General features: G+C 31.3%; 122 protein-coding genes and 1 tRNA gene (2 of these 123 running past the window's edge). 52 read left to right on the top strand and 71 right to left on the bottom strand.

Annotated elements, in window-relative coordinates; translation table 11 throughout:
* The 5 genes from ABHQ57_RS03650 to ABHQ57_RS03670 form a co-directional block, all read right to left on the bottom strand.
* Window positions 1-13, bottom strand: the start of a protein-coding gene (locus tag ABHQ57_RS03650) for an iron-sulfur cluster assembly accessory protein (protein ID WP_047789909.1). Its footprint begins 317 nt before the window's first position; only the first 13 of its 330 coding nucleotides appear in the window; the start codon lies at window positions 11-13; its stop codon lies off the left edge, out of view.
* A gap of 136 nt (window positions 14-149) precedes the next feature.
* Window positions 150-1,217 carry a cytochrome-c peroxidase gene (locus ABHQ57_RS03655; RefSeq protein WP_167712887.1) on the bottom strand — a complete coding sequence of 356 codons (1,068 nt, stop codon included), beginning with the start codon at window positions 1,215-1,217 and terminating at the stop codon, window positions 150-152.
* Between the two features lie 2 nt (window positions 1,218-1,219).
* Window positions 1,220-1,978 carry an MbnP family protein gene (locus ABHQ57_RS03660; RefSeq protein ID WP_167712889.1) on the bottom strand — a complete coding sequence of 253 codons (759 nt, stop codon included), beginning with the start codon at window positions 1,976-1,978 and terminating at the stop codon, window positions 1,220-1,222.
* Between the two features lie 3 nt (window positions 1,979-1,981).
* On the bottom strand, window positions 1,982-3,307 hold the full coding sequence (locus ABHQ57_RS03665) for a hypothetical protein (RefSeq protein WP_167712892.1): 1,326 nt from the start codon (window positions 3,305-3,307) through the stop codon (window positions 1,982-1,984).
* Window positions 3,308-4,516 carry a choice-of-anchor B family protein gene (locus tag ABHQ57_RS03670; protein ID WP_082118666.1) on the bottom strand — a complete coding sequence of 403 codons (1,209 nt, stop codon included), beginning with the start codon at window positions 4,514-4,516 and terminating at the stop codon, window positions 3,308-3,310. It lies immediately after the preceding gene.
* Between the two features lie 139 nt (window positions 4,517-4,655).
* Between ABHQ57_RS03670 and thiL the strand changes: the two genes are divergently transcribed.
* The 9 genes from thiL (at window position 4,656) to ABHQ57_RS03715 (ending at window position 12,496) form a co-directional block, all read left to right on the top strand.
* Complete coding sequence (gene thiL, locus ABHQ57_RS03675; protein ID WP_167712893.1) at window positions 4,656-5,705, top strand: thiamine-phosphate kinase; 1,050 nt, start codon at window positions 4,656-4,658, stop codon at window positions 5,703-5,705.
* 157 nt (window positions 5,706-5,862) lie between these two features.
* A complete protein-coding gene (lysM, locus tag ABHQ57_RS03680; protein ID WP_167712895.1) occupies window positions 5,863-6,333 on the top strand; it encodes a peptidoglycan-binding protein LysM in 471 nt (156 codons plus the stop codon).
* A gap of 153 nt (window positions 6,334-6,486) precedes the next feature.
* Entirely contained in the window at window positions 6,487-7,386 is a 900-nt protein-coding gene (locus ABHQ57_RS03685; RefSeq protein ID WP_073182167.1) for a DMT family transporter, read from the top strand.
* 31 nt (window positions 7,387-7,417) lie between these two features.
* Window positions 7,418-8,284 (top strand): YicC/YloC family endoribonuclease, encoded by an 867-nt coding sequence (locus tag ABHQ57_RS03690; RefSeq protein ID WP_231128374.1) that lies wholly within the window; start codon window positions 7,418-7,420, stop codon window positions 8,282-8,284.
* 2 nt (window positions 8,285-8,286) lie between these two features.
* Window positions 8,287-8,889 carry a guanylate kinase gene (gmk, locus tag ABHQ57_RS03695; RefSeq protein WP_047789917.1) on the top strand — a complete coding sequence of 201 codons (603 nt, stop codon included), beginning with the start codon at window positions 8,287-8,289 and terminating at the stop codon, window positions 8,887-8,889.
* Window positions 8,890-8,913: 24 nt separating this feature from the next.
* Complete coding sequence (gene nadD, locus ABHQ57_RS03700; protein WP_159493473.1) at window positions 8,914-9,498, top strand: nicotinate (nicotinamide) nucleotide adenylyltransferase; 585 nt, start codon at window positions 8,914-8,916, stop codon at window positions 9,496-9,498.
* 48 nt (window positions 9,499-9,546) lie between these two features.
* The gene (locus ABHQ57_RS03705; RefSeq protein ID WP_047789919.1) at window positions 9,547-10,410 is read left to right on the top strand and encodes a M23 family metallopeptidase; all 864 of its coding nucleotides are present in this window, start codon (window positions 9,547-9,549) and stop codon (window positions 10,408-10,410) included.
* 13 nt (window positions 10,411-10,423) lie between these two features.
* Complete coding sequence (locus ABHQ57_RS03710; RefSeq protein WP_389862353.1) at window positions 10,424-11,920, top strand: GH3 auxin-responsive promoter family protein; 1,497 nt, start codon at window positions 10,424-10,426, stop codon at window positions 11,918-11,920.
* Window positions 11,921-11,929: 9 nt separating this feature from the next.
* Window positions 11,930-12,496 carry an MOSC domain-containing protein gene (locus tag ABHQ57_RS03715; protein ID WP_159614334.1) on the top strand — a complete coding sequence of 189 codons (567 nt, stop codon included), beginning with the start codon at window positions 11,930-11,932 and terminating at the stop codon, window positions 12,494-12,496.
* On the opposite strand, the gene ABHQ57_RS03720 is transcribed toward ABHQ57_RS03715, so the two are convergent.
* From ABHQ57_RS03720 to ABHQ57_RS03745, 6 genes are all read right to left on the bottom strand, one after another.
* Window positions 12,486-13,241 (bottom strand): nitrile hydratase, encoded by a 756-nt coding sequence (locus ABHQ57_RS03720; RefSeq protein WP_389862356.1) that lies wholly within the window; start codon window positions 13,239-13,241, stop codon window positions 12,486-12,488. The genes ABHQ57_RS03715 and ABHQ57_RS03720 overlap by 11 nt on opposite strands.
* A gap of 70 nt (window positions 13,242-13,311) precedes the next feature.
* A complete protein-coding gene (locus tag ABHQ57_RS03725) occupies window positions 13,312-13,902 on the bottom strand; it encodes a TetR/AcrR family transcriptional regulator (RefSeq protein WP_073182163.1) in 591 nt (196 codons plus the stop codon).
* Window positions 13,903-14,109: 207 nt separating this feature from the next.
* The gene (locus tag ABHQ57_RS03730; RefSeq protein WP_389862360.1) at window positions 14,110-15,681 is read right to left on the bottom strand and encodes a S41 family peptidase; all 1,572 of its coding nucleotides are present in this window, start codon (window positions 15,679-15,681) and stop codon (window positions 14,110-14,112) included.
* Window positions 15,668-16,099: a dCMP deaminase family protein gene (locus tag ABHQ57_RS03735; protein WP_047789925.1), complete on the bottom strand. Its 432-nt coding sequence runs from the start codon at window positions 16,097-16,099 to the stop codon at window positions 15,668-15,670. Before ABHQ57_RS03735 ends, ABHQ57_RS03730 begins: the two co-directional genes overlap by 14 nt.
* 65 nt (window positions 16,100-16,164) lie before the next feature.
* A complete protein-coding gene (locus tag ABHQ57_RS03740; RefSeq protein ID WP_047789926.1) occupies window positions 16,165-16,746 on the bottom strand; it encodes a HupE/UreJ family protein in 582 nt (193 codons plus the stop codon).
* Window positions 16,747-16,755: 9 nt separating this feature from the next.
* Entirely contained in the window at window positions 16,756-17,217 is a 462-nt protein-coding gene (locus ABHQ57_RS03745; RefSeq protein ID WP_047789927.1) for an Lrp/AsnC ligand binding domain-containing protein, read from the bottom strand.
* Between the two features lie 61 nt (window positions 17,218-17,278).
* On the opposite strand from ABHQ57_RS03745, the gene ABHQ57_RS03750 reads away from it, so the two are divergent.
* Both ABHQ57_RS03750 and ABHQ57_RS03755 read left to right on the top strand, forming a co-directional pair.
* Window positions 17,279-18,535, top strand: coding sequence for a Y-family DNA polymerase (locus ABHQ57_RS03750; protein ID WP_167712903.1), 1,257 nt, complete (start codon window positions 17,279-17,281; stop codon window positions 18,533-18,535).
* A 25-nt stretch (window positions 18,536-18,560) separates the two neighbouring features.
* Complete coding sequence (locus tag ABHQ57_RS03755) at window positions 18,561-19,019, top strand: LexA family transcriptional regulator (RefSeq protein ID WP_073182158.1); 459 nt, start codon at window positions 18,561-18,563, stop codon at window positions 19,017-19,019.
* A 66-nt stretch (window positions 19,020-19,085) separates the two neighbouring features.
* Here the strand turns inward: ABHQ57_RS03755 and ABHQ57_RS03760 are convergent, their stop codons facing one another.
* Window positions 19,086-19,496: a BrxA/BrxB family bacilliredoxin gene (locus ABHQ57_RS03760; RefSeq protein WP_073182156.1), complete on the bottom strand. Its 411-nt coding sequence runs from the start codon at window positions 19,494-19,496 to the stop codon at window positions 19,086-19,088.
* 117 nt (window positions 19,497-19,613) lie between these two features.
* Here ABHQ57_RS03760 and ABHQ57_RS03765 point away from each other — a divergent pair, with 117 nt between their 5' ends.
* From ABHQ57_RS03765 to ABHQ57_RS03805, 9 genes are all read left to right on the top strand, one after another.
* Window positions 19,614-20,375 carry a TerB family tellurite resistance protein gene (locus ABHQ57_RS03765; RefSeq protein WP_167712905.1) on the top strand — a complete coding sequence of 254 codons (762 nt, stop codon included), beginning with the start codon at window positions 19,614-19,616 and terminating at the stop codon, window positions 20,373-20,375.
* Window positions 20,376-20,427: 52 nt separating this feature from the next.
* The gene (locus ABHQ57_RS03770; RefSeq protein WP_167712907.1) at window positions 20,428-22,341 is read left to right on the top strand and encodes an OmpA family protein; all 1,914 of its coding nucleotides are present in this window, start codon (window positions 20,428-20,430) and stop codon (window positions 22,339-22,341) included.
* Window positions 22,342-22,459: 118 nt separating this feature from the next.
* The gene (ileS, locus tag ABHQ57_RS03775) at window positions 22,460-25,867 is read left to right on the top strand and encodes an isoleucine--tRNA ligase (protein ID WP_389862369.1); all 3,408 of its coding nucleotides are present in this window, start codon (window positions 22,460-22,462) and stop codon (window positions 25,865-25,867) included.
* 4 nt (window positions 25,868-25,871) lie between these two features.
* Complete coding sequence (locus ABHQ57_RS03780; protein ID WP_047790047.1) at window positions 25,872-26,249, top strand: TraR/DksA C4-type zinc finger protein; 378 nt, start codon at window positions 25,872-25,874, stop codon at window positions 26,247-26,249.
* A gap of 47 nt (window positions 26,250-26,296) precedes the next feature.
* On the top strand, window positions 26,297-26,944 hold the full coding sequence (locus ABHQ57_RS03785) for a hypothetical protein (RefSeq protein ID WP_389862372.1): 648 nt from the start codon (window positions 26,297-26,299) through the stop codon (window positions 26,942-26,944).
* Between the two features lie 75 nt (window positions 26,945-27,019).
* Window positions 27,020-28,915, top strand: a complete 1,896-nt coding sequence (locus tag ABHQ57_RS03790; RefSeq protein WP_389862375.1) for a peptidase M61 — start codon at window positions 27,020-27,022, stop codon at window positions 28,913-28,915.
* 124 nt (window positions 28,916-29,039) lie between these two features.
* On the top strand, window positions 29,040-29,630 hold the full coding sequence (locus tag ABHQ57_RS03795; RefSeq protein WP_047789939.1) for a lipoprotein signal peptidase: 591 nt from the start codon (window positions 29,040-29,042) through the stop codon (window positions 29,628-29,630).
* 44 nt (window positions 29,631-29,674) lie between these two features.
* Window positions 29,675-30,277, top strand: a complete 603-nt coding sequence (locus tag ABHQ57_RS03800) for a DUF4230 domain-containing protein (RefSeq protein WP_281980035.1) — start codon at window positions 29,675-29,677, stop codon at window positions 30,275-30,277.
* A gap of 40 nt (window positions 30,278-30,317) precedes the next feature.
* Entirely contained in the window at window positions 30,318-31,622 is a 1,305-nt protein-coding gene (locus ABHQ57_RS03805; protein ID WP_389862379.1) for a hypothetical protein, read from the top strand.
* A gap of 39 nt (window positions 31,623-31,661) precedes the next feature.
* On the opposite strand, the gene ABHQ57_RS03810 is transcribed toward ABHQ57_RS03805, so the two are convergent.
* The 9 genes from ABHQ57_RS03810 to pdxA form a co-directional block, all read right to left on the bottom strand.
* Window positions 31,662-32,075 (bottom strand): DUF6691 family protein, encoded by a 414-nt coding sequence (locus tag ABHQ57_RS03810; protein ID WP_159614318.1) that lies wholly within the window; start codon window positions 32,073-32,075, stop codon window positions 31,662-31,664.
* Between the two features lies 1 nt (window position 32,076).
* On the bottom strand, window positions 32,077-32,637 hold the full coding sequence (locus ABHQ57_RS03815; protein ID WP_231128375.1) for a YeeE/YedE family protein: 561 nt from the start codon (window positions 32,635-32,637) through the stop codon (window positions 32,077-32,079).
* Window positions 32,637-33,875 (bottom strand): 3-deoxy-D-manno-octulosonic acid transferase, encoded by a 1,239-nt coding sequence (locus tag ABHQ57_RS03820; protein ID WP_167712921.1) that lies wholly within the window; start codon window positions 33,873-33,875, stop codon window positions 32,637-32,639. Before ABHQ57_RS03820 ends, ABHQ57_RS03815 begins: the two co-directional genes overlap by 1 nt.
* A gap of 69 nt (window positions 33,876-33,944) precedes the next feature.
* Entirely contained in the window at window positions 33,945-35,285 is a 1,341-nt protein-coding gene (gene accC, locus ABHQ57_RS03825) for an acetyl-CoA carboxylase biotin carboxylase subunit (RefSeq protein WP_073182137.1), read from the bottom strand.
* A gap of 87 nt (window positions 35,286-35,372) precedes the next feature.
* A complete protein-coding gene (accB, locus tag ABHQ57_RS03830; RefSeq protein ID WP_047789946.1) occupies window positions 35,373-35,855 on the bottom strand; it encodes an acetyl-CoA carboxylase biotin carboxyl carrier protein in 483 nt (160 codons plus the stop codon).
* A 24-nt stretch (window positions 35,856-35,879) separates the two neighbouring features.
* Window positions 35,880-36,875 carry a beta-ketoacyl-ACP synthase III gene (locus tag ABHQ57_RS03835; RefSeq protein WP_047789947.1) on the bottom strand — a complete coding sequence of 332 codons (996 nt, stop codon included), beginning with the start codon at window positions 36,873-36,875 and terminating at the stop codon, window positions 35,880-35,882.
* Window positions 36,876-37,025: 150 nt separating this feature from the next.
* Window positions 37,026-37,220, bottom strand: a complete 195-nt coding sequence (gene rpmF, locus ABHQ57_RS03840; RefSeq protein ID WP_047789948.1) for a 50S ribosomal protein L32 — start codon at window positions 37,218-37,220, stop codon at window positions 37,026-37,028.
* Window positions 37,221-37,228: 8 nt separating this feature from the next.
* Window positions 37,229-37,765 carry a DUF177 domain-containing protein gene (locus tag ABHQ57_RS03845; RefSeq protein WP_159493489.1) on the bottom strand — a complete coding sequence of 179 codons (537 nt, stop codon included), beginning with the start codon at window positions 37,763-37,765 and terminating at the stop codon, window positions 37,229-37,231.
* Window positions 37,766-37,839: 74 nt separating this feature from the next.
* The gene (gene pdxA / locus ABHQ57_RS03850; RefSeq protein WP_159614312.1) at window positions 37,840-38,874 is read right to left on the bottom strand and encodes a 4-hydroxythreonine-4-phosphate dehydrogenase PdxA; all 1,035 of its coding nucleotides are present in this window, start codon (window positions 38,872-38,874) and stop codon (window positions 37,840-37,842) included.
* Window positions 38,875-38,937: 63 nt separating this feature from the next.
* Here pdxA and ABHQ57_RS03855 point away from each other — a divergent pair, with 63 nt between their 5' ends.
* Together ABHQ57_RS03855 and ABHQ57_RS03860 are read left to right on the top strand one after the other, a co-directional pair.
* Window positions 38,938-39,528 (top strand): riboflavin synthase, encoded by a 591-nt coding sequence (locus ABHQ57_RS03855; RefSeq protein WP_167712923.1) that lies wholly within the window; start codon window positions 38,938-38,940, stop codon window positions 39,526-39,528.
* A gap of 29 nt (window positions 39,529-39,557) precedes the next feature.
* The gene (locus ABHQ57_RS03860) at window positions 39,558-41,102 is read left to right on the top strand and encodes a patatin-like phospholipase family protein (protein ID WP_167712925.1); all 1,545 of its coding nucleotides are present in this window, start codon (window positions 39,558-39,560) and stop codon (window positions 41,100-41,102) included.
* A 20-nt stretch (window positions 41,103-41,122) separates the two neighbouring features.
* Here the strand turns inward: ABHQ57_RS03860 and ABHQ57_RS03865 are convergent, their stop codons facing one another.
* From ABHQ57_RS03865 to ABHQ57_RS03890, 6 genes are all read right to left on the bottom strand, one after another.
* Window positions 41,123-41,446, bottom strand: coding sequence for a hypothetical protein (locus ABHQ57_RS03865; RefSeq protein ID WP_073182128.1), 324 nt, complete (start codon window positions 41,444-41,446; stop codon window positions 41,123-41,125).
* A gap of 6 nt (window positions 41,447-41,452) precedes the next feature.
* The gene (locus ABHQ57_RS03870) at window positions 41,453-41,914 is read right to left on the bottom strand and encodes a hypothetical protein (protein WP_167712927.1); all 462 of its coding nucleotides are present in this window, start codon (window positions 41,912-41,914) and stop codon (window positions 41,453-41,455) included.
* A 154-nt stretch (window positions 41,915-42,068) separates the two neighbouring features.
* Window positions 42,069-42,938, bottom strand: a complete 870-nt coding sequence (locus ABHQ57_RS03875; protein ID WP_053056727.1) for a universal stress protein — start codon at window positions 42,936-42,938, stop codon at window positions 42,069-42,071.
* A gap of 3 nt (window positions 42,939-42,941) precedes the next feature.
* Entirely contained in the window at window positions 42,942-44,558 is a 1,617-nt protein-coding gene (locus ABHQ57_RS03880) for a BCCT family transporter (protein WP_047789956.1), read from the bottom strand.
* Window positions 44,559-44,577: 19 nt separating this feature from the next.
* The gene (locus ABHQ57_RS03885; protein ID WP_167712929.1) at window positions 44,578-45,735 is read right to left on the bottom strand and encodes a hypothetical protein; all 1,158 of its coding nucleotides are present in this window, start codon (window positions 45,733-45,735) and stop codon (window positions 44,578-44,580) included.
* 507 nt (window positions 45,736-46,242) lie between these two features.
* A complete protein-coding gene (locus ABHQ57_RS03890; RefSeq protein WP_167712931.1) occupies window positions 46,243-46,479 on the bottom strand; it encodes a hypothetical protein in 237 nt (78 codons plus the stop codon).
* An 839-nt stretch (window positions 46,480-47,318) separates the two neighbouring features.
* On the opposite strand from ABHQ57_RS03890, the gene ABHQ57_RS03895 reads away from it, so the two are divergent.
* The 4 genes from ABHQ57_RS03895 (at window position 47,319) to ABHQ57_RS03910 (ending at window position 51,421) form a co-directional block, all read left to right on the top strand.
* Window positions 47,319-48,101, top strand: coding sequence for a hypothetical protein (locus ABHQ57_RS03895; RefSeq protein ID WP_389862394.1), 783 nt, complete (start codon window positions 47,319-47,321; stop codon window positions 48,099-48,101).
* 210 nt (window positions 48,102-48,311) lie between these two features.
* A complete protein-coding gene (locus ABHQ57_RS03900; RefSeq protein WP_167712935.1) occupies window positions 48,312-48,941 on the top strand; it encodes a hypothetical protein in 630 nt (209 codons plus the stop codon).
* A gap of 65 nt (window positions 48,942-49,006) precedes the next feature.
* Window positions 49,007-50,068, top strand: coding sequence for an XRE family transcriptional regulator (locus ABHQ57_RS03905; RefSeq protein WP_167712937.1), 1,062 nt, complete (start codon window positions 49,007-49,009; stop codon window positions 50,066-50,068).
* A gap of 198 nt (window positions 50,069-50,266) precedes the next feature.
* Window positions 50,267-51,421, top strand: coding sequence for an AAA family ATPase (locus ABHQ57_RS03910; protein ID WP_167712940.1), 1,155 nt, complete (start codon window positions 50,267-50,269; stop codon window positions 51,419-51,421).
* 144 nt (window positions 51,422-51,565) lie between these two features.
* On the opposite strand, the gene ABHQ57_RS03915 is transcribed toward ABHQ57_RS03910, so the two are convergent.
* The 10 genes from ABHQ57_RS03915 to ABHQ57_RS03960 form a co-directional block, all read right to left on the bottom strand.
* Window positions 51,566-52,837, bottom strand: a complete 1,272-nt coding sequence (locus ABHQ57_RS03915; RefSeq protein WP_167712942.1) for a hypothetical protein — start codon at window positions 52,835-52,837, stop codon at window positions 51,566-51,568.
* Between the two features lie 202 nt (window positions 52,838-53,039).
* On the bottom strand, window positions 53,040-53,291 hold the full coding sequence (locus ABHQ57_RS03920) for a hypothetical protein (protein WP_196781602.1): 252 nt from the start codon (window positions 53,289-53,291) through the stop codon (window positions 53,040-53,042).
* Between the two features lie 39 nt (window positions 53,292-53,330).
* Entirely contained in the window at window positions 53,331-54,329 is a 999-nt protein-coding gene (locus ABHQ57_RS03925) for a DUF3871 family protein (RefSeq protein WP_167712944.1), read from the bottom strand.
* Entirely contained in the window at window positions 54,310-55,194 is an 885-nt protein-coding gene (locus ABHQ57_RS03930) for an AAA family ATPase (RefSeq protein WP_167712946.1), read from the bottom strand. The genes ABHQ57_RS03925 and ABHQ57_RS03930 overlap by 20 nt, the downstream gene beginning before the upstream one ends.
* A 110-nt stretch (window positions 55,195-55,304) precedes the next feature.
* Window positions 55,305-55,646: a hypothetical protein gene (locus ABHQ57_RS03935; RefSeq protein WP_167712948.1), complete on the bottom strand. Its 342-nt coding sequence runs from the start codon at window positions 55,644-55,646 to the stop codon at window positions 55,305-55,307.
* 128 nt (window positions 55,647-55,774) lie between these two features.
* Window positions 55,775-56,404 carry a hypothetical protein gene (locus tag ABHQ57_RS03940; RefSeq protein ID WP_167712950.1) on the bottom strand — a complete coding sequence of 210 codons (630 nt, stop codon included), beginning with the start codon at window positions 56,402-56,404 and terminating at the stop codon, window positions 55,775-55,777.
* A gap of 12 nt (window positions 56,405-56,416) precedes the next feature.
* A complete protein-coding gene (locus ABHQ57_RS03945; RefSeq protein ID WP_167712952.1) occupies window positions 56,417-56,809 on the bottom strand; it encodes a hypothetical protein in 393 nt (130 codons plus the stop codon).
* Between the two features lie 2 nt (window positions 56,810-56,811).
* Window positions 56,812-57,330 carry a hypothetical protein gene (locus tag ABHQ57_RS03950; protein WP_167712954.1) on the bottom strand — a complete coding sequence of 173 codons (519 nt, stop codon included), beginning with the start codon at window positions 57,328-57,330 and terminating at the stop codon, window positions 56,812-56,814.
* Window positions 57,330-57,785 carry a hypothetical protein gene (locus ABHQ57_RS03955; RefSeq protein ID WP_167712956.1) on the bottom strand — a complete coding sequence of 152 codons (456 nt, stop codon included), beginning with the start codon at window positions 57,783-57,785 and terminating at the stop codon, window positions 57,330-57,332. The genes ABHQ57_RS03950 and ABHQ57_RS03955 overlap by 1 nt, the downstream gene beginning before the upstream one ends.
* 4 nt (window positions 57,786-57,789) lie before the next feature.
* The gene (locus ABHQ57_RS03960) at window positions 57,790-58,173 is read right to left on the bottom strand and encodes a lipocalin family protein (protein WP_389862403.1); all 384 of its coding nucleotides are present in this window, start codon (window positions 58,171-58,173) and stop codon (window positions 57,790-57,792) included.
* Between the two features lie 107 nt (window positions 58,174-58,280).
* Between ABHQ57_RS03960 and ABHQ57_RS03965 the strand changes: the two genes are divergently transcribed.
* Window positions 58,281-58,532 (top strand): helix-turn-helix domain-containing protein, encoded by a 252-nt coding sequence (locus ABHQ57_RS03965; RefSeq protein WP_389862406.1) that lies wholly within the window; start codon window positions 58,281-58,283, stop codon window positions 58,530-58,532.
* A 22-nt stretch (window positions 58,533-58,554) separates the two neighbouring features.
* Here ABHQ57_RS03965 and ABHQ57_RS03970 read toward each other — a convergent pair whose 3' ends face one another.
* From ABHQ57_RS03970 to ABHQ57_RS03985, 4 genes are all read right to left on the bottom strand, one after another.
* On the bottom strand, window positions 58,555-60,030 hold the full coding sequence (locus ABHQ57_RS03970; protein ID WP_389862409.1) for a hypothetical protein: 1,476 nt from the start codon (window positions 60,028-60,030) through the stop codon (window positions 58,555-58,557).
* Between the two features lie 35 nt (window positions 60,031-60,065).
* Window positions 60,066-61,250 (bottom strand): site-specific integrase, encoded by a 1,185-nt coding sequence (locus tag ABHQ57_RS03975; protein ID WP_167712961.1) that lies wholly within the window; start codon window positions 61,248-61,250, stop codon window positions 60,066-60,068.
* Between the two features lie 183 nt (window positions 61,251-61,433).
* Window positions 61,434-61,507, bottom strand: a tRNA-Ile gene (locus ABHQ57_RS03980).
* Between the two features lie 53 nt (window positions 61,508-61,560).
* On the bottom strand, window positions 61,561-62,532 hold the full coding sequence (locus ABHQ57_RS03985; RefSeq protein ID WP_167712963.1) for a polyprenyl synthetase family protein: 972 nt from the start codon (window positions 62,530-62,532) through the stop codon (window positions 61,561-61,563).
* A gap of 126 nt (window positions 62,533-62,658) precedes the next feature.
* Here ABHQ57_RS03985 and ABHQ57_RS03990 point away from each other — a divergent pair, with 126 nt between their 5' ends.
* The 5 genes from ABHQ57_RS03990 to ABHQ57_RS04010 all read left to right on the top strand — a co-directional run bounded on the left by ABHQ57_RS03990 (window position 62,659) and on the right by ABHQ57_RS04010 (window position 69,912).
* Window positions 62,659-63,267, top strand: coding sequence for a TetR/AcrR family transcriptional regulator (locus ABHQ57_RS03990; protein ID WP_047789959.1), 609 nt, complete (start codon window positions 62,659-62,661; stop codon window positions 63,265-63,267).
* A 5-nt stretch (window positions 63,268-63,272) separates the two neighbouring features.
* Window positions 63,273-64,685 (top strand): TolC family protein, encoded by a 1,413-nt coding sequence (locus ABHQ57_RS03995; protein ID WP_167712965.1) that lies wholly within the window; start codon window positions 63,273-63,275, stop codon window positions 64,683-64,685.
* 11 nt (window positions 64,686-64,696) lie between these two features.
* Window positions 64,697-65,881, top strand: coding sequence for an efflux RND transporter periplasmic adaptor subunit (locus ABHQ57_RS04000; protein ID WP_047789961.1), 1,185 nt, complete (start codon window positions 64,697-64,699; stop codon window positions 65,879-65,881).
* 22 nt (window positions 65,882-65,903) lie between these two features.
* A complete protein-coding gene (locus ABHQ57_RS04005; protein ID WP_167712967.1) occupies window positions 65,904-69,371 on the top strand; it encodes an efflux RND transporter permease subunit in 3,468 nt (1,155 codons plus the stop codon).
* 70 nt (window positions 69,372-69,441) lie between these two features.
* Entirely contained in the window at window positions 69,442-69,912 is a 471-nt protein-coding gene (locus tag ABHQ57_RS04010; RefSeq protein ID WP_167712969.1) for a regulatory protein RecX, read from the top strand.
* Here ABHQ57_RS04010 and ABHQ57_RS04015 read toward each other — a convergent pair.
* Window positions 69,899-70,423, bottom strand: a complete 525-nt coding sequence (locus ABHQ57_RS04015) for a hypothetical protein (RefSeq protein WP_159493497.1) — start codon at window positions 70,421-70,423, stop codon at window positions 69,899-69,901. The genes ABHQ57_RS04010 and ABHQ57_RS04015 overlap by 14 nt on opposite strands.
* Window positions 70,424-70,606: 183 nt before the next feature.
* Between ABHQ57_RS04015 and ABHQ57_RS04020 the strand changes: the two genes are divergently transcribed.
* From ABHQ57_RS04020 to ABHQ57_RS04030, 3 genes are all read left to right on the top strand, one after another.
* On the top strand, window positions 70,607-71,572 hold the full coding sequence (locus ABHQ57_RS04020) for an NAD-dependent epimerase/dehydratase family protein (protein ID WP_167712971.1): 966 nt from the start codon (window positions 70,607-70,609) through the stop codon (window positions 71,570-71,572).
* A 111-nt stretch (window positions 71,573-71,683) separates the two neighbouring features.
* Entirely contained in the window at window positions 71,684-72,274 is a 591-nt protein-coding gene (locus ABHQ57_RS04025) for a thioredoxin family protein (protein WP_047789965.1), read from the top strand.
* A gap of 92 nt (window positions 72,275-72,366) precedes the next feature.
* Entirely contained in the window at window positions 72,367-72,846 is a 480-nt protein-coding gene (locus ABHQ57_RS04030) for an ABC transporter ATPase (protein WP_159493499.1), read from the top strand.
* Here ABHQ57_RS04030 and truB read toward each other — a convergent pair.
* Genes truB through ABHQ57_RS04070 form a run of 8 tightly spaced genes read right to left on the bottom strand, consistent with a single transcriptional unit; the run spans window position 72,841 to window position 77,813 of the window.
* A complete protein-coding gene (truB, locus tag ABHQ57_RS04035) occupies window positions 72,841-73,524 on the bottom strand; it encodes a tRNA pseudouridine(55) synthase TruB (protein ID WP_167712973.1) in 684 nt (227 codons plus the stop codon). The two genes, ABHQ57_RS04030 and truB, sit on opposite strands and share 6 nt — an antisense overlap.
* On the bottom strand, window positions 73,525-74,319 hold the full coding sequence (locus tag ABHQ57_RS04040; RefSeq protein ID WP_073182106.1) for an undecaprenyl-diphosphate phosphatase: 795 nt from the start codon (window positions 74,317-74,319) through the stop codon (window positions 73,525-73,527).
* 2 nt (window positions 74,320-74,321) lie between these two features.
* Window positions 74,322-74,564 (bottom strand): DUF3098 domain-containing protein, encoded by a 243-nt coding sequence (locus ABHQ57_RS04045; protein WP_047789969.1) that lies wholly within the window; start codon window positions 74,562-74,564, stop codon window positions 74,322-74,324.
* A gap of 7 nt (window positions 74,565-74,571) precedes the next feature.
* Window positions 74,572-75,450, bottom strand: a complete 879-nt coding sequence (locus ABHQ57_RS04050; RefSeq protein ID WP_073182105.1) for an ABC transporter permease — start codon at window positions 75,448-75,450, stop codon at window positions 74,572-74,574.
* Between the two features lie 58 nt (window positions 75,451-75,508).
* A complete protein-coding gene (gene mce, locus ABHQ57_RS04055; protein ID WP_047789971.1) occupies window positions 75,509-75,913 on the bottom strand; it encodes a methylmalonyl-CoA epimerase in 405 nt (134 codons plus the stop codon).
* 30 nt (window positions 75,914-75,943) lie between these two features.
* Window positions 75,944-76,486 carry a hypothetical protein gene (locus ABHQ57_RS04060; RefSeq protein WP_073182101.1) on the bottom strand — a complete coding sequence of 181 codons (543 nt, stop codon included), beginning with the start codon at window positions 76,484-76,486 and terminating at the stop codon, window positions 75,944-75,946.
* 2 nt (window positions 76,487-76,488) lie between these two features.
* On the bottom strand, window positions 76,489-77,160 hold the full coding sequence (locus ABHQ57_RS04065; RefSeq protein WP_047789973.1) for a hypothetical protein: 672 nt from the start codon (window positions 77,158-77,160) through the stop codon (window positions 76,489-76,491).
* A 59-nt stretch (window positions 77,161-77,219) separates the two neighbouring features.
* Window positions 77,220-77,813 carry a DUF2589 domain-containing protein gene (locus ABHQ57_RS04070; protein ID WP_047789974.1) on the bottom strand — a complete coding sequence of 198 codons (594 nt, stop codon included), beginning with the start codon at window positions 77,811-77,813 and terminating at the stop codon, window positions 77,220-77,222.
* A 397-nt stretch (window positions 77,814-78,210) separates the two neighbouring features.
* Here ABHQ57_RS04070 and ABHQ57_RS04075 point away from each other — a divergent pair, with 397 nt between their 5' ends.
* The 5 genes from ABHQ57_RS04075 to ABHQ57_RS04095 all read left to right on the top strand — a co-directional run bounded on the left by ABHQ57_RS04075 (window position 78,211) and on the right by ABHQ57_RS04095 (window position 82,492).
* Entirely contained in the window at window positions 78,211-78,789 is a 579-nt protein-coding gene (locus ABHQ57_RS04075) for a hypothetical protein (RefSeq protein WP_047789975.1), read from the top strand.
* Window positions 78,790-79,384: 595 nt separating this feature from the next.
* Complete coding sequence (locus ABHQ57_RS04080) at window positions 79,385-80,134, top strand: sensor histidine kinase (RefSeq protein ID WP_159509440.1); 750 nt, start codon at window positions 79,385-79,387, stop codon at window positions 80,132-80,134.
* A gap of 52 nt (window positions 80,135-80,186) precedes the next feature.
* Window positions 80,187-80,834 (top strand): response regulator transcription factor, encoded by a 648-nt coding sequence (locus ABHQ57_RS04085; RefSeq protein ID WP_082118668.1) that lies wholly within the window; start codon window positions 80,187-80,189, stop codon window positions 80,832-80,834.
* Between the two features lie 21 nt (window positions 80,835-80,855).
* Window positions 80,856-81,251 carry a 30S ribosome-binding factor RbfA gene (gene rbfA / locus ABHQ57_RS04090; protein WP_047789979.1) on the top strand — a complete coding sequence of 132 codons (396 nt, stop codon included), beginning with the start codon at window positions 80,856-80,858 and terminating at the stop codon, window positions 81,249-81,251.
* Window positions 81,252-81,289: 38 nt separating this feature from the next.
* A complete protein-coding gene (locus ABHQ57_RS04095; RefSeq protein ID WP_167712975.1) occupies window positions 81,290-82,492 on the top strand; it encodes an ABC transporter permease in 1,203 nt (400 codons plus the stop codon).
* Between the two features lie 8 nt (window positions 82,493-82,500).
* On the opposite strand, the gene dusB is transcribed toward ABHQ57_RS04095, so the two are convergent.
* On the bottom strand, window positions 82,501-83,502 hold the full coding sequence (gene dusB, locus ABHQ57_RS04100; RefSeq protein WP_047789981.1) for a tRNA dihydrouridine synthase DusB: 1,002 nt from the start codon (window positions 83,500-83,502) through the stop codon (window positions 82,501-82,503).
* Window positions 83,503-83,567: 65 nt separating this feature from the next.
* On the opposite strand from dusB, the gene ABHQ57_RS04105 reads away from it, so the two are divergent.
* The 3 genes from ABHQ57_RS04105 to lepA all read left to right on the top strand — a co-directional run bounded on the left by ABHQ57_RS04105 (window position 83,568) and on the right by lepA (window position 87,864).
* Window positions 83,568-84,320, top strand: a complete 753-nt coding sequence (locus ABHQ57_RS04105; RefSeq protein ID WP_167712977.1) for a prolipoprotein diacylglyceryl transferase — start codon at window positions 83,568-83,570, stop codon at window positions 84,318-84,320.
* Entirely contained in the window at window positions 84,301-85,692 is a 1,392-nt protein-coding gene (locus tag ABHQ57_RS04110) for a radical SAM protein (protein WP_167712978.1), read from the top strand. Before ABHQ57_RS04105 ends, ABHQ57_RS04110 begins: the two co-directional genes overlap by 20 nt.
* A 375-nt stretch (window positions 85,693-86,067) precedes the next feature.
* Window positions 86,068-87,864 (top strand): translation elongation factor 4, encoded by a 1,797-nt coding sequence (gene lepA, locus ABHQ57_RS04115; protein WP_167712980.1) that lies wholly within the window; start codon window positions 86,068-86,070, stop codon window positions 87,862-87,864.
* A gap of 298 nt (window positions 87,865-88,162) precedes the next feature.
* On the opposite strand, the gene ABHQ57_RS04120 is transcribed toward lepA, so the two are convergent.
* Both ABHQ57_RS04120 and ABHQ57_RS04125 read right to left on the bottom strand, forming a co-directional pair.
* On the bottom strand, window positions 88,163-88,354 hold the full coding sequence (locus ABHQ57_RS04120) for a hypothetical protein (protein WP_167712982.1): 192 nt from the start codon (window positions 88,352-88,354) through the stop codon (window positions 88,163-88,165).
* A gap of 572 nt (window positions 88,355-88,926) precedes the next feature.
* Window positions 88,927-89,625, bottom strand: coding sequence for a zinc metallopeptidase (locus ABHQ57_RS04125; protein WP_047789985.1), 699 nt, complete (start codon window positions 89,623-89,625; stop codon window positions 88,927-88,929).
* Window positions 89,626-89,719: 94 nt separating this feature from the next.
* On the opposite strand from ABHQ57_RS04125, the gene ABHQ57_RS04130 reads away from it, so the two are divergent.
* From ABHQ57_RS04130 to ABHQ57_RS04155, 6 genes are all read left to right on the top strand, one after another.
* Window positions 89,720-90,751 (top strand): asparaginase, encoded by a 1,032-nt coding sequence (locus tag ABHQ57_RS04130; RefSeq protein WP_073182090.1) that lies wholly within the window; start codon window positions 89,720-89,722, stop codon window positions 90,749-90,751.
* Window positions 90,752-91,003: 252 nt separating this feature from the next.
* Complete coding sequence (locus ABHQ57_RS04135) at window positions 91,004-91,732, top strand: MotA/TolQ/ExbB proton channel family protein (RefSeq protein ID WP_073182089.1); 729 nt, start codon at window positions 91,004-91,006, stop codon at window positions 91,730-91,732.
* 7 nt (window positions 91,733-91,739) lie between these two features.
* A complete protein-coding gene (locus ABHQ57_RS04140) occupies window positions 91,740-92,183 on the top strand; it encodes a hypothetical protein (RefSeq protein ID WP_073182087.1) in 444 nt (147 codons plus the stop codon).
* Between the two features lie 6 nt (window positions 92,184-92,189).
* A complete protein-coding gene (locus ABHQ57_RS04145; protein WP_073182085.1) occupies window positions 92,190-92,816 on the top strand; it encodes a biopolymer transporter ExbD in 627 nt (208 codons plus the stop codon).
* A gap of 17 nt (window positions 92,817-92,833) precedes the next feature.
* Window positions 92,834-93,304, top strand: coding sequence for a biopolymer transporter ExbD (locus tag ABHQ57_RS04150; RefSeq protein WP_047789990.1), 471 nt, complete (start codon window positions 92,834-92,836; stop codon window positions 93,302-93,304).
* An 86-nt stretch (window positions 93,305-93,390) separates the two neighbouring features.
* Window positions 93,391-94,059, top strand: coding sequence for a porin family protein (locus ABHQ57_RS04155; RefSeq protein ID WP_167712983.1), 669 nt, complete (start codon window positions 93,391-93,393; stop codon window positions 94,057-94,059).
* Here the strand turns inward: ABHQ57_RS04155 and ABHQ57_RS04160 are convergent.
* The 12 genes from ABHQ57_RS04160 to ABHQ57_RS04215 form a co-directional block, all read right to left on the bottom strand.
* A complete protein-coding gene (locus ABHQ57_RS04160) occupies window positions 94,054-94,653 on the bottom strand; it encodes a hypothetical protein (RefSeq protein ID WP_167712985.1) in 600 nt (199 codons plus the stop codon). The two genes, ABHQ57_RS04155 and ABHQ57_RS04160, sit on opposite strands and share 6 nt — an antisense overlap.
* Complete coding sequence (gene rpoN, locus ABHQ57_RS04165) at window positions 94,653-96,116, bottom strand: RNA polymerase factor sigma-54 (RefSeq protein WP_167712987.1); 1,464 nt, start codon at window positions 96,114-96,116, stop codon at window positions 94,653-94,655. The genes ABHQ57_RS04160 and rpoN overlap by 1 nt, the downstream gene beginning before the upstream one ends.
* An 83-nt stretch (window positions 96,117-96,199) precedes the next feature.
* Window positions 96,200-97,633 carry an asparagine--tRNA ligase gene (asnS, locus tag ABHQ57_RS04170; protein WP_047789994.1) on the bottom strand — a complete coding sequence of 478 codons (1,434 nt, stop codon included), beginning with the start codon at window positions 97,631-97,633 and terminating at the stop codon, window positions 96,200-96,202.
* Between the two features lie 147 nt (window positions 97,634-97,780).
* On the bottom strand, window positions 97,781-100,144 hold the full coding sequence (locus tag ABHQ57_RS04175) for an RND family transporter (protein WP_073182076.1): 2,364 nt from the start codon (window positions 100,142-100,144) through the stop codon (window positions 97,781-97,783).
* Between the two features lie 96 nt (window positions 100,145-100,240).
* Window positions 100,241-100,795, bottom strand: a complete 555-nt coding sequence (gene frr, locus ABHQ57_RS04180; RefSeq protein WP_047789996.1) for a ribosome recycling factor — start codon at window positions 100,793-100,795, stop codon at window positions 100,241-100,243.
* A 47-nt stretch (window positions 100,796-100,842) separates the two neighbouring features.
* Window positions 100,843-101,553, bottom strand: coding sequence for a UMP kinase (gene pyrH, locus ABHQ57_RS04185; protein ID WP_047789997.1), 711 nt, complete (start codon window positions 101,551-101,553; stop codon window positions 100,843-100,845).
* A 110-nt stretch (window positions 101,554-101,663) separates the two neighbouring features.
* Window positions 101,664-102,632 (bottom strand): translation elongation factor Ts, encoded by a 969-nt coding sequence (tsf, locus tag ABHQ57_RS04190; RefSeq protein ID WP_167712988.1) that lies wholly within the window; start codon window positions 102,630-102,632, stop codon window positions 101,664-101,666.
* A 92-nt stretch (window positions 102,633-102,724) separates the two neighbouring features.
* The gene (rpsB, locus tag ABHQ57_RS04195) at window positions 102,725-103,471 is read right to left on the bottom strand and encodes a 30S ribosomal protein S2 (RefSeq protein WP_125065928.1); all 747 of its coding nucleotides are present in this window, start codon (window positions 103,469-103,471) and stop codon (window positions 102,725-102,727) included.
* A 142-nt stretch (window positions 103,472-103,613) separates the two neighbouring features.
* Window positions 103,614-104,000 (bottom strand): 30S ribosomal protein S9, encoded by a 387-nt coding sequence (gene rpsI / locus ABHQ57_RS04200; protein WP_047790000.1) that lies wholly within the window; start codon window positions 103,998-104,000, stop codon window positions 103,614-103,616.
* Between the two features lie 2 nt (window positions 104,001-104,002).
* Entirely contained in the window at window positions 104,003-104,458 is a 456-nt protein-coding gene (rplM, locus tag ABHQ57_RS04205; protein WP_047790001.1) for a 50S ribosomal protein L13, read from the bottom strand.
* A gap of 210 nt (window positions 104,459-104,668) precedes the next feature.
* Window positions 104,669-107,140, bottom strand: coding sequence for a TonB-dependent receptor domain-containing protein (locus tag ABHQ57_RS04210; protein ID WP_053056729.1), 2,472 nt, complete (start codon window positions 107,138-107,140; stop codon window positions 104,669-104,671).
* Between the two features lie 311 nt (window positions 107,141-107,451).
* Window positions 107,452-108,300, bottom strand: a complete 849-nt coding sequence (locus ABHQ57_RS04215) for an OmpA family protein (RefSeq protein WP_047790002.1) — start codon at window positions 108,298-108,300, stop codon at window positions 107,452-107,454.
* Between the two features lie 130 nt (window positions 108,301-108,430).
* Here ABHQ57_RS04215 and ABHQ57_RS04220 point away from each other — a divergent pair, with 130 nt between their 5' ends.
* Window positions 108,431-109,402: an FAD:protein FMN transferase gene (locus tag ABHQ57_RS04220; protein WP_159508969.1), complete on the top strand. Its 972-nt coding sequence runs from the start codon at window positions 108,431-108,433 to the stop codon at window positions 109,400-109,402.
* On the opposite strand, the gene ABHQ57_RS04225 is transcribed toward ABHQ57_RS04220, so the two are convergent.
* The 4 genes from ABHQ57_RS04225 to gpmI all read right to left on the bottom strand — a co-directional run bounded on the left by ABHQ57_RS04225 (window position 109,399) and on the right by gpmI (window position 113,171).
* A complete protein-coding gene (locus tag ABHQ57_RS04225) occupies window positions 109,399-110,169 on the bottom strand; it encodes a class I SAM-dependent methyltransferase (protein ID WP_389862440.1) in 771 nt (256 codons plus the stop codon). The genes ABHQ57_RS04220 and ABHQ57_RS04225 overlap by 4 nt on opposite strands.
* 3 nt (window positions 110,170-110,172) lie before the next feature.
* A complete protein-coding gene (gene map / locus ABHQ57_RS04230; protein ID WP_047790005.1) occupies window positions 110,173-110,991 on the bottom strand; it encodes a type I methionyl aminopeptidase in 819 nt (272 codons plus the stop codon).
* 29 nt (window positions 110,992-111,020) lie between these two features.
* A complete protein-coding gene (locus ABHQ57_RS04235; protein ID WP_159614265.1) occupies window positions 111,021-111,551 on the bottom strand; it encodes a thioredoxin family protein in 531 nt (176 codons plus the stop codon).
* A gap of 102 nt (window positions 111,552-111,653) precedes the next feature.
* Window positions 111,654-113,171, bottom strand: coding sequence for a 2,3-bisphosphoglycerate-independent phosphoglycerate mutase (gpmI, locus tag ABHQ57_RS04240; protein WP_167712992.1), 1,518 nt, complete (start codon window positions 113,169-113,171; stop codon window positions 111,654-111,656).
* 121 nt (window positions 113,172-113,292) lie between these two features.
* Here gpmI and ABHQ57_RS04245 point away from each other — a divergent pair, with 121 nt between their 5' ends.
* The gene (locus ABHQ57_RS04245) at window positions 113,293-113,799 is read left to right on the top strand and encodes a hypothetical protein (protein WP_047790008.1); all 507 of its coding nucleotides are present in this window, start codon (window positions 113,293-113,295) and stop codon (window positions 113,797-113,799) included.
* Between the two features lie 69 nt (window positions 113,800-113,868).
* Here ABHQ57_RS04245 and ABHQ57_RS04250 read toward each other — a convergent pair whose 3' ends face one another.
* Together ABHQ57_RS04250 and ABHQ57_RS04255 are read right to left on the bottom strand one after the other, a co-directional pair.
* Window positions 113,869-114,129: a hypothetical protein gene (locus ABHQ57_RS04250; protein WP_167712994.1), complete on the bottom strand. Its 261-nt coding sequence runs from the start codon at window positions 114,127-114,129 to the stop codon at window positions 113,869-113,871.
* Window positions 114,130-114,192: 63 nt separating this feature from the next.
* Entirely contained in the window at window positions 114,193-114,960 is a 768-nt protein-coding gene (locus ABHQ57_RS04255) for a M48 family metalloprotease (protein ID WP_167712996.1), read from the bottom strand.
* A 115-nt stretch (window positions 114,961-115,075) separates the two neighbouring features.
* Here ABHQ57_RS04255 and ABHQ57_RS04260 point away from each other — a divergent pair, with 115 nt between their 5' ends.
* A protein-coding gene (locus tag ABHQ57_RS04260) for an aromatic amino acid hydroxylase (protein ID WP_073182060.1) crosses the window boundary here: on the top strand, window positions 115,076-115,343 show its 5' end (the start). It continues 1,490 nt past the right edge of the window; 268 of the gene's 1,758 nt are visible here — the first part of the coding sequence; the start codon lies at window positions 115,076-115,078; its stop codon lies off the right edge, out of view.

Below are 115,343 nucleotides of genomic sequence, written 5' to 3' on the forward strand. Positions count from 1 at the left end.
AAACTTTTATCATCGTTTTAAATAGATTAAATCTAAGTGACTGCAAAGATAATGACAAAATATGATTTATATCATTTTTTGAAATGAATATAGTTATTAAGCAATAAAAATTGTTTATACTTTAAATCTACAGGTTGATTGTTAGAAGATTATTGTTTGAAATCAGTATTGTTTACAAAATCATCATCAGAAAGGGTTAGCAAAAAAGCTTTTAAGTCTGCTTTATCTTTATCTGAGAGTTGTACTCCTCCTTGATTGGCTTTCTTCATTAAGGGATCTATTGTAGAAGATAATTTTAAACCTTCAGAATAATGGTTTATAACTTCTTCTAAAGTAGTAAACCGTCCATCGTGCATGTAAGGAGCGGTAAATTTTAAATTTCGTAGAGAGGGGCTTCTAAACTTTCCGTTATCATTAGGGTCACCTGTAACGGTGCCTAATCCTAAATCGGTGAAATTTTCATCTAAACCGTTGTTGTGGAATTTGTTATCTGTCCATAAAGGGTTGTTGTCGCTTCCATGACAATGAAAACAGTCTCCTCTAGTTTCGTCCATAAACACATTAAACCCATTTTGTTCTTCAGGAGTTAACTCTACTTTACCTAAAAGGTGTTGGTCAAATTTTGAATTTCCAGAAATTAGAGTTCTTTCAAACTGAGCGATTGCCTTGGTAACTAATGTTGAGTCTATTTTTGATGCTCCAAAAGCTCGTTGAAAAAGGGTCGGGTATTCAGCGTGTTCTTGTAGTTTTTTAGTTACATTTTTCCAATCACTGTGCATTTCAATTGGATTACGAACAGGAGAGAATACTTGACGTTCAATACTGAGTTCTTTTCCGTCCCACATAAAACGTTCATCAAAATTCCAAGCTAAATTAAATAGCGGCATTGAGTTTCGCGTTCCGAATTTACCATCGACTCCTTCACTAAAACGAGTGTCATCGGTAAAAGCATTTTTAGGGTCGTGACAACTAGCGCAAGATTGTGTGTTGTCTTTTGATAAAATAGGGTCAAAAAACAATTTTTTACCCAAAGCTATTCCTTCTTTTGTTAGAGGATTGTTAGCTGGAATAACAGGAGCTATTAATTTTTGTTGAAATAATTTAGGGATTTCTAAACTGGTAGGAACAGGAGTATATATACTTTCTTCTTCTCCTTTAGAAGAACAACTAAGTAAAAGAAACAGTAGAAAAGAAAGATATATACTTTTTAGCATCATTATTATTGAGAAATATTTCCTAAACTAAATACACCACTTTTCCCATTTTCAGAAATTTCTTTCTGAGCTTCAAAATCCATCATTAAGTCAACACTTTTTTTGGTTAAATCCCAGTCATTAGGGCTTTTAAACCATCCAGCTACATTCATTTTAATTTCTATTGTAGCATTGTTTTTTAAGAGGATAGATTCAGTTTCAATTCCAAAAGAAGTATCTAAAATAGAATCTTTTTCTTTGTCATAAGCTCTTACAGCATGAAAATTATATGGGTTTTCTACCCCTAAGGTGTCTTTGTATTTACCGTCTAATTGCATAAAGTGGTATCCTCCTCCCATCATATCTGGTACATTCCAATCAGCAGAGTTTAAATCTGGATATGTTCCACTTAAATTGTTACTATTATTAAAACCGAAGGTAAAAAGTAGTTTATAGCTTCCTTCTGATATTTTTTTAGAAAGAGCGTAGGTTAAACTGTCTGGTTTACTTAGGTCAATTAGTTTGTAACTGTCAAATTTAGTTGTATCTCCTGCACCATTAACAAGGCTAATACGTGAGATTAAATAGCGTAATCTGCTTATAGAGAGTTTACTTCCTTTTTTATTAGTGAATTCAGTGCTTTCTAAGTCAGATTTTTCAATTAAAGTACCATCCCAATTTTGACTAAATTTTAGTTTTACTGAAACTTCTTTGATAGGTTCATCATTATCTGAGCTACAAGAAAATAGTAATAGACTAAGGGAAAAAGTTAAAAAGTATTTCATTTATTATTTTAGTTTGATAATTAGTAGGTCTGAAAACCCCTTGTTTGTTGTTATATCTTGGTTATTGCTGCTACTATCGCCTACAGCTATAATACTACCATTTGTTAATTCTACAGCATCGTAGCAAAAATCTATTTCTGTTCCTCCAACGGTTTTTTGCCATAATAGATTTCCATCTGTATCAATTTTCATAATCAATGCGTCATTTTGACCTTTATTGATGAAATTGTTGTCAGCGCTTCTTGAACTTCCAGAGATTAAAAAATCTCCGTTCAATGTTTTTTTAATCGATCTGCCAACATCAAAACTCGAACCGCCATAGTTCTTTTGCCAAAGCAATGCTCCTTGACTTGTTATTTTTACAACCCATAAATCGGCACCACCATTATTTTGAGAAATGTCTTGATTAGAGCTACGTGTATCTCCTACTATAATGAAGTTTCCATCATTGGTTTTTGTTATTGCTCTAGCTTCATCAATTTCTGTACCACCAAAAGATTTTTCCCAAAGTAAATTTCCACTTTTATTAATCTTAACAACCCAAAAATCATAAGAGCCCTTGTTGTTTTTTATATCTACATCATTACTGTCTGAAGAACCAATTAATAAATAGCCGTCAGCTGCTTCTGCTACGTCGTAACAAGTATCAGTATTTGTGCCTCCAAAGTATTTTCTCCATTCAATATCTCCGTTAATATTGAGTTTAACTCCCCAATAGTCTCCACCGGCATGTTTGGCTGCTTGTTTTGAATTACCTAAGCCTCCAGATGCTGTAACATCTAGAATACTTCCAACAAAATAACCTCCGTCAGAAGTCTGAATAATTGAAAAACCTTGGTCAGCTCCAGAAAAACCAGTAGTTTTTTTCCATACTATTGTGCCGTTGTTGTCTAGTTTTAATACCCAAACGTCATCAAACCCTTCGTTTGTATTTACATCTCCATCATCACTTTTTCCGTAACCTACAATAGCAAAACCATTATCTTTTGTTTTAATAATTTTAGATGCTTTGTCATCTTTTGAACCGCCATAGGTTTTTTGCCATATAAGGTTATCATTGGAGTCAAACTTTAAAATCCAAAAGTCGTATTGAATTATATTTTTAGTGGTTTCTATATCTCCATCAATACTTTGAGTATAACCAGCTATAATATAACCTCCATCAGTAGTGCTAATTACACTTCTACCGCTTTCATTTATAGAACCGCCCAAAGTTTGAACCAAACTAACTTTAGGGATTTTGGTTGTAGAATTAAGTTGTATACCATCATCTTTATTACAGCTGTAAATAATTAATAAGAAAATTAATAATGGGAGTTTTTTAAGCATTTATTGTTTTTTAAGGATAAATAAACCTCTATTAATGTCGCTTACCACAATTTTTCCGCTTTTAAAGTAGGGGTATACGCTCCAAACACCATTAAAATCAGCATTATCATTTTCAGGGTGTGTATCAAAGAAATTTGTTTCGGTAATAGTTTTACTCTCTATATTTGAAATGTCAATAAAACGTACACCAGCATTATAGTTTGCTAAATAAAAAGTACTTCCTTTAATATATCCATTATGATCAATTGCCGAAGTAGGTCCTGTGTATATAAAGTGTTGTTTAGGGTTCTCTAAATCAGAAAAATCAAAAACAATAGTCCTTGTATTGTGACCGAAATTTTGTTCATCTAACTCGTCTCCTAAAATAAAATATTTTTGATTTTCAGTAAACCAACCTTGATGTGTATAACCAACGTTTGCATATGAAACTTTAGAAATGTTTACAGGGTTTGCTTTATCAGTAATGTCAACAATTACGACCTCATTTTCATTACTTCCTATTAGTATTTCTTTACCTATGTAATTTGTGTCTGGTCCATTGTAGGTTACCACTTGTGCATCATGACTATAATTGTCCATTCCCCATCCACCTTCATTTATTGGATTTAGAGGATTTTGTATATTGATAAATAAAGGACCTCCTCTATATGTTCCAGATCTATTTGTACCCACAGGGTATGCGTATCCTGAATTTTCATTAATAACAATGTTGTGTGCGCTACCAAAACCAGTAAAATGCTTGTCAGCTACAAACGTTTTTGGAGGGTTTGTAATATTTCTAAGTTTTGTTAAGTCAAATACTTGCATACCATGATTTGTAGCCTCACTAACAATAAAAGCATGGTTGTTATACACCTTCACATCCCACCAACTTTTACTCGTAGTTGCAGTTGGAAGTTTGCCTAAATAAATAGGGTTTTCTGTATCGGTAATATCAACAAAAGTAGTTCCATTATCTACACACATAATAGCGTATTCTTTGTTGGTTGTTGGATCTGTCCATCCCCAACAGTCACTTCCGCTAACAGCATCAAATGTGCTTAGAGGTATGTTTAATAGTAAATCATAGCCATCACAAGAATAAATTCCTGCTTTTCCATTAGAGCACGCAGTTTTATTGGTTTTTATTGGAGTTTCGCTAGAAGAGGATGTGCAAGAAGCTAAAAACAGCATTCCAACTAAAACGAATAAGGTTTTAAAGTTTTCCATAAATTGGGGTTTAAAATCACTAAATTAAGTAATTAACTATTTATATAACATATAAAAACAGCAAAACCCTATTTTTATTTTGTATAGATTAGCTTAAGCAGAATACTTCTTTTTGTTTGTTAGTCGTTATCTTTGCAGCATGTTAGAAGATAAAAATCAAGAAAGAACTTCGTTAGCTGAGCTAGGAGAGTTTGGGTTAATAAACCATTTAACAAAACATTTTAAAATGTATCATTCTTCAACTGTGAAAGGGGTTGGAGATGATGCAGCTGTGATTAATACATCGGATAAAGAAACTGTAATTACAACTGATTTATTGGTTGAAGGAGTGCATTTTGACTTGAGTTACATGCCTTTAAAGCATTTAGGGTACAAAGCGGTAATGGTTAATTTATCAGATGTTTACGCAATGAATGCTAATGCGGAACAAATAACCGTATCTATCGCTGTATCTAATCGTTTTCCGTTAGAAGCTATTGAGGAATTATATGCAGGAATACAACTAGCATGCGATACATATAAGGTAGACTTAGTGGGAGGAGATACTACATCTTCAACAAGAGGAATATTAATTTCTGTTACAGCTATTGGTACTGCTAATAAAGAGAAAATTGTTTATAGAAATGGGGCTAAACCTACTGACTTAATTGTAGTTTCGGGAGATTTAGGAGGAGCATATTTAGGGTTACAAGTATTAGAACGTGAAAAACAAGTGTTTCAAGTGAATCCTCAAAATCAGCCAGATTTGGATAAGTATACTTATATAATCGAACGTCAATTAAAACCAGAAGCACGTAAAGACATTCCTAAGTTATTAGAAGAATTAGAGGTAAAGCCAACTTCGATGATTGATATTTCTGATGGATTATCTTCTGAAATTATGCATATCTGTACGCAAAGTAAAACAGGATGTAAAATATATGAAGATAAATTACCATTAGACCCACAGGTTATTTCTACTTCTGAAGAATTTAATATGGATAGTACGATGATAGCTTTAAGTGGAGGAGAAGATTATGAGTTGTTATTTACGGTTTCTATTGCTGATTATGATAAAATAAAAGGAAATCCTAATTTAACAGTTATAGGTCATGTTACTGAAGAAAATGAAGGGATAAACTTAGTAACACGTGCAAACCAAGAAATTGAATTAAAAGCACAAGGTTGGAATTCTTTTAATAAAGAGTAGAGGAGAACAAGATATAATAGGTTAAGCATCCATGTTTGGGTGCTTTTTTAGTTCTAAAGAGGCTTTTTTTTAATTATTTTGGAATACGAATTTTGGTATAAAAATTGTATCTTAGTCAGACAGTAAAAAGAATATTAACAAAAAATCAAAAAAGAGAATGGGAATTTTTTCATTTATTAAAAATGCCGGGGCAAAAGTATTCGGTATCGGGAAAACAACTGAAGAAGAAGCTACAGAGAAAGCTGCAAAATTAGTAGATGCAGTAAATAAATTAGAGCTTTCTGTTGAAAACTTAGCTGTTAATGTGGAAGATGATAAGGCTACAGTAACAGGAGAAGCAGTAGATTTAGCTACTAAAGAAAAAGTAGTTTTAGTAGTGGGTAATACGGAGGGGATTGCTTCTGTAGAAGACAACATGACCGTTAAAGAAGTTGAAGTTATCGAAGAAGCTGCTATGGCACAATTTCACACTGTAGTAAGTGGAGACTCATTAAGTAAAATTGCAAAAGAATTTTATGGAGATGCTATGAAGTATCCAGTAATTTTCGAAGCAAATAAACCAATGTTAACACACCCTGATAAAATTTATCCAGGACAAGTATTAAGAATACCACCTTTAGTGGACTAATCAAAAGTTAATCAGCCAAAGGGAAAAGCACTGCATTTGCAGTGCTTTTTTAGTTTAAGTAAAAGTGATATTTAAAGATTGGTATGAGGTAAAATAGTAGTAAAAAAGAATAAAATTATCATCATATTTGCACCTGTTTTTAAAACCATAAAAATGAATCAAAGAGCGTTAGCACTTACAGCAGCTTCAATCGCAACACTTATTTACGGGGTTACATTTACAGTAGCTAAAGAAGTGATGGAGGGATATATTCAACCATTTGGTTTTATATTGCTTCGTGTTGGTGGGGCTACTATGATTTTTTGGCTGTTAGGACTTTTTGTAAAAGCACCATCTATTGAGAAAGCAGATTATAAAAAAGTAGCGATGGCAGCTTTTTTTGGCATTGCTTTCAATATGCTTACGTTTTTTAAAGGGTTAAGTTATACCACACCAATCAATGCATCAGTTATGATGGTAACTACTCCTATTTTAGTATTAATTTTTGCTAGTATTCTTTTAAAAGAGAAATTAGTTTTAAGAAAAATAGCAGGAGTTATAGTTGGTATGGTAGGAGCCATAATTTTAATAGCTTACGGGAATCCACTTAAAGGAGATGCAACTAATATGGTGCTAGGAAACTTTTTAGTATTCATTAATGCAGCATCGTATGGTATGTATTTGGTGGTTGTAAAAAAACTAATAGCAAAATACAACCCTATTGTTTTTGTTAAGTGGTTATATCTTTTTGGATTGATAATGGTACTACCTTTTGGTTTTTCTGAACTGTTAGAGGTACAGTGGCAAACAATGCCTGTTTCAATTTTCTTAAAAGTAGGTTTTGTAGTATTATTCACTACTTGTATTACTTACTTGTTTAACTTATTTGCATTATCAAAATTAAAACCAACCACAGTAAGTGTTTTTATGTATTTACAACCTGTGGTAGCAGCTATTTACGCATTGATTGTAGGTAGTGATCATTTAGATTTGGTTAAAATAGGAGCTGCATTATTAATCTTTTTAGGAGTATTTTTGGTAACCAAACGTCCAACAGAAACTCCCAATAAATAAACGTATCTTTGCGGATTATTAAACCGAAGTTATGATACAGTCAATGACGGGTTACGGTAAATCCGTACTACATTTACCCTCTAAAAAAGTAACAATCGAAATTAAATCTTTAAACAGTAAAAACTTAGATTTAAATACTAGAATTCCTTCATATTACAGAGAAAAAGAACTCAATGTTCGAAAAAAACTAGCAAGTAACTTGGTAAGAGGTAAAGTGGATTTTTCTATTTATGTGGAAATGACTGCAGATGAAACTTCAACTACGGTGAATACAGGTGTGGTACGAGAGTACATGCAGCAATTAAGAAATGTAACTCAAGTAGGAACTTCAGATGATGTTGAGTTAATGAAAATGGCTGTTAGAATGCCAGATGCTTTAAAAACAGAGCGTGAAGAGTTAGATGAAGAAGAGTGGAAGCAAATAGATACTCATATTGACGAAGCTTTAAAAGAAATTATTCAATATAGAACTGACGAAGCAAAATCGTTAGAAGAAGATTTTAAAACAAGAATACTAAATATTCAATCTGCTTTAGAAGAAGTTAAAAAGTTAGATGGTGATAGAATAGAGCATGTTAAAGAACGCTTACAAAAAGCATTAACAGATTTAAAAGTTGAGGTTGATGAAAATCGTTTTGAACAAGAGCTGATTTATTATTTAGAAAAGTTAGATATTAACGAAGAAAAAGTACGTTTAGCTAATCACTTAGAGTATTTTTTACAGCAATTAGCAACAGAAGATTCCAATGGAAAAAAATTAGGATTTATCGTACAAGAAATCGGAAGAGAAATCAACACAACAGGATCAAAAGCTAATTTTGCACCAATGCAAAAATTAGTCATCCAAATGAAAGACGAGTTAGAAAAAATAAAAGAACAAATTTTAAACGTTTTATAAAAATGTCGAAAGAGTTTAAAGGGAAATTATTTGTGTTTTCAGCACCATCAGGTTCAGGTAAAACTACTATTGTACGTCATTTGTTGGCAAAAGAACGTTTTAATTTGGAGTTTTCAATCTCAGCTACTTCAAGAGCTCCAAGAGGAGAAGAAGTTGATGGAAAAGATTATTATTTTATCTCTGCAAAAGAATTCAAGCAAAAAATAAAAAATGACGAGTTTTTAGAGTGGGAAGAAGTGTATCGTGATAACTTTTATGGAACGTTAAAAACAGAAGTTGAACGAATTTGGGCGCAAGGAAAACATGTAATTTTTGATATTGATGTTGTTGGAGGTTTACGTATTAAGAAGAAATTTCCAGAAGAAACCTTAGCTGTGTTTGTAAAGCCACCAAGTGTTGATGAGCTAAAAATTCGTTTAAAGAAAAGAAGTACCGAAAGCGAAGACAAGATTAACATGCGTATTGCAAAAGCATCAGTAGAATTAGCAACAGCACCACAGTTTGATAAAATCATTAAAAACTACGACTTACCTGTAGCATTACAAGAAGCGGAAGATTTAGTAGATGATTTTTTAGGAATAAAAAAGAAAGTGAAAAACGGATAAAGAATAAGTCTAGTATCTATAAATATGAAAAACATCGGATTATACTTCGGAACTTTCAATCCAATTCATATAGGGCATTTAATTATAGCCAATCATATGGTTGAGTATTCTAATTTAGATGAAATTTGGATGGTGGTTACGCCTCATAACCCTTTTAAAAAGAAAAGCTCACTGTTAGATAACCATCATCGTTTAGATATGGTATATTTGGCTACAGAAGAATATGAGAAGATTCAACCATCAGATATAGAGTTTAGGCTTCCTCAACCAAATTATACTATAAATACCTTAGCACATATTTCTGAAAAACACCCTAGTTATAACTTTAGCCTAATTATGGGAGAAGACAACCTAAAAAGTTTGCATAAATGGAAAAACTATGAGGCAATTTTAGAAGATTATAATATTTATGTTTACCCTAGGGTTTCTGAAGGAATTGTTGAAAGCCAGTTTAAAAATCACAAAAAAATTCATAGAGTTGAAGCTCCAATAATAGAAATTTCTTCAACCATGATTCGCAAAGCCATAAAAGAAGAAAAAAACTGTAAACCTTTGTTGTCTCAAAAGGTTTGGAAGTATATTGATGAGATGAATTTTTATAAAAAATAGTTTCGCCGTTTTTTCGTTGTATATTTGAAATCCAAACAAGTATAAAACGTGGCAAAAAATAAAAAAAAACGAAAACTTAAACAGAAACTTACCGATAAGTATCGTCTAGTAATAATTAATGAAGATACGTTTCAAGAACGATTTTCTTTAAAGCTATCACGATTAAATGTTTTTGTATTTGGAGGAGTGTTTTCTATACTTCTTATAGTACTCACCACTTTGTTAATTGCTTTTACGGGTATACGTGAATATATACCAGGGTATTCATCAACAGCCTTAAAAAGAAAAGCTACCAGATTAACATATGAAGCAGATTCTTTAAAAACTAGACTGTCAGTTATTGAAAGTTACACTAAAGCTTTAAAGCCAGTTTTAACAGGTCAAATTGAGCCCGAAAAGATAGACTCCATAACTAAAGAAATGAAAACAATAGCTTTTGATGAAAGTAAATTACAAGCATCAAAGGAGGATTCTTTATTTAGAGAAAAAGTAGAGAGCAAAGACTTATTTCCTTTGCATAACGGAGGAGCAAATAGAGTTAAAAATGTATTCTTTTCACCTTTAACAGGAAACATATCACAACCATTCGACGTTAATGACAAACATTATGCGATCGATATTGTAGCTAAAACTGGCACGCCTGTAAAAGCCGTAGCCGACGGTACAGTTATTTTAGCAGAATGGACAGCAGAAACAGGGTATGTAATAACGATACAACATTCTAACGAATTTATATCAGTATATAAACATAACGGAACTTTGTTAAAACAACAAGGAGACGTCGTAAAGTCTGGAGAAGCAATAGCAAGTGTAGGTTCCACAGGAGAATTAACTACCGGACCTCATTTACATTTTGAGTTGTGGAATAATGGATTTCCTGTTAACCCAACAAACTATATAGATTTTCAGTAAATAGAAAAAGAACATGAGTATAAAATCAATATTAGCAATTCCATTTGCAAAAATTGTCCGTAAACAAGTATATAAATGGGCAAACAACCCACATAAAACACAAGAAAAAGTTTTTCAATATTTGGTTACAGAAGGATGTAAAACAGCATTTGGAAAAGATCATGATTTTGTATCAATCAACAATTACGAAGACTTTAAAAAAAGAGTGCCTATTAACGACTATGAAGGTTTACGTAGTTATGTAGATAGAGTTGTAGCAGGAGAAGAGAATGTTTTGTGGAAAGGAAAGCCCTTGTATTTTGCCAAAACATCAGGAACAACCTCAGGAGCAAAATATATTCCTATCAGTAAAGAATCCATGCCCACACATATAAAAGCAGCTCGAAATGCTTTGTTGTTTTATATCACAGAAACAAACGATGCTAGCTTTGTTGATGGGAAGATGATTTTTTTACAGGGAAGTCCAGTTTTAGAAGATAAAAACGGCGTGAAATTAGGGCGGTTAAGTGGAATAGCAGCGCATTATGTTCCAAATTATCTCTTAAAAAATCGTTTACCAAGTTGGAAAACCAACTGTATTGAAGATTGGGATACCAAAGTAGATAAAGTAGTTGAAGAAACCTTGCCAGAAAACATGACGGTAATTAGCGGAATTCCATCATGGGTACAAATGTATTTTGAACGACTGATTGAGAAAACTGGAAAGACAGTTTCTGAAATTTTTCCAAACTTCAATTTCTTTGTGTATGGAGGTGTAAATTTTGAGCCATACAAGAACAAGTTTGAAGCGTTAATTGGGAAAAAAATAGACTATGTAGAATTGTATCCAGCATCTGAAGGGTTTATTGCATATCAAGACTCTCAAACCGAAAAAGGAATGTTATTGCAGTTAAACTCAGGAATGTTTTATGAATTTATTCCAGCAAATGAATTTTTTGATGAGAATCCAACAAGAATATCATTAAAAGACGTTCAATTAGGGGTGAATTATGTTATTATTTTAAACACCTCGGCGGGTTTATGGGGATATAATATTGGCGATACTGTAGAATTTACTTCTTTAAAACCCTACAGAATAAAAGTAACAGGACGTATAAAACACTTTATTTCTGCTTTTGGTGAGCATGTAATAGGGAAAGAGGTAGAAAAAGCGTTGAATGATGCTATAAAAGGAACTGATGTGAATGTAAGCGAGTTTACAGTAGCACCGCAAGTAAATCCTGAAAGTGGATTACCATATCATGAGTGGTTTATTGAGTTTGAAAATGAACCTGAGAATTTGGATGAGTTAGCATCTAAAATTGATGCTTCTATGCAAGAGCAAAATGTATATTACTTCGATTTAATTGAAGGTAAAATTTTACGTCCTCTTATTATTAGAAAAGTGAAAAAAGGAGGTTTCCATGAATATATGAAATCCATAGGAAAGTTTGGAGGTCAGAATAAGATTCCACAATTATCAGACAACCGAAAAATTGCGGATGTATTGCAGAATTTTTTAATTGAATAAAAAAGTAAAATGAAAATTGTAGCCACTAACATTGGAGAAAGAAAAGAAATCGATTGGAAAGGAAAAACTGTTACTACAGGTATTTTTAAGTTTCCTGTTGAGAAACCTATCTTTTTAGATGTTGAAAAAGTAAAAGATGATGCTATTTGTGATAGAGAACATCATGGAGGAATAGATCAAGCAGTTTATGCCTATTCAGAGAAGCATTATGCATATTGGAAAGAGTTATACCCAAGTTTAGATTGGAAACATGGAATGTTTGGTGAAAACTTAACTGTTTCGGATTTAGAGGAAAGTCAATTGCACGTGGGAGATACTTTTAAAGTAGGAGAGGTTATTATTGAAGTAACTAAACCACGTCAACCATGCATGAAGCTAGGAGTGCGTTTTAATGATATGAAAATCGTAAAACAATTTTGGCAACAAAACATACCAGGAGTTTACTTTAAAATATTGCAAACAGGTTATGTAAAGTCAGGTGATAAGTTTGAGCAAATAAAAAGCTGCCCTCAAAATCCAACCATCGAAGAGGTATATAAGACTAAGAGGGAAGCTAAGTTTACCTCTAAAAAATAAATTTTTTAGAATCTAAAATATTTTTTGAAGCCATAGAGGCAAATCCCATTTTGTATAAAATATCGGCTCTAGTATTTTCTTTATGGTTTAATGTTTCCATAGTTTCAATAATATCTTCCTTAAAACCATTTCTATGATATGTTTTATGAACTTCTTTAATAAAAGAAGTTGGAACTTGAAAATAGTGTGAACCAATTACATCCATAGCTGCACCTTTTGAAAGTAGGTAAGCTTCGTTACCAAACTTCTTCTTGTCGACAGTAGGGTATAAGTGCATATCAATAGCAGTTTTAATAGTGGAAGCTTTATCTTCACTATCGTTTTTCTTCACAAATTCATTTGCGAAAGAGCCTCCGTAATTGGCAAAACATTGTTTACTGCACACATGATTGTGGGTATCTGTTAAACCAACATCATGTAGCATTGATGAAACAAATAGTAACTCTTCATCATAGTGTAGTTTTTCTGAAAGAGCAATACCAGCAGACCAAAAAAAGGTTCTATAAGAATGGTAAAGTAATATAGGGTTACATAAATCATTTGCTTCTTCTAAAGCTAGTTTAGATAGCTTAGAGTCAGGAATTTTTATAGTATCAAGATTAAACTTTATTTTAGATTTAATACCGATTTTATATAATGTTTTAGTGAAACTCTCTTTTAATTTTGAGGTAATTAAAAGCTTTTTAAACTGTTGGATTTCTTTTCTGTTGAGTACAGATGGACTATAATTATTATGTATTTGCATTGCTTGTTTTTTAGAACAAAGCAAAGATAAAACAAAAACATACCAACTGGTATGTTTTTTAGGCTTAAGATTATTTTAAAGTAGTTAAGTAAAGTTTTAATTGATTTAAATGATGGGTGTAAGTATCTGTCTTGTTGCTTAATTTTCCTAAAGCTCTAGCTCCCCAATAGCTAGCTATAATAAAATCAGCAACTTCTTCAGCATTAATACTTGAGTTAAAAGTATTATTTTGCTGTTCTTTGGTAATAGAAGTAGCAATAGCATTTGTCCATAATGACTTTGCTTCATCAAGAGCTTCTTTAAAATCATTGTCTAAAGGCGACATTTCTTGAATTAAGTTAGCTAGAGGACAACCATATTCTATGGTTAAAAAAGAATTTTGTAAAAGTAATTCTTCAATCATTGTATATAAAGAATCATGTAAACTGGTAGAAGAAGAAAGAAAACTTACAGAAAAATCAATGGTTTTGGATTGTATTACCTCTTTAATAACAGCAATTCCCATTTGCTTTTTATTTTTAAAATGATAATAAAAAGCACCTTTTGTTACTTTAGTAGTCGCTATAATTTCATCAATACTTGTAGATTGATATCCTTTCTTATAAATAAGTTCAAAAGCTTGTTGTAAAATAGTTGCTCTGGTGTTCGCGGATTTCTTCATTTGTTGTAGCTTGCTCTTTATTAATTTACATACAGCACAAATTTACTATTATGTATATAACAAAGTAGTGTAAAGACTACAATTTAGGTTAAAAAGAAGTTTTAGTTAGGAGCATTCCATCCGTGTATGAAGTTCTCAGTAATAAAACTGAAGAATTTAAAAGTCAACACTATTACAAAAAGCGCTATGATTACTTTAAATATTTTCTTATTCATTTTGCTTTTGTTCTAACTCAAATACTTTTTGCAGCATTTTATCATCTCGCTGATCTACTTTGTATAAACCTTCGTCACTAAAAAGTTCACGAGCTATCAATACTTTTAAGTTATTGCGAAGTTGATTTTTTGTTCTTTCAGGAAGTCTAAAATCTTTGAGTTCTGCTAAGAATTTATTAGAAATCTTATTGTCTTTATCAAAATCATTAATAAAATCCTCAACGGTTAATGAAGCGAGTTTTTTACGATTATCATCTACATATGAAAAAGCGAAATCATTTAAAGGACGAAAGAAAATTGTAGGAATATAAGCTGAGGTATCTACCGCTACAAAATAATCAGGAATAATTCCACCGCCACCATATACTACTTTACCTTTAGGAGTCGTATACTTCAAACTATCAATAGTTTTAATACTGTCTTTGGTAAACAACTCCCCATTTTCTAGTCGATGTTCAAAATCATGACTATATTCTTCAGAATCTGCGTCCTTTTTATAAGGCTTTTGAATAGAACGCCCTGTTGGAGTATAATACCTAGCCGTAGTTAATCGAACCGCAGAACCATCTCCTAAGTCCATTTCTTGCTGTACTAGCCCTTTTCCAAAAGAACGACGTCCAATAATAATACCTTTGTCATTATCTTGCAAGGCACCAGCTACAATTTCAGAGGCAGAGGCAGAGTTTTCATCAATTAGTACATATAACCCACCGTGTTCAAAATCGCCTTTATCAGTAGCGAAAGACTCTACAATATCTCCTTTGTTATTTTTTGTAAATACAATCAGCTTTTCATCTTCCAAAAACTCATCAACAATATCATTAGCAATATCAATAAAACCACCACCGTTTCCACGCAGATCTAGAACTAAATCAGTCATTCCTTTAGTTAGTAATTTACTTAAAGAAGACTTAAACTCAATATAGGTGTTACGAGCAAAACGATCTAATTTTATATAACCAACGCTGTCGTTTAACATGTAAGCAATATCAACACTTTTAATATTTACTTTACCACGATTAATAGTAATGTTAAAAATACTATCATTGGTCTTTCTATAAATTTGCAAATCAACTTTAGTGTTTGGCTTTCCTTTTAAAGCTTTCATTATTTGGGAAGTTTGCAGTTTTTTCCCATAGAGTGTATCCTTGTCTGCAAGTAAAATTCTATCACCTGCTTTAATTCCTGCTTCAATACTTGGTCCTCCTTTAATAGGTTCTATAACGGTAATAGTATCACCAATCATACGAAATTGAACACCTATTCCTACAAAATTACCTTGCATGTTTTCGGTAACCAATTGTAAGTTTTCTTTAGGAATGTATACTGAATGAGGGTCTAATTTACCTAACATCTCTGCAATGGCTCCATCTAATAAATCATCTGTGTTAACAGCATCAACATAATCACTTTGAATGTAGTCAATTAAACGCTTTATTTTTCGTTCACTTGATGAGCTTTTCCCAATAAGATTTCTTGATTTTCCGTTGCTAAAAAAGGTCCCAATAAGAATACCGAAAATAACTGCAATAGATAAATATATAGGTAAATTATTCTTGTTCATAAGGTAAATAAGTCAGTTCAACACCCGCTTTCTCTAAAAAATCTAATCCTGATCGGTCTTTGTATGCTTGTGCATATACTACACGTTTTATTCCTGCTTGATGTATTAATTTACTGCATTGTTGGCAAGGAGAAAGTGTAATATATAAAGTAGCACCTTTGCATGATTGTGTAGAAGAAGCTACTTTTAAAATAGCATTGGCTTCGGCATGCAACACATACCATTTGGTGTACCCTTCTTCGTCTTCACAATAATTTTCAAAACCAGAAGGAGTACCATTATAACCATCAGAAATAATCATTCGATCTTTAACAATTAAGGCGCCTACTTTTTTACGAATACAGTGTGAAAGTTGTCCCCATTCATTTGCCATTTTTAAATAGGCAATGTCATATTTTAATTGTTTTTTCTTCAAAATTTTCAGTACGATTTTTCTTAGATAAGCTAAGGTAGTTAGATTTGTGTTAGTTAGGCGTTAATTTTTTACCAAAAAACACGGTCAAACATCATTTGTAAAGCAAAACCAATTACGATTGATGACATGATTAAAATCCAATCACGACGATTTACACTAAAGATTGATTGCACTAGTGCTCCAATTAGTAAAATACCTAATACAATAATAATTTGTGCTACTTCTACACCTAAGGCAAATTCTAATAAAGGTAAAAATTTATCAGAAGTTTTTCCAATCATAATTTTAAAATAGTTAGAAAAACCAAGTCCGTGAATTAACCCGAAAAACAAAGCAAAAAATAAATTTTGGTTTTCTTTTCCTACCGATGCTTTTTTTGCGGTTAATACATTCATTAATCCCGTAATAAAAATAGTTAACGGAATTAAAAACTCAATTAAATCTGCTCGTACATTTAAAATTCCGTATGCTGAAAGCGCTAGAGTTATTGAGTGTCCAATAGTAAACAAGGTGATTAACCACAAAACTTTTGTCCACTGTTTAAATTGATACACAACAGCTAATACAATTAAGAATAAAATATGGTCATAGGCTTTAAAGTCTAATACATGAAACAAGCCCATTTTAAAGTAGAAGATAAAATCGTTCATTAGGGGTTTTTAAATTTTTATTTGTCGATCTATTTGTTGGTCTAAAGATATAAAAGTTTCGGTTCTTGAAACTCCTTTTATGGTTTGAATATCCTTATTTAACAAATGCATTAAGTCTTCGTTGTTTTTACACAGTATTTTAATGAAAATAGCATAGTTACCTGTAGTGTAATGACTTTCTACGATCTCAGGAATTTCTTTTAAACGTTTAATTGCAGAAGAGTATAAGCTAGAAGAATCTAAAAATACACCAACAAAAGCGGTAGTGGTATAGCCTAATGCTTTTGGATTTAATATCATTTTGTAACCATCAATTAAATCCGATTCGTCTAACTTTCGTAATCGTTGATGAATGGCAGCGCCAGATATACCTACTTCTCGGGCAATGCTTAAAATAGGTGTACGAGCATCTTTTACAAGACGTTTGATAATTATTTTATCAATTCCGTCAATTTTTAATTTTCTAACCATGAAACAAAAATAAGGAAAGTTAGTTAGAGTTCATTTTTCAATATTCTGTACCTTTACAACTATGTATGCGTTGGTAGATTGTAATAACTTTTATGCTTCCTGCGAACGGGTTTTTAATCCGAATTTGCAAGGAAAACCTGTGGCTATTTTAAGTAATAACGATGGGTGTGTTATTTCAATGAGTGACGAAGCAAAAGACTTGCAACTTCCATTTGGAGCTCCAATTTTTAAGTGGGATCAGTTTTGTAAAAACAATAATATCTCAGTGCTATCGTCAAATTATCCGTTGTATGGTGATATGAGCGCTAGAGTGATGAAAATTTTAGAACAATTTTCTCCAGATGTGGAAGTATACTCTATTGATGAAGCTTTTTTACAATTCAAAGGTTTTGATAAATATGATTTTAATTCTTACGGAACCGAAATCAGAAGTAGAATTTTACAATGGACAGGCATTCCAACCTGTGTAGGAATTGCACCAACAAAAGCGTTGAGTAAAGTTGCTAATAAAATTGCACGAAAATTCTTGAAAGAAACAGGTGGGGTGTATGTGATTGATTCCGAGGAGAAAAGGGTTAAAGCATTAAAGTGGACTCCTATAGAAAGTATTTGGGGAATTGGGAGAGGTATACAGAAGAGACTACTTGCTAAAGGATGTAAAAAGGCGTACGATTTTACACAGTTAAATGATGATTGGGTGTTGAAAAACCTTTCAATAACAGGTTGGAAGTTGAAAAAAGATTTAGAAGGAGAGTCTAAAATACAACTAGATGAGCCTACTAACAAAAAAGCAATAGCAACAACCCGAAGTTTTGAATATACATTTTCGGATCTAGATAATATTAAAGAAAGAATCTCAACGTTTGCTGTAAGTTGTGCAGAAAAATTACGTAAGCAAAACTCAAGTTGCCATATGGTAATAGTGTTATTGCGTAGTGATTATCATAAAAAAGAGACTAAACAACATCGAGCAAGTAAAACTATTGTACTTCCATATCCGACAAACTCTACATTAACAATAAGTAAAAGTGCAGTACAAGCTGTAACTACTATTTTTAAGGAGGGAATAAAGTATAAAAGAGCAGGAGTAATTGTAACAGGGTTGGTGCCTTCAGACAATTATCAATTAGATATGTTTGCAAAGGAAGACCCGAAGCATGCTTCTTTAATGAGTGTAATAGATAAAATTAATCAGACTTATAAAGCAGATAAGATTAAATTAGCAAACCAAGATTTACAACGTACTTGGAAGATGCGTCAAGAGCGATTATCACCAAAATATACTACAAATATTAACGATATTATTAAAGTAAAATAAGCTTAGTTAAATAACAAATAATAAGATGTTACGAAAATTAAAACCAGTAAAAGCATCAGAAGCATTGACTTTTTTCTTACCAAAAGAGTTAAATGAAAGCGAGGGAGCTATCTTTATGGATACAGGTATTTCTGCGGGCTTTCCTTCTCCTGCTGATGATTTCAGGGAAACGCGTATTTCATTAGATGAAGAACTTATTAGAAATAAAGAAGCCACTTTTTTTGCACGAGTAAGTGGTCAGTCGATGATTGGTGCAGGTTTAGATGATAATGATTTACTGGTAATTGATAGAAGTATTCCGCCAACAAATAATAAGATAGCGGTTTGCTTTTTAGATGGAGAGTTTACGGTAAAACGATTAAGAGTTGAAGGAAGTGAAGTTTGGTTGCAGCCTGAAAATCCAGACTACCCAATCATAAAAATTACAGAAGAAAATAATTTTATTATTTGGGGAGTTGTAACTAATGTAATTAAGAAAGTATAAAAAAATCCAGTAAAATTACTGGATTTTTTAGTTGTTTTTTGTTTTGAAACCTTTTGTTTAAAAAGATTAACAAAATTCGTCATAAGCAGCTGCTAAATTTTGAGCAATAGCTTGTGCAGAGCGCCCCTCGATATGATGACGTTCTAACATGTGCACTAAATTACCATCTTTAAATAAAGCAATTGCAGGAGATGATGGAGGGAAAGGAATCATATATTCTCTTGCCTTCGCTGTAGATTCTTTCTCTACACCTGCAAAAACTGTAGTTAAGTTCGTAGGAGTTTTATCTGCTCCTAAAGAAGCAATAGCACCAGGTCTTGCAGTACCTGCAGCACATCCACAAACAGAGTTTACCATTACTAATGTAGTTCCTTCTTTGGCTAAAGCATTGTCAACATCTTCAGCAGTATATAAAGCTTCAAAACCAGCGTCAATTAATTGATCACGCATTGGTTTTACTAATTCTTCTGGATACATATTTTTGAATTAAAATTTAAGGCAAAGATACTTCTTTTAGTGCCAACAATCAACCCGAAATAAGTATGGTAGATAGATTGGTAATGTTTTATCTTTGTGGCCTCTAAAAAACAAACAATGGGAAAATTTGCAAAATGGCTTGGAGCAGGAGCCGGTTTTACATTAGGAGGTCCAATAGGAGCTATTATAGGGTTTGCTGTAGGAAGTCTTATTGATGGAATTTCTGTAGAAGATTTTGTACAAGAACAGCAAGAATATCAAAAAAAGACAGGGGGACAACCAAGAAGGGGAAGAGCTACATCAGGAGATTTTGAAATAAGCTTGTTAATATTAGCTTCAGTAGTTATAAAATCTGACGGAAAAGTAGATAGGCGTGAACTGGATTATGTTCGTATGTACTTTGTGAAAATGTATGGTAAAGAACGAGCAAATCATGCATTTAAATTATTCAATGGCATTATTAAGAAACAAGTATCTACACGACAAGTTTGTTTACAAATACGTCAGTATATGTCACATGCTACACGATTACAGTTACTACATTTTTTATTCGGAATAGCAAAAGCAGATGGACAAGTAACTAGTGTAGAGGAAGAAGAGATTAGAAAGATAGCAAGTTACTTGTATATTAACGAATATGATTATTCTTCAATAAAGGCAATGTTTTATGACGAATCTGATAGTGCTTATAAAATGCTTGAAATAACAAAAGAATCCACTAACGATGAGGTAAAGAAAGCATATCGAAGAATGGCAAAAAAATACCATCCAGATAAACTTCAAAATTTAGGAGAAGAACATAAAAAAGGAGCTAAAGAAAAATTCCAAAAAATACAAGCAGCTTATGAACAGATAAAAAAAGAGCGAGGAATAAGCTAAAATAAAAAAAGATAATTATTTTAGTGTTATTTAACTACAAAAGATAAGAGACATGGGGAAACAGTTAGTAGTAATATTTATTTTTCTTAGTGGAATTTGCTTAGGGCAAAGAAAATACACAGCCGACAAATATTTTGAAGTTTTTGCTTATAAAAAGGCAGCAGAACTATATGAGAAAATTTATGATAAAGGAAATAATTCGTACGAAATTGTTAGTCGTTTAGGAGACTCTCATTATTATAACTCAGAGTTTTTAGAAGCAGAGAAATGGTATAAAATTTTAATGGAAAACTATGAGAGTATTACAGAGTCAGAATATTTTTTTAGATATGCACAATCTTTAAAAAGTAATGGAAAAATTAAAGAATCTGATAAATGGCTTTTAAAGTTTAGTGAAATTAAAGAGAATGACTCAAGAGGGCAAGCTTTAGAGAAAAATGAAGGTTATTTTAATAAATATAGTAATGGAAAAAAGAAAACATTTATAAATATAACCAATCTCTCAGTCAATACTCAGTATTCTGATTTTGGTGGGTTTACCTATGATAATAAACTTTATTTTGCCTCTACAAAACCTGTTGGAGAAAATGACAAACTATATAAATGGAACAATCAACCGCATTTAAATATCTACAAAGCAAATGAAGTTTATAATGAAGAAAAACAATTAATAGATTTAGAAAAAGAAGAAATAATTTCATCATTAAGTTCACAATATCACGAATCCAATGCTGTAATTACTTCAGATGGTAAAACAATGTACTTTACCAGAACAAATTTCAATGGAAAGAAATTAGAAGGAGGAGATAATCAAATAGCATATCTTAAAATATATAAAGCAGAGTTTGAAAATGGAGAGTGGAGAAATATAAAGGAACTTCCATTTAATAATGATAATTATTCTGCGGGACATCCAACTTTAAGCGCAGATGAGAAAACATTGTATTTTATTTCAGATATGCCAAATGGTTTTGGGAAAACAGATATATACAAGGTTGCACTTTTAGAAAATAGCACTTACGGAGAACCAGTAAATTTGGGAAAAGAAATAAATACTGAAGGAAGAGAAATGTTTCCTTTCGTCGCTAAAGATAATACCTTGTATTTTGCTTCAGACGGACATCTAGGTTTAGGTGCCCTTGATATTTTTGAATCAAAAAATAATTCAGGTACTTATCAAAAACCAAATAATTTAGGTGCTCCAATAAATGGATCGTATGACGATTTTGCTTTTGTGATAGACGATGAAAAGAACAAAGGTTTCTTCTCTTCTAATAGAAAAGGAGGAAAAGGAGACGATGACATTTATAGCTTTATTTTATATAACTGTAAAGAAGATATAACAGGTGTAGTATCAGAAGAAAAAAGCAATAAACCAATATTAGGAGCAACAGTTAAATTAATTGATTCTAATGGTAAGGTTCAAGCACAACAAGTAACGGGAAAAAATGGAGACTATAGGTTTGTTGAAGTTGATTGTGAGAAAAAATTTACAGTTATAGCAGAAAAAGAAGATTATAAAGCTTACCCAAAACAATTACAAACTCTTGATGTAAATAAACAGCTTGTTACAGTAAATTTATCGTTAAAACCATTGATTATAGAAGATCAAATTGTGATTAGTCCTATTTATTTTGATTTTGATAAACATACAATAAGAAAAGATGCAGAATATGAGTTAGAACATGTTGTTTCGGTAATGAAAAATCACCCAGAAATGATAATTAGAATAGAATCACACACAGATAGTAGAGGATCGAAAGAATACAATAAAAAGCTATCTGATAAAAGAGCAAAATCAACAAAAGCTTACATTGTTTCTAGAGGGATTTCTTCAGAAAGAATAGAAAAAGCAGTAGGTTATGGGGAAGAAAAACTATTAAATAATTGTGATGATACAACAAACTGCTCTACAAAAGAGCATCAAAAAAATAGAAGATCTTATTTTTATATAGTTAAAAAATAACAATTATAACCTATAAAGTATCAAAAACACCTCAATTTTGAGGTGTTTTTTTATATCTCAAATTCAACAATTACAAGAAAATACGTAATTTCGCACATTCAATTAATAAACCGACAAAATGAGTAAGAAGTTTACTGAATACAAAGGATTGGATTTACCAAAAGTAGCTGAAGAAATATTAAACTATTGGGAAGAAAACAACATCTTTGAAAAAAGTATTACTACACGTGAAGGAAACGAACCATTTGTGTTTTTTGAAGGGCCACCTTCAGCAAACGGTTTGCCAGGAATTCACCACGTAATGGCACGTGCCATTAAAGATATTTTTTGTCGTTATAAAACCCAAAAAGGATACCAAGTTAAGCGTAAAGCAGGTTGGGATACACACGGTTTACCTGTAGAATTAGGGGTTGAAAAAGAATTAGGAATCACCAAAGAAGATATTGGAACAAAAATTACGGTTGAAGAATACAATGAAGCTTGTAAAAAAGCGGTAATGCGTTACACTGATATTTGGAATGACTTAACTCAGAAAATGGGGTATTGGGTAGATATGGAAGATCCATATATTACTTATAAACCAAAATATATGGAATCGGTTTGGTGGTTGTTAAAGCAAATCTATGATAAAGATCTATTGTATAAAGGATATACTATTCAACCGTATTCACCAAAAGCAGGAACAGGATTAAGCTCGCATGAGTTAAATCAACCAGGAACGTATCAAGATGTTACAGATACTACAGTAGTAGCTCAGTTTAAAACAATCAAAGAAACGTTACCAGAGTTTTTACAAGTTGAAGGAGATGTACATTTTTTAGCTTGGACAACAACTCCATGGACACTCCCATCAAATACAGCATTAACGGTTGGCCCAAAGATTGAGTATGTTTTAGTAAAAACATTCAATCAATACACCTTTGAACCAATTCAAGTGGTATTAGCTAAAAACTTAGTATCAAAACAATTTGTAGGGAAGAAGTTTAATGAAGTTGAAGATGTAGCTGAATTGGCAAACTATGCTGAAGGAGACAAGCAAATTCCTTACACAGTTGTAAAAGAATTTGTAGGAAAGGACCTAGTAGGTATCAAATATGAACAGTTATTACCATTTACTTTACCATATCAAAATCCAGAAAATGCTTTTAGGGTAATTTCAGGAGATTTTGTTACTACCGAAGATGGTACTGGTATCGTACACACAGCACCTACCTTTGGAGCTGATGATGCGTTAGTTGCAAAACAAGCAACTCCAGAAGTTCCGCCAATGTTGGTGCTAGACGAAAATGAGAACCCAGTTCCGTTAGTAGACTTACAAGGTAGATTCCGTCCAGAAATGGGAGAATTTGCAGGTAAATATGTGAAGAACGAGTACTATGCTGATGGAGAAGCTCCTGAAAGATCAGTAGATGTTGAGTTAGCGATTCAATTAAAAGAAGAAAATAAAGCCTTTAAGGTTGAAAAATATGTGCACAGTTATCCGAATTGTTGGCGTACCGATAAACCAATTTTATACTATCCGTTAGATTCTTGGTTCATTAAAGTAACCGATGTAAAGGATAAGATGTTCGATTTAAATGAAACGATAAACTGGAAACCAAAATCAACAGGAGAAGGACGTTTTGGTAACTGGTTAAAAAATGCGAATGACTGGAACTTATCACGTTCTCGTTTCTGGGGAATTCCATTACCTATTTGGCGAACAGAAGACGGAACAGAACAAATCTGTATTGGTTCTGTAGCTGAATTAAAAGAAGAAATCCAAAAGTCAGTGGATGCAGGAGTAATGTCTGAAGATATTTTTGCTGATTTTGAAGTAGGAAATATGTCTGAAGATAACTACGATAAAATCGATTTACATAAAAATGTAGTCGATAAAATCACGTTAGTTTCGGCATCAGGAAAACCAATGAAGCGCGAAAGTGATTTAATTGATGTTTGGTTCGATTCTGGTTCTATGCCTTATGCACAGTGGCATTATCCGTTTGAAAATAAAGAATTAATAGAAGATAAAGAAAGTTACCCTGCAAACTTTATTGCAGAAGGCGTAGATCAAACTCGTGGATGGTTTTATACCTTACATGCAATAGGAACAATGGTGTTTGACTCTGTAGCCTATAAAAATGTAGTATCTAACGGATTGGTGTTAGATAAGAACGGGCAAAAAATGTCAAAGCGTTTAGGAAATGCGGTAGATCCGTTTACAACATTGTCAGAGTTCGGTCCAGATGCTACTCGCTGGTACATGATTTCAAATGCAAATCCATGGGATAACTTAAAATTTGACTTAGCAGGAATAGAAGAGGTGAAACGTAAGTTCTTCGGAACTTTATATAACACCTATTCATTCTTCTCTTTATATGCAAATATTGACAACTTTACGTATAGTGAAGCTGAAATAGCTATTAATGAACGACCAGAGATTGATCGTTGGATTTTATCTGAATTAAATACCCTAGTTCAAAAAGTAGATAAATTCTATGCTGAATATGAGCCTACTAAGGCAACCAGAGCTATTTCCGATTTTGTGCAAGATCACCTAAGTAACTGGTATGTGCGTTTATGTAGAAGACGTTTCTGGAAAGGAGAGTATGCACAAGATAAAATCTCTGCATACCAAACGTTATACACCTGTATGTTAACGGTAGCTAAATTAGGATCTCCAGTAGCTCCTTTCTTTATGGATCGTTTATATAAAGATTTAGTGAATGCTACAGGAAAAGAAAGTTTTGAAAGTGTACATATAGCAGAGTTTCCAAAATACAATGCTGATCTAGTTGATAAGTCGTTAGAGCGTAAAATGGAAAATGCACAAACAATTTCGTCATTAGTTCTATCTCTAAGGGCTAAAGAGAAAATTAAAGTGCGCCAGCCGTTACAAAAAATAATGATTCCTGTATTAGATGCAGTTCAGAAGGAAGAAATTTTAGCTGTTGCAGACTTAATCAAGTCAGAAGTAAACGTTAAAGAGATCGAATTATTAGACGATGCTTCAGGAATTTTAGTAAAACAAATCAAACCAAATTTTAAAGCATTAGGACCTAAATTTGGTAAGGAAATGAAGTTGATAGCTAATAAGATACAAGGATTTACACAAGAAGATATCATTAAAATAGAAAAAGAAGGTGAAATTTCTGTGGAAATTAACGATAAAATGATTACTTTAGGAACCGCTGATGTGGAGATTTCATCGAAAGATATCGAAGGGTGGTTGGTAGCCAACGCAGAAGGGTTAACTGTAGCTTTAGATGTTACAATAAACGACGAATTACGCAAAGAAGGTGTGGCAAGAGAATTAGTTAATAGAATTCAAAACGCACGAAAAGACACAGGTTTAGAAGTAACCGATAAAATAAAATTAACCATTTTGCAGGCTGATGATTTAAAAGAATCGGTATTGGCAAATGAAAACTACATTAAAGCAGAAACATTAACAAACGAATTAGTTTTTGTTGATGTTTTAAGTAATGGTACAGAAATTGAGTTTGATACCATTAAAAGTAGAATGTTAATTGAAAAAATATAGCATTATGGATGATGTTAAAATAAGATATTCAGACAGTGATTTACAAGAGTTTAAGGAAATCATTCAAAAGAAAATTGAAAAAGCAGAAGAAGATTTAAGGTTGCTACAAGCATCATATAAAAACGGTTCAGATAACGGAACCGATGATACGTCGCCAACATTTAAATCTTTTGAAGAAGGATCTGATACAATGGCTAAAGAGGCAAATATGCAGTTAGCTATTCGTCAAGAAAAGTTTATTCGCGATTTAAAAAATGCCTTAGTTCGTATTGAAAATAAAACCTATGGTATTTGTAGAGTTACTGGTAAGCTAATTCAAAAAGAACGTTTAAAGTTAGTACCACATGCTACTTTAAGTATCGAAGCAAAACGAAAACAATAACTTTTAAAGTTAAAATAAATAGAGCCTCTTTTAGAGGCTTTTTTTGTATGAAAAAACATCTATTGTTATTACTTATACTAAGTATCCAGTTTCTTTACTGTCAAGAAAAAATAATACAGAAAAGAAAAATGTTAGTAAACGAACTCGAAGTGGTTACTTACGGTTTGGATGATATTGTAATTGAAAATTCAAAAGATGGACAACTCGAAGTAGTTTTATTAGATGAAAATCCACATACACACAATATCCTATTCAAAAAAGAAGGAGAAGTCTTTACAATAGCATTTGAATTAAATATTCCAACATTAAAAAACGAAGTCTTTCGAAAATATATAACGAGGAGGCTAGAAAGAGCCAGAGCAGTTATAAAAGTTCCCAAAAACAAACATATAAGCATTCATGGAAAAACTATCGGAATAACTTCAAAAAGTTATAAAGGAGATGTAAATATTTATATAGAAAGAGGAAATATAAAGTTAAATACAGTTAAAGGAAACTCAAATATAGATCTTTTCCAAGGCAATGTTTTTGCTAATATTGATAAACAAACAGGTTTGGGTTTAAAAACTAACAACGGAACAATCCTTATAAATGGAAAAAGAAAAATATCTCCATTTTCTAAAGAAGTGACACCTGTTTCTAAAATACTTACTATAAATTCTATTCATGCGAATATTAATATTGAATTAAAGTAATTAACAAAAAATTATAAAAATTAGACGTAACAAAAGAAGTTTCATTTTGTCTAATGGTTAATTAAAAACTAAGAAATGAATAAAAGCATACTAACCACAGCAACCATTTCAGCATTATTATTAACAAGCTGTAATTCTACTAAAAAAACAACAAATGATTTAGCTGTTCAAACCCCCATTGTAACGACTTTAGATTTAACAAAAGTTGACAATGATAAAGTACCAGTAACTGTTAATCCAGGCAGGTTTACAATTGAAAAAGTAACATATAGATTGCCAAGAGTTGTCCAAGGAACCTATTCTGTGAGTGATTTTGGTAAATATGTAGACAGCTTTAAGGCTTTAGATTATGAAGGAAATGAACTAGAGGTAACAAAAGTTGATACGAATACTTGGGAAATTACCAATGCTGAAAAATTAGATAAAGTAACGTATTTAGTAAACGATACTTTTGATATGGAAGTTTCAGGGGGAATTGGAGGAGAAACCCCATTTTCACCCGCAGGAACAAATATAGAGTCTACAAATTATGTGCTTAACCTTCACGGATTTGTGGGGTATTTTGATTCTTTAAAAAACAATCAATATAAGTTAGATGTTGTTTCGCCTACCAATTTTAAAAGAACTTCCGCTTTACAAGAAGTTGGAACAAAAACAAGTGAAGACGGCTCAACTTTAACGTCGAGCTATTTTGCTCCACGTTATTTTGATATTACAGATAACCCTATGTTTTATGGAGAATTAGATGTAGAAGAGTTCAAGGTTGGTGATATTAAAATTGTATTAAGTGTATATTCTCCAAACAAAAAACACTCAGCTGAAAAAATTAAAGCTGTAATGGAAAAAATGATGCAAGCGCAAAAAGCATATTTAGGAAGCATTAATAGTACGGCACGTTATGATATTTATTTATACTTATCTGACGGAACAGAAAAAGCACCTAAAGGATTTGGAGCTTTAGAACATCATACATCAACAGTAGTAGTATTACCAGAAGCAATGCCAGATGAAGCGTTGGCAAAAAGCATGATAGATGTAGTATCTCATGAGTTTTTTCATATTGTAACTCCGTTAAGTGTACATTCAGAAGATGTACATTACTTCGATTACAACCAACCAACATTCTCTAAACATTTATGGATGTATGAAGGAATTACAGAATACTTTGCTACATTATTTCAAGTAAACCAAGGTTTGGTAACAGAAGATGAATTTTACAGTAAAATTATGGGTAAAATTAAAACTGCATCTTCTATGAATGACGCTATGAGTTTTACTAAAATGAGTGAAAATGTATTAGACGAACCTTATGCTTCTCAGTATTACAATGTTTACCAAAAAGGAGCTTTAATAGGTATGTGTATTGATATTTTAATGCGTGAAGAAAGTAATGGAAATAGAGGTGTGTTATCATTAATGAAAGAGTTGTCATTAAAATATGGGAAAAACAAACCATTTGAAGATGATAAGTTAATTGGAGAAATTACTGAAATGACCTATCCATCAATAGGAGCGTTTTTAAACACACACGTAGTAGGAGGTACACCAATTAATTATAATGAGTTTTTTGCTAAAGCAGGATTAGTGTTAGATGAATCAAAAGTGAAAACAAATTATATCCAAAATGATGGAGCTATGATTGTTAGACCAGATAAAGCGACACAAACTATCCGATTTACAGAAGCTGTAAAAGACAACAGCTTTTGGGCTGAAAATGGAGCACAACCTAATGATGCAATCAAAGAAGTTGATGGAGTGGCTGTGACAAAGGAAAGTGCAAATCAAATTTTTACGAAAATGTTTATGTGGCAACCAGGAAACGAAGTTGAAGTAAAATTAGAAAGAGATGGTAAAGAGGTGGTTATTAAAACAACTTTAAATCAATCATATACAAAAGGAACTAGTTTAAAAGATGATCCTAATGCAAAACAAAAGCAAAAAGAACTAAGAAAAGCTTGGTTAAAAGGATAGTTTCTTTTTATTAATATAAATTAAGACCAGTATGACTAAAAGTCTATTGGTCTTTTTCTTTCTATAAATCAGAAGAAAAACATAAAAATAGTTTTCTTATTTTTGTTTCCATTAAATAAAAAAAATGTCTAAAAAACACATCGCAATACTTACCGTAATTCTGGCAATTTTAATTGATCAAATTAGTAAAATTTACATCAAAACACATTTTCAGCTAGGAGAAGAAGTAGTTGTTTTTAATGATTGGTTTAGAATTCATTTTACCGAGAATAATGGTATGGCATGGGGCTTTGAATTTGGAGGGAAAACAGGGAAGTTATTTTTAACTTTATTTAGAGTTGTTGCAGTTACAGGTATTGTGTATTGGTTATGGCAAACAATAAAACGAAAGGCACATACCGCTGTTATTGTCGCTATTGCATTAATTTTAGCAGGAGCAGTAGGCAATATCATCGATTCTGTTTTTTATGGTGTAATTTTCGACTCTTCTTATCATAATGTTGCTACACTTTTTTCAGATAATCCTTACGGAGAATTATTTCATGGAAAAGTAGTAGATATGTTATACTTTCCTATTTACGAAGGAGAAAACTTTACCTTTTTTAATGCTATTTTTAATGGTGCAGATTCTTGGATAACGATTGGAGTAGCTTTACTATTTTTATTTAATAAGCAAGCATTTCCAAAAGAAGAAGAAACAAAACAAGCTTCATAAAAGTACTTTAGATACTTTTCCTATATTTATAGAAAAAGAAAACCATGCGTTTATTAAAATATCTTGCTGTTTTTGTACTAGGATTTTTAATTGCAAAATTCTGGTATGAAAAGAAGGAAGAAAAGTATGAGCAAGAAGAAATTCAGGTGGTTTTAAACGGAATCCAAAACCTAAGTAAATTAGTAGTTTCAGAAGGAAATTTCTCTGAAATGTACAGTTTTACGGATGCTAAAAAATACTTTTATGGATATCTTACATTTGAAAAAAAAGCAATGCTTTCTGTGAATGCAAAGGTTGAGGTTGGTTACGACTTATCGAAATTAGAAATTCAAATAGATAGTGTTGATAAACAAATTATTATTAAAAAAATTCCTGAGGAAGAAATTCTAATTTCCCCTGATATTAAGTATTTTGATTTGCAGCAAAGTCAGTTTAATACTTTTTCTAAGCAAGAACTAAACAAGCTCAACACTAAAGCTATTGAAAAGATTAAATCAACAATAACGGTTTCTCAACTACAAAAAGATGCTAAAACACGTTTATTTGAAGAATTATCTAAGATTTACCAACTTTCTAAAATTTATAATTGGAAAGTGGTGGATAATACTAACTCAGAGATGTTTGAATCGTTGTTGTTAAAAGATTAATTTTTTTAAAAGTATATTTGATATAGTTTAAAAATAAGTTATGAGAAAAATATATGGAATTGCTATGCTATTTTTGGTATTAATGGCATGTAAAAAAGAAGAAAAAGAAAAGCTAATTTATACCCAAGATGTAGACAATTATTGGAAAGCGTACGATAAGATAACTTCTACCAAAGATTCAGTTTTACAATCAAAATATTTAAAAGAAGAATTTTTAAACAAAGCTTCTATTGGGCAAAAAGCAATGTTTAAAGCTAGAAACTGCACTCCTCAAGAGTATTTAGAAAATATTAATAATTACCCGAAATTTTGGCACTCCATTAGAGAAAACACCTTAGAAAGTAAAGGTTTAAGTCTAGAGATAGACAATGGACTACAAAAATTAAAGCAAATTTATCCAGACTTAAAACCGGCTAAAGTGTACTTTACTGTTGGAGCATTTAGAACTGGAGGAACAGCAGTAGATAGTTTAGTGATTTTTGGTGTAGATATGCAAATGTTGGATAAAAACATTAATACTTCTGAGTTAAAAAAAAGCCTAGATAATGTAAAAAAAATTCAAAAAACAAATCCAATCAATAATGTAAAATTTACAGGAGTTCATGAGTTTGTTCATACACAACAAAAACCTTTTTCAACAGAGAGTTTATTAGTAGCAAGCCTATATGAAGGAGTAGCAGAGTTTGTTGCTGAAAAAGCTTTGGGAGAAAAGTCTAGTATGGAAGGTATAGAATACGGTAAGAAAAACACTCAAGCTATTAAAGATCAATTTGAAATAGAAATGTTCAACAAAGCTTATTCTTATTGGTTGTGGAGTTCGATGTCAAATAAATTTAATCAGAGAGATTTAGGATATTTCATTGGATATAAAATTGCTGAAAAATACTATGAAGATTTTGATAAAGATAAAAATTTAGCAATAAAAAATCTTATAGAGTTAGATTATGGTAATAATGAAACCATCATTGAATTTGTAGATTCAGTTAAGTTTTTTGATAAACCAATTTCTGAAATAAGAAAAGAAAATGAAATGCATAGACCTTATGTGGTTTCTATAAAAGAATTTAAGAATAATGATACAGATGTAGACCCAGCTATAAAAACACTAACTATTGAGTTTTCTGAACCCATGAATCATTTTAGTAATTTTAAATTTGGTCCTTTGGGAAAGGAAAATGTAATACAGTTTACTGGTTTCAAGGGGTGGTCAAAAGATAAAACTAAATTAGTTTATGAAGTCTCATTAAAGTCAAACTTAAGGCAACAGTTGTTAGTTAGTGATGTATTTCAATCTAATAAAGGATATCCATTACAACCATACCTTATAGATATAACGACGAAGTAACAAAAAAACCTTGGACTAAATTATCCAAGGTTTTTTATATTAATTAGGTAACTTCTTACTCAATAAACCATAAATAAAAGCTCCTATAAGAGCTCCTAAGAGTACAATAATCATTGGGATTATTCCTTGTCCAATCAAAACAAAAATAGGAGCAGGACAAGCGCCTGCTAGTGCCCAACCTAACCCAAATATAGTGCCGCCAACTAAAGTTCTAATAAATCCTTTTTTCTTTTCTCTAATGTTAATTTGGTTCCCTAAATAATCTTTAATTTTTCCGATTTTAAAGAAATACATAAGTATTGCAGAAATAGCTACGGCAGAACCAATAATACCATACATGTGAAAAGATTGGAATTTAAACATTTCATAAATTCGATACCAAGAAACAGCTTCTGATTTAGATAAAATAATTCCGAAAACTATACCAATAACTAAAAATTTTATATTCTTCATCTTAACCAAATATTAAAGGGAATAGAGCCCAAGTCATTATTAAACCACCAATAAAAAAACCAATTACTGCAATTAAAGAAGGTAATTGAAAACTACTTAGTCCTGTAATGGCATGTCCTGAGGTACATCCTCCTGCATAACGAGTTCCAAATCCAATTAAAATTCCAGCAACTAATAAAATTGTAAAACCTTTTAAGGTTAACATGTTTTCAATGCTGAAAATTTCATTAGGTACATAGGTTTCTCCTGCATTTTGAAAACCTAAATTAGCTAATTCATTTACAGTTGTTGGGTTTAAATCAATTTTTGGTGTAGCAGAGAGGTAGTTAATGGCTATATATCCTCCAATTACTAAACCAATTAAAAAAACAATAGCCCAATCACGTTCTTTCCAATCTTTCTTAAAATAATCAGATACTTTACCTGCTCCAACCATGGTACACATGGTTTCTAAATTAGTTGATACTCCAAAATTTTTACCGAAATAAAAGAATAAAAATAGTATAAAGGCGATAAGTGGCCCAGATACATACCACGACCATGGTTGTAATATAAAATCCATTATAATGTGTTTTTTAAATAAGTGATAATGTTTTTTGTTGCTCCCACATTTTTTAAAATATAATTGTGGTTAACTTTCCCCATTTGCTCTCTTAGTTTTTTGTCTGATTGTAATAAAGCAAAATTACTGGAAAATTCATTAGTATTTGTAACGGTCTTTGCACCTCCTATTTCTAGTAAATCAATTGCTTCTTGAAACTTACTGTATTTATTACCACCAAAAATAACAGGAACACCATATGTTGCTGGTTCTAAAATATTATGTAAACCAGTAGCGAGTCCACCACCTACATAGGCAGCATCAGCGTATGAATATATTTTGGTAAGTAAGCCAATAGTGTCAATTATAAAAACTTGATATCCTGATAACTCTTTGTTTAGGTTTTCAGAGTAAAGAACAGTTTTTTTATTGATTGAGTTTTGTAACTCTTTAATCTGTTTTTTATTGATGTTATGTGGAGCAATAATAAACTTTTCATCATCAGTTGCGTGATTATTTAAATAATCTACAATAAGTTCTTCGTCTTCTTTCCAAGTACTTCCCGCAACAACAGTGTAATGATTATTTTTAAATTCAGAAATAAAATCTAAAGAGTTGTTTTGTTGTAAAATATCGTATACACGGTCAAATCGCGTATCACCAGCAATGGTTACGTTATTAAAATTAATAGAATTTAATAAGTCTTTAGAAGCTTTGTTTTGTACAAAAAAGTGATTAAAAACAGTTAGTTTTTCACGCATAAAACCTCCATACCATTTAAAAAAGGATTGTTTTTTTCTAAAAATTCCTGAAATTAAAATCGTAGGAACATTATGCTTTTTTAATTCTGAAAGAAGGTTAGGCCAAAACTCATACTTTATCATAATAGCCATATCTGGATGTACTTTTTTGATGAATTTTTTAACGTTCGATTTTGTGTCTAATGGTAAATAGCAAATAACATCAGCAAATGGATAGTTTTTTCTTATCTCATATCCAGAAGGGGAGAAAAAAGTAACAACTATTTTATAACCTGTATAAAGCTGTTTTAACTCTTCAATAATAGGTCTTCCTTGTTCAAACTCTCCTAAAGAAGCAGCATGAAACCAAATTACTTTATCAGTTTTGGAAATACTGTTTAGTCTTGAAAATATTTCTTTTCTCCCTTCATAAAATAACTTTATTTTTTTATTGAATAAAGCTGTTAATGGGAGTAATATAGATATTACAGAAAGAAGTAAATTGTATAAAAAATTCATTATGCGAATTTATGAAATAAAAAAATCAGTGAAGTTACTCACTGATTTTTTATTCTATGTTGAAATATGTTATGATTCCATTTCAAAATCTTCCATGAACTTAGTGGTATAATTACCTGCTACGTAATCTGGATGATCCATTAATTGTCTGTGGAAAGGAATTGTTGTTTTTACACCTTCAATAACATACTCATCTAATGCGCGTTTCATCTTGTTAATCGCTTCTTCACGAGTTTGTGCAGTAACAATTAACTTAGAAATCATTGAATCGTAGTTTGGTGGAATCATGTACCCAGCATATACGTGAGTATCGATACGAACACCATGACCACCTGGAGCGTGATATGAAGTTATTTTTCCTGGAGCAGGTCTAAATCCGTTATAAGGATCTTCTGCATTAATTCTACATTCAATTGAGTGTAATTGTGGCTTGTAGTTTTTACCTGAAATTGGCACACCAGCCGCAACTAAGATTTGTTCACGAATTAAATCATAGTCTACAACTTCTTCAGTAATTGGATGCTCTACCTGAATACGAGTATTCATTTCCATAAAGTAGAAGTTACGGTGTTTGTCTACTAAGAACTCAACTGTACCAGCACCTTCATACTTAATATATTCAGCAGCCTTTACAGCAGCAGCTCCCATAGCATCACGTAATTCTTCTGTCATGAATGGAGAAGGAGTTTCTTCAGTTAATTTTTGGTGACGACGTTGAACTGAACAATCTCTTTCAGATAAGTGACAAGCTTTACCATAAGCATCACCTACTACTTGGATTTCAATATGGCGAGGTTCTTCAATTAACTTCTCCATATACATATCGTCGTTTCCGAAAGCAGCTTTAGATTCTTGTCTTGCAGAATCCCAAGCATCTTTTAAATCTTCAGCTTTCCAAACAGCACGCATACCTTTACCACCACCACCAGCAGATGCTTTTAACATTACAGGGTATCCTGTTTCTACAGCGACTTTTTCACATTCTTCAAATGTGGTAATTACACCGTCACTACCTGGTACACAAGGTACTCCAGCAGCTTTCATGGTAGCTTTAGCATTCGCTTTGTCTCCCATTTTATCAATCATCTCAGGAGAAGCTCCGATAAACTTAATCTCGTGCTCTTCACATAGTTTTGAGAATTTAGCGTTTTCTGCTAAGAAACCATATCCTGGGTGAATTCCGTCAGCATTTGTAATCTCTGCAGCTGCTATGATGCGATCCATTTTTAAATAAGACTCGCTACTTGGAGCAGGTCCAATACACACCGCTTCATCAGCAAATCGTACGTGTAAACTTTCAGCATCTGCTTTTGAGTAAACAGCTACTGTTTTTATCCCCATCTCTTTACAGGTTCTAATTACACGTAGCGCGATTTCGCCTCTATTGGCAATTAATATCTTTTTAAACATGTCTTTTAGTTTATGAGTTTATTGGGTTTAGTTGTTTAAGAGTTTAGCATAGCTAAACTTCTAAACTTAAAACTTCTAAACCAAAAATTATGATGGGTCTACTAAAAATAATGGTTGATCAAATTCTACTGGAGAAGAATCATCCACTAATACTTTAACGATTTTACCAGATACTTCTGATTCAATTTCGTTAAATAATTTCATTGCTTCAATGATACAAACAGTATCACCAACTTTTACTTCTGTTCCTACTTCAGCAAAATTAGGTTTATCTGGGGAAGGTTTTCTGTAGAAAGTACCAATGATAGGTGATTTTATAGTTACATATTTTGAGTCGTCAGTAGATTCAGCTGCTACTGGGGCTGCAGCTGGTGTAGCTGGTTGTGCTACTGGTGCAGGAGCCATCATTTGTGTAGCTGCTGCAGGAGCAGGGGCTTGAATAATAGTAGTTTCAGGAGTGTCACTTCCAGTTTTAATGGTGATTTTAATATCTTCCATCTCTAGCTTTACTTCACTTGCACCTGACTTAGCTACAAACTTTATAAGACTTTGAATTTCTTTAATGTCCATTTTCCTAAATTTTAGTTGTTTAGTTTATGAGTTATAGGCCCATTTTAAATAGATAGCTCCCCATGTGAAGCCTCCACCAAATGCGGCAAAAATTAAATTATCTCCTTTTTTCAACTCTTTTTCATAGTCAGCAAGTAACAACGGTAAAGTAGCAGACGTTGTATTTCCATACTTATGAATGTTCATCATTACTTTATCATCTTCTAAGCCTACTCTATTAGCAGTAGCTTCGATGATTCTTTTATTAGCTTGGTGTGGTACTAACCACTGAATGTCATCTTTTGTTAAGTTGTTTCTGGTTAACATTTTTTCAGAAACATCTGCCATGTTAGAAACAGCAAACTTAAATACAGTTCTTCCTTCTTGATGAACAAAATGTTGCTTGTTTTTAACAGTGTCTTCTGATGCTGGTAAAATTGAGCCACCTGCATCGATTTTTAAGAATTCTCGACCAATTCCGTCGCTTCTTAAATACTCATCTTGTAACCCTAAACCGTCGTTATTAGGTTCAAATAAAACAGCACCTGCCCCATCTCCAAAGATGATACAAGTAGCTCTATCGCTATAATCAATAATTGATGACATTTTATCGGCACCAATTAACAATACTTTTTTATATCTACCGCTTTCAATATAACTAGAGGCAGTTGACATACCGTATAAAAAACTAGAGCAAGCCGCTTGCAAATCATAAGAAAAAGCATTTACGGCTCCTATTTTAGAAGCTGTATAAGCTGCTGTTGAAGCTACAGGCATATCTGGAGTAGCAGTTGCTACAATAACCATGTCAATGTCTTCAGGGTTTGTATTTGATTTTTGAAGTAAATCTTCTGCTGCTTTTATTGCCATGAAAGAAGTTCCAAGACCTTCGCCTTTTAAAATTCTTCTTTCTTTGATTCCTGTTCTCGTAGTAATCCACTCATCATTGGTGTCTACCATTGTTTCTAGCTCCTTATTAGTTAGAGCATGTTCTGGAATATATTTTCCTACCGCTGTTATAGCTGCAGTTATTTTAGTCATAGTTGTTTGTTTTGTAGTAAAACGAGTTTTCAAAGTAATGAAAATTATTTCACTTTTTTATAGAAAAAAACATCAAAAAGAGTATTTTTTGATGTAAAAACATAAAAAAACCCTCAAAGTAGAGGGTTTTTTTATTTTTTAAACTAGTTTTTAAGCCTCAGCAGCAGCACTTTCTAATACTACTTGACCTCTGTAATAAAGTTTTCCTTCATGCCAGTGAGCTCTGTGGTATAAATGAGCTTCTCCAGTTGTAGGATCAACAGCTATTTGAGGTACAGAAGCTTTATAGTGAGTTCTTCTTTTATCTCTTCTAGTTTTAGATATTTTTCTCTTTGGATGTGCCATTTTATGTCTTATTTATCTGTTAGTAAATCCTTTAATTTATCCCATCTAGGGTCTGTTGATGTTTCTTCAACAGTTTTTTCTTCGTTTATTTTTAATTCCTCTAATTTTCTTAAAGCATCCGATTGCATAGTACCATCAACAACATTTGGGTGTACTCTTTTGCTCGGTACTGATAACACAATTAACTCATATATATATTGAGAAACATTTACTTGATAAGCTTCATGTGGAAGTATCAAGATTTCATCGTGTTCATCATTAAACTCAGGTCCAAACTTAACAACTAAATCTAAATTACCATTGATTGGTAAATCAAATAATTCATTAGTAATGTCACAAGGAACATTAACTGTTCCGCTTATGTTAAAAGCAAGCTCTAATAAAGTGCTTTTTTTAACAAATGTAACATCAGCTTTTATGTTAGCGTTGTTAAACTCGTCAAACTGAAATGCTTCAAAGAACGTTTTGTCAATTTGATATTCAAACAAATGACTTCCTTCTTTTAAACCTACAAAAGGTATGTTGAATTGTTTTAAGTCTTTCATCTACAACTATCAATTTGAGCGTGCAAAGATATAAAAAATGTTTTTACTTTTATGTTTTGAGTAAAAAAAATGAACTATTTTGCTTTTAATGCGTTTTTTGTAAGTTCTTGATACTCTTTTCGGTTCTTAAATATTTGTAATGAGGTAAATAAGGCTTCTTTAAAAGATGTGGGATTAGCATTATTTTTACCAGCAATATCAAATCCAGTTCCATGGTCTGGAGAGGTTCTTACCTTGCTCAAACCAGCAGTGAAATTTACACCATTTCCAAACGATAAAGCTTTGAATGGAGCCAAACCTTGGTCGTGATACATGGCTAAAACTCCGTCAAATTGTTCATAGGTTTTTGAACCAAAGAAACCGTCGGCTGCATACGGGCCAAAAACTAATTTACCAGTTTCTTTAATTTCAGTAATAGTAGGGCGAATAATTTCGTCATCTTCAGTACCAATTATCCCATTGTCACCACAATGTGGATTTAGCCCTAATACTGCAATTTTAGGTTTGCTAATATTAAAATCTTGTTTTAAAGAGTTGTACATAATTTCAACTTTAGATTTTATAAGCTCAGGAGTAATGGCTTCAGAAACTTTAGAAACAGGAATATGACCAGTTATTAAACCAATACGTAATTCATTTGTCATTAAAATCATTAAACTTCTTCCATCAAAGTTTTCTTCTAGATATTCTGTATGCCCTGGGAACTTAAATTCTTCAGATTGAATATTTTCTTTGTTAATAGGAGCTGTAACAATAAGATCTATTTGATTCTTTTTTAAAGCCCCAACAGCTGCTTGTAATGATTTTAAGGCAAATTTACCGCCTTCTTCAGTAGTTTTACCTAAGTCTACCTTAACCTCTTCTTTCCAACTGTTTAATAAATTAACTTTACCATGAACAAGTTTATCTAAAGAAGTAATTCCATGAATACTGGTGTTAAGTCTTAACGTTTTTTTATGATATGAAATCAATTTGTTTGAAGCAAATAAAACTGGAGTGCAAAAATCAAGCATTCGTTTGTCTTCAAATGTCTTTAAAATAATTTCGATACCAATTCCATTGATGTCCCCAACCGAAATTCCGACAATAATTTTGTTTGCTTTATCCATAGTTTACTTTCGTAGGTAAAGTTGTATTTTTGATGCTAACAAAAGTAACTAAATTTTTATAGAATGTTTACCGGAATAATAGAAACTCTTGGAATTGTAAAAGGGATTGAGCGTGAAAAAGAGAATTTACACCTTACAATAAGAAGTACAATAACCAATGAATTAAAAATAGATCAGAGTGTAGCACATAATGGTGTTTGCTTAACAGTTGTTGCAATTGATAAGGATGAGTATACAGTTACAGCTATAAAAGAAACACTAGACAAAACGAATATAGGTGATTTGCAGGTAGGGGATGAGATAAACCTTGAAAGAGCAATGAAGTTAGGGGCTCGATTAGATGGGCACATAGTACAGGGACATGTAGATGGAACAGGGGTTTGTAAAAATATAGAAGATGCTGAAGGGAGTACAGTTTTTACTCTTTCATATGATTTTGATGGAACAAATATCACTATTGAAAAAGGTTCAATTACTATAAACGGTGTAAGTTTAACGGTGGTTAACTCAAAAAAAGATGAATTTAGCGTGGCTATTATTCCATACACTTACGAGCATACAACCTTTAAAAACTTTAAAATAGGTACCAAAGTGAATTTAGAATTTGATGTGATTGGGAAATATGTGGCTAGATTACATGCTTTAAGAGGATAAGATAAAATTATAAAAATTGCATGAAAACCATGGAACTATTTAAGTCTATTGCCTTATGTTTTTCTGGAGGAGGATATAGAGCTGCTTGTTTTTCATTAGGAACATTGTCTTTATTAGAAAAAGTAGGTTTACTAGAAAATGTAAAAGCAATTTCTACCGTTTCTGGAGGAACAATTACCGGAGTTAAGTATGCACAATCTCAAATTGAAGGAAAAGAGTTTCAAACTTTTTTTGATGAGTATTATGCGTGGTTAGCAAAGGATGAGTTAACAAGTAATGCACTTAGTCACTTGAGATGGCCTTTAATTTGGAATCAGCCCGAAAATAAGCACAAGCGAAAAAATCCGATTAATGCTTTTGCTATAGAGTATAATAAGCTAACAAATAATGCAACTTTGGGAGAGGTTCAAGATGCAATTAGCGAAGGAAAAACGCATTTAGAAAGGGTGATTTTTAATGCTACAGATTTTGATAGTACACATCAGTTTAGGTTTCAAAATATAAAAGGAAATCAAAAAAGGTTTGGAAATGGAAAAGCACATAGCAAATATAAAGGAGTTATTAATGATATAAAATTAGGAGATGTAATAGCTGCTTCTACAGCATTTCCGGGAGGGTTTGAGCCTATAGGTTTTCCGTACGATTTTACTCCGAAGCATAATGATTTAGAGGAAATAGGATTGATGGATGGAGGTATTGTAGATAATCAAGGTGCTTCTGTTTTTGTGTCTGAAGCGCAAAATCAATGTGAAGGAAAACCTGAACTTCATGACTTATATTTTTTGTGTGATGTTTCATCACCATATCCAGGAGAGGGTTTTAAATTTGCTTCTGATTCTTGGTTTAGTAAGTATGTGTCCTATGTGTCTAGCGCTTTTACCTTATTGTTTATGTTGATAGTTACCGTGTTTTTTGGAGTACAAAAGATGATGGTTTGGTACACAGTGAGTGTTGTAATATTAGCTTTTTTGGTGTTTATTCACTTTCTGTTTTTTTCATTATCTAAATTAATGCAAAATGAAACAGGTGTAGATCAAAGGTTATATTTACCGCCAAGAAGAGTTGGTTTTTATATACTTAACAGAGCAAAATCGTTGGTTCGCATGGCAAGTGTAGTTTTTCTTAAAAATGATAGGAGGCAACATGCAAATGCGATTTATAGTACTTTTCCAAATAAAATAATTACATCTACAGTGTATGAGCTACGATGTAAAGATGCTTCAGGAAATCAAACAACCCGACCAGAGAACGAGAGAGGTTGGGAGGAAATAAAGAAATATACAGGAGGTATAAGCGAAGCAATTATTAAAAATTCAAATAAAAGCGCATCGTTTGGCACAACTCTATGGTTCACGAAAAAAGATAAGGCATATGGTATGTTAAACAGTGTTATTGCATGTGGGGAGTATACTGCTTGTTATAATTTGTTATCATATCTAATTATTCAATATGGTGACAGAGCTACTGAAATGCTAATTTTTAAAAAATTATTATCTCTTTGGAAGAAATTTCAAGAAACCCCCCATTTTTTAGTAGAGGAGCGTCAAGAAAAATTAAAAACGATGAAAGGGTAAATATTCATCGTTTTCTAGTTTTAAAAAATTAAAGTTTTTATTGTGCTTACGATAGTATTAAGAACTTTATTTTTAAAATGACCTAAGCTTATTTTTGAAATACCTGCGGCTTGTAAAGCTTTCATTTGAAATAAGTCTTTCTGGCTTTTTACAAGCCATTCAAAATCTTCTACGGTAAGTTTTCCTTGTGCTAATAAAGACGTCCATCTTTCTAGTTTGTCTTTTGAATCATTCAAGAATAGTTCAATGTCTTTTTTAGATTCTTGTGAAAATTCACTAAACTTATCACTAAATAAAGAGATTAGTGATTTTTTTAATTCTTGTAATATTTTTTCGAAATCCATAGCGTATTAATTGTTTGAAAGAAGTTGTAATAATTTGTTTTTTGTAGCAGGTTCTTTTTTGCTTTCGTATTCAAGTAACAGATTAAATGCCTCAGTTATTTGCCCTTTAGCTTCTGTAATAAAAAAAGGAGAAAGCTTATCCTTTTCTTTCCATCGTTTTAAAAAACCAGCAAGTAAGTTTTTGTCTTGGTCAGCTAATAACAACCACATTTTATAGGTTATCTCGTTGTTGGGCTTGTATTTCTCGTATTCAACAATTTTAGCAATTTCATTTTGTAGTTTTTCAATTTCTTTACTGTTTTCTTCGTAAGGATTTTCAGCTTTGTCTATAAGTTGAGTAGTATCTATTTTTATTTCAATAGTTTTTTGAAATGAGTATTGATCGTATGGAGCTGTTTTAAGAATACTACAAGAAGAAAGAAAAGCAGTAATGAGGATTAAAATAAAGAAGAGTTTGTTAGTTTTCATAGTTAAGTTAATTTTTACCGAATAAATTTAATAATTTCTAAAAAAGAATTAGAGATAAAACCCTGAAAATTTCATAGGGTTTTAATGGTAGATGTTTTAAAAATAAACTTGAATAGTATTATAAAAAAGGGAGTTGAATTTTCAACTCCCTTTTTTATGAGGCAATATAGTGTTTTACAACCCATAAAGGAATATGTAAATCTTGTGTAAATAACTCTTCTGTTACACTTCCTACTAAAAGAGAAGTGAAGTTATTATGCCCTTTATCTGCTACAAATAAAATATCAGTTTTGTCTTTTTCTGCAATAGCTCTTATTTTTTCAGGAATACTGTCATCACCAGCAGAAGCTTTTATTGTTTCTACGTTTGAAGCTTTTGTTTTATTAAGTAGTTTCTCAAATTGCAAGCTAACGTGTTTTTCCACTTTTTCGCGAGCTTTATCTATTTTAATGTAAGGAAAAAATAACTGAGGGATTTTAAAAACATTTAATACTTTTAATGTAGGTTGTTCTTTCTTTTTGTTAATGGAAGAAGCGGTGTTGAAAGCTTTAAGAGAGGCCGAAGAAAAATCGGTTGCAATCATTAGGTTTTCTGGATTTAGATTGGCTTCTTTAGGAATAGAAAGAATATTGCATTTTGCCATTCGTAATAGTTTTCCTGAAACCGACCCAGATCCTTTGTAAGTGTTTTTATTACCTAAAATAATTAAATCAGCATGATATTTATTAGCAACATAGCTAATTAAGCTCTCTGTATAAGCATCGTCAGAAACTAATAACTCATAATTACAATCGGCATCAAAATGTTTGTTGATGCTGTTGTCTAACTCCTCTTCAATAATATCTTCAATACTAATGTTTTCTAACTGTTCAGAAAATAAGTTGCTTATTTCATACTTTTTTACATTATGAATAAAATATACATTCTCTGTTTCATGGTTTTTTGCAAGCATGCTACAATACTTAATAAGTGTAACATCTAGTTCGGAAAGATCTAAGGCAACTAGTATATTTTTAATTTTCATAATTTAGGATTTTTGTTTTTTCGAATCTATTAATCTTTTCACAGTTTCCTGGTATTCTTCCTTTTCTTTTTGGTTTAGACGTTTGAGATGTTCTTTATAATCTTCTTTTAATCCTTTAAAAAGAGAATAGCACATTAATAACAAAAGTAAGGTAAAAGGAAGTCCGGTTGCAATAGATGCTGTTTGAAGAGCTTTTAAGCCACCTCCTAATAATAAAACGGCAGCCACAGCACCTTCTGCAAGTGCCCAAAATATTCGTTGACCTACTGGGGCGTCAATTTTTCCTCCAGAAGTTAAACTATCTACCACTAAAGAACCAGAATCTGATGAGGTAACAAAGAAACTAGCAATAAGTACAATAGCGATAATATTTAGTGCCATGGAAAAAGGGAAATCTTCTAAGAAGACAAAAAGAGCGGTAGCAACATTGTCATTTACACCGTCTGCAATAGTTGTATCTCCACCTAAAATCTCATGTAACGAGGTTGCTCCAAAAGCCGTAATCCAAAATAAGGTAATCAATGTAGGAACAATCAATACTCCAAGAATAAACTCTCTAATAGTCCTTCCTTTAGAAACACGGGCAATAAACATACCTACGAAAGGAGACCAAGCAATCCACCATCCCCAATAAAAAATAGTCCATGAGTTTTGCCATTCTGTTCCAGTATAAGCTTCAGCCCATGTGGAAAGGCTAATTAAATCATTTGCATAACTACCTGTATTTTGTACAAATGACTTTAAAATGAAAATAGTAGGCCCTAGAATTACTACAGCAAGTAATAAAAGTACTGCAATGCGCATATTCATTTCACTTAAAAATTTAACACCTTTGTCAACTCCTGAGATTACAGAAATGGTAGCAATTAATGTAATTCCTACAATTAACCATATTTGTAGCGAAATTCCTGAATCTAAACCAAAAACATGCTCTAAACCAGCGGCAACTTGTTTAACACCTAGGCCAAGAGAGGTTGCCAAACCAAAAACAGTAGCTAAAACAGCAAAAATGTCTATAATATCACCAATTCTACCATGAATTCTATCTCCTAAAAATGGGTAGAAAACAGAGCGGATTGTTAAAGGAAGTCCTCTGGAATACGTAAAATAAGCTAAAGATAACCCCACCAAAGCGTAAATACCCCAAGCATGTAATCCCCAATGTAAAAAAGTAACATTCATGGCTTCTTTGGCAGCAGCAGCTGTATTAGGGTCAGCTAAAGGAGGAGAAGAAAAATGATAAACAGGTTCAGCAATACTCCAAAAGAGTAATCCAATACCCATACCAGCACTAAAGAGCATTGAGAACCAAGAAGTGGTTGAGAACTCTGGTTTAGCTTTTGCTCCACCAATACGTAAGCTTCCGTATTTACTAAAAGCTAAGTAAAGCATAAACGCAACAAAAATATTTACCGCCAAGATAAATAGCCAACCAGTTTTGTTAGCTATAAAATTTTGTGTTATATCAAAATATGATTGAGCTCTTTCTTTAAAAAGTAAAGTTAAAGCTACACTAAGTATAATTACAATTGAAGATGTGAAGAATACAGGTCCGTTAACATCGAGTCCAAAAATTGATTTCCGTTCGTCACTTCTAATTATTTTTTTTGCTTTCTTCATGTGTTAATGTTTTGTTCTATTAAAAATAATATCCAATATTTATGTTAAACCTCATGTCCCAATTAGCATTAGGAGTTCCGTTGGCTAAAGCATTTGTCCATACAGGTCCTAACCAAGGATGATCTTTTCCTGCTGCAAAGTCTATATAAGTATAAACATTACCAGCTGTTACCAAGAACCCAAAAACATTCATAATACTGTCTTCAAAATTCTCAGCTGTTTTATCCATATAACCAAAGTCATTATAAACTTGTATGCTAGAAATAGGTTTCCATTTTACAGGGAAAGTATATGCAGCGCCTAAAGTATATGTTGTTGCTTCTGTTGCAGTAAGGTAAGGAGCTCCATAAGCAGTTAAGGCTATAAGATCTTTATAAGTAGTATTCTTTGTGTTGTATTTGTATTTAGATACTTGCGCTTTAGTATCAAATTTTTTCACGTTTAATTGATAGTGTAAGGCAAAGGCATGATGGCTAGAGGTGTCTTCGGTGTCTAGATTATAGAGACCACCATATTGTGCAGAAAAACCTATTTTGTGTTGTGTGTTTTTATTTCCGAAGTGATAATTTACTTTTCCATTTAATTGGTTTGTTTCTTTATACCTTAAGTCTAAGGAGCCATCCCCATTAATGTCTATAGAAGCAACATCGTATGAGTATCGACTATCGGAAACATCAGAGTTACTTCCAAAATTAAGTTCTTCAGCATTTTTGAAAAAAGCTAAAGCATATTCCCATTTTTTGCCTTTGTGTGTGAATTTTAAACCCATATCATGATCGTCTTCTAAACCAAGGTAATAGTTAATACCAAAAAACCAGCTATGAGAATTGTATTGAGTAATACCAAAAGGTACTTGCGTTAATCCTAATTGAATGTTGTCTTTTTCATTAAAATCATACCCTAGCCAACCTTGTTTAAGCATACCTCCTCCAAAACTTTGAGAATAAAAACGGTACTCAGCATTAAGTTTTATTCCTTTGTATTTTGCTTTAGCGTTAATTCTGAAGACGTCGAAACCGAAATCGCCTCCACGTTTTTTTTGACCATCTTTCCAAGAAGATAGGTTATAGTTAAATCGTAGTGCTCCGCCAATTTTAACCTCAGGCTTTTCTTGTGAAAACATAACTGTAACAAAAGAAAAAGCAACCAAGATTAGGCTTTTTTTTGTGAAATTCATTATTAATATTGATAAATGTAAAGGAAGTGTACTTGTAAAAGTACATGCTCAAGTGAAAGGAGAAGAGAGTTCTCTTTTTAGCTTAAAAGAATGATGGTTGTCTTGAGGGGGGAATGAATTTATCTGATTGATTCCTAAAAACTAAAAAGTTAAAACTGAATACTCGTTTGTTCTTTTTGTCTTTGAGTTTTTTTATCATAAGGCCGCAAAGGTACTGATTAAAAAGGGGAGGTAAAAGAAAAATTTTATAAAAAGCACTTGCAAATGATATGTAAGTGCTTGTTTATGTGTTTTGTGTAAACAAAAAAAGCTTCACAAAAAGTGAAGCTTTAAAGGTGGTCCCACATGGGCTTTGGGATTGTTTTTAACTCGCTGATTAACAGTGTTTTGTTTTGTGTTCTTTTTTTGTAGACCTAAATTTAGCCCTTTGTTTTAGATGTTTAGTCAATTTTTCTAGTAGATCTTCATACAACTTTTATCAATGAACTTTAACCAAATATACATGTATTAACTATACCATGTGTAATGTTCTTTTTTAATTTCTAAAACATCAAACGTATCATTATTTGAATATATTTTAGCGGATTCATCTGTCATTTTTTTCATCTTTAAATTTTCTTTAAAATCATGAAATCCAGCCATGTCAAATTTTGGTGATGGACACACAATCAAGTAAGTAGATGAAACTTTTTCGTAGTTTTTAATTTTTAGCTCTAATGCTTCTTCAAAAGTTAATTTTCTCATAGTTTATTATTTTTAACAAATTTACAAAATGCTTAAAACCAATGCAAAAGCGTCACAAAAAAATTAAGGTTTGGGATTTTTCTGTATATTTGTTCATATGAATTTTTTAGAAATACTAGGTCTTATTACTACAATATTTGGTATCATTTCTTTCTTGAAAAATGATGCTAAAGACCTATTCCCTTTTTTAAAAAATCTTGTTCGTATCAAAAAAACCTCTTTTTCTAGTTTAATAGAATTTGTTTTCAAAAAAAATCTTGTTTTTGTAGCGAACAAATCATTCGCTACATATAAAAAAAACCAATTTTAAATTTTTCATGTAAATTCATTTAAAAAAAATCAATTTCACGAAAGCAAATCATAAAAAGCTTATTTGTAATCTCTAAAACACAATTGCTTTTTTAAAATATTTTCTTACTTTTATCTCGTGGAAATTACTACAATTATAATAGCATCTGTAGCTCTTTTACTACAATTTTTGTCATTTTTAAAGAATGATACTTCTTTACTTGTCAAATTAAAAAAAAACTAAATTTTACCGATATCTAGATAAAAAATAATTTAAACACCATTTAAACGGGGTTTAAACGCCATTTAAACACTTTAGGGTAAAAAGGCATTATTCTTTATAGAAAGATAACCCCAATAAATGATTTTTTTTCTTTAAATTTTTCTGCGTGGTGTTTTAAGTTTTTAATAAAAAAATACCACCCTGTTACGGATGGTATCTTGTTGTTTTTAACTGTATATTTTATTTTAAAAATTGTCCTGTCCCTATATAGTAATAATAAAAAGGACACTGTTTTTTATTGTTCTTTAATCCTCTTATACTTAATAAAATGAATTTAATACTAATGAAATTAAAAAAGTTTATCAAAAAAAATATTTCTTTAAAAGAAAAGATAACAAAAGAATTACAAAAGTGTCACATTAGATTTTCTGAAAGACAAAAAATTAACCCTAGCTTTAAATACAAATACTTTATTGCTATTGTATTTGTTTTATCTCCTTTTTATAGCTTATTTTATTATGAATGGTATTTAGGACAATATGATGTGAATTTGTTTTTATACTTATCTCCAGAAGATTTAATTTTAGCTATATATAAAAATATTAGATCTTTAGTTTTTATAATAATTATAATTTCATTCTCTTTATTTAGTTTAATTGGGATTCTTCTGAATTCTAATAGAAATAAATACTTCTTTATCTTCTTAATTTTAATAACTTCTTTTATTGAATCCTTATTGTTTTATTATAGTTTAAAAAATGAGTTTACATTTCTAGTGTTATTTGGGGCTTTAATTATACTAACAGCTGTTAAATACTTTTCTCTTTTCAAGCATCATTTAATAATTTATACTTATATAGGAGTTGTAACTGTCTTCTTTATTTTAAAAGGTAAGCAGGATTATAAAATTACAAGAGCAGAAAAATTAACTTTTGACCTAATGTCGTATGAAAAGACAGAAGAGTATTTTATGAAAGAAAAAGATACTACAACTTATTGGGTTGGGAGTCTTTCTAAAGCAGTATTTATTTATGATACTAGGATTAAAAAAGTGAGAGCAATTTCCAATTCAAGAATTAAGGAGATTAGATATACACAAGTAGATGATTAATGAAAAATACTTGTATTTTTTACTGAAAATGGGTTTTTGTGAATAACTATAGCAAAATAGTTAATAAATAGTATTAGAATATTTTTTATGAATTTTGCGCATATGTTAAAATTATTTATCTTTGTAAATAAAAAAAAGAGTGGTGTATGCAGCACTACTCTTTTTTAAGGTCTTTGAAATTCTTGATTCTTTCGTAATTTCATTAATATTTTGTCCAACAAAAGTATAAAATTTTCTTTAATTGCACAAGGTGTAAGTAAAGAAACGTATGAAAAACTTGTAGAAGTTTCATATAAGAGCGTAGCGCTAGGAGTTAGTAAAGCTAACAAAAACATTAATAGTAATCCTTTAAAGTTTAGTTACAGAGGGTTAAAATCATTATGGTACTCAGCTAGTATTAAAAGTGAATTTCACAAATCAGTTTTGTTAGATTCTTATCTAAGAACTAAAGTGAAACATTTGAAGTCACATGGTGTTGATTATTATTTAGTTGAAGGTAAAGCATTATTATGTTTTAAAAGGATGGATTCAAAAAGTAAAATTTCTGGATTTTATTCTAAAAGGTTTAAGGAATTGATGAGTGGTAATCCTATTCATTATTCAAAGAATATGTTAGACATGTTGTCTATGTTAGGTGTCCAGAAACCTTTACCAATTTATTTCGTGGGACATATTTTGGATTTAAATGGAAATATCAAAGATGTTAAATTAGTCCATTACCATGATAATAAGATAGTATTTGATATAAGTTTAAAAATGTTAAATACGGTTACTTTATTTAGAGAGAATGGTAGTGACGACATTTTAGTTACACCTAAAAGATTAAGAAAAGCCAATTAAGGCTTATATTTGTATATAATTTAGAAAGAATTTGGGATTTTAAAGATCTTTTTTAAAATTTAAAAATGAAAAATAATGAAACTTTAAAATTAGCGAGAAACTATCTTGGGTTAAGTCAGACAGGATTAGCTAAAAAAATTGGGGTTTCACAAGCTGTTGTAAGTAATATTGAGAAAGGTAATAAGCCTTTAACAGAAGATTTAATTCAAAAATTAAAAAGTGTATTCTCTAGGAGTTTTTTTTCAGTGAAAAATCATGGAGGAAACTTAAATCTACATTATCGCTCAAGCGCTAATATATCCAAAAAAATGATTGACTTGTTTGAGTCACGAGTTAATATTTTAGCTAATAATATTTGTGAAATTCTTGAATATGTTGATATTCCAGTAAATACTATTCCTACTATAGGTGTTGAAGATTTTGATTATAATGCAAAAGAATTAGCTTTATATGTTAGGAGGTATTTAGGGATAGGAGTAAATCCTATAGATGAAATTGTTTCTTTATTAGAAAGAAATGGGGTTATAGTGTATTTCTATGAGTTTGATTTTATTTCATCTCAAAATAAAAACTTTGATGGGGTGAGCTTTTATGTAGAAGATGTTCCAGTAATTTTGATAAATAAAAAAATTCAGAATGCTAGAAAGGTTTTTACTATATCACATGAATTATGTCACCTAATCGCTCATAGAAATATTAACAGGTTAATAGAAACTGAGAGAGATTTAGAGAAAGAAGCGAATACTTTTGCTTCAGAATTTGTTATACCTACCAGTGAAATTAAAAATGAGTTCTATAGATTGACATTAGAAAAGCTTTTCTCGTTAAAAGCTAAATGGAAGTTATCCGTATCTGCTTTATTATATAAAGGAAGAAGTGTTGGGTTGACAAAAGATCAATATAGAAGATGGGTTACAAGATTATCACCTTATAGAAAAGAAGAACCTTTTGATGTTTCTATGAAGAGCCCTGTGTTATTAAAGAAAATGATTAATGTATGTAAAGAGGAGTTAGGGGGAGAGAGAGAGTTTTTAAAAACTATAGGTATTTCAGAAACAATTTATAATGAACTGTATTCAACTATAGAAGGCGAAGAATATAGAAGTAAGTTGAAAATTATTTTGTAGTTATGTAAAAATAAGTCTTGTTAATTTTGACAAGACTTTTTTTGTGGTTATAGTCTCTTAAAATTTGTTGTTTTCAAGTTATTTTACCATGTCTACACTGAAAGAGTAATAAAGTTACAAATAATTTTTATTTAAATTAGAAGTTAATCAAAATTGTCCTGTCCCTTAATAGGTAATAAAAAAGGACACATTTTTTATATGAAGAAGAATAAAAAAACTAATAGTATGTTTGAGCAGATGGATACTGCTCATTTAGATAAAGAATTAGACACCAAAGAAAACTTAGATGCTGTTTTTAAAGAAATGGATAAACTAGGTCTTCCTAAAATTGATTTATCTTTATTAGGAATTGATTTAGAGGTTTTAAAAAAATCTCCAAGTAAGATTGAGGAAATTAAAGATATCACTAGCAAAGCTACCTTGAATGCTTATGATTTATTTAGTTTTGAATTTAATTCTGCTCCTAGGTTGGTTGAGCCTTTTTTTCAAAAACATGGAATAGCTGCTCTGGTTGGTACTTCTGATACTGGCAAATCTACTTTTCTTAGACAATTAGCGCTAACTATAGCTTTAAAAAAAGAAGAGTTTATAGGCTTTAAAATCAATGCTGATTATAATAAAGCTATTTATGTTAGTACTGAAGATGGTCATTTAGGTGTTAGTTACTCTATTAAAAAACAAGTAATAAAGTTAATTGACGATCCAAGTGAGATAGAAAATATTAAAAACTTAGAGTTTGTTTTTGATACAGATAATCTATTCTCTAGATTAGAGAAAATGATTACTGAAAATCCTGTAGATTTAATTGTTATTGATGCTTTTGCTGATGTTTTTACAGAAGAGATTAATTCTAATACGAAAGTTAGAGAGTTTTTAAATAAATATGATACTCTTGCAAAAAAGAATAAATGTTTGATTGTGTTCTTGCACCATACAGGTAAAAGAACTCAAAATAATAAACCTACTAAAGATAGTATCATAGGCTCTCAAGGGTTTGAAGCAAAAATGAGAGTTGTAATGGAGATAAGAAGTAATTTTAAAAATCCAAACCTTAAAGATTTATGGGTTTTAAAATCTAACTTCTTAGAAAATGAACATAAAAAACAATCTTATGTGCTTAACTTCTCTAAAGACTTAGTTTTTTCAAATACAGGACAAAGAGGTGTAGCTAGTTCTAATGCTACTAAAACTAACTATAGAAAAAACAATCCACAATTAATAAAAGTGATTATAGAATTACACCAGAAAGGGTTCTCGTATAGAAAAATTGAAAGTGAGTTAAAGGGTACTGAATTTGAAACTAGTAAAACTGCTATTGGTGACATTGTATTAGAATATAAGGCTAAGAAATAACTACTAGTTTCCTTATATAATGATATAAGGTTCATGTTTTACTAGATTATTTTTAACTTTTTCTTTTAGGGGAATATCTCTGTAACCCTTATAAATAAAGGGTTTAAAAACAAAAAGACCTGTTTCAAACAGGTCCTTTTAATTTTATGCACATTCATTGTATGTTAATGAGGTTTCTAAAAACTCTCCATCTAACCATTTATATAAGAGATTTCTCATTCTATAACTTGGTATATATAAATTCATTTCTTCTTTATTTCTTATGCATCCTCTCCATATCCATTGTACCAATTCTCCTAATGCCCATAAGTCTTGATTTAACTCTATGTTTCTTTCTCTAAAAAAACTTACTTGCTGTGGAGTAAAGTACCTGTTCGCTAGATATGCCATTGATTTTTTATGACTATACTCATTTGTTGCTCTTGCATTTACTGCTACAAAACCTCTAGTATAGCTATCACCAGAGAGTTTTTTCTTATAATCTTTAAATGTTGTAAAGCAATTTTCTTTTGAACCTGTTTTAAAGTTCTTTCTAAAAATCCTTGATGTTTTATTACTTATTTTTTTAGCCTCTTTACTGCTTAAATCTTTACAAAAAGTTACACTAAAAGTAATTTTTGAACTCATATCTTCATTAGCTATACCATCATAAATATTTAATCGTGATTTTATCTCTAAAAGGTCAATTATAGAATTCTCATCTTTAATATCAAATTCAATATTATTTAGTTTAAAATAAGCACATAATAAGCTTCCTTTAAATAGGTAGGTTAGGATTTGTATTTCTTTAAAAGCATTGAATATTTCTTTAGGAAATATCCAAGCAAAGAAACACTTGTCTAAATAAAAAACTGTAGTAGAATTACATAGTTTCTTTATATCTTGAAACCTGCCTTTATAATTCTCATTGATAAATCTGACTTCACTTTTATGGTCAATGACTATTTGATTGTTCTCTCTTAACATATCAATATCATCCTCACCAATGTATTTTAACTCCAATGGGTCAATAACTTCATCTAAAATGAGAATATAATCGTCAAAAAGAGTATAATCTTCTCTACTTAATTTCTTAAATAAGGAATGTGTAGATACCACATTATCTCCATTTAAAACAAACTTTAAAAATTGTGCTCTTTTGTTTAGTTTTCTAAATTTTTCTTGTGCATTTAAATCAATAGCACCCTCATTATCAATCATATTCAATTCTACTTCCCACTCCTTACTTTCTTCTTTATCTAATGGAATAGAAACTGAATATTCTGATAATGCTTCTTTAATTCTTTTAACTTCCTTTAGAAACGGAGTGATATAAATAAATTTTTGCCCTGTTTCTAGGTAATGTTTCATTCTTTGGATAGCATTGTAGGTTTTACCACTACCCATGATAGCATCATAGACTTTTACTTTCTTCATATATTATTTTTTAAAAATGTGATTATTAAAATGAGTGTAGAATTACACTCAAATAGAAGTGTGATTATTCATTGAATTTATAGCATAATTCAACTCTAATCAACTATCTCTAATATACAAAAAATATATGACTTTTCCAAATTTTTGAGCATCTATTTTATAACTAAGAATATTATGTTTTCTTAGTGTAATCAAGAGTTTTTTAACTAGTTATAATATCAAAATGATGATAGTAGTAAGCTCTATTTTTTATAATATAAACAGTCTTTAGTTCTGATGTTACTTTCACTTCTTCCACCCATGCAATTTGATTCTTTTTTAAATCTCCGATATCATTCAATACACTTACTTTAAAAGGACAAAACAATATCTTTAATAAATTGTTCCAAGTAACAATATAAAGTTCTTTAGGATTGCTATATTTCAGTAATTCAGCCAATTCTTTATCATTCATTTTGATATTATTATATATGAGGTTCTGTGCTATTTTATTTTATGAAATAGCTATATTATAATTATGAAGAAACCAATTATAAGTTCCATTTTGTAAAGAATTACCTATGTTTTGCATGAACTCGTATGCATTAACGTTTCGTTCTAAACAATTATCTATGTAAGATGATTTATTGGCTTCAGTAAATAAATTATAAATACTCCACAAGTCAATCATTTCATTTTCATTTCTACAGAAATTATTATCAGTAAAGTAATCTTTAACTACCGTTGAGATTTGTGAATCTGTCAACTGTAAAGGAAATTTACCTTGCTTGTCTTTTTTATTTAGAAAATGATACATTTTCATTTTTCCAATTAAGTGAGCAAACTGTTCTTCTTTTAAAGAATACTTACTCATTCTTTCCATGTTACCTAAATGAGCTTCTTCATTATAGTTTAATATGAAGGTCTGTATAGCTTCTTGCAATTCAGTAATACTACTTATTCTAATCTCTGATTTCAATCCATCTGTACTGATGCAAAGATTTGTGCATACAGTATTTTTAAAACCAATAAAGACTTTAAACTTTTCAATAGATTTTTTAGAGAATAAGTTTTCTTGATTATAAGCTCTAACTCCACCAATGGTGAGATTTAGAATTTGATTATTAACTACCACTTGTCTATTAGGAACTTCCATCGTAAAAGCCATTCTCTCGTAATAAATAGTTTTTTCGTGGTCTTTTAGTTCTTTAACAGGCTTACCAATAGCACTTGGAATTCTACCTTTAATTTGATGAGAAACTCTAATGACTGGTTCTGAAATTGTATTTGATAATATTGATTGTGCTATCTCTTTAGTAGCATCAATAAACTCAAAATGAGAAATAGTAGTTTCATTATCTTTTGCAAAAACAGGAATTATACAATCTTTTTTGATGTGTTCTAATGTAACTTCTGTAGTATTTGCTTCAATAAATTTACTTGATGGTTTTTGGATGATTTCTGATACGTTTTGTATCATTTGACTTGGATTATTATTGGTTATTAATTCCATTTTCTGATGATTTTACAATTTGGTTATCTTTTACTACTTGGCTACTTACATTTTCAATAGTTTCTTTGCGTTGTACTATTGTTTGATGTAGTTGTTTTTGCAATCCACTATATTTTTGATACAAGTGCCTTAAACCTTCTACTGTAGTACATTCTTTAATTTCTTGTTTGGCTTGTTCAATGGATATTCCTTGATTGCACCATTGAATTAACTTCTTACCTGTTCCTTTTCCAATAACAAACTCTGGTTTATTCATAAATAACCCTGTTCTATCTTTTGAAGCTTTTGCCAAATGCTGATCATTAATAAGCTCAAAATTTACTGTGAGTTCATATTCAAAGCCTTCTCTTGTAATTTCTTTTGTACCATGCTTAATAACCTTTGTTCTGCCGTTATTTCCTTGGTCTAAAGAATAATCTATCTTACGTCTTGTTGTTGTGATTATATGACATTTAGATTGAAGAATAGCATCTATAAATGCGTTATGACGTGGTGTTATTTTAGCCCAATCTTGGAATCTACCTCCTAATTGTTCATGTAGTTGTAAACAACCATTTTTACCACTCCATTCGTGTGTTATGCTATCAATAATGATAACTTCAATATTAGCTTCTTCACAAATTTTAATAGCCTGTATATATCTTTCTGGATTATAAGGTTCATTTAAGTTTAAAACATTGAAATTACCTAAATGAGAGTATAAACTTGCACTATTGTTTTCTGTATCAATGACAGCTATTTTACTCCAATCTTCTGTTATTCCGTAGGCTAGTAATAAAGCTGAATAAGTTTTTCCAAATCCTGAAGCTCCTGATAAACCTAATCTTAATTTTACTTGATGTCTTTGCGCTTTTTGTAATTGCATAATTTTTATAGTTATGTTTTTTAATTAACTAGGTTATAAGACATAATTATAGACATAAAAAAAGAGCCTCATTTTTGAAGCTCTCTAACTTTATTTTTATAATTCTGTGTTTATAACACCTCTTGATGTACTACATTGTTATTTACAATGATTTCTTCTTCACTTACATACTGATAACTATGTGTAAGCGTAATAACCTCTCCTGTTGTAGGTACTGTATATTCATACGGTTCAACATCTACTTTTTTAATTACTCCAGGAAAATCTGTACCAATTAAACTTTCACAAGTAGCTGTGTCAAAAGTGCTTGGAACATTTGTCTTTCTTGCTGTAAAGTAAGTTTTTCCTGTTTCTTGACTTTTAACAGCTTCAATTCCTCCTTGTACAATAAGTACATTAAATTCTGACCCATCATTTCTTTCATAGGTCTTAAAATCTACAATTTTTACCATAGTATTTTAAATTTTAAGATTAAACATTAAACACGGGGGTATCCCGCAATGGTAAAAAAGAGTGGGGGTTGATATTAGATAGTAGTGCTTTTACGATGGTGAAAGTGTTTTGAAAATTTTGAAAAAAATTATTTTTCATCCTTAAGCCATAAAGATTCTAACACCTTGATAATTATAAATCCAATTATCCCTAAAATAGGATATGATATATTACCTATATATTTTATCCCTCCTTTGAATATAAAAGTTATAATTAGCAAGCTAAATATTATTATTAAAATAGTGATACAACCTTTTTCTTTAGGTTTATCAATGTAGTTTTTAGTTACTCTGTTTTTAGATTGAGCTGTATAGTCGTTAAAGTCACCCTGAATAAGTTCTTTTTCAGAAAAATTAGTTTTTTCTATTTTCTCAGAGTTACTCTTTTTTTCTATCCCTGATAACAAAGACTTAATATCTACTACTTCTAATTCTGGCAACTGTAATTTACCTTTGCCAGCATGTTCTCCATCTAACTGGATTGCAATATCAACTGTTTGTCCTACCGTAAATAACTCAGGGTTAGATTTTAACGTAGCTGTAAATAATGTAACATCAATTATTTGCTTTTCTCCATTAGGGTATGTTATCTCCGCTGTAGCTTTTTGCCAAGGAGTTTCCTTTTCATTGTTTAACCTTCTTATTGTTGGGCTTATTGATTTAATTACTGCTGGTGTTATAAACTCCCTTTGCCCAGTAAAAGGATTTACTTTAATCATTAATTTTATCTACTAATACTTTTCAATATTAAAGAAAATTTGGCTAGAATTATTATCTGAAACCATAATATTAAGTTTATTTCTTTTTTTATAAAATGTAATTGTAGAAGTTGAATTATTTTCTAGGTGTTCATTGATACACTTTTCTTTTACATACAGATTAAACATTTTTCTTAAAGGTTTCTTACATTTATATATAAGAGGTTTTTTTGGTAGTCTTATATCTTGAATCGCTATATAATTATCAGTAATTAAAAGATTAAACTCTGCCTTCTCTTTATAATTCTTAGTACTATCTAATTCATTTTTAAAACTAGTCAAGTAACTTTTATATTTTCCATTGAAATTTTGAGAAACTAAATTGATTGATGCTAAAAGAAAAATTAAGATTAGTTTATGCTTCATGTTTAACCTATGTAATTTATTATTGGTTCTAGATTAGTAGACTTACACTCCATACAAAACAAAGGTACTTTTTTGGACAACGAATCAGTATGAATACAAATTCCTTTACTAGTTTCTGAAATTATTCCACATTTTTGACATTGATGAGGGTCTTTTACATTTAATTTTAAATGCACAACAAACTCATCAGTTTTATAATTACAATCCTTACATTTTATTTGGCTAACTCCCATTAGTTCATGAAAATAACTTAACCTATGCATTGTTGTACTAACATTTTCTTGTGCTAAATCAATATATAGGCAAGTGTCAGGATTTTCTTTGACTAATTGCAGTACCTCATGGTCTGTTAAGTTCTGTGTGTTATAAATCTCTTTTTGACATATATCACAATTTCCAATTATTAATGAATTATTGGTCTTAGTTAAACAATTCTTTTCTACGTAATATTTACACTCTAGTTTTTTGATGTACACACCTGTATTAGTGAATAATTCTTTTGTTTTTATGTTGATTTTCATTATTGATAATACACATCTAAAGTGTAAGTTCCATCATTGTTAATTGTTAAAAGACAAACTCTTGATGAATAAAATTGTTCAACATTTTTAAATTCACTGTCTACTTCTTTTAAGGAAATTACAAATTCATTATTGCTTTTTCTTCTCACTTCAGGTTCTTTAAAAGTGTAGTCTCTTCTATAGAACTTATAATAATCATTTAGAAGCTTTAAAGCATCATTATTACTATATTTTGTGGTTCTTTTAATTATTTTCTTCTTCTTTTTAATGTTAGACAATTCTTTGATGTATTGCCTATTTTGTTTTTCAGATATCCTTAACCAAAATGATAAAGAATCTCTAGTTTTTTCTAAAGCGATTTTTTCTTCTTTTAATTTTTCATATTTCTCTTTGGGTACACATGAACTTAAAAGAATGAATAAAAATATAACAGCTGATGAATAGTTTATTTTCATCTGTTTATTGTTTTGTGAATTCTAAAATTCTTGTTTTTGTTGAACTTTTTTCTGTCCAAATTAATTTGTTTGATTCTAATTCTACTTCAGCAAGAATAGTAGAACTTCCAATTATAGTATAAGAGGTTTCTGTCTCCTTTTCATAACTAGCTACTAAATTATTCTTATCACAATTTTCTCCGTTAGGTTCATAGATTTCACCAGATAAATTACCATGTTCAATAAATGTTATCTTAGTTTGTTTCATACAATCTGGAAGATTTGTTAAATCTGAATGACTGGTTAATTTCCAAGTTCCTAGAATTGTGGTTGTATCTGTTATTTCATCATCTGATGAACATGAGGTTATTGTTGCGAATGTTAGTACTATTAATAAAAGGTTCTTCATGTTTAATTTGTTAATGGTTGTTTTCATCTTGTTTTTAAATTCAAATATACAAAAATGTAGTTATTTAAGGTTACAAAATATTACTTGCCATATAAGACTTTTACTACATGGTAGAATTGTCTGAAAAAAAGTTAAATGAATTAAAAAACTCTATTCCTGCTAAAATTGGTGAAAGAGTTAGATTTTTAAGGAGGCAAAAAGGACTAACTCAAACTGAATTAGCAGAGTTAGTTGGTAAGGATAGACAATACTTATATAAAATTGAAAAAGCTGTTGTTACACCAAATATTGTAACTATTTCCACACTGGCTATTGCTATGGAAATCCCATTAAAAGATTTTTTTGATATTAAACTTTAATACACAATTATTTAAATTACTTTTATTGTTTAAACCTGTTTCTTAAACCTAATATAGTAAAAGTAAGTATTATAGTGCTAAATAGGGTCTGGATAAATTTAAGAGTCCAAGATTGATATTTTAAAGTTGTTTTTATAAAGGGAAATGAATTTGATATACTTTTTTCTAATGCTTCTGGATAACTGTATACTCCCAAGTGGTTTGCCTCATAAAACATATAGTATATTGGAAAAAAAAGTAAGGTAGAAAATAAAAATACTGATAGTGGTCTTACATAGTTTTGAGTGTAACTTCCAAATAATTTATAAAATTGAAAAACTAGCCATTCCAAGCTGTATTTTGAGAAATATCTTAATTTATTTTCATCTATATAATAACCTAATTTTTTTAAAACTATCTCCATTTCACTAATATATGCCAAGCTTGCCATATGCCAATTTTCATCTTTCTTAAATATTCTTTTTAATTGGCGATACTGCTCCTCCGTTTGGGTTCCATACATAATTTGATCATCTGCTATAATTAATCTATTGGTAATGTGCCAATCACAATCCAAAAACTTTAAATTTTCAATATTTGAATTCCCAAAATGGAAATGCTTTAAATTAATTGAATGAAATGTTAATAACCCCATTACTAGACTTTCTTCCAACCTTATATCAGGCTTGAAAATATACTGCCTCTTATACGAAAAGTAATTTGTAAAGACCTTTATTAAGCTACCTCTATTTTTTTTAAACTTATTTTCTAAGAGCTTTTTATTTATGAATTCAGAAAAACCTACATCATCAGTTCTAGCAAAGAATGAACTCAAAAAATTATTACCTTGTTTATTTTCTAGATGTTTTTCATAAAGGTTATAAAACCTTTCAATAATTAAATAATTTTCATAATTATATAAGTTACCATCAATACTTTTTAAACTTTTTATTAGGCTTTCTTTTTTAGAATTGAAAATTGTTTTTTTAAATATTAAGGAATTTTTAATAGACAAAGAATTAATATTAAATCTTTCAATGATTTTGGTATTATTAAATTCAACACTACTAAAAAACAATCCTTCATCAATTAAAAGAGTATTTATTTCAGAATCAATTAATGTTAAATTTCCAGATAATACAATAGACTTAATATTCAAAAAACTTATCTCGCATGATATAAAAACAATATTACTTTCTGAAACACAGTCAATCAAAGAAAACTGTTCCATCTTCATGTCTTCAATAACTAAACCATCTAAAAAAGTACATTTAGAAAAGACAATGTTATCTAAGTCAATTGTAGATAATAAAACCTTTAAATCATCTCTGTTAAGTCTTGGGATGACAATGTTATTGATTTCATTATCAGATAACTCAATTAATCTATAAAAATGTAGCCAATAATCTTTAATAAAGTTATCATCCCAAATCTTAATATTATTATCATCCAAATGATAATTTTTAGAAAAGTCTGAGTTATAAAGATCTAATATTTGTGTATCAGAAAGTTTTTTCATCTTTAGCATTTTTTTGAAGCATAAATATAATAAGGCTACCTTAATTTATCTATTTCCTTACTAACTTTAATTTGAACTATTTTACCATAATGAGCTTGTGTAATATTCATATTAGAATGCCCCAATAGTTCTGAGACTATTTCCATAGGTACACCATTATAAAGCAACACAGTGGTTGCAAATGTTTTTCTAGCTATATGATGTGTTAGGTGTTTGTTAATACCTACGATGTCTGCTATTTCTTTTAGGTAGGAGTTAAATTTGTGATTTGATATATGAGGAAACTCATAGTTGTACTTCTTTAAAATTTTGTTTGCCTTAGGTAATAATGGAATTGAAATTTTAGTTTTAGTCTTTTTTCTTTTCATTTGAATCCAATCGTTTTTATCAAATCCTTTAACAATATGATTTGAGTTTAAATTTGACATTTCTTTAAAAGCTAACCCTGTATAACAACAAAACACAAATAAATCTTTTATAATTTGTAATCTTTCTTGTTTGAATTTGTGTTTCTCTAACTTTTTTAGCTCTTCTGTAGTTAAGAATATAATTTCAGTTTTAGTTCTTTTGCATTTGTAGAGTAAAAAAGGGTCACTTTGTAAATATTTTTCAGCCAACGCAATTTTGATAATTTTTCTAAATCTTTGAATAGCTTTACAAGTTGTAGATTGAGCTAACTTCTTTTCAGTTTTTAGGTAAAATTCGTATTCTGTAATAAAGTTATAAGTTAAATCTTTAAATAAATAATCACTCTTTTTGTATTTGTGTTGTATAAAGTCTTTTAACAGGTTTTTAGACTGTTTAAACTTCCATATGGTTGGTAATACATAATCTTTACCTATAAGCTTTTCTGCACGCTTATTGTGGGTTTCAAATACTTCTAAAATAGTTTTCTCTTGTTTTGTGTCTTCTCCCTTATACTTTAAATAAATATCTTCTACATCAAAATTTACTTTATTAACCTGTAAAAACAAAAAAGCCTGATTTACTTTTTGAGTAATCAGACTTAGTTGTGTATTGATAAAGTTGTTTTCTTCATTAGGAGGATGAGCTTTTTGCTGTTTATTTTTCCAATTATCTGGGTTAATGAATAGATTTTCAGAGAATACTTTTCTCTTACTATCGTATGTGATTCTTATTCTTAACGGTGCTTTACCCTTTTTGGGGTTGTAGTTAGCTTTGTTAAGTACGAATAATATTTTTAAATTATTGTTTTTCATTTGTTTATGTTTTTTTAGGGTGTGCCTTTTTGAAAATTACCTATGCCTTTTTATTAACCCTTTTAATGGTTTATAATTGAAATAGATTATTAATATTAAAGTTGTAGGTTGATGTAAGTGCTTGATTTTAAAGCAAAAAAAAGAGCCCAAATACTATTTTTAGTACTTGGACTCATTAGAAGGTGGTCCCACATGGGCTCGAACCATGGACCCCCTGATTATGAGTCAGGTGCTCTAACCAACTGAGCTATAGGACCTGTTAAATTTGGATTGCAAAAATAAAACTTTTTTTAAATAAACACCTATTTTTTTACACTTTTCTGCTCATTAAATTTTTTCCAAAAGTACGTAACCCTTCTTTATGTTGATCAGAAATGTTAAGGTGATTTAAGCTTTCGAAAGACTTATCTGTGTAGTACTCAATAAGTTTGTGTGTTTCTTCTGGGATGTTGTTTTCCCTAAAAATAGATGAAACAATAGCTACTTTTTCAGTGTTATTTTTTTGCTTTCTATTGTAAAGATCTAGTAAATTTTCTTTGTCAGAACTATTTGCAACTTCTAAAGCTTTTAAATAAAGATATGTTTTCTTATTTTCGATAATATCTCCTCCTACTTGTTTTCCAAAAGAATCTGGATCACCAAAGGTGTCTAAATAATCGTCTTGTAGTTGAAAAGCGATTCCTAAATTTAAACCGTAATTGTATAAATGTTGAGCTTGTTCTTCGTCAGCTTTAGCAACAATAGCGCCCATTTTTAAAGCAGCAGCAACTAAAACAGATGTTTTTAATGTAATCATTTCAATGTACTCATTAATGGTTACATCATTTCTAGTTTCAAAGTCAACGTCTAATTGCTGACCGTCACAAACCTCTAAAGCAGTTTTGCTAAATAATTGTGCAAGCTTTTGAAAAACTTCAGGCTCATAATTTTCAAAATATTGGTATGCCAAAATAAGCATAGCATCACCAGATAAAATACCTGTATTTATATTCCATTTTTCGTGTACAGTTTCCTTTCCTCTTCTTAAAGGAGCATCATCCATTATGTCATCATGTACTAAAGTGAAGTTATGAAAAACTTCAACAGCAAATGCAGCAGGTAGAGCTTTTTGATAATTATTAGAAAAAATATCAGCAGCAATTAAAGTTAAGACTGGGCGAATTCTTTTTCCTCCTAATCTCAAGATGTAATCTATTGGTTGATAAAGATTTTTAGGCTCTTTTGTAAACTTCTGAGATTCTAAAAAAGTTATAAAGTCTGATTGATATGATAATATGTCCAAATCTGAAAATTTTTGTAAAAATAAGGTAAAGATAAATTTTAACTATAACCTACATGTTAAAAAAGTTTAAAACCTTGGAAACTTTTTTTGTTTCTGAAGTTTCCTGTTGTACATTTGCATCCGATTATGAGAAATAAAATAATTAATAAAGCAGGAGAAATGTTTTTAACCTTAGGGTTTAAAAGCACAACGATGGATGATATAGCGAAAGAACTTGGCATGTCTAAAAAAACATTATACAAGTACTTTTCAAATAAAACAGCTTTGGTAGATGCTAGTACAGAATCGGTTCATAATACAATAAGTGAAACGATTGAGATGGTCAAAAGCCAAAATTACAATGCTGTAGAAGAAGAGTTTGCTGTGAAGGCAATTTTTAAAGAAATGTTTAAAAATGCAAAAACTTCCCCTATGTATCAACTAAAAAAATACTATCCAGAAACCTATACAAAACTAATAGAACGAGAAGTTTGTATGTTTAGAGATTGTAACGTAGATAATTTAAAAAAGGGAGTTGAACAAGGTTTGTACCGAACAAACATAAAAGGAGACCTTTTAGTAAATTTTTACTTTACATTAGTTTTTGGTGTGTTTGAAAGTGAATTGTACAGCAACGATATGCAAGAGGTTATGGAAATTGAATATGAAATTTTAGAATATCATATTAGAGCGATAGCGACTCCAAAAGGGGTAAAAGAATTAGAGAAACAATTAAAAAACATAAACAAAAACTAAAAATAATGAGGAAATACATATATAGTGTATTTGTGTTCTTTTTTACAGGGTATATAATTGCTCAAGAAAAAGAAATGAGTTTATCAATGCAAGAGGCAATTGATTATGCTATAAAGAACAGTTACGATAATAAAGTATCTTTAAACGATATTGAAGCAGCTAAGAAGAAAAAATGGGAAACTACTACTATTGGTTTACCACAAATAAACGGGAAAGTAGAATATCAAAATTGGCTAAAACAACAGGTGTCTTTATTACCAGTAGCAGCTTTTGATAATACTCAAAGCACAATAGATGTGGTAGAGGAATATTTTGATGGAGTAATTAGAAACGGAAAACAAGTTGTAACTCCAACAGGATTCGTTCCTTTAAGGTTTGGAACAAAACAAACAATGAATGCTTCAGTAACGTTAACACAGCTGTTATTTGACGGGTCATATTTAGTAGGGCTGCAATCAGCAAAAACATACTTGAAAATTTCAGAACAAGCAAAGTTAAAAACAGAGTTAGCAACACGCGAAGCTGTTATTAATGCTTATGGAAATGTATTAGTTACAGAAAAGTCAATTGAAATCTTAGAAAATAACAAAAAGATATTAGAGAAAAACTTGAATGAAACCCAGAAAACCTATGACAATGGGTTAACAGAATTAGAAAACGTAGAGCAATTACAAATTACTTTAGGTAATGTTGAGAGTAACTTAAGAAACGCTGAACGATTAAAAGAAATAGCATACCAAATGCTGAATGTTTCTTTAGGAAACTCGATTGAAACAAAATTAACACTAACTTCTGCGTTAGATAATCTGGTTATTGATAATACCGATTTAAGTTTATTAGCTACTCAATTTAATATTGATAATCATATAGATTTTAAAATTGCTCAAAATGATAGAGAAAGTAAGCGTTTGCTAATGAAGTTGGAGCAGAGTAAAGCTTTACCAAGCTTATCAGCGTTTATAAACTATGGAGCTAATGCCAATTCAGACGATTTTAATTTCTTAGATAGCAATCAAAAGTGGTTTGACTATTCGTTATTTGGAGTAACCTTAAATGTACCTATTTTTAGTAGTTTGGGAAGAAGTTCAAGAACAGCGCAAGCAAAAATAGCATTGGAAAATGCAGACATTCGATTAGAAGAAGCAAAGCAAAAGTTAAACTTACAAGTACAAAGAGCTAAAAGCGAGTATCAATTAGGAATTGAAAATTACGAAACAGCGAAGAAAAACTTAGCATTAGCTGAACGAATAGAAAAAAAGCAACAAGTAAAGTTTTTTGAAGGGATTTCTTCAAGCTTCGATTTACTACAAGCACAAAATCAGTTATACACACAACAGAACAATTATGTACAATCAATGTTGAACGTAATTGCTAAGAAAGCACAATTAGAAAACGCATTAAACATACCACTAAAATAAAATCAACTATAATGAGAAAAATATATTCACTATTCGCAATTACATTGCTTTTAGCCTCATGTGGAGGTAAAAAAGAGCAATCTGTACAAGACGTAATAGCATCTAACGATTTAGCTAAAATTAGAGAGAAAAAAGCGTCGTTAGATACACAAATGCAAACACTATCTGATGAAATTAAGGTTTTAAATGATAAAATTTCAGAGTTAGACACGAATAAAAAAGTTCCATTAATTACAGTTCTTTCAGCAAAAGAAGAGGTTTTTGATCATTATTTAGAATTGCAAGGAGCTGTACAAACAAAACAAAATGTGTTAATTTATCCAGAAATGCCTGGACTTCTAGTACGTATTTATGTGAAAGAAGGACAGTATGTTAAAAAAGGACAAGCTTTAGCAAAAATTGACGATGGAGGTTTGGCTAATCAATTAGCGCAAGTTGAAGCACAAGCAGCATTAGCAGAAACAACATATAAACGCCAAAAACGTTTGTGGGATCAAAAAATAGGATCTGAAATTCAGTTTTTACAGGCAAAAACTAATTATGAAGCACAAACCAATGCGGTTAGTCAATTAAGAAGACAATTAGCAAAATCGGTAATTACTGCACCTTTTTCAGGAGTAATTGATGATGTAATTAAAGAGCAAGGAACAGTAGTTGCTCCAGGAATGGGGTCAGAAGTCTTTAGAATTGTAAACTTAAAAAACATGTACATCGAAACAGATGTACCTGAAAGTTATATTACTTCTATTAAAAAAGGAAAAAATGTAGAGGTTGAATTCCCAGTATTAGGAGAAAAGTTAACATCTAAAATTCGTCAAGCAGGTAACTTTATTAATCCAGCAAATAGAACATTCAAGGTAGAAGTAGGTGTACCTAATCATGAGGGTAAGATTAAACCTAACTTAACAGCAAAGTTAAAAATCAACGATTACTCTAATGAGAAAGCAATTTTAATTCCTCAAAGTATTATTTCAGAAAATGCTAATGGAGAACAGTATGTGTATGTGGTAGAAGATATCAAAGATGAGGTAGGAACAGCTAAGCAAACAATTATAACTACAGGGAAAACGCAAGGAGATATTATTGAAGTTTTAAGCGGAATTGAAAGCGGAACAAAAATTATTGAAGAGGGAGCTCGTAGTGTAAAAAACGGACAAGAGGTTAAGGTATTAACTCTTTCAGAAGAAGCAAAATAAGACACCAAAAATTATTCGTCTAATGACTGATAAAAAACAAAAAAAGCAAGTAGATAAAGAGTTTGGTTTATCTTCTTGGGCAATAAATAATAAAACAACTATCTATGTAATGATGGTTATGATACTTATAACAGGTATTTCTGCCTTTTTAAGTATGCCAAGAGAAAATTTCCCAGAAATTAGAGAAACCAAAATTTATATAAGTTCTCTCTATCCAGGAAATACAGCAGAAGACATTGAGAAGTTGATAACTGATCCGTTAGAAGATAGACTTAAAACGGTAAGTAATGTAGTAGAAATTACATCTACATCGCAGGAAGATTACTCAATGGTAATTGTTGAGTTTGATGAAAACATATCAGTAGATCAAGCTAAACAAAAGGTAAAAGATGAAATAGATCAAGAAACTTCAGGTGAAGATTGGCCTACATTTAACGGAGCTAAAGTAGAGCCAAATGTTTTTGAGCTAAGTATCTCTGAAGAAATGCCAATTTTAAACATTAATATCTCGGGAGATTATCCAGTAGATAAATTAAAAGAATTTGGTGAGTATTTAGAAGATGAAATTGAAGATTTACAAGAGATAAAAAAAGTAGATATCCGTGGTGCAGAAGAAAAAGAAGTTGAGGTAGCTGTTGATATTTACAAAATGATGGCAGCACAAGTAAGTTTCCAAGATGTTATCAATTCGATAAATGGAGGTAACTTAACAATGTCGGCCGGTAATTTAATTGCTAGTGGGCAGCGACGTACTGTTAGAATTTTAGGAGAGATTGAAGATCCACAAGAATTACAAGACTTTGTCGTAAAATCAGAAAAAGGAAACTCAATTTACCTTAAAGACATAGCGAAGGTTTCTTTTAAAGATAAAGATAAAACTACCTATGCACGTGAGTTTGGAGAAGCAGTAGTGATGCTGGATGTTAAAAAACGTTCAGGAAAAAACATGGTGGAGGCTGCTGAGAAAATTCAAAGAATAGTAGAAGATACCAAAGCCAATGTATTTCCGAGTAATTTAAAAGTAACCATCGCTAACGATCAATCTTCAAAAACTATTGGTCAGGTAGATGATTTGGTAAATAATATCATCTTTGGTGTTATCCTAGTAGTTTTAGTACTGATGTTCTTCTTAGGGTTCAAAAATGCCCTATTTGTTGGATTTGCAATACCAATGTCAATGTTTATGTCATTAATGATATTGAGTTGGCTAGGATATACCATGAATACCATGATTCTTTTTGGATTAATTATGGGACTTGGAATGTTGGTAGATAACGGAATTGTTGTTGTTGAAAACGTATACCGTTTAATGGATGAAGGAATGCCTAGAATTGAAGCTGCCAAAAAGGGAATTGGAGAAATCGCATTTCCAATTATTATCTCAACCTTAACTACAGTGGCAGCCTTTGTTCCATTAGGAATGTGGCCAGGAACCATGGGGCAGTTTATGATTTATTTCCCTGTAACATTATCTGTAGTATTAGGTTCGTCATTGTTTGTGGCAATATTTTTTAATTCAGTGTTAGTATCACAATTTATGAGTGTTGAAGATAAAAATATGCCATTAAGACGTATCATAATCTTGTCATCAGTAATGGCAGTGATAGGGCTATTGATAGCACTTTTAGGAGGAACGTATAGGGCGTTAGGAACGGTAATGATATTTACAGCCATTATGTTGTGGGTGTATCGATTAGCTCTACGCCCTTGGGCAAATCGTTTTCAAAATACTGTATTACCGCGTTGGGAACGTTTTTATGAAAAAATGTTAAGAGGAGCTCTAAGAGGTTGGAGGCCTTACATTATTTCGTTAGGTACGTTAGTTTTATTATTTATTGCTTTTGGAGGTTTTGGAGCTTCAATAGGAAGTCAACGTACTAAAGTTGAGTTTTTCCCTGATAATACACCAAACCAGATTATTGTGTATATCGAGTACCCTCAAGGAACTGACATTGAAAAGACAAATCTGATTATGAAAGATTTGGAAGAGCGTGTATATAAAGTTTTAAACTCACCAGAATATGTTGATAATGGTTATAATTTCTTAGTAGAAAGTGCTGTTTCTCAGGTAGGAGCGGGATCGGGAAATCCACAAACTGATGGAGGTTCAACCGCAGAAATGCCTCATAGAGGAAAAATTACAGCTTCTATGCGTGAATATAAATTCCGTAGAGGAGCCGATAGTAAAGAATTACAAAGAAAAGTAACCGAAGCACTAAGAGGAATTTACCCTGGATTAGAAATTTCTGTAGAAAAAGAAGCAGTAGGTCCACCAGCAGGGTATCCAATTAATATCGAATTGGAAGGAGAAGATTACGCAGAATTAATCAACACTGCTGAAAAAATGCGAGACTTTATCAACTCAAAAAGTATTGCAGGTATTGATGAGTTAAAGATTGATGTAAACAAATCTAAACCATCAATGTTAGTAAACGTTGATCGTAAAAAGGCAGGAGAATTAGGGGTAAGTTCATCGCAAGTAGGAAACCAATTGCGTAATGCTATTTTTGGTTCTAAAGCGGGAATTTATAAAGAAGATGGTGATGATTTTGATATCTACGTTCGTTTTAATAAAGAAAACAGGTATAATAAAAGTGCAATTTTTAACCAAAAAATTACTTTTAGAGACATGTCTTCAGGGATGATTAAAGAAATTCCTGTATCAGCAGTAGCAGAACAAACAAATACTTCTGGGTTTAGCGCTATTAAACATAAAGATGTAAAAAGAGTAGTAACAGTATATTCAGCTTTAGCTCCAGGATATACAGATGCAGCTGCAATTGTATCAAAAATTCAAAATGAAATGAAGACGTTTACTGAACAACCAGATTCAGTAAAAGTAGATTATACTGGGCAAATTGAAGAACAAAACAAGCAAATGGCGTTCTTAATGAAAGCATTTTTTGGAGGGTTAGGATTAATTTTCTTGATTTTAATTTTCCAGTTTAACTCAGTTTCTAAGCCAGCAATCATCATGCTAGCAATCTTCTTAAGTTTAATAGGTGTATTTGGAGGATTAATTATAACAGCTAAGCCGTTTGTAATTATGATGACCATGATGGGAATTATTTCGCTGGCTGGTATTGTAGTAAACAATGGGGTGGTATTACTTGATTATACCCAGTTACTGATAGATAGAAAGAAAGTAGAGCATGGTTTATCTTCTGATGAATTTGTAGATGTAGATACTTTAGGTGAAGCTGTTATTAGAGGAGGTAAAGCACGTTTACGCCCAGTATTATTAACAGCAATAACAACTATTTTAGGATTAATTCCATTAGCAACAGGGTTGAATATTAACTTCTTTACCTTAGCTAGTGAGTTAAATCCGCACATATATGTTGGAGGAGATAATGTGATTTTCTGGGGTCCATTAGCGTGGACAGTAATTTATGGGTTATTCATAGCAACCTTCTTAACATTAATTGTAGTACCGATATTATTCTACTTAATCACTAAGTTTAAAATGTGGTTACGTAGCGTTTTATAATTGATTTTTTGTTAACTGTAAAAAGGGTTAAAAGTAGGTTGCTTTTAACCCTTTTTTATATTTTCGTGCTATGAATAAACCCGTTTTTACAGTTGAAGAAATAAAAAGAAAGATTGAGCAGTATTGTGTGTATCAAGACCGATGTCATAAAGAAGTAGAACAGAAATTAAAAGAGTACAAGTTAATTCCAGAAGCAAGAGAACATATTTTATTACACTTGCTAGAGCATAATTTTTTAAATGAAGAACGCTTTGCAAAAAGCTTTGCAAGAGGGAAATTTAGAATAAAAAAATGGGGGAAAGATCGAATCGTTAGAGAATTGAAGTTTAGAGATATTTCTACTTATAATATTAAATCAGCTCTGAAAGAAATCGACGAAGAGGAATATATCAAAACCTTGTATAATTTGGTCGAAAAAAAGAATGTATCAGTTTCTGAAACAAATCACTTCAAAAGAAAAAAGAAAATTGTTGACTACCTTTTATACAGAGGGTTTGAAAGTAGTTTAATATACGAAGCCTTAAAAACTATTGATTCTTAAATAGACTATCAAGATTTATTTCACTATCAAACTTTTTCTTAGTGTAAACTGTATTAATCTTATCGTTAACACTGCTAAAAAGCATCATAATTTTTTCAACCTGACTGTTAACCTGATTGGCAGAAATTGATGGAATAAAGGTCATATCTGCTAAACGTAAAGTTTCATTTTCAAAAACATTAATACGAGCTTTAAAGGCAGGTGTTTTTAGAGTTTCTATATTTAAACTGTCCTTTAGTTGTTTTGTAAGTGTTTTTAACTCTAAAGCATTGTTTAAAGCTTCAGTAGGAGTTGTGTTTTTCAACTCTTGCAAAAAATCCTCAACAATAAAATATTCTTTCCAAGGCTTAATTTCGTCAACGTACTTTTCATTTATTTTAGAGTAATCAGTATGCTCAACCGAAATGTTCATTTCAGTTTTGGTAGGTAACTCTTCTTTTTGCTCATTCTTTTTTTTACAAGAAGTAACTGAAATTAATAATGAAGCAATAACAAATAAAAAACGACTCATTTTAATAAAATAATTAAGCGATAAAAGTACATATTTTACTTGGTATTCTTTACAGAATTAAATTAGAAGTTTGAAATCAGTAAATTAGCTATCCCTTTTGTAGATAGTTAAAAAAGAGCAAATGCTTTTTGCGAAATCTTAAATTTAATAACTTTGCAAACATCTATTTTTGAATAATTTAAAATGAGTGAAACGATATTAATTTTAGGAGCTTGCGGGCAAATAGGAACAGAATTAACCCAAAAATTACGTGCTATTTATGGAGCAGATAATGTAATAGCTTCCGATATTAGAGAAGGAAATGCAGAAATGATGAGCTTAGGGCCTTTTGAAATCATCGATGCTACTAATCAAGAGCAAATTTTAAATGTTGTTCAAAAATATAAAGTAACCCAAGTGTATTTAATGGCTGCAATGTTATCAGCAACTGCTGAAAAGTACCCATTAAAAGGTTGGGATTTAAACATGACTTCCTTATTAGCGGTGTTAGAGTTAGCAAGAGAAAAACATATTCAAAAAATATACTGGCCTAGTTCAATGGCTGCTTTTGGACCAACATCACCAAAAATGAATACGCCACAGCAAACCATTATGGAACCTTCTACGGTTTATGGAATAAGTAAAGTAGCAGGAGAACACTGGTGTAATTATTACCACGATAAATATGGGGTAGATGTACGAAGCATTCGTTACCCAGGAATTATAAGCTGGAAAACGTTACCAGGTGGAGGAACGACTGATTATGCTGTTGATATTTACTTTGATGCATTGAAAAAAGGAACTTTTGAGTGCTTTTTGTCAGAAAATACACGTTTACCAATGATGTACATGGACGATGCTATCAATGCAACTATCCAGTTAATGCAAGCAGATGAAGAAAATATTAAAACAAGAACTTCATACAACTTAGCAGCAATTAGTTTTACACCAGCTGAAATAGCTGCAGAAATTAAAAAATACATTCCAGAGTTTACCATCACCTATAATCCAGACTTTAGACAAGCCATTGCTGATAGTTGGCCTCAAGTAATTGATGATTCAGCAGCAAGAAAAGATTGGGGATGGAGACATCAGTTTGACTTAGCTTCTATGACTAAAGATATTATTACCAATTTACAAGCTAAGACTGAAGAATCAGCAAAAGTGTAAGGTTGTATTTATGTTTTCGTCTATGTTATTCAAGTTTTATAATGAATTGTAACTTAGGTTACCTAAGATTTATTATAGATAAAATACTTTTGTAATAACAATACATTTACGATGAAAAAAATTATTCAAAATAGCTTAGAAAAGGCATTCTCTTATAGTGAATATAGAGATTTAGTAAGTGACTTAATAGCACAAGGAAAATCTACAGGACCTAATCAATCAGATGATTTATTAAACTATAGTAAGTTAAATGATAAACGTATGAAGCGTTTAGACAAAACGGTAAAATTAACCGAAGAAACACTTGCTAAAATTAAAGATGTAAAAGAACCGCAAACTTGGTTAGTGTTAACTGAAGGATGGTGTGGTGATGCAGCACAAAACCTACCGGTAATAAATAAAATAGCAGAAGAAAATCCAAACATCAATTTAAAACTAGTTTTACGAGATGAAAACTTAGAATTGATGGACGAATTTTTAACAAATGGAGGAAGATCAATTCCTAAATTAATTGCTTTAAATAAAGAGAACGAAGTAATCAATACTTGGGGACCAAGACCTACCGAAGCAACAAAAATGGTTGTTGATTATAAAGAAAAACATGGTAGTTTAGATGCTGATTTTAAAACAGATTTACAAGTTTGGTACAATAAAAATAAAGGAGAAAATACACAAGAAGATCTTATATCAATGCTTCAGTAATAAAGTGTATAATCAAGCTAGAAATTCCCCTTTTTGTTTTTCATCAAAAAGGGGAATTGTTTTCTGTATCTTTGCGCTCATAATGAATAAATATGTTTGTAGAATTCAGTAGTTTATCAGAAGAGGCAAAAGTTTGGGTATACCCATCAAGTCGAAAATTTTACCCACAAGAAATTGACGGGCTAAAAGAAAAATTACACCATTTTGTAGAAGAGTGGAAGTCTGAAAATACTGATTTCAAAGCTTCTTTTGAGTTAAAATACAATCGTTTCATTATTTTTTCTGTTGAAGAAGATTTAGTATTAACGAATGCAGATATTGATAAACAAGTGGCATTTATTTTACAACTACAAAAGGAATATGAAGTGGAGTTGTTAGATAAAATGAATGTGTGTTTTAAGCAAGGAGAATTTATTCAGTACAAAGACGTCAAAGAGTTTAAAAAGCTGCTTAAAAAGAAGTCTGTATCAGCTAAAACAATAGTTTTTGATAATTTAGTGCAAACTAAAATAGAATTAGAAAATTATTGGGAAGTACCTATTACAGAAAGCTGGTATAGTAGATTTTTATAGGCTATTGATAAACTCATCAACACTTTGTGCGTTATCAACAGAAAAATCTCCAATTTTGGTTCTTCGTAATACAGATAAATGTGCTCCAGAATTTAACGCTTCCCCATAATCGTTGGCAATAGAGCGAATATAAGTTCCTTTACTGCACACAATTCTAAATTCTACGTTAGGTAAATCAATTTTGGTGATTTCAAACTCGTTGATTTCCACTTCGCGAGCCTTAATTTCAGTAGTTTCACCCTTTCGAGCTAATTCATATAAACGCTTTCCATCTTTTTTAATAGCTGAAAAAATTGGTGGTTTTTGCTGAATTTTACCAATAAACTGCTCAGTAGTTTTGTGTAGTAACTCTTCTGTTATATGCTCTGTAGGGAATGTTTCGTTAATTTCAGTTTCTAAATCATAACTAGGTGTGGTAGCACCCACAATAAATGTACCTGTGTATTCTTTTACTTGCCCTTGATATTCGTTAATGTTTTTGGTTTGTTTTCCAGTACAAATAATTAACAAGCCAGTAGCTAAAGGATCAAGAGTTCCAGCATGTCCAACTTTAATTTTTTTGATATTAAAATGCTTACGAATATGCCAGCGAAGTTTATTCACTACCTGAAAGGAAGTCCATTCTAAAGGTTTATCAATTAGTAAAACCTGTCCGTTTTTGTAATCTTCTGCAGTCATCTAGAAAAATAAAGAATAGCCAATGGCAATTAAACCTACAATAGCACAGTATAATGAGAAATATGATAATTTACTCTTTTTAACTAAGGCTATCATCCAAGTACACGCTAATAATCCAGAGATAAAAGCAGCAACAAATCCAGCAGATAATGGAACGATCTCTGAGCTTTGAAAGTTAATATCTCCACTTAAAATATCTTTAGCAACTTTTCCTAAAATTAAAGGTACCACCATTAAAAAAGAAAAACGAGCAGCTTTAGTTCGGTCTACACCTAATAATACAGATGTTGAAATAGTAGCTCCTGAACGTGAAATTCCAGGTAACATGGCAATAGCTTGAGAGATTCCTATAATTACTGAGCTTTTAAAAGAAACACTTTTGTTTGTGTTTTTAGCTTTATCAGCCAATAAAAGTAATACAGCAGTTACCAAAAGCATAAAACCTACTAATAAAACTTTTCCTCCAAAAAAACTTTCCAATTCTTTTTCAAAGGCTAAACCAATTACCACAGCAGGAATCATAGATAGCACAATTTTTACAGAAAACTGCATTTCCTCATTCCATTGAAACTGAAATAAACCTCTAAAAATTTCAGCAATTTCTTTTCTAAACACTACGATAGTACTTAATGCTGTTGCAGCATGTAATACGACGGTAAAAGTTAAGCTCTCTTGAGGTACAGAAGTGTCTCCAAATAAAGCTTTTGCCAATTCTAAATGACCACTAGAGGATACAGGTAAAAATTCAGTAAGACCCTGGATAATTCCAAGGATAATTGCTTCTAATAAATCCATGCTTATTTTTTAGGATTGGCAAAAATAGCATAAATTTCTATACCCAATCCGATAATTACTAAGGTAGGAGCTAAACGAATTCTACGCCAACTATATATTTCTGGATTGAACACATTAGGATCATCACTACCGCCACCTGCCATTAAAATAAATCCTAAGGCAATTACAGCGATACCAATAAGCATAATGATATAATTTCGTTTACCGAATAGAAATTCTTGTTTTGGTGAATTGTCTTTTTTCATAAATATTTTAGTAATACAAATCGTTAGTTTGTAAATTTAAGAATCGTTGTGTAGCAAAGAAGGTACTAATCCATGTAATAAAAAATGCAACCAATATAACTCCACCAGCTACATAACCTAATGCAACGTAATCTGTGAGTAATTCTAATGTAGGTATATATTTATCTACATAATAAATTAGAATACCTAATCCACTTATTGCTATAAAAGCTCCTAGTAATCCTAGTTTTATACTTTGCCAAATAAAAGGTTTACGAATAAAACTTTTTGTAGCACCTACCATTTGCATGGTTTTTATATTGAATCGTTTTGAGTAAATCGATAATCGGATAGAACTGTTTATTAAGATAATAGCAACCAACCCGAAAAAACCACTTAATACTAAGAGCCAAAAACTAATACGTTGAATATTTTTGGTAAGTAATTGTACTAACGGTTTGTCGTAACTTACTTCGTCTACAAACTTGTTTTTATCAAAAGATTTTTCAAGCTCACTCATTTTTTCAGGAGTCACAAAATCTGCTTTTAGATAAATGTCTATTCCATTTTTTAAGGGATTATCTCCCAAAAATTGTAAAAAATCTTCACCTAAATCTTTTTTATACTCTTTGGCGGCATCTTCTTTAGAAATATAAACCACCTTATTAACAAATTCTTCTTTTTTAATAGATTCTTTAAGACTTTTAATATTTTTATCAGCAACTTCATCTTTTAAGAAAAGTGTCATAACTACTTTTTCCTTAAAATGATTTGCAACTTTTGTTGATTTTAAAAGAACTAAGCCTAAAACACCAATCATAAAAAGTACAAGTGCAATACTTACTACTACTGATATGTATGAAGATTGTAATCGGCGTTTTTGAAAAGAATCAAAAGAAGTTGTCATTAGTAAATACTGATTTTAAGGCGTTGCAAGATACAAATATTTAATTTTTAAATACTTCCTATTCTTCTATCTCCTGGCATAACTCAATAAGTACACCATTGGTAGTTTTAGGATGTAAAAAAGCTACTAGTTTATTATCGGCTCCTTTTTTAGGAGTTTCATTCAAAACTGTAAAACCTTCACCTTGTAAACGTTTAATTTCTTCTTTTATGTTATCAACAGCAAAAGCAATGTGATGAATTCCTTCTCCTTTTTTTTCTATAAACTTGGCTATAGGGCTGTCAGGTTTCGTAGCTTCTAATAATTCAATTTTATTAGGACCAGATTTAAAAAATGAAGTTTTTACACCTTCGCTAGCAACTTCTTCAATTTTATAATGTGCTTCTCCAAAAAGAGAAGCAAATAATGAGTTAGATTTTTCTAAATCTTTAACGGCGATACCAATATGTTCAATTTTGTTCATAACGTAAAAGTAAAAAATATAGAGAACTATCTATAAACTTTCTATTGCTATTTTTTCAGCCATAATAATAAGTACATCTGATTGATTTATCATTGAAAGTATTTGTGAGCTAATTCCTTTAAGTTGTTCATGATTACAACAAAACCTCCAAACTTGTTCTAGGAATTGCGTAAAATCTTCATTTGTGTCGTATTTAAACTGCTTGGTTTGGTAAATTACTGCTAAAAGTTGCTCTATCAAGGTTGTTGAATTATCTAAAATGGTAGCATAGGGAGTGTATACTTCCCATAAGTCTTGTTGAGCTTCTGTTAATGTTGAAGCTCCTAATTGTAGAGTCTCTTTTTTCTTATTTCTACTATTTGGGATGAATGAACTTAACATGGCTCTTTTAACTGCAAATTTTGATGAATCTGGTAAATTAAGTGCTTTCAATACTTCTTCTGTAGCTAACAACCAATTGCGAATATTTTTAGCGCTTTGTGTATTTTTTTTCTCAATTTGATTCGCTAACTCATGTATTTCGTTCAATTGAGTTTTGAGTTGATTGGTTATTTTTGTAATTGATTTTCTCATAACTATTCTGGTAATAGTTTGGTTTCTCTTACACCATCTTCATTTTCTGAAGTATACCACTCCATGCCTTCTTCATTTAAAGTCATTTTAATCTGAACTATATTTTCAGGTTTGATTTCGTTTAGTTTATGAGCTTCTACGATAACTTTCGTGTTTTTTTGTGTTATTTGTCTACTTTTAATAGATGGTCTTAATTCTGAATTAAGCTTTTTAACTAATACGTCGTAACTCACCTTTTCACTATAAATAGAGATAAACTCTTTAGATAATTGTTGTGAAAACCTTGATAACACAGGGTCAACTTCACCAGTTGCTTTTATGTTTTTTTCAAGTTCATCTGTTCTTTGTGCTATTATTGAGCGAAGCATAGTAGATGTCTTTCTATCAAAAGAAGTAATTTTTGAAGCATCTTTTAAAATTGTATAGGCTTGTGAATTGAAAGCAACATTATCAATAGGTTCGTAATCAGCTTCATAAGTCTCTTCTAATTCTCCAATGGCTACAGGAATGGTGAGTTCAATATTTTGTGCTTTAAAACGAGGAATAGAAAAGTGTTTTAAGAGCTCATGACGTGAAAACTTCTCAGCAATCTCTAAAGATTTCAAATCAGACATTAAACGTGCTTCTGCAATGCTGGTGGCAATTCCACCTAAATATTCATTTAAATTTACCATAATAAAAATTTTAAAAAAGAGGTTGTACGGTTTGGTACGGTACAACCCCGTTATAAATGTTAAGCTACAGCAGCAATACTATCCTCTAACATATTTAAGATTCTACTTAACCCTTCTGGTAACTCGTCGTTTACAGCACGAACTTTTACACCTAGGTTATATGTCTTATCTACCTTAACACCTTGAGATGTGTTTCTTTTGTAAGATGCTGAAGCTTTAAAGTTTACAATTTTGTAATTGATTCCTAATTCTGCACTAGCTGCAAACTCAGATGATACGTTGCTCGTTTCAGTAGAGCTTAAACGAGCATTAAAATCAATGTTTACTTCATCAATACGGATTGATGGAATGGTAAGCATTGTTAGAAATGGTACTTTGATTTCAATTTCACTTTTTATAAACTTTGGATTGTTAGCATCAACAGCCTTGTCAGGATCATAATCAGGATTAGGTACTGATTTTTCATACTGAAAATCAACGTAACGTAAAGAGTCTGGATTGGCAGGGTCATTGCTTTTTTCAAAACCTACTTCTTTAATAAAGTTTACAGTAGCCATCGAAGCTGCTGTTTGTGCTTGTATCGCAGCTTGTAAAGGACCTCCAACATATACATTGAAATCCAAACTGTTTAATTCTGGAACTAAATTTGGCATATTTTTTATTTTGTGTACCTACTCTGTTTATAATTAGGCTTTTCGGTTGTCGCCCAGTATTTCGAAATAACTGATGGCAAAATTGAATGAAATTTAGAGTTTAGTTTTGAGGAGTATCACGGTAAAAACATTGTAATAAACCTAGGTTTTTAAGAAGGTTTTTCTCCTTGTAGGCTTTGAGGAGTAAAAAATAAGATATATTTTAAAAAGAAAGAAAAAAAACAAGAGTCTATGTCATGAAAAAGTAATAGTTAAAACATTTATAGGTATAAGGGGTTTTTCCTGTATTTATGTTGTTAACTATCTGATTTGTTGTTTGTAGAAGTAAATGTTTTAATCTAGTTAAAAAAATGTAAGTATTTTTGAGATATAATAAAATTAGCGAAATTTAAGAATTATGAGAAAAATTTTACAAAGTATTTTAGGGCTTATATGCCCAAAACCACAAGAGCCATCCAAACCAAAAACATTACTCACGTATAAAGAAATCGTATTGATGCTTTCAGAGTATGATGAAACACGTTTAAAAATTTTAACTAATGAGTTAGGTTTTGAAGATACTAGAGTTAATACATTTGGGTTTCAAGAGTTAAAGAACTACTTAGACTATGTAGAAAAGATAGCTAATAAAAAAGGAATTCAATTAAAGGGTATTAGCTTTATTAAAGGTGTTTATAATAAAGAAAACACACATATTGATAAATATGAAGGTTACGAAAACTTACTATATACTCCAACAGCAATTGTTGATGGTGTTGAAGTTGCTATAGATGTTTTAAAGTCAAAAAAAGGAAAAATAGTTACTTTAAAAGAAGTCTTAGAACATAACGGTTATGAGTGGCGTTATGACTCAAGAAAGAAAAAAGAGACACAGAAACATGAAACTAAAACTATGATGATGCGTACTGAAATAACTCTTGAAGATTCAGAAAGTGGAGTAGGGAATAAGACAAAAATAGCACCACCACACGATTAATTTTTAGAATATTTATGATTTCTTATTTCTCATTGGTTATCCAAGTAATTACTCTGATTGTCTCTTTAGTTATGTTAAAGAAGTATAACACGATTTTTTTAATGCTTTTGACTATCTTATGTTTTAGTACAGTGGTTGTAGAGGTGATTGGAGATTATCATGTTAAAAATGGAACATCAAATTTTATATATTATTACGTATTTACATTAGTCGAATGTAGCTTAATTACTTTGATGTACATGAATTTAGCAACAGATAACAAGACAATTAAGATTCATAAGTTATTTTTTCTGTTTTTTTTAATATCATGGCTTATTGTATGGATAAATCGTGATTTTTTCAGATATTGTTTGTTAGTAGAATCAATAGTAATTGGTGTTTATGTTTTACTTTTTTTAAGAAATTTACTGCTATCTGATAAAATTCTTAGTTATAAAAAATCCCTGTCTTTTTGGATTTCAATAGGTTTTATGGTTTTCTATCTTCCATCAATCCCTTTTTTTATAATTCTTGAGTATATGCAAAATAGAAAATTATTTTTTGTATTAGATGTTTTAACAATTTTAATGGGATTACTTATAATTTATGGATTATTATGCAGCAACAAGAAGGAGAGATATTAATTATTTCGACATTAATTATAATAATTGTTATTGTTTTTTTAATTGTACTGTTTACAATTTTTCAACGCCGTAAAAATAAACTGTTGCAAGAAAGAGATAAAAACAAAAAACGTTATGAACGTGAAATTGCTGAAACTCAGATAGAAATAAGAGAAGAGACTTTAAGAAATATTAGTTGGGAGTTGCATGATAATATAGGTCAACTCCTAACTTTAGCAAAAATACAATTACAACATGCCTCTCCTGACAATATGGGAGAAATCTCAGAAATTATAGCAAAAAGTTTAACAGAAGTAAGAGCCTTATCAAAAATAATTAATCCTGATTTTATTAATAATATCAAATTAAGAAAAGCTTTAGAATTAGAGATTGAACGATTCAATAGATTGAATTATATCGAAGCAAGTTTAAGAGTAATAGGAGAAGAAATAGAAATAAATCAAAAGCATGGAATAGTAATTTTTAGAATCCTTCAAGAGTTTTTTTCTAATACTATAAAGCATTCTAAAGCATCTAAATTAGATGTGTTTTTGAGTTATAAAGAAGATTCAATAGAGGTAAAAGCTCAAGATAATGGAGTAGGCTTTGATATGGAAAGAGCTAGATTTAAAGGCTTAGGATTGCAGAATATAAAAGCAAGAGCAAAACTAATTAATGCGGAAACAAAGTTTATGTCAGAGCCCCAAAAAGGTACAGGTTTAATAATAAATTACTATATTTAAAGAACTTTAGTGTATTTCCCCAACAACTAATAACGAAATATAACCCACAAAAATTATGAAATACTCAGTTGTTGTTGTAGATGATCATACGTTATTATCACAAGCTATTGAAGGTATGGTAAATACTTTTGATAAATTCAAGGTGCTTTACACTTGCAAAAATGGTAAAGAAGTTGAAGAAAAGTTTTTGGCATCACCTAAAAATATACCAGATTTAGTTTTAGTGGATGTTAATATGCCTGTGATGAACGGTATTGAAACTACAGAGTGGATAGTGAATAACTACCCACAAGTACATGTTATGGCATTGTCTGTAGAGGACGCTGACGGCACTATTTTAAAAATGTTAAAAGCTGGTGCTGTAGGGTACTTGCTAAAAGATACTAAGAAAGAAATTTTAGAGAAAGCGTTGTTAGAAATGATGGACAACGGATTTTATCATACCAGAAATGTTACCACGTTATTGTTAGATTCCGTTTCAGGAAAGAACTCACGAAATAACCTAGCGTTTAAGGATAATGAAATAACTTTTATGAAGCTAGCATGCTCGGAATTAACATACAAAGAGATTGCTGAAAAAATGTTTTTAAGTCCAAAAACTATAGACGGTTATCGAGATAGTCTATTTACAAAGTTAAATGTAAGAAATAGAGTGGGCTTAGTTATGTATGCTATAAAAAATAAAATTTATACTCCGTAATTTTATGCTTAAATTTGTAGCATGGAAGAAACAAATAGACAGCGAAAAATAGCAGGAGTGTTGCAACAGGATTTGGTAGACGTTTTACAACGTGCTGCTCAAGATGGAATGAAGGGAGTGATTATATCGGTTTCTAAAGTTTCGGTTACTGCCGATTTGGGAGTAGCAAAAGTATACTTGAGTGTATTCCCTTCAGAAAAAAGAGATGAAATTATTGAAGGAGTAAAATCTAATACACCTTTAATTCGCCATGAATTAGCACAACGAACAAAAAATCAATTACGAAGAATGCCAGAATTGTTGTTCTTTGGAGATGATAGTTTGGATTATATTGAGGATATTGATAAGTCTTTAAAAGGAGAAGATGTAGACCCAATAAAAAATCCAGATGTTCTGCCTCGTCGTCAAAAACGTTAATAATTTTTGTTATTTTGGCTAGCTAAATTTATTAATGCTTGAACTTTCCTTTATACATAGCTAAGAGATACTTATTTTCTAAAACAAGTACTAATGCAATAAATATAATCACAGCAATAGCTGTTTTTGGTGTTGTAGTTGGTACCTTGGCTTTGTTTGTTGTATTATCTGGTTTCTCAGGATTAAAAACGTTTAGTGATTCATTACTTAATGCTTCTGATCCCGATATAAAAATTACCGCATCTAAAGGAAAGACTTTCCTGTACTCTCAAAAAATAGATAGTATTTTACAGCAAAACAAAGAGATAGAAGCTGCATCAAAAGTAGTGGAAGAACGTGTTTTTTTAAAGTATAAAAACAAAGAGCACATAGCTCAAATTAAAGGAGTAGATTCTAATTATCCAAGAATTATTCCGACTGATTCTTTGCTGACAGTAGGTACTTGGATTGACGAAGAGTATAAAAATACGGCGGTAGTTGGGTATGGAATATCGTATAAACTATCACTGGGTATTTTTAATTTTGGGGAAGCACTTCAAATTTTAGTGCCTAAACCAGGAAAAGGATTTATCAATGCTAATAATGCTTTTCGATCTGTTTCTACACAAATAGTAGGAGTATATACAGGTGCGGAAGAATTTCAGAACAAATATGTGTTTACTGAAACTTCACTTGCTCAAGAATTGTTAGGATACGACGATAATCAAATTACGGGTGTTGAACTTCGCTTAAAAGAAGGGGTAAATCTTGATACATTCCAAAATAACTTACAAAATGTTTTAGGAGATGAATTAAAAGTGCAAACCCGCGCACAGTTAAATACGTTATATTATAAAGTGATTAATACCGAAAACTTCATTTCGTATTTAATCTTTACGTTAATTGTTGCTATAGCTTTGTTTAATGTGATAGGGTCAATTATCATGATGATTATCGATAAACGTCAAAACCTAAAAACGCTGTTTAATTTAGGAAGTAGTATAAACAATATAAAAAAGATATTCGTACTGCAAGGTTTCTTACTAACACTTGTAGGAATGACAATAGGAATTGCTTTAGGTGTTATCATTGTAATAATACAACAACGTTTTGAGTTGCTAATGATTACACAAAATCTAGCATACCCAGTAGAGTTTAAGTGGATAAACTTATTGGTAGTGGTTGTTACAATTTCAGCTTTAGGATATTTAGCAGCAAAAATTGCAAGTTCAAGGATTTCAAAAAGTTTTATTGAACGATAAGTTTTTATTTACCCTATTTCAGGAATCGTTGCATTTCCAAACTTAGCTTGTACTTCGTCAAAAGCTGCAAAAACATCTTTAGGATCGTCAGAAGTAACCATTTTCATTCTGTGTTCTTTAAAATGTGGAATTCCCTTAAAATAGTTTGTATAGTGTCTTCTTGTTTCTACAACACCTAAATGTTCACCTTTCCAGTCAATAGACATTTCTAAATGACGACGAGCCATGTCAACACGTTCAGAAATTGTTGGTTTAGATAAATGTTCGCCAGTTTTAAAATAATGTTTTACCTCATTAAAAAACCAAGGGTATCCAATAGAAGCACGACCAATCATACAGCCATCTAATCCGTATTTGTCACGCATTTCCATGGCTTTTTCAGGAGAATCAACATCCCCATTTCCAAACACAGGAATATGCATTCTTGGGTTGTTTTTTACTTCAGCAATTGGAGCCCAGTCAGCATTACCCTTGTACATTTGAGCACGCGTACGCCCATGAATAGAGATTGCTTTACAGCCAACATCTTGCAAACGTTCGGCAACTTCAACAATTCGAATAGAATCATGGTCCCAACCCAAACGAGTTTTTACAGTAATAGGTAAGTTGGTGTGTTTAACCATTGCTTCGGTAAGTTTTACCATCAAGTCAATATCCTTTAAAATTCCAGCCCCAGCTCCTTTAGAAACTACTTTTTTTACTGGGCAACCGAAATTGATATCAATAATATCTGGATTCGTTTTTTCAACAATCTCAACTGAACGTAACATAGAATCTAAATTTGCGCCAAAAATTTGAATCCCCACAGGGCGCTCCTTTTCGTAAATATCTAGCTTCATTACACTCTTTGCTGCATCGCGAATCAATCCTTCCGAAGAAATAAATTCAGTATACACCACATCAGCACCGTTTTCTTTACATAAAGCTCTAAACGGTGGATCACTCACATCTTCCATTGGCGCTAATAACAGCGGGAAATCAGGAAGTTCTATGTTACCTATTTTTATCATGCTGCAAAGTTACTTTTTTTTGAGTAATTATGTATATTTCGCTTTTTAACTCACAAACTTTTTTATTGAAACTTCCTTTTGAGCCTATTTTGTTCGGTTACACGATTAATATTCATCTTGTTTTAGAATATTTAGCATTTTTTTTAGCTTTTCGTTATTATGTTTTCTTGGGTAAGAAAAAAGAAGACGATATTTCTTCTCAGAATAGGTTGTCAATTATTTTAGGAGCTGCAGCTGGAGCTTTAATTGGTTCTCGATTGGTGGGAGTGTTAGAAAATCCTTTAGTCACTTTTTCTACAGAAAACATAATTCAAATTTTGAATACAAAAACAATTATGGGAGGCTTGTTTGGTGGCTTATTAGGTGTTGAAATTGCGAAAAAAATAATAGGAGAAACAAAATCGTCGGGTGATTTGTTTGTGCTCCCAATAATTGTAGGAATTTTTATAGGAAGGATAGGATGTTTTCTTTCTGGAATTAATGAATTTACTTATGGGAGAGAAACTGCTTCTTTCTTAGGTATGGATTTAGGGGATGGAGTATTAAGGCACCCAGTTGCATTATATGAACTGGTGTTTTTAGTAGGGTTATTCATCAGTTTAAAATACCTAAAGAAAGAATACATTTTACAATCAGGAGAACTTTTTAAGTTTTTTATGTTAGCTTATTTTGGTTTTCGCTTTTGTATAGAGTTTTTAAAACCCAATACTTTTTTAATTTTTGGTTTAAGCACTATTCAAATACTATGTATAGTTTGTTATGTATATTACACAAAATTTATAATTCTAAAAATAAAAAATGCCAGAAAGAAAATATAACTACTACGATTTTACATTGAGTTTATGTCCTGAATGTTTAAAAAGAGTAGATGCCAAAATTGTATTTGAAGACGACAAGGTTTATATGCTTAAGCGTTGTAGAGAACATGGAAGTTCAAAAGTGTTAATAGCAGATGATGTTGAATATTATAAAAATATCAGAAACTATAACAAACCTAGTGAAATGCCCTATACGTTTAATACAAAAACAGATTATGGATGTCCTTATGATTGCGGATTATGTCCAGATCATGAACAGCATTCATGTTTAACCGTTGTTGAGGTTACCGATAGATGTAATTTAACTTGCCCTACTTGTTATGCAGGTTCATCACCTACGTATGGACGCCATCGAACACTAGAAGAAGTAAAAGCGATGTTAGATGCTGTGGTGAAAAATGAAAAAGAACCTGATGTAGTACAAATCAGTGGAGGAGAGCCAACGATACACCCTCAATTTTGGGAAATTTTAGACTATGCAAAATCACTTCCTATCCGACATTTAATGTTGAATACTAACGGGATTAAAATAGCGAAAGACGTTGCTTTTGCTGAACGATTGAAAACCTATACACCCGATTTTGAAATTTACTTACAGTTTGATTCCTTTGAAGATAGTGTGTTGAGAGAGTTGAGAGGAGCAGACTTGAATGAAATTCGCAGACAAGCAATCGAAAACTTGAATAAGTCAAATCTATCAACAACTTTAGTAGTTACGCTTCAAAAAGGATTAAATGATCACGAAATAGGTAAAGTAATTGATTATGCCTTGCAGCAAAAGTGTGTGAGAGGGGTTACGTTTCAACCAACACAAATAGCTGGAAGGTTAGAAGGCTTTAATCCAGAAACGGATAGAATGACGCTTACTGAAGTTAGAAGAAAAATAATGGAACAAACAGATGTTTTCAACGCTGACGATTTAATTCCAGTACCTTGTAATCCTGATGCTTTGGTAATGGGATATGCTCTAAAATTGGGAGGAGAAGTGTTTCCGTTAACTAGGTATATTAATCCCAATGATTTGTTAGATAATAGTAAAAACACCATTATTTATGAGCAAGATGAAGCGCTACACGGAAAAATGATAGAGTTATTTAGTACGGGGAATTCTGTTGAAGTGGCAGAAGAAAATTTAAAATCAATCATGTGTTGTTTACCAAATATTGATGCACCAGAGCTAGGGTACGATAATTTATTTAGAGTGATAATCATGCAATTTATTGATGCTTATAATTTTGATGTACGAGCGGTAAAAAAATCATGCGTGCATATAGTAGACAAAGACAATAAAATTATTCCTTTTGAGACAATGAATCTCTTTTATAGAGATGATAAAAAAGAATATTTAGAAAAGTTAAGACAAGAAATATAAGAAAAAGGATATGGTATTTTTAGAAGTAGGCGATCTTTCAGGTTTATTCGTAATTATAGGTTTAATTATGTTTGGTCCACCCGTGTTACTAGCTGTTATTGGAGTATCTATTAGAAAAAAAAGTAAAACAGCCTCAAAAATATTTTATATACTAGCTGTTTTGTATCTGATAATCGGATTAGGCATATGTGGTAGTATGCTTACCTAAATAAGAGTATAATTTTCGCTATTTATTTTGTTTGTAGTAGCCTGCAAATAAAGTATCTTTGCAAATTACAAGTAGTTAGAATTACGATGAATGAATCCATTCTAGATATTGAGCTAATAAAAGTTTATGTTACATGTTTAGAAATGGCTTGAGAAACTTTACATTGAATGAAGAACATTAGAAATTTTTGCATAATTGCACATATTGATCATGGTAAAAGTACCCTTGCAGATAGATTATTAGACTATACAGGGTCGGTTACTGAGCGTGAAAAACAAAATCAGTTACTTGATAACATGGATTTAGAACGTGAACGTGGAATTACCATTAAATCACACGCTATTCAGATGGATTATGTTTATGAAGGTGAAGATTATATATTAAACCTAATTGACACTCCAGGTCACGTAGATTTTTCTTATGAAGTTTCTCGTTCTATTGCAGCATGTGAAGGAGCATTGCTAATTGTAGATGCGGCACAAAGTATACAAGCACAAACTATTTCTAACTTATACCTAGCGTTAGAAAATGATTTGGAAATTATTCCAGTATTAAATAAAGTAGATTTACCTTCAGCAAACCCAGAGGAAGTAACAGATGATATTGTTGATTTATTAGGGTGTGAGCCAGAAGATGTAATTCACGCAAGTGGAAAAACAGGTTTTGGAGTAGATAATATTTTAAAGGCAATTATTGAAAAAATTCCTGCACCGAGTGGAAATCCCGATGCACCTTTAAAAGCATTGATTTTCGATTCAGTATACAATTCGTATCGTGGAATTGAAACCTACTTTAGAGTAATTGATGGTTCTATTAAAAAGAATCAACAAATAAAGTTTATGGCTACAGGTAGAGAGTATGGAGCAGATGAGGTAGGAACTTTAAAACTAAGCCAAGTTGTAAAAAACGAAATTAAAACTGGAGATGTAGGTTATTTAATTACAGGAATTAAAGCAGCGAAGGAAGTAAAAGTAGGAGATACTATTACCGATTTTGCCAATCCAACTACTGATAGAATTGAAGGATTTGAAGATGTCAAACCAATGGTATTCGCAGGAATTTACCCTGTAGATACTGAAGATTACGAGGAACTACGTGCTTCAATGGAAAAGCTACAATTAAATGACGCTTCCTTAGTTTTTCAACCAGAAAGTTCAGCAGCACTTGGTTTTGGTTTCCGATGTGGATTCTTAGGAATGTTACACATGGAAATTATTCAAGAGCGTCTAGAACGTGAATTTAATATGACGGTAATTACTACGGTTCCTAACGTAAGTTACCATGCATTCACGAAGAAAAATCCTGATGAGGTTATTATAGTGAATAACCCATCAGATTTACCAGATCCATCAAAGTTAGATAGGGTAGAAGAACCATTTATCAAAGCTTCAATTATTACAAAGGCCGATTTTGTAGGACAAGTAATGTCGCTTTGTATTGAAAAACGCGGACAAATAGTAAATCAAACTTATTTAACTCCAGAGCGAGTGGAGTTAATTTTTGATATGCCGTTGGCAGAAATCGTTTTTGATTTTTACGATAGATTAAAAACAGTATCTAAAGGATATGCGTCGTTCGATTATCATCCAATAGGAATGCAAAAGTCAAAGTTAGTTCGTGTAGATATGTTACTTAATGGACAAATAGTTGATGCGCTTTCAGCTCTATTACACGATAGTAATGCGTATTCGATTGGAAAACGTATTTGTGAAAAGTTAAAAGAACTGATTCCAAGACAACAATTTGATATTCCTATTCAAGCAGCAATTGGAGCAAAAATTATTGCTCGTGAAACTGTAAAGGCTTTACGTAAAGATGTAACTGCAAAATGTTATGGAGGAGATATTTCTCGTAAACGTAAGCTTTTAGAAAAGCAGAAAAAAGGTAAAAAACGTATGCGTCAAGTAGGGAACGTAGAAATTCCACAGCAAGCGTTTATGGCAGTATTGAAGTTGAATGACTAGTTTTTTAGTATGAATAATTATTTTTTATTGACCTCCATAATCTGCACTATTAACAGATGAACAAGAAGTTTCTGCACACTGCTCAAAAGTAGTTCCTTCTAGAAAGATTTGTCAATAGTTCTATCTCCATTATCGCAAATTTTTATGGACTTATTGGCTAAATCACATGCAACATACTTATATTCCTTGTTCTTTAGTAGTTTCGTTATTTGAACAGCTCATAAAATTGATTGAAGTTAGCATAATAATTTATTTTTGATTTTTTAGAAAACCTCGCAGAAAACTGCGAGGCCAAGAATTAACTACAACTTTCAATTGTCCCAGCGCCACACTGCCATCCACACCACTTACAATCTGACACAGGATAAGTGGTGCCATTGCAATGACACTGAAGTCCATCGCCTTCATGTGCAAAATCAACACCTCCAAAAATTCCTTTTTGATCGGTTCTGTTTAACGCTTTTCCTAAATCTAAAATTTGTTTTTTCATTTTTTTATAATTTAAATTTGATAGAACCCTTGAACAATTTAAAGACACTCAAGGTGTATGTCTATTTTCGCGAAAAATATTGTTTTTTGTTTGTAGCAATTTGAAATTTAGTCAAATATATATATTGAAATATGTTTTAATGTAGAAAAAACCATAAAAAAAGTATGGTTTATCGTTTTTTTTTAACACTTTATTTAAAAAAATGTTGATTTATCTCCTTTGGGTGCAGGGACATTTTCATGGAAAATTTTCACTGTTTTCTTAAGAAGTCTTCCTTGATTAGAGAGTATGTAATCATGTTGATAACTCTCATATTTCTAGTTTTTACAGGGATTTAATCTATTGCTGCTTTATAATCAATTTTTTATACAAGTAAGGTTTATTCAATAGTATAAAAAGTAGCATTTCCTCTTTATTTATAAGAAAGGTATAGTCCTTTGTTTATTTTTATGAGGTAGTTAATAAATTAAGGAAAAACTTGTTTAGTACTAAAGTTAACCCCCATTTTGATTTTATCAAAATGGGGGTTAAATTGTTACATTATCAAATTTTCAAATTGCTACATTAGAATATTAATCTCTATTTCCTAAAACTTGTAAAGCCCAATATAATAACATTGCTAAAGAACCAAGAGCAGCAACCAAGTAAGTTCTAGCAGCCCACTTTAAAGCATCTTTAGATCCTGCTAACTCTTCACGAGTTACCATGTTTTTATTTTCTAACCAAGCTAAGGCCCTATTACTCGCATCATATTCAACAGGTAAGGTAACAAAGCTAAAAACAGTACCTAAAGCCATAAATGCTAAACCAGCTAAAGCAATATAAAAACCAATACCTGTACTACCAGAAGCAGCACCAAAAGCAATACCACCAATTACCATCCATTGAGAAAAACGAGAAGTAATACTTACCATAGGTACTAGTTTTGATCGCATTTGTAAATATTGGTATGCTCTAGCATGCTGTACAGCATGCCCTACCTCGTGAGCAGCTACAGCAGCTGCGGCAGCATTTCGTTGGTTGTACACAGCTTCACTCAAGTTTACAGTTTTGTTTTGAGGGTTGTAATGATCGGTTAACATACCTGGTGTAGAAATTACCTGAACATCGTAAATACCGTGATCAGCTAGCATTTTTTGTGCAATTTCAGCACCACTCATTCCATTTCGTAAATGAACTTGAGAGTATTTTTTAAACTTACGTTTTAATGTATTACTCACTAACCAGCTGAATAGCGATATAATACCAATTAGAATATAAAATCCTATCATAATCTATATAGTTTTAAAATTTTGTATCATTTTTGTTGGTTAAATTTACAACATAAATTATTCCAAATTATTAACGGTATAAAAAAATGTCAAAATGGCAAATCAACCTAAAATTTTAATAGTTTACACAGGCGGAACTATTGGTATGGTTAAAGACTATAATACGGGAGCGTTAAAAGCATTTGATTTTAGTCAAATCTCAAGTAAAATTCCAGAATTACAGCAGCTTAATTGCGAAATTAATACAATATCGTTTGATGAACCAATTGATTCATCAAACATGAGTGTACATTATTATATACAAATAGCAGATATAATCTCCGATAATTATGACAAGTTTGACGGATTTGTAGTGCTAACGGGCTCAGACACCATGTCGTATACATCGTCTACAATAAGTTTTATGTTTGAAAATTTACAAAAGCCTGTGATTTTTACGGGATCACAATTGCCTATTGGAGATTTACGTACAGATGCTAAAGAAAATTTAATTACATCTATACAAGTAGCATCAGCCTATGAAAATGGCAAACCAGTAATTCAAGAAGTAGGATTATATTTTGAATATAAATTATATAGAGCAAACAGAACTACAAAAATAAATGCTGAACAATTCGAAGCATTTGCTTCTATGAACTATCCCCCTTTAGCAGAAAGTGGTGTGCATTTAAACTTTAATTATCCATTATTACTTAAACCTAAAGAAAATCAAAGTGATTTAGTAGTAAGAAAGAACCTTGATAATCACGTGGCTATTTTAAAGTTATTTCCAGGTATTACAGAATCTGTAGTGAGAAGTTTTATGAATATCCCAGATTTAAAAGGTATTATTTTAGAAACTTACGGATCAGGAAATGCACCAACCGAAAAATGGTTTGTTGATTTATTAGAGGAATCGGTTAGCAAAGGAATTTACATAGTTAACGTAACTCAATGTAAAGGAGGAAGTGTAATTTTAGGACATTATGAAACAAGTTCAGAATTAAAACGCATTGGTATTGTTGATGGTAAGGATATTACAACAGAAACAGCCATTGCAAAAATGATGTATTTGTTAGGAGAAAAGCTTTCAAAAGAAGATTTTACGCATTATTTTCAAACACCCCTAAGGGGAGAAATGGCATAGTTTGTAAATAAATCGTTAATTTTGTGCTTGTAACTGCTTGAAATAGTATAGAAAAGAGTTAAAAAAGGAGTGGTTAATAGAAATCCTAGAGATTTTTTTTAATGTACCAACATTTTTTTGTTACTTGCCACTCTGTAAAATTAAAAGCGTAATAAGTACAAGTAAAGAATTACTTATTTGTAAAAAATTAAGTTTTTCATGGTAAAATTTGTATTTTTAACCCGTTAACTATTTAAAATTAATTATAACAAAATGAAAAAAGTAGTAAATATCCTAACTATTGCAGGATTTATGTTTTTAGGAGCTATTCAGTCAACTTATGCTCAAGACGCAGCAGCGGCAGAAGGATCAGAAACTTTTCACCAAATCTTAAAAAGATACTTTATTGATGGTGGGCCTGGTTTTATGGGAATTGTATTAGTAGCCTTAATTTTAGGTTTAGCCATTGCAATTGAAAGAATTATTTATTTAAACATGGCTACAACTAATACTAAAAAATTAGTAGCTAGCGTTGACGAAGCATTAAGTTCAGGTGGTGTAGAAGCTGCTAAAGAAGTTTGTAGAAATACAAAAGGTCCTGTTGCCTCTATCTTTTACCAAGGTTTAGAAAGAGCAGATGAAGGATTAGAAGCTGCTGAAAAAGCTGTTGTAGGATACGGTGGTGTACAAATGGGCTTATTAGAAAAGAACATTTCATGGATTTCGTTATTTATTGCGTTAGCACCAATGTTAGGATTTATGGGGACTGTAATTGGTATGATCGGAGCATTTGATTCGATTGCTGTAGCTAACGATATTTCTCCTGCAGTAGTAGCAACTGGTATTAAAGTAGCACTTTTAACTACAGTATTTGGATTAATAGTAGCAATTATCTTACAAATTTTTTATAACTACATTATCTCTAAGGTAGATAGTATTGTTAATAATATGGAAGATGCATCTATTTCTTTAATCGACTTACTAGCTAAGTATAAAAAATAATTAAAGAATGAAGAACAGTAAATTAATAACAATAATAGTAGCATTGCTTTCTCTAGTAGGGATAGTCTTGTTTATTATGACAATGGGAGCTGATGAAGAGGATCCAATTGCTTTATCAAAGGCAGTTTCTCCGTTAGTAACTTATTCGCTGATATTACTAATATTAACAGCAGGAGTTACAGTTTTAGCTTCAATTTTGAGTTTATTTAAGAATCCAGAAGCTTTGAAGAAGTCATTACTTGGCTTATTAGCGATGGGAGTGTTATTAGTAATTTCTTATATGCTTGCTAGTGATAGCCAAGTTTTAGGGGCTACTAAAGAGGTTGTAGCTGAAGCAGGTAGTAGTGTTTCTAAATACACAAGTACAGGTATTTGGCTAAGTATTATATTAATAGTAATCGCAGGAGGTTTCTTTGTTTGGGATTTATTAAAAGGAATAGTTAAATCATAAGTTAATATGGCAAGAAGAGAAAACCCAGAAATTAATGCAGGTTCGATGGCAGATATTGCCTTCTTGCTACTTATCTTTTTCCTTGTAACAACTACAATGGATGTTGATTCAGGTATCCCAAAAAAGTTAGCTGAAAAAACTGATGTAGAGCCACCAATTATTAAAGAGAAAAATATTTTTCAAGTTAGTATCAACCGTAATAATCAACTTTTAGTTGAAGAAGAAATTATGGAGTTGAAAGACTTAAAAGATGCAGCAATCAAATTTATAGATAATGGTGGAGGTATTGGTAATCCAATGCCAGGAAAAGAAGCAGGAGCTGCTTGTGATTACTGTAAAGGTGAAAAAGACCCTGAGTCGTCAGATCATCCAAACAAAGCAGTAATTTCTGTTGAAAGCGATAGAGGTACTGAATTCGGTACGTATGTAGCTGTACAGAATGAGTTATTAAGGGCTTATACAGAGTTGCGTGATAGATTGTGCCAAGAGAAATATGGTATGAGCTTTACTGAGTTAGAACAAGCTTTTAAAGACAGCGCAAGAAAAGATGAGTCATTAAGAAAGAAAGTTGAAGATATTAAAGCGAGTTATCCTCAAATTATATCTGATTCTGAACCAACAAATGTTCAATAATAGTAAAACAATAGAATATGTCTAAATTTAAAAAGAAGAAAAAAGGATTGCCAGCATTATCCACGGCGTCTTTACCAGATATTGTTTTCATGTTATTATTCTTCTTCATGGTAACTACTACCATGAGAGAAACAGATTTACAAATAGATTCACCTCGTTTACCAAGTGCCAGTGAGGTAAAGAAGCTTGAGCGTAAAAGTTTGGTGAGTACAATTTATGTTGGTAAAGCTAAAGACCCAAAGTATGGAACAGGGTACAATAGAATACAGTTAAATGATAAAATAGCGACTCCAGATGAAGTTCCTTCTTTTATCTATCTTGAAAGAGATAATGTTTCTGAAGCAGAAGTACCTTTTATGACAACTTCTATAAAAGCAGATAGAGAATCGAGTGTAGGTACATTAGCTGACATTCGTGAGAAATTAAGAGATGTTAACGCTCTTAAATTAAGTTTATCTACTCACAAGGGAGATGTTATTAAGAAGTAATTACTTTTAAATAAAACAAAAAGAGCAATCTATTGATTGCTCTTTTTTTATACAAAAAAAGTATCTTTATCGTTAGTTAATTATCTATGAGGTATATAGTAAGTTTTTTCGTGTTTTTTCTGTCATTAACTACTTTTTGTCAGAAAGATTCTTTACAGTTAGGAGATAAGTATTGGGAAGATCAGTTATACATTGATATAACATATAACTTATTACAAGATCAACCAGATGGAATCGGGAAGACTGGTTTCTCTTATGGTCTAGGTGTCGGTTACATGAAGGATATACCCTTTAATATAAATGGTAGAACAGCAATCGCTATAGGTTTAGGGTATAATTATGACTCATTCAGTCATGGGTTAAAAGTGCTAGAAGGAAATGTAAAAGAGTATGAAACTGACCCTGACATTTCATCCAACAAAATAAAACTTCACAATTTAGAAATGCCTATTCAGTTTAGATGGCGATCTTCAGATGCAAATACGTATTCATTTTGGCGTTTTTATGCGGGTTTTAAAGTCTCTTATAACATAAGTAATAGTTTTCGATACGATTCACCAACAGGAAGAGTTAGTTTTTCAAATGTTGAAAAATACAATAAATGGCAAGCAGGATTAACTTTGTCTGCAGGTTATGGTACATTTAATTTCCATGTATATTACGGATTGTCACCTATGTTTAAAAATGTAACTCTGAATGGAAAATCAATAGATAGTAAAATAGTTAAATTAGGCCTAAGCTTTTATTTACTATAATACACAATAGGCAATAAAAGGACTTAATAAGCCAATAAAAAAACCTAAGTATACTTCTCTTACCTTATGAGCTTTTAAATGTAATCTTGAGCTTGCAAGAAGGCCAGCTAAAAAAATAAATGATATAATTATAGGGAGTACATAAACAGCTTGTATTTGTTGAAACAATAAGAAATATCCAACAGCAACTCCCATAGACAACAAATGGAGGCTTCCTTTAATTTTAAAAGGAAATAGCAAGTAAATAAAGCCTAAACCAAATACAGTTCCGTAAAAGAGGTAGCTAACGTCTTTTAAAATACTCATACTAGCAAACATTTTTCCTAGAATTAAAAATAAAGTCATCATAAAGAAAATTGGAAATTTTCGTTCATTTATACTATGTACGCGAAAAGATTTTATGTGACCAATAGACTTTAAGAAAACTAGCAGAAGCATAGGTATAATGTATGTAGCTACAAATACTATTGCCAATATAGTATATTGTTGTTGTTTATTTAAGCTTATTGGTGAAAGCAGAAAATACAATATAATTCCTATAGTAGGCATTACAATAGGATGAAGAATGGTTGATATGAATTTATGCCAGCGCATTAAATTTCTTTACGTAATCTTGCGACAGGAATGTCTAATTGTTCACGATATTTAGCAACTGTTCTTCTAGCGATGGGGTATCCTTTTTCTTTTAAAATTTTAGATAATTTTTCATCGGTAAGAGGTTTTCGTTTGTCTTCCTCTGTAATTACTGTTTCTAAAATTTTCTTAATCTCTCTAGTTGAAACATCTTCTCCTTGGTCGTTCTTCATTGATTCAGAAAAGAATTCCTTAATCAATTTTGTACCGTAAGGTGTAGAAACATACTTACTACTAGCAACACGAGAAACAGTTGAGACGTCCATGCCAATTTCATCAGCAATATCTTTTAAAATCATAGGTTTTAACTTACGCTCATCACCTGTTAAAAAATATGCTGACTGACGATGCATAATTGCATTCATTGTTACTAAAAGGGTCTGTTGACGTTGTTTTATAGCATCAATAAACCACTTTGCAGCATCTAATTTTTGCTTTATAAAGAGTACAGCATCTTTTTGAGATTTAGTTTTTTCTTTAGCGTCCTGATACCCTTTTAACATATTGTTATATTCTCTAGAAACATGTAATTCTGGAGCGTTACGAGAGTTCAAAGTTAAATCTAAGTTCCCATCAATAATTTTAATTGAAAAATCGGGAACTATTTGCTCTGCTATTTTATTATTTCCAGCGTAAGAACTTCCAGGTTTTGGGTTTAGTTTACTTATTTCGCTAATAATCTCCTTTAATTGTTCTTCAGAAATATTGAATTTTTCTAGAAGCTTCTTATAGTGCTTTTTAACAAAATGATCAAAAGCTTCTTCTAAAATTCTTATCGCTAATGCTCTGCTTTCATTTTCAGATTTAGCTTTTAATTGAATGATTAAACACTCTTTTAAATTTAAAGCACCTACACCAGTAGGGTCTAATTTTTGAACAACATTTACCAAAACATTTTGTACTTTTTCCTCAGTAGTAAAAACATTTTGGGTAAAAGCTAAGTCGTCAACTAGATCTATAATATCTCTACGTATATAACCGCTATCATCAATACTACCCACTAAAAATTCGGCAATGGCCCTTTCTTCTTCATCAATTCTAAATGTATTTAATTGATTTTTTAAAGATTGATGAAAGCTAGTACCTGCTGCATAAGGAATTTGCTTGTCTTCATCATCTGAAGAATAGTTGTTAGTTTGCGTTTTATAACTAGGGTATTCATCATCACTTAAATACTCATCAATGTTTATATCTTCAGCATCTATTTTTTCATTACCTGAATCGTCATAATCAACATCATTGGCTAAACTATCCTCAAAATTTTCAGGTTCATCTTTACCAGTATCTAATGCGGGATTTTCTTCAATTTCTTGTTTCAAACGCTCTTCAAAAGCTTGCGTAGGCAATTGAATTAACTTCATCAACTGTATTTGTTGTGGAGATAATTTTTGAAGTAATTTTTGATGTAAACTTTGTTTTAGCATATATACAAAGATATGAAATAGGACAAAAAAAATCGTCATTCGTAAAGGAATGACGATTGATATTTATAAGTTTTATGATTTTTTTAAAACTCAGCGTTTTGAGGTGTTCTTGGAAAAGGAATAACGTCACGAATATTGCTCATTCCAGTTGCAAATAAAACTAAACGTTCAAAACCTAAACCAAATCCAGAGTGTACAGCTGTACCAAATTTACGAGTATCTAAGTACCACCATAATTCTTCTTCAGGAATATTAAGTTCTGCCATTTTTTCTTTTAAAACGTCTAAGCGTTCTTCTCTTTCAGAACCCCCTACCATTTCTCCAATTCCAGGGAATAAAACATCCATAGCACGTACCGTTTTACCATCTTCATTTAAACGCATGTAAAATGCTTTTATATTTGCTGGATAATCGAATAAAATCACAGGACATTTAAAGTGCTTTTCAACTAAATAACGCTCATGTTCTGATTGTAAATCAACCCCCCATTCGTTAACAGGAAATTGAAATTTTTTCTTCTTGTTAGGCTTAGAATTTCTTAAAATATCTATTGCTTCTGTATAGCTTACACGCTTAAAGTTATTATCTACAACAAATTTTAATTTTTCAATTAAGCCCATTTCACTACGCTGTGCTTGAGGTTTCGTTTTTTCCTCTTGTGCTAAGCGATTATCTAAGAAAGCCAAATCATCTTTACAGTTGTCTAATACATATTGTAATACATATTTAATAAAGTCTTCAGAAAGGTCCATGTTAGCATCTAAATCGTTAAAAGCTACCTCTGGTTCAATCATCCAAAATTCTGCTAAATGACGTGTAGTATTAGAGTTCTCAGCTCTAAAAGTAGGCCCGAAAGTATATATTTTACCTAATGCCATCGCATAGGTTTCACCTTCTAATTGACCAGAAACTGTTAGGTTAGTTTCTTTTCCAAAGAAATCTTTAGAATAATCAATTTTACCTTCTTCGTTTACAGGAGCTTTGTTTGCTTCAAACTGAGTTACTTTAAACATTTCTCCAGCGCCTTCAGCATCAGAACCTGTAATAATTGGAGTATTTACATAGTAAAACCCGTTTTGTTGGAAGTACTGATGTACTGCAAATGATAATGCAGAACGTAAACGCATTACAGCACTAAAAGTGTTAGTTCTTACGCGTAAATGAGCATTTTCACGTAAAAACTCTAAACTGTGTTTTTTGGGCTGAATTGGATATTCATCAGGATTTGAATCTCCTAAGACTTCCAAATTGTTTACCTGAATTTCTACTGTTTGTCCTTTACCTTGACTTTCAACCAAAGTACCTTGAATGCTTACAGCAGCCCCAGTATTTATTCTTTTCAATAAAGTTTCGTCGGTATTTTCAAAATCTACAACACACTGAATATTATTAATAGTAGAACCATCATTTAAAGCAATAAAACGATTGCTTCTAAAAGTTCTTACCCACCCTTTTACGTGTACTTCTTGTAAAAATTTGTCAGATTGTAATAAATCTTTAACGCTACTTCTTTTCATGTCTTTGTATCTTCAATAAAATCAAGCAAAGATACTTTTTTGCTGTTAATTAGCAACAAAGAGACCCAAGAATAAAGAGTTAACTTTTATAAGTTAGCTTTAATAAAAAAACAACCATATTTATTTAAAATGGTTGTTTTTGAATATTTACTTGTCTTCTTTTGGAGGTAGTATTTTAAATTTAGTTTCTTTTAAAACTTTCTTATTAGCTATTCTTTTCTCAAAAGAAAGTAGAAGAGAAGGTAATAATAGTAAGTTTGAAACCATAGCTAATAATAATGTAATTGAAACTAGACCTCCTAATGCAATAGTACCTCCAAAACTTGAAACAGTAAATACTAAAAAACCGAAGAAAAGGACTATTGAAGTATAGAACATACTTACTCCAGTTTCTCTTAATGCTGAATAAACAGCAGGTTTTATTTTCCAGTTATTGGCCAGCAGCTCTTGTCTATATTTAGCTAAGAAGTGAATAGTATCATCTACTGAAATACCGAAAGCAATACTAAAAACTAAAATTGTTGAAGGTTTAATAGGTATATCAAAGAATCCCATCAATCCACCAGTAATTAATAAAGGAAGCATGTTAGGAATTAATGATATTAATATCATTTGAGGTGAACGGAACATCCACGCCATAAAAATAGATATTAATATAATAGCTAATGATAGTGAAATAACTAAGTTTTTAATTAAATAGTTGGTTCCTTTTAAAAATACTAATGCTTTCCCTGTTAATGAAACATCAAATTTTTCATCAGGAAATTGCTTATTGATTACAGCTTGTAGTCGTTCTTGGATAATATCCATTTTATCAGTACCAATATCTTTCATAAAAGTGGTAATACGTGCATAACGACCAGTACTATCCACAAAATTTTTTAGCATTCCAGAGTTACTATCTGAGTTTTTAGTGTACGAAAAAATGTAGCTTTTTTCTTGACTTGTTGGAAGTTGATAGTATTTAGGATTTCCGTTATAGTAGGCTTGCTTAGAGTATTTTACAAGATTGGTTATAGATATAGGCTTGGATAATTCAGGGAAAGTTTCAATAGTTTCATTGAGTTTTTCCATCTTTTTTAAAGTAGAAAGCTTCATAACACCTTTTTCTTTCTTGGTGTCAATTAAAATTTCAAGAGGCATAATTCCCCCAAACTCATATTCAAAAAACTTAATATCTTTATAAAACTGTTTTCCTTTAGGCATATCTTCAATCAAACTACCTGATACACGAATCATGTAAAGGCCAATCATACTTAAAATTATTATGGAAACAGTAGTGATATAAATGGCAATTCGTTGTTTTTTTACCATACGTTCCATCCAAGAAACAACATTTCCCATCCATTTTTTTTCTAAATGGTTCAAATGTTTCTGCTCTGGAAGAGGCATAAAACTATATATAATTGGAATGATTAATAATGCTAGAATAAAAATACTGATGATGTTTACAGAGGCTAAAACACCAAACTCTCGCATTAGTCTACTTTTAACAAATATAAAAGTGGCAAAACCAGAAGCGGTAGTAATATTGGTCATTAATGTAGCATTTCCAACTTTTGAAATTACACGTTGTAAAGATTTAGCCTGATTTCCGTGTTTTTTTACTTCTTGTTGATATTTATTAATTAGAAAAACTGCATTGGGTACACCAATTACAATAATTAATGGTGGAATTAGAGCAGATAATACTGTAATCTCATAGCGGAATAATCCCATAAACCCAAAAGCCCATGTTACTCCAATGCTAACTACAAGTAATGTAATAAAAGTGGCTCTAAATGAACGAAAAAAGAAGAAAAAGATAATGGCTGTTATTAATAATGCACCAATTACAAAAATTCCCATTTCGTCAGTTATATTCTGAGAGTTTAAGGTTCTAATGTAGGGCATACCAGAAACACGAACATCAATATTATGATCTTTTTCAAAAGAGTTTATAGTTGGAATTAGAATGTCGAACACAAAATCTCTACGAATAGGGGTATTTACAATATCTTTGTTTAAATAAATTGCTGTTTGTAAAGTGCCTTTATCGTTGTATAATAGGTTGTTATAAAAAGGTAGCTTCTCAAAAAGTTGTTTTTTTATATTTTTTATTTCTTCATCAGTCGAAGGAGCTTGTTCAAAAAGTGGTTCAACAACAAATTTTCTTTGTTTTCTATCTGCTTTTAACTGCTGAACATCAGCAATAGAAACAGTAAAATCCACTTGTGTTAAACTATCTAAATCTTTAACAAGTTTATTCCAAGCATTGAATTTTTGAGGAGTAAATATTGTAGAATCTTTTACTCCTAATATAATGAGGTTGCCTTCTTCTCCAAAAATTTCTAAAAACTTATTGTATTCTATATTAACCTCATGGTCTGTAGGAAGTAAATTGGCTTCTGTATAGGAGAAGCGCATATGTTTCATTTGAGTGACTAAAAGCCCTGTAATTATAGCAATAGTAATTAAAACTAAGTAACGATTTCGCAATAAGAAGCCTGCGATTTTAGTCCAAAAAGTCATCCAAAAAAAATTTCAGCAAAGTTATGCTAAATGAATTAATTAAACGAAAAAAAGAGCATCATATGATGCTCTTTTTTAACTATTTCTTAAAAGAAATTATACAGTCATAATTTCTTTTTCTTTAACAGTATACTTTTCGTCGATTATTTTTACGTAATCGTCAGTTAATTTCTGAACATCAGCTTCAGCATTTTTCTTCATATCGTCAGAAATATCAACTTTTTTAATTTCATTGTTTGCGTCTTTACGAGCATTACGAACACCTACTTTAGCGTGTTCAGCCTCTGCTTTTGCTTGTTTAGCTAATCCTTTACGACGCTCTTCTGTTAATGGTGGAACATTAATTATAATATTTTCTCCATTATTCATTGGGTTAAAACCGATGTTAGCAAGCATTATTGCTTTTTCGATTTCTTGTAACATGTTTTTTTCCCATGGTTGAACTGATATGGTTCTAGCATCAGGAGTGTTTACGTTTGCCACTTGTGATAATGGTGTTTGAGAACCGTAGTAATCTACCATAATCGTACTTAACATAGCAGGAGTAGCTCTACCTGCTCTAATACCTGCTAATTCTTTTTCTAAGTGGCTAATAGCTTTATCCATTGCCTCTTTAGTCGAATCTAAAATAAAATCAATCTCTTCGTTCATTTTGTTCGTATTTAAAACCTCAAATAGGTTGAGGATAATTTTTCGGTTTATTCGTTGTCAACTATTGTTCCAATATTTTCTCCAGAAACAAGTTTTAGAAGGTTTCCTTGTGTGTTCATGTCAAAAACAATAATTGGTAATTTGTTTTCTTCGCTCAAGGTAAAGGCTGTCATATCCATTACTTTTAAGCCTTTTTCAATAACATCTTTAAATGTAATGTTTTCATACTTAACAGCATCTTTATCTTTTTCTGGATCTGCTGTATAAATACCATCAACACGTGTACCTTTTAAAATGGCGTCTGCATTTATTTCAATAGCCCTTAAAACAGCTGCAGTGTCGGTTGTAAAATACGGATTTCCTGTTCCTCCACCAAAAATTACTACGCGTCCTTTCTCTAAGTGACGATTAGCTCGACGCTTAATATATGGTTCTGCAATTTCTTTAATTTCAATAGCAGTTTGTAAACGAGTGTGAATTCCTTGGTCTTCTAAGGCACTTTGTAAAGCTAAGCCATTAATACAAGTAGCTAACATTCCCATATGGTCACCTTGTACACGATCCATACCTTGGCTAGCACCAGCAACTCCTCTAAAAATATTTCCACCACCAATTACAATGGCTACTTCTACACCCTTATCTATAACTTGTTTTATCTCTTGGGCATACTCTTTAAGTCTGTTTGGGTCAATTCCATATTGACGCTCACCCATTAGTGCCTCACCACTTAATTTTAAAAGAATTCTTTTGTATTGCATTTGTTTTGTTGAAAGTTGTGCAAAGCTACATATTTTTTTTATTCTAATTTTAACACATAAAAAAAAACCATCCAAAAATGGATGGTTTCATATAAAATTGTCGTTGAGAATTATCCTAAAGTAACCCTTACGAAGTTTTTAACTTCAACATCACCGTAAGAAGAAACGTATTCTGCAACAGTTTTCTTTTCGTCTTTAATAAACTTTTGATCTAATAAACATTGTTCTTGATCTAAAGTAGTATTGTCAGAGATAAATCTTTCCATTTTACCTGGTAAGATTTTGTCCCAGATTTGTTCTGGTTTACCTTCAGCTTTTAATTGCTCTTTAGCTTCTTCTTCAGCTTTCGCTAAAGCTTCATCAGTTAATTGTAAACGAGAAACAAATTGAGGAACGTTCTTTAAAGTTTTACCTAAACGTACTAATTCTTCGTTGTCTTTTTTAATCGCAGCAATTCTAGCTTCAGTTTCAGAAGCTACATAAGCAGGATCAAAATCTTTGTAAGATAAAGAAGTTGCTCCCATTGAAGCAGCTTGCATAGCTAAGTCTTTAGTTAACTCAGCAGCATTATCTACAGCAACAGTTAAACCTACCATTGCAGCAATTTTACCAACGTGAGTATAAGCTCCTACGTATGGTGCTTCAATTCTTTCGAAAGCAGTGATATCGATTTTTTCACCGATAACTCCTGTTTGCTCGATTAATTTTTCAGCAACAGTTACACCACCAAAATCAGCAGCTAAGAACTCTTCTTTTGTTTTGTGGTTAAAAGCGATGTCAACAAATTCTTGCGCTAATGCTTTGAATGAATCGTTTTTAGCTACGAAATCTGTTTCACATGCTAATACGATAGCAACACCGTATGTGTTGTCATCGCTAATTTTAGTGATTGCCACACCTTCAGTAGACTCACGATCTGCTCTTTTAGCAGCAATCTTTTGTCCTTTTTTACGTAAAATTTCAATAGCTTTATCAAAATCACCTTCAGCTTCTACTAATGCTTTTTTACAATCCATCATACCAGCTCCGGTAGTTTCTCTTAATTTCTTTACGTCTGCAGCGCTAATTTTTACTGACATTTCTATCGTTATTTTTTAGTTGTAAATATATTGTTGTACAAAGTTGTAAAAATTTAAAGGTTCCAATGTAATGAAACCTTTAAATTAAAAAATTATTTTGCTTCTTCTTTTGCTGGAGCGTCAGCTGTTTTTTCAGCTTTAGCTTTTTCCTTATCAGCTTTTCTTTCTGTTAAGCCTTCAGCAATTGCATCAGTTACATACGATAATACTTTATCGATAGATTTAGAAGCATCATCATTTGCAGGAATTACAAAGTCGATTGGTCTTGGATCCGAGTTTGTATCAACCATTGCAAAGATTGGAATGTTTAATTTTTGAGCTTCAGCAACAGCAATGTGTTCTTTCTTTACATCAATTACAAATAAAGCTCCCGGTAAACGAGTCATATCAGAAATTGAACCTAAGTTCTTTTCTAATTTTTCACGTTGACGAGTAATTTGTAATTTTTCTCTTTTAGATAATGCATCAAAAGAACCATCAGTCTTCATTCTATCAATAGAAGTCATTTTCTTAACGGCTTTACGGATAGTAACGAAGTTTGTTAACATACCACCTGGCCAACGCTCAGTAATGTAAGGCATGTTTACAGCTTTAGCTTTTTCAGCAACGATATCTTTAGCTTGCTTTTTAGTAGCAACGAATAAGATTTTACGTCCTGAGTTAGCTATTTTTTGTAACGCAGCAGAAGCCTCGTCAATTTTAGCTGAAGTTTTGTACAAATCGATGATGTGAACACCATTACGCTCTGTATAAATGTATGGAGCCATGTTAGGGTTCCACTTTCTAGTTAAGTGTCCAAAGTGAACACCACTTTCTAATAATTCTTGAATGTTTGCCATTTTAATAAATGTGTTTACGTTCTGTTTTCGCAATATTTCAGTAGTTATTAAGTCTGAAATATTTAGATACTAAACTGTTAAAAATTGATTTATAAATAACAGTCTCGAAACATTTAAATACTGAAACAAGTTCAGTAAAATATTAACGTTTAGAGAACTGGAATTTCTTACGTGCTTTCTTCTGACCGAATTTTTTACGTTCAACCATTCTTGGATCACGAGTTAATAATCCTTCTGGCTTTAATACAGCTTTGTTTTCTTCGTTAATAGCTACTAATGCTCTAGTAATTGCTAAACGAATAGCTTCAGCTTGACCAGTAACACCACCACCGTATACGTTTACTTTTACATCGTAAGCCTCTAAGTTTTCAGTTAACATTAAAGGTTGTTGAACTTTGTATTGTAAAGTTGGTGTAGTGAAATAGTTTTTAAACTCTCTTTTGTTGATAGTGATGTTTCCACTTCCTTGAGAAACATAAACACGAGCAACAGCTGTTTTTCTTCTACCTATTTTGTGTACAGTTTCCATAATTATTTAAGATCGTTAAGGTTAATAGTTTTAGGTTTTTGAGCTTCTTGACCATGCTCTGTACCTGCGTAAACATATAAGTTTTTGTATAACGCGCTACCTAAACGGTTTTTAGGTAACATACCTTTAACTGCTTTTTCGATTAATCTTGTAGGATCTTTTTCGAACATTTCTGAAGCAGTTAATGATCTTTGGCCTCCTGGATAACCTGTGTGACGAATGTAAGACTTGTCTGTCCACTTTTTACCAGTTAGGTTAATTTTTTCAGCGTTGATAATAACAACGTTGTCTCCACAATCTACGTGAGGAGTATAATTTGGCTTGTACTTACCTCTAATAAGTTTTGCAACTTTAGAAGCTAGACGACCCAATGTTTGCCCGTCCGCATCAACTAAAACCCACTCTTTGTTTACGGTAGCCTTATTAGCTGATACTGTTTTGTAACTTAATGTGTTCATAATTACACGATTAGTTTTTGTTTATTAATAATTAAATTTTATCCTTTAAAAAGGTCTGCAAATGTACGATTAATTATTTGATTGACAAATAGCGTGTTAGTTTAATTTACAACTAGCTTGTTTTACCAAGAAAAATACCCTTAAACTGTGTTTAACAGTTTAAGGGTATTTTTATAATGAGGTTGTTTTTTATCGGTTAAATTAATAGAGTTAAAAACCTTCACTACCTCCATCAAAGTCACCATTTTGTTCTGGACGATCTCTTTTTTTCTTTTGGTTAAAACGATAGGTAAAGCTTAATGTTATTTGACGCTCACGCCATTGGAAAGAACCGTCGTTAATAGTGTTAAGTAATCCCTCATCATCATATAGAAAAGTAGTGCTTTCTCGCTTACGAGTGTTAAATAAATCGCTCACATTTAATACCAATGAAGCTTTTTCTTTAAACAAGTCTTTACTCAGGGCAAGGTTAGCAGAAAACATTCCTTTTCTATTATCTTGAGCTGTTGCTTGTGCTCCACGATACATTAAGCGTGTTTGCCATTGTAGTTTCCAAGGTAAGGTAATCCTTGAGTTAAAACGTGCAAACCAGCTACTTTCATTTACCTCGTCTAAAGGGGTTGTTACTTGGTCTCCATTAGCAGCGGTATATACGTATGTAAAAGCATCTGTATTAAATTTAAAGTAATTAAATGAAGCTGATAATCGTACCTTTTTAGTAGGATTATAGTTAGTTGTAAATTCAAATCCATAACGACTTTCATTGTTAAGGTTCACTGGTTGTCTAACTGTTACGTTAGTTGTTTCTCCTTCTATAACTCTTTGTTCTAAAATAGATACACCTTGCATAATATCGGTAGAGTATTGATAATATAAAGAAGCTCCTAAGTTTAGCTTACTTATACGTGTGTTATAGCCAAAGTCTACAGAGTTAGTAAAGGTAGGATCTAAGTCAGGGTTTCCTCTAAATACATTGGTTGCAGAACTTCTGGTTTCAAATGGGTTTAGAAACCAATGACGTGGTCTACGTAACCTTCTACTATACCCTAATGAAATGTTATCACTATCATTGATTTCATACCCTAGGTTTACTGTTGGAAACCACTCTGTATAATTCTTTTCTTTAAACTGGTCGGTTGTAAACACTGTTAAATCAATATCAGTAACTTCTGCTCTTAAACCTAACAGGTATGAAAACTTATCAACTTTACTTCCAAACTGAGTATAGAATGCATAAATATTTTGTTTGAATTCAATTGCATTTGAAGGATCGTTAGGCAATGGGTTTCCGAGGGCATCACGTACTCTAAAGTCTGAATTTAAATCTTGTAAGGTGACTTTGTGTCCAGCTTCAAACTGACTTTTTTCTCCAATAGGCAATACATAATCTATTTGAAAAAGGCGATCTTTAGAGGTTGTTGTTTGTCTATTTCGCTCAGAAAGGTTTCTGTCAACAAAAATATCGGCAGGCTCAAATTCATCACTTTCTCCGTATTGTAAATCTATAATTAGTTTTTGTCCTTTATCATCAATATTATTTGTATAGTTTAAAGAGTATTGTATATCTGTATTTTCTTCTTTCTCGTTTTCTATTCTTACCTGTTCTTTCGTTATAACTCTATTATTATCAAAAAAAGTAGTATTGTTGGTAGCTACATCATCATCTTTAGAATCTCTATAAAAGAAAGTTCCGGTAATAGAACTTTTATCATTAATGTAGTATTCTAGCCCTAAGGATCCGTTATAGTTATTACTCTTTCTATCAAAAACTCTGTCTTCATCTCTATAACTAGTAATATCACCATCTTTGTTGAAGTTTGTGAAAAAACTATTAGAGTTACCAGGTCCGTTTCTGTAGGAATAAGCTAGGTTTGAAAAGAGATTAAACTTTTTTGTTCTATAATTGAGATTTGGAGAAATACTTACCATATCAGGATTTCCTAAAGTTAGGTTTACAGAGCCATTAAAACCTGTGATTTTTCCTTTCCTAAGAATAATATTTAAAATACCAGCTGTACCTTCAGCGTCGTAACGAGCAGAAGGAGAAGTGATAACTTCTACTTTTTCAATAGCGTCTGCGGGTAAATTTCTAAGAGCGTCTGTTCCTGTTAAGCCTACTAAAGCAGAAGGTTTACCGTCTATTAAAATACGAACATTTTCGTTACCGCGTAGACTAATAGCTCCTTCTGCGTCTACATTAACAGAAGGGACGTTATCTAAAACATCAGATGCATTTCCTCCTTTTACAGTCATATCTTTACCAACGTTGTATATTTTTTTATCTAAACGTATTTCTACTGTCGATTTTTCTGCTATTATTTCAATTTCATCTAATGTCTCTGCGTCTTCGGATAGTAATATATTTCCTAAGTTTTTATTTTGACTTAAATCATGATTTCCTAAACTTTTAGTTTTGAACCCTATAAATTCAACTTTTATATTGTACGTGCCAGATGAAGCATCGATAGAGAAGTTTCCGTTAACGTCTGTAACACCTCCAATAACTTGGTTTGTGTTGGTGTTTGTTAGTACTAAAGTTGCATATTCCAAAGGTTGCTTAGAGTTTGTTTCTAAGACCTTACCCGTTAAAGTAATTTTAGAAGCGATACCTTTTGTAGTACGTTGAGCAACAGCTGTAAAACTAATAAGTAAAATAAAAAGTAGTGTAAGTTTTTTCATCATGTTAATTTATAAAGCTTGTTTGACAACAAATCTGCCTAAAAGTTTAATGGAGGTTAGTTAAAAGAATGTTAAACAAGAAAAGTGCTTATATTTAGATTATCCAACAAAAGTTGTTTTTATAGTATGAGTTTAGGTTTTTATTAGCTTATTTTTCTTGATGCTGAAGAAATTTAATAGAAGAACATTCTTCTATGTGTTTTTGAATACACTTATATCTAAATTCAAATGTGTGTTGTTTTTTAGGTATAAAAATACCCTCAAAATTGTGTTTAACTTTTGAGGGTATTTAATAAAAGTATCTATATAGAATACTATTCTACTTTTTGATCTAATAAATCAAAGAACTGATTTAATCTTGGTAAAATGATGATTTTTGTACGTCTATTTTTGGCTTTGTTAGCAGGACTGTTGTTTTCTACTAAAGGAACATAACTACTTCTACCAGCTGCGATTAATCTTTCAGGAGCAACATTATACTTTCCCTGTAACTCACGAACGATAGCAGTAGAACGTAAAACACTTAATCCCCAGTTATCCTTTAAGGCTGATCCAGCTGAAACAGGAGTGTTGTCTGTATGTCCTTCAACCATTACATCCATTTGAGGCTGTCCGTTAACTACAGTAGCAACTTTTTCTAACACTTTAGAAGCTTTGTCGTTAATAGTGTAACTTCCACTTTTAAATAATAACTTGTCGGAAATTGAAATGAATACAACTGTTTTTTCAACATTTACTTCAATATCTTCGTCATCAATACCGTCTTGTAATTCTCTTTTTAAGTGAAAAGCAACTACTAAGTTTAAAGAATCTTTTTTAGAAGCAGCTTCTCTAATTTTGTTGATGTACTTATCTTTCTTGCTTAATTGAGATAATGTCTCTTTAATGTTATCATTAGCGCCTTTAGTTAAAACTGTTAAGTTTTCAACTTGTTGTAAAGTATTTTCTTTATCTCTCTTTAGTTCTGTTACTCTTGACTCTAAAGAAAATGCTTTGTCTTCACAGTTTTCTTTTTCAACTAAACATTTTGTTAAGTTAGCTTTTACGGCTAGTAACTCTTCTTTTGTTTGTTCGTGTTTAGCTTTTATTGCTTCTAATTCTTTTGTTGAAGCACAAGATGCTAGTAAAATTGAAGCAGTAAGGAATAAAAATATTTTTCTCATTTTATTCTGATTTTTTTAGATGTATTTATTAAAAGTTAAGCAAATTTATAAAAATGAAGACACAAAAAAGAGAATTAACAATCTTTTATGAAGTGTGAATACATTATTTTTGTGACTAATTTTTTTAAAGATGATTAAAAGGATAACGCTTTTAGTAGTTTCATTATTGTTAGTAATAGCTTGTAAGGAAGAAAAAAAAGAAAAGATAACTAAATTACAAGGAGCTGTTTTTGGGACTACATATCATATAACCTATTTGAATAAGGTTGATTATCAAAAACCTATTGATAGTTTGTTTAATTTGGTAAACAAATCATTGTCTACATACATGCCTACTTCTGATATTTCAAAAATTAACCAAGGAGACACCACTGTAATAGTTGATGATATGTTTGTAGAAGTTTTTGAAAAGGCTAAAAGAATTTACAAGGAAACTGATGGTTATTTTGATCCGACGATTGGTAGATTGATAGATGCTTACGGCTTTGGCTCAGGAAAAGAAAAGAAAGATTTGACCTCTGAAGAAATAGCGGCTTTGATGGAGAATGTAGGATTTGATAAAGTTGTGTTAAAAAACAGAAAAGTTCATAGAGATAGTGAAAATATAGAGTTTAATGTTAATGCTTTTGCTAAAGGTTATGGAGTAGATGTTGTTGGGAGGTTTTTAGAGTCGAAAAACATTGATGATTATATAGTAGAAATAGGAGGAGAGATTAGAGCTAGAGGAACGAAAGACGGAAAGCTTTGGAAAGTAGCGATTGAAAAGCCAAATGCTGATGGAACACGTTCTGTTCAAAAAATAATTGAGCTGGATAATGAATCTATGGCAACTTCAGGGAATTATAGAAAGTACAAGTTAAATACTGAAGGAAAAAAGATAGTACACACGGTAAATGCCAAAACAGGACTAGCAGAAGAGAGTAATTTGTTAAGTGTGTCAGTTCGATTAAAAGGTGACTGCGCCGATGTAGATGCCTATGCAACGGCTTTTTTAGCAATGGGTTTAGAAAAAACAAAAGAGTTTCTAAAAGAACATCCAGAGCTTAAAGTGGTGTTGTTATATCATAATGAAGTAGGAGAACTAGCAGAATTCGTAAACTAGTTTTTGTAACATACAGGCAAAATTTCGCCTTTCATTAAAGCAAATCGTTCTAGTTTTTCTGGAGCGATTTTTTTTGTGTAGTCTATTTCATCAACTTTAAATCCTATAGAACGTAGTTTATTAAAATAATCACGACCGTACACACGTACATGGTCGTACTGACCAAATATTTTTGCGCGTTCTTTAGGGTCGGTAATAGAATTATCTTCAAAAGTAACTTCTCTTGATAAATCCTGCGGAATTTGAAAAATACCAAATCCACCAACTTTCATTACTCGATACAATTCTTGCATCGCCTTTGTGTCGTCAGGGATATGTTCCAGCACATGATTACAAAACACTACATCAAAAGAGTTGTCTTCAAAAGGAAGGTCGCAAATATCTGCTTTTACATCTGCTATAGGTGATTCTAAATCAGAAGTAGTGTACTCTAGGTTCGCTTGTTTTCTAAAAAGATCTAAAAAACATTGCTCAGGAGCGATATGTAATACTTTTAACTTTTTATCCGAAGAAAAGAAGTTGCTTTCCTGTTGTAAAAAAAGCCACATTAAACGATGTCTTTCTAGTGACAGTGTAGAAGGAGAAAGTGCATTTTTACGTTGAACTCCATATCCGTAAGGTAAAAACTTTTTGAATGATTTTCCGTCAATCGGATCTGTAAAGTTATCTCCTTTTAACCACCAAGTAATAATGGGACGAGCCCAATAACTGGCTTTGATTAATATAGGTCTAGGAATAGTATTAAGTATCGTTTTAAATAAAGACACAAATTATATAACTAATGGTTGTTGTCTAAATTCGTCTTCTTCATTACTTTCGATACCTAAAGCATCGTAAATATACTTAAAGGTAGATAGTAACTCTGGTTTACCATCAACTATGGCTACATCATGTTCAAAGTGTGCTGATGGTTTACCATCTAAAGTGGTAATTGTCCATCCATCACTATGTTGACGGATTTTATGAGTTCCCATATTGGTCATAGGCTCAATAGCAACTACCATACCTTCAATAAATTTTTTACCACGACCTCTACGTCCATAGTTAGGCATTTCTGGATCTTCGTGCATCTTACGACCTAAACCGTGCCCTACCAGTTCACGAACAACACCGTAGCCATGTTTTTCAGTAAAGTTTTGAATAGCAAAACCTACATCACCAACACGATTCCCTACTTTAAGTTCACGAATGCCTACATATAAACTTTCTTTAGTGATATCAAGTAGTTTTTGAGTTTCAGGGGCAATTTCACCTACAGCAAACGTGTAAGCGTGATCTCCGTAAAAATCATTTTTTATAGCACCACAATCAATAGAGATGATGTCACCTTCTTGTAAAGGTGTGTTATTTGGAATTCCATGAACCACTTGTGAGTTTGGGCTCATACAAAGTGTATTAGGGAAATCATATAGACCTAAAAAACCAGGAATAGCTCCTTGCTCACGAATAAAATCTTCAGCAAGTTTATCAAGTTGTAATGTAGTAACACCAGGTTTTACTTCTTTGGCAAGCATACCTAAGGTTTTTGATACTACTAAAGCACTTTCGCGCATTAATTCAATTTCTTCTCTAGTTTTTGGTTTAATCATGGTAAAAATATTGAGGCGCAAATTTACAGTTATTTTTGATATGGATGTTTGTATTCTTGACCAGATAGTATTTTTAAGAAATCTTCTTCAACTGAGCTACCTTCAATAGCGTGTTCTACAAAACGACCAACTTCTTTTCCGCCTTTATAAAAAATGAAGGTTGGAACTCGAATTACATTGAAACCTTCTTCTAAACCATTAGCTTTTTTCTGACGGTTCACTGTAACTAATTCAAGGTTTTTATAATCGAATTCGGCTTCGTCTAAGATTTTATAAAAATTAGGAATCTCTCTTTTACTATCTCCACACCAAGTTCCCATAAAGCTTTTTATTTTTATGTCTTTTAAATATGGTTTTAGTTTTTCTACGGTAGCTTTATCTGTTTCGTAATATGAATAAAAATCGTTGAACCACTCACTTCCGTATGGTTCTTGTTGAAAGTCTTTTTTAGTAGCAATACCAACTAAATTTCCATTTTCATTTTTTGTTGCTAGGTTCTTTGGTGTCGATGCACAAGAAATAATAAGTAAGGCTATAAAAAGGTATACGATTTTTTTCATCTGTTTAATTTTTATTGTTTTTAATACATCAGATGTAATTTGCCAATAATCTTTTCGGTTGGTGTCAACTTCTTGTTATGGCTCATTTCATAAGATATATTTTTAAATAAGCGAATGTTGTGTCATTTCTTTAGGTTGCTCAATACCCATTAATTTTAAAATGGTTGGAGCAACGTCGCCTAAAATACCACTTTTTATTGATTTTAACTCCTTGTCAATTAAAATCATAGGAACAGGATTTGTGGTGTGTGCTGTATGTGGTGTTCCATCTGGGTTAATCATTGTTTCACAGTTTCCATGATCAGCAATTAAAATAGTGGTATAGTCATTATTTAACGCAGTTGTTACTACGTCTTCAACACAATTGTCAACTGCTTCACAAGCTTTAACAGCAGCTTCAAAAACACCTGTGTGTCCTACCATATCACCATTAGCAAAGTTTAAACATACAAAATCAACATTGCCGCTTTGTAGTTCAGGAACAATAGCGTCGCGAATTTCATAAGCACTCATTTCAGGTTTTAAATCATAGGTAGCTACTTTAGGAGATGGACAAAGCAAACGTTTTTCTCCTGTAAATTCATCTTCTCTTCCACCAGAGAAAAAGAAAGTAACGTGTGGATATTTTTCTGTCTCAGCAATCCTAATTTGACTTTTTCCAGCTGACTCTAATACTTCACCCAAAGTGTTTTCAATGTTCTTTCCATCGTAAATAACATGGATGTTTTTAAAAGTATCGTCATAGCTTGTCATGGTAACAAAATATAACGGTAGTTTTTTTATGTTGAATTCAGGAAAATCTTTTTGGCTCAAAGCTTCTGTTAATTGACGACCCCTATCTGTTCTAAAATTGAAGAAAATAACAACGTCATCTTCCTTAATTACAGTTTTTGGTTGTTGACTTTCATCAACCATTACTATTGGTTTGATAAACTCATCAGTAACATCTGCATCATAACTTTGTTGAATACTAGCTGGAGCATCCGAAGAAAAAGTTCCTTTTCCGTTTACTAAAGCTTCGTAAGCAAGTTGCACACGTTCCCAACGATTATCACGATCCATTGCATAGTAACGACCAGTAATTGTTGCCAATTCACCCGTAGTTTCTTGCATGTGTTCTTGAATATCGTTGATGAAATACTTTCCTGATTTAGGATCACAATCACGACCGTCAGTAAAAGCGTGTAGGTATACATTATCTAAACCAAAATTGTTAGCTGCAGATAGCAAACCTTTTAGGTGATCAATATGAGAATGAATTCCTCCATTAGAAACCAATCCTAAAAAATGGATATTTTTATTGTTTGTTTTAGCGTATTCAAAAGCGTTTAGAAGTTCCTTTTCTTGTGCTAAAGTTCCTTCTTTTACAGCTTTGTTAATTTTGGCTAAATTCTGATATACAATTCTACCAGCACCTAAATTCATATGTCCAACTTCAGAATTTCCCATTTGTCCTACTGGTAAACCAACATGTTCTCCATCGGTTCTTAATTGTGCATGTGGAAATTTATTGTATAACGAATTTATAAATGGAGTTTTTGCGTTGTATATAGCCGATACTTTTGGGTCTTGGGTAATCCCCCATCCATCCAAAATCATTAAAATTACTTTCTTGTTCATGTTACAAATTTACTTCTTTGTATTAAAAGTAAAATCTTTTGGGTTAATAATTATGTCAAAAGAGGTAAAATTGAAAAAGTTATTGAGGTAGTTTTGCTGCGTAACTAAAAAAAACAATAATATGAATAAAATAATTTTATTAGTAATAGCGATAACGAGTTTTTCAGTTGCGAATGCTCAAGTGGGAGAAGGTACAAATTGGTTGAAATTAGGAATCCATGGAGGTGCTCCTGTTGGTGATGCTTCTGATGTTTCTTCTTTTGTTTTGGGGGTTGATTTGAAATATCAGTTTTTAAATGCAGAAAGTTTTGCTATAGGAGCTTCGACAGGGTATACTCATTATTTTGGGAAAGAAGAAGGTATTATTGAATTCTCTGATTCAGGACTAATCCCTGTAGCAGGATTGTTTAGGTTTTACCCAACAAAAAACTTCTTTTTAGGAACGGATTTAGGGTATGCTTTTTTTACTGAAGGAAGTGAAACTGGTGGATTTTATTACAGACCAGAAATAGGGTATCACAACGACGAGTGGAATATTTTCGGGTATTACCAAGGGGTTTCGTCTGATGGTATTTCTCCTTCTTCTGTAGGTGTTGGAATAAATTACAATATTATTCAAGGTAAGTAACAAGAAGATAGGGGATCTGTTATTAACACAAGGTTGGATTTTTTATAAAATTCAACCTTTTTATATTGATTAAACTAATGAGATAATATAAAGTAATGTTAAAAAGGTGGCTATCAAAGCCAGAATGTTTTTTATAAAATTAACTTGTTGTTGTCTTTTTATCTTTAAACGAATGTTTTTAAGTTGCTTTTCATTAGCAGTTTTTTTAAAAAATAATTTGTTGTTTTTTTCTTTTTGAAAACGTTCTAACTTTTCAAAAGCGCTAGTTCTTTTTCTTTTATTGTTTTTTAAACTCGTAATCATTGATGATACTGACCCACTGAAACTCATAGCAACTAATTTAAATATATAATTATTAGTGTACTCGATTAATTAAATGTTACAGTAACAACATTACTTTTTATATTTACGTATAGCTTCTTTAATTTTTTCAATTCTATTTTCAGGGTCAGGGTGGGTGCTTTGAAATTCAGGAACTCTATTTGGGCCAGCTGCAGCTTTTAAAATTTCCATTACGCCAATCAAGTTTTCAGGGTTATAACCTGCATCAATCATTAATTTAACACCTAACTCATCACTTTCTAATTCATCACCACGACCGTTTTTTAATAAAGTTTGTTGTCCAATACTATTCGCCAGTTCTCCTAAATCAGCGCCGACAGAAGCTCCCATGGTTAAAAGTTTCCAAAAATTAGCATCGGTAATTCGTTCGTTAGAATGTTTTCCTAAGACATGTCCTATTTCATGACCTAGTACACCTGCTAGTTGATCTTCGTTTTTTAATTGAGTGAATAAAGCATGAGTTATAAAAATTTGCCCTCCAGGTAAGGCAAAAGCATTGATTGTTTTTTCATCTCTTAATAAATGAAAATCGAATTGGTAACCTGATTTTTTAGCTACCGTGTTGTTTATGAGCTTTCCACCTACTTTATCTACAAGTACTTGAGCATTTTCATTAGGATACAAGCCTCCGTGTTGCTGAGTCATCATAGGAGCTTGTTGTAGTCCGATAGCAATTTCTTGTTCTGGAGATAAACTAACTGCTTGTGTTTTCCCTGTATAAGGGTTTATCTCTTGTTGACTGCATTTACGTAGATAAGCAAAAGCAACAATGGCTATACCTACAAGCAAACGAGTTTTTAAACCTCCTTTAATTTTCATCAATAAGTTATTTTATTAGTCCCGAAAGTAAAAGTACAAAATATATAATTTAACGGATATCAATTTTTTGTGAACTATAAAAAACTTAAATTTACACAGCAAAACAAACAACATTATGGAGCCTCACTTTGAGTTAAACGAAGTTACTAAGAAGTTACCCAAGCATTTACATAAGTTCGTGGTAAAACAACCGTATGATGAATATACGGCTCAAAACCAAGCTGTATGGCGTTATGTAATGCGTATGAATGTAGATTATTTAGGGAAAGTAGCGCATGCTTCGTACTTAGATGGATTGAAAAAGACAGGCATTTCCGTTGAGAAAATTCCTCACATGCAAGGAATGAATCGTATTTTAAAAGAAATAGGTTGGGCGGCAGTAT

The organism is Tenacibaculum sp. ZH5_bin.1 (assembly GCF_042865525.1).
Taxonomy (GTDB): Bacteria; Bacteroidota; Bacteroidia; order Flavobacteriales; family Flavobacteriaceae; genus Polaribacter; species Polaribacter mesophilus.

Excerpts from the sequence above, each read along its gene's own strand:
- ABHQ57_RS03655 (WP_167712887.1), bottom strand. The coding sequence starts at position 1,217 with ATGATGCTAAAAAGTATATATCTTTCTTTTCTACTGTTTCTTTTACTT.
- ABHQ57_RS03660 (WP_167712889.1), bottom strand. The coding sequence starts at position 1,978 with ATGAAATACTTTTTAACTTTTTCCCTTAGTCTATTACTATTTTCTTGT.
- ABHQ57_RS03665 (WP_167712892.1), bottom strand. The coding sequence starts at position 3,307 with ATGCTTAAAAAACTCCCATTATTAATTTTCTTATTAATTATTTACAGC.
- ABHQ57_RS03670 (WP_082118666.1), bottom strand. The coding sequence starts at position 4,516 with ATGGAAAACTTTAAAACCTTATTCGTTTTAGTTGGAATGCTGTTTTTA.
- thiL (WP_167712893.1), top strand. The coding sequence starts at position 4,656 with ATGTTAGAAGATAAAAATCAAGAAAGAACTTCGTTAGCTGAGCTAGGA.
- lysM (WP_167712895.1), top strand. The coding sequence starts at position 5,863 with ATGGGAATTTTTTCATTTATTAAAAATGCCGGGGCAAAAGTATTCGGT.
- ABHQ57_RS03685 (WP_073182167.1), top strand. The coding sequence starts at position 6,487 with ATGAATCAAAGAGCGTTAGCACTTACAGCAGCTTCAATCGCAACACTT.
- ABHQ57_RS03690 (WP_231128374.1), top strand. The coding sequence starts at position 7,418 with ATGATACAGTCAATGACGGGTTACGGTAAATCCGTACTACATTTACCC.
- gmk (WP_047789917.1), top strand. The coding sequence starts at position 8,287 with ATGTCGAAAGAGTTTAAAGGGAAATTATTTGTGTTTTCAGCACCATCA.
- nadD (WP_159493473.1), top strand. The coding sequence starts at position 8,914 with ATGAAAAACATCGGATTATACTTCGGAACTTTCAATCCAATTCATATA.
- ABHQ57_RS03710 (WP_389862353.1), top strand. The coding sequence starts at position 10,424 with ATGAGTATAAAATCAATATTAGCAATTCCATTTGCAAAAATTGTCCGT.
- ABHQ57_RS03715 (WP_159614334.1), top strand. The coding sequence starts at position 11,930 with ATGAAAATTGTAGCCACTAACATTGGAGAAAGAAAAGAAATCGATTGG.
- ABHQ57_RS03720 (WP_389862356.1), bottom strand. The coding sequence starts at position 13,241 with ATGCAAATACATAATAATTATAGTCCATCTGTACTCAACAGAAAAGAA.
- ABHQ57_RS03725 (WP_073182163.1), bottom strand. The coding sequence starts at position 13,902 with ATGAAGAAATCCGCGAACACCAGAGCAACTATTTTACAACAAGCTTTT.
- ABHQ57_RS03730 (WP_389862360.1), bottom strand. The coding sequence starts at position 15,681 with ATGAACAAGAATAATTTACCTATATATTTATCTATTGCAGTTATTTTC.
- ABHQ57_RS03740 (WP_047789926.1), bottom strand. The coding sequence starts at position 16,746 with ATGAACGATTTTATCTTCTACTTTAAAATGGGCTTGTTTCATGTATTA.
- ABHQ57_RS03745 (WP_047789927.1), bottom strand. The coding sequence starts at position 17,217 with ATGGTTAGAAAATTAAAAATTGACGGAATTGATAAAATAATTATCAAA.
- ABHQ57_RS03750 (WP_167712903.1), top strand. The coding sequence starts at position 17,279 with ATGTATGCGTTGGTAGATTGTAATAACTTTTATGCTTCCTGCGAACGG.
- ABHQ57_RS03755 (WP_073182158.1), top strand. The coding sequence starts at position 18,561 with ATGTTACGAAAATTAAAACCAGTAAAAGCATCAGAAGCATTGACTTTT.
- ABHQ57_RS03760 (WP_073182156.1), bottom strand. The coding sequence starts at position 19,496 with ATGTATCCAGAAGAATTAGTAAAACCAATGCGTGATCAATTAATTGAC.
- ABHQ57_RS03765 (WP_167712905.1), top strand. The coding sequence starts at position 19,614 with ATGGGAAAATTTGCAAAATGGCTTGGAGCAGGAGCCGGTTTTACATTA.
- ABHQ57_RS03770 (WP_167712907.1), top strand. The coding sequence starts at position 20,428 with ATGGGGAAACAGTTAGTAGTAATATTTATTTTTCTTAGTGGAATTTGC.
- ileS (WP_389862369.1), top strand. The coding sequence starts at position 22,460 with ATGAGTAAGAAGTTTACTGAATACAAAGGATTGGATTTACCAAAAGTA.
- ABHQ57_RS03780 (WP_047790047.1), top strand. The coding sequence starts at position 25,872 with ATGGATGATGTTAAAATAAGATATTCAGACAGTGATTTACAAGAGTTT.
- ABHQ57_RS03785 (WP_389862372.1), top strand. The coding sequence starts at position 26,297 with ATGAAAAAACATCTATTGTTATTACTTATACTAAGTATCCAGTTTCTT.
- ABHQ57_RS03790 (WP_389862375.1), top strand. The coding sequence starts at position 27,020 with ATGAATAAAAGCATACTAACCACAGCAACCATTTCAGCATTATTATTA.
- ABHQ57_RS03795 (WP_047789939.1), top strand. The coding sequence starts at position 29,040 with ATGTCTAAAAAACACATCGCAATACTTACCGTAATTCTGGCAATTTTA.
- ABHQ57_RS03800 (WP_281980035.1), top strand. The coding sequence starts at position 29,675 with ATGCGTTTATTAAAATATCTTGCTGTTTTTGTACTAGGATTTTTAATT.
- ABHQ57_RS03805 (WP_389862379.1), top strand. The coding sequence starts at position 30,318 with ATGAGAAAAATATATGGAATTGCTATGCTATTTTTGGTATTAATGGCA.
- ABHQ57_RS03810 (WP_159614318.1), bottom strand. The coding sequence starts at position 32,075 with ATGAAGAATATAAAATTTTTAGTTATTGGTATAGTTTTCGGAATTATT.
- ABHQ57_RS03815 (WP_231128375.1), bottom strand. The coding sequence starts at position 32,637 with ATGGATTTTATATTACAACCATGGTCGTGGTATGTATCTGGGCCACTT.
- ABHQ57_RS03820 (WP_167712921.1), bottom strand. The coding sequence starts at position 33,875 with ATGAATTTTTTATACAATTTACTTCTTTCTGTAATATCTATATTACTC.
- accC (WP_073182137.1), bottom strand. The coding sequence starts at position 35,285 with ATGTTTAAAAAGATATTAATTGCCAATAGAGGCGAAATCGCGCTACGT.
- accB (WP_047789946.1), bottom strand. The coding sequence starts at position 35,855 with ATGGACATTAAAGAAATTCAAAGTCTTATAAAGTTTGTAGCTAAGTCA.
- ABHQ57_RS03835 (WP_047789947.1), bottom strand. The coding sequence starts at position 36,875 with ATGACTAAAATAACTGCAGCTATAACAGCGGTAGGAAAATATATTCCA.
- rpmF (WP_047789948.1), bottom strand. The coding sequence starts at position 37,220 with ATGGCACATCCAAAGAGAAAAATATCTAAAACTAGAAGAGATAAAAGA.
- ABHQ57_RS03845 (WP_159493489.1), bottom strand. The coding sequence starts at position 37,765 with ATGAAAGACTTAAAACAATTCAACATACCTTTTGTAGGTTTAAAAGAA.
- pdxA (WP_159614312.1), bottom strand. The coding sequence starts at position 38,874 with ATGGATAAAGCAAACAAAATTATTGTCGGAATTTCGGTTGGGGACATC.
- ABHQ57_RS03855 (WP_167712923.1), top strand. The coding sequence starts at position 38,938 with ATGTTTACCGGAATAATAGAAACTCTTGGAATTGTAAAAGGGATTGAG.
- ABHQ57_RS03860 (WP_167712925.1), top strand. The coding sequence starts at position 39,558 with ATGGAACTATTTAAGTCTATTGCCTTATGTTTTTCTGGAGGAGGATAT.
- ABHQ57_RS03865 (WP_073182128.1), bottom strand. The coding sequence starts at position 41,446 with ATGGATTTCGAAAAAATATTACAAGAATTAAAAAAATCACTAATCTCT.
- ABHQ57_RS03870 (WP_167712927.1), bottom strand. The coding sequence starts at position 41,914 with ATGAAAACTAACAAACTCTTCTTTATTTTAATCCTCATTACTGCTTTT.
- ABHQ57_RS03875 (WP_053056727.1), bottom strand. The coding sequence starts at position 42,938 with ATGAAAATTAAAAATATACTAGTTGCCTTAGATCTTTCCGAACTAGAT.
- ABHQ57_RS03880 (WP_047789956.1), bottom strand. The coding sequence starts at position 44,558 with ATGAAGAAAGCAAAAAAAATAATTAGAAGTGACGAACGGAAATCAATT.
- ABHQ57_RS03885 (WP_167712929.1), bottom strand. The coding sequence starts at position 45,735 with ATGAATTTCACAAAAAAAAGCCTAATCTTGGTTGCTTTTTCTTTTGTT.
- ABHQ57_RS03890 (WP_167712931.1), bottom strand. The coding sequence starts at position 46,479 with ATGAGAAAATTAACTTTTGAAGAAGCATTAGAGCTAAAAATTAAAAAC.
- ABHQ57_RS03895 (WP_389862394.1), top strand. The coding sequence starts at position 47,319 with ATGAATTTAATACTAATGAAATTAAAAAAGTTTATCAAAAAAAATATT.
- ABHQ57_RS03905 (WP_167712937.1), top strand. The coding sequence starts at position 49,007 with ATGAAAAATAATGAAACTTTAAAATTAGCGAGAAACTATCTTGGGTTA.
- ABHQ57_RS03910 (WP_167712940.1), top strand. The coding sequence starts at position 50,267 with ATGAAGAAGAATAAAAAAACTAATAGTATGTTTGAGCAGATGGATACT.
- ABHQ57_RS03915 (WP_167712942.1), bottom strand. The coding sequence starts at position 52,837 with ATGAAGAAAGTAAAAGTCTATGATGCTATCATGGGTAGTGGTAAAACC.
- ABHQ57_RS03920 (WP_196781602.1), bottom strand. The coding sequence starts at position 53,291 with ATGAATGATAAAGAATTGGCTGAATTACTGAAATATAGCAATCCTAAA.
- ABHQ57_RS03925 (WP_167712944.1), bottom strand. The coding sequence starts at position 54,329 with ATGGAATTAATAACCAATAATAATCCAAGTCAAATGATACAAAACGTA.
- ABHQ57_RS03930 (WP_167712946.1), bottom strand. The coding sequence starts at position 55,194 with ATGCAATTACAAAAAGCGCAAAGACATCAAGTAAAATTAAGATTAGGT.
- ABHQ57_RS03935 (WP_167712948.1), bottom strand. The coding sequence starts at position 55,646 with ATGGTAAAAATTGTAGATTTTAAGACCTATGAAAGAAATGATGGGTCA.
- ABHQ57_RS03940 (WP_167712950.1), bottom strand. The coding sequence starts at position 56,404 with ATGATTAAAGTAAATCCTTTTACTGGGCAAAGGGAGTTTATAACACCA.
- ABHQ57_RS03945 (WP_167712952.1), bottom strand. The coding sequence starts at position 56,809 with ATGAAGCATAAACTAATCTTAATTTTTCTTTTAGCATCAATCAATTTA.
- ABHQ57_RS03950 (WP_167712954.1), bottom strand. The coding sequence starts at position 57,330 with ATGAAAATCAACATAAAAACAAAAGAATTATTCACTAATACAGGTGTG.
- ABHQ57_RS03955 (WP_167712956.1), bottom strand. The coding sequence starts at position 57,785 with ATGAAAATAAACTATTCATCAGCTGTTATATTTTTATTCATTCTTTTA.
- ABHQ57_RS03960 (WP_389862403.1), bottom strand. The coding sequence starts at position 58,173 with ATGAAGAACCTTTTATTAATAGTACTAACATTCGCAACAATAACCTCA.
- ABHQ57_RS03965 (WP_389862406.1), top strand. The coding sequence starts at position 58,281 with ATGGTAGAATTGTCTGAAAAAAAGTTAAATGAATTAAAAAACTCTATT.
- ABHQ57_RS03970 (WP_389862409.1), bottom strand. The coding sequence starts at position 60,030 with ATGAAAAAACTTTCTGATACACAAATATTAGATCTTTATAACTCAGAC.
- ABHQ57_RS03975 (WP_167712961.1), bottom strand. The coding sequence starts at position 61,250 with ATGAAAAACAATAATTTAAAAATATTATTCGTACTTAACAAAGCTAAC.
- ABHQ57_RS03990 (WP_047789959.1), top strand. The coding sequence starts at position 62,659 with ATGAGAAATAAAATAATTAATAAAGCAGGAGAAATGTTTTTAACCTTA.
- ABHQ57_RS03995 (WP_167712965.1), top strand. The coding sequence starts at position 63,273 with ATGAGGAAATACATATATAGTGTATTTGTGTTCTTTTTTACAGGGTAT.
- ABHQ57_RS04000 (WP_047789961.1), top strand. The coding sequence starts at position 64,697 with ATGAGAAAAATATATTCACTATTCGCAATTACATTGCTTTTAGCCTCA.
- ABHQ57_RS04005 (WP_167712967.1), top strand. The coding sequence starts at position 65,904 with ATGACTGATAAAAAACAAAAAAAGCAAGTAGATAAAGAGTTTGGTTTA.
- ABHQ57_RS04010 (WP_167712969.1), top strand. The coding sequence starts at position 69,442 with ATGAATAAACCCGTTTTTACAGTTGAAGAAATAAAAAGAAAGATTGAG.
- ABHQ57_RS04015 (WP_159493497.1), bottom strand. The coding sequence starts at position 70,423 with ATGAGTCGTTTTTTATTTGTTATTGCTTCATTATTAATTTCAGTTACT.
- ABHQ57_RS04020 (WP_167712971.1), top strand. The coding sequence starts at position 70,607 with ATGAGTGAAACGATATTAATTTTAGGAGCTTGCGGGCAAATAGGAACA.
- ABHQ57_RS04025 (WP_047789965.1), top strand. The coding sequence starts at position 71,684 with ATGAAAAAAATTATTCAAAATAGCTTAGAAAAGGCATTCTCTTATAGT.
- ABHQ57_RS04030 (WP_159493499.1), top strand. The coding sequence starts at position 72,367 with ATGTTTGTAGAATTCAGTAGTTTATCAGAAGAGGCAAAAGTTTGGGTA.
- truB (WP_167712973.1), bottom strand. The coding sequence starts at position 73,524 with ATGACTGCAGAAGATTACAAAAACGGACAGGTTTTACTAATTGATAAA.
- ABHQ57_RS04040 (WP_073182106.1), bottom strand. The coding sequence starts at position 74,319 with ATGGATTTATTAGAAGCAATTATCCTTGGAATTATCCAGGGTCTTACT.
- ABHQ57_RS04045 (WP_047789969.1), bottom strand. The coding sequence starts at position 74,564 with ATGAAAAAAGACAATTCACCAAAACAAGAATTTCTATTCGGTAAACGA.
- ABHQ57_RS04050 (WP_073182105.1), bottom strand. The coding sequence starts at position 75,450 with ATGACAACTTCTTTTGATTCTTTTCAAAAACGCCGATTACAATCTTCA.
- mce (WP_047789971.1), bottom strand. The coding sequence starts at position 75,913 with ATGAACAAAATTGAACATATTGGTATCGCCGTTAAAGATTTAGAAAAA.
- ABHQ57_RS04060 (WP_073182101.1), bottom strand. The coding sequence starts at position 76,486 with ATGAGAAAATCAATTACAAAAATAACCAATCAACTCAAAACTCAATTG.
- ABHQ57_RS04065 (WP_047789973.1), bottom strand. The coding sequence starts at position 77,160 with ATGGTAAATTTAAATGAATATTTAGGTGGAATTGCCACCAGCATTGCA.
- ABHQ57_RS04070 (WP_047789974.1), bottom strand. The coding sequence starts at position 77,813 with ATGCCAAATTTAGTTCCAGAATTAAACAGTTTGGATTTCAATGTATAT.
- ABHQ57_RS04075 (WP_047789975.1), top strand. The coding sequence starts at position 78,211 with ATGAGAAAAATTTTACAAAGTATTTTAGGGCTTATATGCCCAAAACCA.
- ABHQ57_RS04080 (WP_159509440.1), top strand. The coding sequence starts at position 79,385 with ATGCAGCAACAAGAAGGAGAGATATTAATTATTTCGACATTAATTATA.
- rbfA (WP_047789979.1), top strand. The coding sequence starts at position 80,856 with ATGGAAGAAACAAATAGACAGCGAAAAATAGCAGGAGTGTTGCAACAG.
- dusB (WP_047789981.1), bottom strand. The coding sequence starts at position 83,502 with ATGATAAAAATAGGTAACATAGAACTTCCTGATTTCCCGCTGTTATTA.
- ABHQ57_RS04110 (WP_167712978.1), top strand. The coding sequence starts at position 84,301 with ATGCCAGAAAGAAAATATAACTACTACGATTTTACATTGAGTTTATGT.
- lepA (WP_167712980.1), top strand. The coding sequence starts at position 86,068 with ATGAAGAACATTAGAAATTTTTGCATAATTGCACATATTGATCATGGT.
- ABHQ57_RS04120 (WP_167712982.1), bottom strand. The coding sequence starts at position 88,354 with ATGAAAAAACAAATTTTAGATTTAGGAAAAGCGTTAAACAGAACCGAT.
- ABHQ57_RS04125 (WP_047789985.1), bottom strand. The coding sequence starts at position 89,625 with ATGATAGGATTTTATATTCTAATTGGTATTATATCGCTATTCAGCTGG.
- ABHQ57_RS04130 (WP_073182090.1), top strand. The coding sequence starts at position 89,720 with ATGGCAAATCAACCTAAAATTTTAATAGTTTACACAGGCGGAACTATT.
- ABHQ57_RS04135 (WP_073182089.1), top strand. The coding sequence starts at position 91,004 with ATGAAAAAAGTAGTAAATATCCTAACTATTGCAGGATTTATGTTTTTA.
- ABHQ57_RS04140 (WP_073182087.1), top strand. The coding sequence starts at position 91,740 with ATGAAGAACAGTAAATTAATAACAATAATAGTAGCATTGCTTTCTCTA.
- ABHQ57_RS04145 (WP_073182085.1), top strand. The coding sequence starts at position 92,190 with ATGGCAAGAAGAGAAAACCCAGAAATTAATGCAGGTTCGATGGCAGAT.
- ABHQ57_RS04150 (WP_047789990.1), top strand. The coding sequence starts at position 92,834 with ATGTCTAAATTTAAAAAGAAGAAAAAAGGATTGCCAGCATTATCCACG.
- ABHQ57_RS04155 (WP_167712983.1), top strand. The coding sequence starts at position 93,391 with ATGAGGTATATAGTAAGTTTTTTCGTGTTTTTTCTGTCATTAACTACT.
- ABHQ57_RS04160 (WP_167712985.1), bottom strand. The coding sequence starts at position 94,653 with ATGCGCTGGCATAAATTCATATCAACCATTCTTCATCCTATTGTAATG.
- rpoN (WP_167712987.1), bottom strand. The coding sequence starts at position 96,116 with ATGCTAAAACAAAGTTTACATCAAAAATTACTTCAAAAATTATCTCCA.
- asnS (WP_047789994.1), bottom strand. The coding sequence starts at position 97,633 with ATGAAAAGAAGTAGCGTTAAAGATTTATTACAATCTGACAAATTTTTA.
- ABHQ57_RS04175 (WP_073182076.1), bottom strand. The coding sequence starts at position 100,144 with ATGACTTTTTGGACTAAAATCGCAGGCTTCTTATTGCGAAATCGTTAC.
- frr (WP_047789996.1), bottom strand. The coding sequence starts at position 100,795 with ATGAACGAAGAGATTGATTTTATTTTAGATTCGACTAAAGAGGCAATG.
- pyrH (WP_047789997.1), bottom strand. The coding sequence starts at position 101,553 with ATGCAATACAAAAGAATTCTTTTAAAATTAAGTGGTGAGGCACTAATG.
- tsf (WP_167712988.1), bottom strand. The coding sequence starts at position 102,632 with ATGTCAGTAAAAATTAGCGCTGCAGACGTAAAGAAATTAAGAGAAACT.
- rpsB (WP_125065928.1), bottom strand. The coding sequence starts at position 103,471 with ATGGCAAACATTCAAGAATTATTAGAAAGTGGTGTTCACTTTGGACAC.
- rpsI (WP_047790000.1), bottom strand. The coding sequence starts at position 104,000 with ATGGAAACTGTACACAAAATAGGTAGAAGAAAAACAGCTGTTGCTCGT.
- rplM (WP_047790001.1), bottom strand. The coding sequence starts at position 104,458 with ATGAACACATTAAGTTACAAAACAGTATCAGCTAATAAGGCTACCGTA.
- ABHQ57_RS04210 (WP_053056729.1), bottom strand. The coding sequence starts at position 107,140 with ATGATGAAAAAACTTACACTACTTTTTATTTTACTTATTAGTTTTACA.
- ABHQ57_RS04215 (WP_047790002.1), bottom strand. The coding sequence starts at position 108,300 with ATGAGAAAAATATTTTTATTCCTTACTGCTTCAATTTTACTAGCATCT.
- ABHQ57_RS04220 (WP_159508969.1), top strand. The coding sequence starts at position 108,431 with ATGATTAAAAGGATAACGCTTTTAGTAGTTTCATTATTGTTAGTAATA.
- map (WP_047790005.1), bottom strand. The coding sequence starts at position 110,991 with ATGATTAAACCAAAAACTAGAGAAGAAATTGAATTAATGCGCGAAAGT.
- ABHQ57_RS04235 (WP_159614265.1), bottom strand. The coding sequence starts at position 111,551 with ATGAAAAAAATCGTATACCTTTTTATAGCCTTACTTATTATTTCTTGT.
- gpmI (WP_167712992.1), bottom strand. The coding sequence starts at position 113,171 with ATGAACAAGAAAGTAATTTTAATGATTTTGGATGGATGGGGGATTACC.
- ABHQ57_RS04245 (WP_047790008.1), top strand. The coding sequence starts at position 113,293 with ATGAATAAAATAATTTTATTAGTAATAGCGATAACGAGTTTTTCAGTT.
- ABHQ57_RS04250 (WP_167712994.1), bottom strand. The coding sequence starts at position 114,129 with ATGAGTTTCAGTGGGTCAGTATCATCAATGATTACGAGTTTAAAAAAC.
- ABHQ57_RS04255 (WP_167712996.1), bottom strand. The coding sequence starts at position 114,960 with ATGAAAATTAAAGGAGGTTTAAAAACTCGTTTGCTTGTAGGTATAGCC.